Genomic DNA, 113,418 nt, shown 5'->3' with positions numbered 1-113,418 from the left:
GGCCGGGGCTCTTCGCTGCCGGTGGCTACTCCTCACCTACCGCTTCGGCCTGCTCCGCAATCTGGGGTTGCACCTCAGAGTCATCTTCTTCCGACAGCGCGAACTCCGGCTCTGACCGCTGCCTCCACCGCCGCGTCACGTGTCGCCTTGGATGAGGCGCCTCGGCACCCCAACTACGCCTCGGCGCCGCCGTGTTGCCTGCCGCTAGGTCACCGCTTTGCAACAGCGGTGTCCTGAAGGGGGGACGGGTGTGACCAAGATGCCTCGCGGCCCCTCTTGATCATCGCAAGACCGGGAGGCCGGCGATACACCGCCGCCTTCCGCGCCCCCTCCCCCCACTCCGAAAGGATCCCCCATGATCAACCGCCACCTGCGCAAGGCCGTCGTCGTCACCGCCGCGCTCACCGCCGGACTGCTGATGACGGCATGCCAGAACGGCTCCGGCACCGACTCGTCGTCCGGCTCGTCCGGCGGGAGCGGGTCGGACAAGGCCGCGGTCGCGGAGAAGGCGTCGAACGCCGAGGGGGCCAAGGGGGCCAAGGGTGTCAGCGGCTCGTTCGACAACGGGCAGGTCAGCTACCTGGCCCCCGGCAAGTACGTCGTGTCCGTGCCCGGCAAGGACGACCAGCAGTTCTGGGTCGCCGACGACACCGAGGTGTACGGCGCCGGCACGGTCTGCGGCGAGGCGGGCTCCAAGGTGGACGCGCCCTGCACGCTGGACCAGTTGGAGGCCGCCACGAAGAAGGCCGCCGTGAACGCCGACGTGGACCTGAAGGACGGCATCGCGACCCTGGTGACGGAGCGCCGCACCCCCCAGCAGGGCTCCGGCTCCTCCGGGTCGACCGGTTCTTCCGGCTCCGGCGAGACCGCCGTCGACGGCATCAACAAGGGCAAGGGCGTCAACGGCACCTGGTTCGGGAACGTCTCCTACCTCGCCCCCGGCAAGTACACGGTCTCCGACGCCAAGGGCACCGAGCAGCAGTTCTTCACCGCCGAGGACACCGAGATCATCGGCTACGACGACATCTGCGAGGCCGTCAACACCGGCCCCGGCGGCGAGGGCGGCAAGGAGTGCACCGAGGCCGAACTGGAGGCCGCCGCCAAGAAGGGCTTCAGCGCGGAGGTCGTCATCAGCAACGGGATCGCGACGAGCATCCGGGACGACAACTGAGGCCGTACGGTGTCGCCCTTACGATCGGTGGATGACGTCACGGCGGGCGAATGCCGCGTAGGGCGCCCCGCGAACTGCGGGCCGGTGGGTCCGGCGGGCAGGCCGGAGGCGCGGTGAGCACGCTGCTCGTCGGCGCGTGTCCCGGGCCCCCGGCGTGCACGTCCGTCCACACGTATCTCTTCGTCGACGGCCTCGACATGATCACCCGCAGTGACAGCGGTATGGCCGGCCTCGCTCCGGAGTGGCTGCTCCGCCCGGGCGGACCGCTCTGTCCGACGGACATGCCGCGCACGGTGGAGGTGGCGACCCGGATACGGCCCGAGCCGGCCCCGGACACACTGACCGTCCGGATCCGGCTCCGGGGGGACACGGTCGTCTGGTCCGGGACGGCGTACCCGGGCCCCGACGGCGGGCCCGTCGAGGAGGTCCGCTTCGGCCTGGAGCAGTACCTGGGCGAGATCGAGCGGGCGTACGGGGCGCTGGTGGACCGGCCGTGACCGCCGGGCGCGGGCGGGGCCGTATCACCGCGCTGCGGAGCCGTCTTCGGGGTCTCCGCGCGCAGCCTCGCCCCGAAGCCCCCGGCCCCCGGTGGCAGTTGATCGGTGGCGCGGCCTCACTACGATCGCCGGTCATGGACTGGATGGAGCGGGTCGCGAGGCTCAGGCAGTGGACCAGGAGCGGGACGCGGGCCCCGCACAAGCCGTTGCTGCTGCTGCACGCGCTGGGCCGGTTCCAGCGGGACCCGGACGGTGAACTGCGGTACAGCGCGGTGGAGGCGGAGCTGCAGCGTCTGCTGACCGAGTACGGTCCGCCGCACAGGACGTCGCCCGCCTACCCCTTCCACCATCTGGTCAGCGACGGCGTGTGGGAGGTGCGGACCGACCGCGGCCCGGGCAGTCCCGGGACCGGGGTGCGGGACCTCCGGGAGACCGGTGCCACCGGCCGGCTCGTACCGGAACTCAGGGCGGCTCTGCGCGGCGAGCCGGAACTGCTGGGCCGGATGGCGCGGTTGCTGCTCGATCTGCACTTCCCGCCCTCGTTCCACGCCGAACTGTGCGAGGCCGTCGGCCTGGAACCGGAGCCGGCGGACACCGTGCGCCTGTCGGCCGCGCGTCGGCAGCGGGACCGGCGCATGCGCGAACTGGTGCTGACCGCCTACGAGTACCGGTGCGCCTTCTGCGGCTACGACGGCCGGATCGGCACCGTCCCGGTCGGGCTGGAGGCCGCGCATGTGCACTGGTGGGCGTTGGGCGGACCGGACGACGTCGACAACGGCCTGTGCCTGTGCTCGCTGCACCACAAGCTCTTCGACAAGGGTGTCCTCGGGGTCGACGGCGACCATCGCGTCCTCGTCTCCCAGCGCTTCGTCGGCCACAGTCCCGCCGCCTGCGAGCAGGTCGTCGCGCTGGCGGGCCGCGCGCTGACCGGCCCGCAACCGGGCGTCAGCCCCGTCGCGGCCCATCACCTCGACTGGCACCTCGACCAGGTCTTCCACGGCTCGCCCCGCCCCGCCACCGCCGCCTGACGGCTCCGGACCGGATGTCAACAGCCTGTGGATGACGGCGACGCTCCACGAGCCTCACCGGACCTCACCGGGCGGCGCGAGGTCTCCCGCCGGCGGAGGCGCCGCCCTCCCGGTCGGACGACGGCCACACGTACGGCAGATCGTCCGGCACACCGGGGAACAACGGGCCGTAGACCGCCGGGTCCTTGCGCACCAGCGCCGACCGGTGGCTGCGGTGGAAGTCCTCGTCGCCGAGCCAGGGCGGCAGTTCCCCGGCGGCGGCCAGGCTCGGCCGGTTACGGACCGGCTCGTCGGGGCGGACCGCGGCGAGATCGGCGACCAGCGTGGCCGCGCAGCTGTCCCGGTGCCCCTGCTCGCTCCACACCTCGCAGACGTCCAGGCCGTACCGGACCAGCGCCTCCTCGTATCCCGCCCACATCCGCACGGCCGGGTGCCGGCGCCACCCGTAGCCCGGCACGACGAGGCCGCGCAGGACCTGCAGGGCCTCGACCCGCTGCTTGCCGAGCCGGCGCCGGTCCAGGAGCAGCGCCGACGCCCTGAAGCCGGGACAGGGCAGGAAGGTCTGCATGCCGTCGCCCTTCTCCGTGTCCGTGAGCCGTCCACCGCCGGGTACCCGCGCCCGGCGGTGTACACGGACGGCGGTGTACACAGACGGCGGGGGGGGGCGCGGCCTGCGGCCGGGGGGCTCGGTCTGCGGGTGCGGCCCGGAGGCGGCTGGGACAGACTGGACGCAGGCATGACCTCGTCAGGGGCGCGTGAGGAGGGTCCGGCGTGGGCTTCGACCGGCTGCCGTTCAAGTGGCTCTTCGCAGGCGCCGAGGACATGCTGCTGTCCGCCGTGGCGGACGCGCCGGGCGAGGTGCTGGAACAGGCCCACGAGTACGGCATCCTGCGCCGCGTCCTGGACGGAACGCCCGCCGCGGTGGCGGTCATGGACCACCGGCTGCGCTACCGCTACGTCAACGCCGCCATGGCGCGGATGGGCGGAGTGCCCGCCGCCGCGTTCCACGGCCGGACCATGGCCGAGGTACTGCCGGGCGTCCACCGCTCGGAGGAGATCCTGCGCATGGTCCTCGACGACGGCCGCCCCCGCGAGCTGTCCGTCACCGGCAGCACACAGGCCAACTCGCCGTTCCCGAACCGGCAGTGGAGCGCGGTCTACCACCGGCTGGAGGAGAACGGACGGGTCACCGGGCTGTGCGGCATCGCGGTCGAGATCAGCGGGCTGCGGCAGTCCATGGACGACCTGGAACGCACCCAGCAGCGCCTCGCCCTGCTGGACACGGCCACCACCCGCATCGGTACGACGCTCGGGGTGGAGGAGACCTGCGCCGAACTGGCCGAGTTCGTGGTGCCGAGCCTCGCGGACCGGGCGAAAGTGTGCACCCTGGAGGAGGAGTCCGACGACGCGCCGCCCCCGGCCCCGGGTGTCGTACGGCTGCGTGTCGTCTCCGTCACCGGGGGCACGGACGCCGCCAGCAGCCCGGGAGTCATCGGGAGGGTCGGCGAGTACATAGACGTCCGCCGCGGCGGACAGACCCGGATGTGCCTGGACACCGGACGGCCGTGGGTGGGGAACCTCGTCACGGACGACGTGCTGCTCGACATGATGTGGACGCCGGCCGACGTCGACGTGATCCGCGCCGCGGAGATCCACTCCTTCCTCTTCGTACCGCTGCCGACCAAGGGACACCCCGTCGGCATCCTCTACCTGAGCCGCGCCGGCGACTCCGCCCCCTTCACCGACGGGGACGTCATCGTCGCGCAGGATCTCGCCGGCCGGGCCGCCGTCGCCATCGACAACGCCCGGCAGTACTCCTTCGAGCACGACATGGCCCTGGAGCTGCAGCGCGCGCTGCTGTCGGAGCCCGGTGTCCCCCACCCGGACGTGGAGGTCGCCTCCCGGTATCTGCCGGCGGGACGGCACGCGCTGGTCGGGGGCGACTGGTGCGACTCGATCGCGCTGCCGTCGGGGCAGACGCTCCAGGTCGTCGGGGACGTGATGGGCCACGGTTTCACCGCGGCCGTCGCCATGAGCCACTACCGTTCGCTGCTGCGCACCCTCGCCGTCTCCGGCGCCCCGGTCGAGCGCGTCCTGGACGAGGCCGACCACCGCGTCGCGAGCATCGGCGTCGACCGGGTCGCGACCTGTCTGCTGGCCCTCGTGGACCCCGGCTCCGGCACCTGCACGATCTCCAGCGCGGGCCATCCGCCGCCGGTGCTGCTGCGTCGGCAGGGCCGTACCGATCTGGTGCCGGTCCCGGCGGGCCCGCCCCTCGGCACCGACCTGGGCGGCCACGAGGCGTCGACCGTGCCCCTGCCGCCCGGGGACGTGCTCCTGCTGTACACCGACGGGCTGGTCGAGCAGCGCCGGGTGGACATCGACGCCTCGCTGCGCCGCCTGACCGGCCTCGGCCTCCCCGTGGACGGCCCCCTGGAGGGCGTCCTCGACACACTGCTCGCACGCTTGGTGCACGGACCGGCCGAGGACGACGTCACCCTGCTCGCCGCCCGCAGGGAAACCGCCTAGAGGGCAGCCCTAGGCCTGCGGGGTGGCCTGCGGGGTGGTCTGCGTCGCGACCCCCCGGCGGCGGGCCAGCCACACCACGGCCGCCGCGTAGAGGGCGACCAGGGGGACGTCGAGGGCCAGCATCGTCCAGTCCATGTCGGCGGCGGTCTCCTCGATGCCGAGGCCGTCGACGGTGGCCGACAGGATGCCCAGCGGGAGCAGGTTGTTGAGGACGTGCAGGGCGATCGCCGCTTCCAGGCCGCCCGTACGGATGGTCAGCAGGCCCGCGATCAGGCCGAACACCACCAGGTCGGCGAAGCCCCAGGGCGTGCCCCAGCCGTGTGCGGCGGCGAAGAGCACGGCCTGCGGAACAACCGCGATCCAGGGCGAACGGCACCACGCGCCGACCGTCTGCGTCAGCCAGCCCCGGAACACGTACTCCTCGGCCGCGGCCTGGAACGGCACGAGCAGACAGACCGTCGCGAGGCCGAGCAGGAACGTGGTCGCGCCGGCCCACGTCCACTCCGGCGCTCCGACGTCGGCCCCGGGGAGGAGCAGGGAGAGGCCCAGGGTCGCCCCGGCCACGGGCAGGGCCACCGCGAGGCACAGCCCGAGCCAGCGCCACCGCAGGGCGCCCGCCACCGAGGCGACGGTGCCGGCCGGGCGGCGCCCCGTCCAGCGGGCGGCCAGCAGCACCAACGGGATGCACAGGCCGAGGGAGAGCAGCAGCAGGGCGGTGTCACCGATCGGGCCCCAGACGACGACGCCGTCGGCGTCACGGGGGCGGTCCAGGACCGCCCCGGCGATCTCGCCACCGCCGAACACCAGCAGCGTGACGAGCACCGCGCCGAGGAACACCACCCCGGTCCCCACCAGCGGCCGCCACCACCGGTGGCTTCCGGCCACCAGCGCGAGCCGGTGGTACGGAAGCGGCGGCACGGGCGGCGGCGGGGCGCCGGTCCGCAGCCAGGGCGGACCGGGAGGCTGGTGCGGTCGGTACGGGTGGTACGGCGGCTGCTGGTACGGCTCCCCGGCGGTGCCGGGCTCGTACGGCGGCCCGCCCGTGACCTGCGGCCCGCCCGTGACCGGCGGCCCGTCCATGGCCCGCGGCCCGCCCGTAACGTGCGGTCGGTGCGGCTCTCCTGCCGGGTGCGTCGTCGTCATACGGCTCAGCATCCCGGCGTACGGGGGCCATGGCGTCGGCCGTACGCACGAGCGCTGTCTCCAACCCGGGATAGGGACGTCCCCGGCGGCGGGCCGAAAGTATGATCGGCGCCATCATGGAGCGCATACGGGACTGGCTGCTGCCCGCGCTGTTGGCGGTCGTCCAGTTGTCCGTCTGGCCGGGGTACACGCTGCTGCGCGGCGGGGCGGTGGAGGCGCCGCAGCTCGTCGTGGGCCTGGCCGTGACCGTGGTGGCCGCCGCCGTGCTGGGGATGCGCCGGCGGTTCCCGGTCGTCGTGGCGCTCACCGTCGACGCGTTGACGGTGGCCGCGCAGTTCGTCGTACCGGACGAGGGCCTGGTGGCCGTCGCCGTGGCGGGTGTGGTCGCGCTGTACTCGGTCGCGGTACGGCGGCCGGGCCGCACGGCCCTTCTCGTCGCGGCCGTGCTGACCGGCACGGCGGTGCTCGGGGCGCTGGCGGTGTACGACTCGGCCGTCGACATCGGCGGGGAGGCACTGGCGAGTCTCGCGGTGTTCGCGGGCACGGTGGGCGCGGGCCGCAGCCGCCGTCAGTGGCTCGCCGGCCGCCGGGCCGCCGAACGGGAGCTGGCACGGGCCGAGGCCGTACGCGGGAGCGCGGCCGTCACGGAACGGGACCGCCTCGCCCGGGAGTTGCACGATGTCAGCGCCCACCACCTCACCTCCGTCGTGGTCACGGCGGAGGCGGCCCGCCGCCTCGGTGACCGCAGGCCCGAACTGACCGCCGACGCGCTGCGGTCGGCGGCGGAGGGCGGGCGGGCGACCGTGGCGGCGCTGCACCGGCTGGTGACGGTGATGCGGACCTCGGCGGCCGACGAGGAGAGCCCCCTCGAAGAGCGCGTCGCCGAACTCGCCGCGGGGTTCGTACGCCTGGGCCAGCGGGTCGTCCTGGACATCGCCCCGAGCCCGGCCGCCCTCACGGGCCCGGTGGCCGACACCGCCTTCGCCCTCGTCCGCGAGTCCCTCACCAACGCCCTGCGCTACGCCCCGGGCACCTCGGTACGGGTCGTCCTGCACGACGCCGGGGAGGCGCTGACCCTCGTCGTGGAGGACACCGGCCCGGGCGGGGCCCCGGCGACGGCGCCCGCCCCGGCCCCCGGGCGGGGGCTCGGTTCCGGGCGGGGGACGGCGGGGATGCGGGACCGGGCGGCCGGGCTCGGCGGGCGTCTCGACGTGGGGCCGCGTGCGGAGGGTCCGGGGTGGGCCGTGCGGGCGTGGCTGCCGTACCCCTCGGCGGCGGGGCGCCGCGATCCGGTTCTCCCGCGCATGAGTGGGGCCGACACCGCGACCGTGCTCGCCGTCGCCGCGCTGCCCGTGGTGGCCGTGCTGATCGAGCGGCCGGCCGCCACCGCCATGGCCTGTCCGCCCGCCGTCCTGCACGCCCTGCCGCTGCTGTGGCGGCGCCGGGCCCCCTGGACCACCCTGCTCCTGGTGCTGGCCACCGCCTGGATCTCCCCGGCTCTCCTGGCCCACGGCCCGCTGCCGTCGGGCGCGGCCTGGGCGCTGACCCTGGCGGGGGCGGGCGCGGAGTGCGTCGCGCTGCGCGCGGTGGCGGCCCACGCCGGGCCCCCCGGCCGCACCTGGCCCGCGATCCCCCTGGCCGCGGCCGGACTCGCGGCCACGGCGGTCACCCTGGACCTGGCGAGCGGCGGCTCCCTCGCCCCCGGGGAGGAGGAGGCCTCGGGTGCCCTGTTCCTCGTCCTCCTCGGCTTCTTCGCCGCGTTCCTCACCCTCTTCCTCGCCGTGCCGATGACCGGCGTCTGGGGCCTCGGCGTCTATGTCCGCCGACGCCGGGAGCGCGTCACCCGGCGCGAGGACAGCGCGCTGTCGGCGGCGGTGTGGGCCGCGGTGGTCGAGGCGTACGAGGAACGGCAGCGCATCGCCGCGGAGTTGCGCCAGGCGGTGCTCCGGCACGCCGACGCGGTGGTGGTGCACGCCGAGCGCGACGATCTCGACGGCGCCGCCGAGCAGGCGCGGGCCGCCCTGACCGCCATGCGCGAACTGCTGGCCGTACTGCGACAAGGGGCGGTGACCGCCTCCGGGCCGGCGCTGCCCGCCGGGGGCCGAGCCGTGCCCCCGGCAGAACACGAGAACGAGGAGGTGCCCCCATCGAGCCCCGAAGCCAGGAGGCTGTCCCCGCCGTCCGGGTGATGGTGGTCGACGACCAGGCCGTGGTGCGTGCCGGGTTCGCCGCCATCATCGGCGCGGAGCCGGATCTGACGGTCGTCGGGGAGGCCGGCGACGGCGCCCACGCCGTGGAACTGGCGCGGCGTCTCACCCCCGACGTCGTCCTGATGGACATCCGGATGCCCGGCATGGACGGCCTCACCGCCACCCGGCTGCTCACCGCGTGGGAGGACGCCCCGCGCGTCCTCGTGCTGACCACCTTCGACCAGGACGTGTACGTCCACGACGCGCTGCGCGCCGGGGCCTCCGGGTTCCTCCTCAAGGACGCCCGGCCGGAGGAACTGCTCGGCGGCATCCGGGCGGTGGCGTCCGGCGACGGCATCCTCGCCCCGGCCGTCACCCGCCGGCTGATCGAGGCCTTCGCGCACACCGCGCCCGCGCCGGACCCCGCGCCCCTGGACACCCTCACCCCGCGCGAGCGGGAGATCCTGACGCTGGTGGCGGCGGGCCTCGCCAACGCCGAGATCGCGGCCACCCTCGGTGTCACCACGGGCACCGTGAAGTCCCATGTCAACGCGCTGCTGCGCAAGTTGGGCCTGCGCGACCGCGTACAGGCCACGATCTTCGCGTACGACACCGGCCTGACCCGGCCGCGCGGGACATGATCCGGCGGCGGGTCCCGGCGCGGGCTACGGCTTGAGGTCCTCGGGGGTGTAGAGGTCGCTCACGGCCAGTACGGACTCGTAGTTGGTCTTGTCGACGCTGATCGGCTGGAGCAGATACGCGGGAACGGCCTTGACGCCGTTCTTGTAGGACCGCCGGTTGTTCAGCTCCGGTGTCTCGCCGTTGAGGATGTCGTCGGCCATGGTCGAGGCCATCTCGGCGAGTTGGCGGAGGTCCTTGAAGACGGTCTGCGACTGCTCGCCCGCGATGATCGACTTCACCGAGGCCAGTTCGGCGTCCTGGCCGGTGACGACCGGGAGCGGCTTGGCCGCGGTGCCGTAGCCGTTCGCCTTCGCCGCGTTCAGGACACCGATGGAGATCCCGTCGTACGGCGAGAGGACCGCGTCGAGCTGCTCGCCGCCGCCGTACGACTCGGCGAAGACCTTCCTCATCCGCTTCTCGGCGGTGGGTCCGTCCCAGCGCAGGGTGGTGATCTGGTCCATGTCGGTCTCGCCGGACGGGACGACCAGCTGCTTGTTGTCCAAGTACGGCTGGAGCAGGTGCATCGCGCCGTCGTAGAAGAACTTGGTGTTGTTGTCGTCGGGCGAGCCGGCGAACAGTTCGATGTTGAACGGGCCCTTGCCGTCCTCCAGACCGAGCTTCTCGATGATGTAGCGGGCCTGGAGACGGCCGACCTGCTCGTTGTCGAAGGAGACGTAGTAGTCGACGTTCCTGGTGCCGAGGATGAGCCGGTCGTAGGAGATCACCGGGATGTCGGCGGCGGCGGCCTGCTGGAGCACGCCGTTCAGGGACTTGTTGTCGATGGCCGCGATGATCAGCGCGTCGACGCGCTGTTCGACCAGTTTGGCTATCTGGTCGACCTGGGCCTTCGGATCGTCGTCGCCGTAGACCAGTTTGGTCTTGTACCCCTTGCCCTCCAGATCGTCGACGACGCTCTTGCCGTCGGTGAGCCAGCGCTCGGAGGCCCGGGTAGGCATGGCGACGCCGATGGTGCCGCGCTCGGTGCTGCCCCCGGTGGTCTCGCCCCCACAGGCGGAGAGGGTGAGGGCGAGGGAGGCCATCCCGGCGAAGGTGGCGAGAACGCCTCGTCGGTTGGGCCGGCTGGTCGATCCGGTGCGCACTTGAACCCCGTTGTTCGAAATCTCGTCGCTGGGTCGGAAGGTGGGCGCGACATTAGGAGGGGATGTGCGGAGTGTCAACGGAACGCACACAAACGGTTTCAGAAAGCTGCACCGGCCTCACCCGCCCCACCGGTCTCACTCACCTCACCGCACCGGCATCACGGCCGGTAGGCGGCGCGGTTGTGGTAAGTCACCTTCCCGCTCGGCAACTTCGCCGGCGCGAAGAGCTGGTCGACGGTCACGAAGTGGAAGCCGCGCGCCTTGAGGGCCTTGATGATGCCCGGCACCGCGTCGACCGTCGTCTTGTGGATGTCGTGCATGAGGACGATGTCCCCGGGCTTGGTGTTCGCGTCGACGTACTTGATGAGCCGGGCGGTGTCGCGGTACTTCCAGTCGAGGGTGTCGACGCTCCAGTGCACCAGCGGCCGTGCGGCGGCCGAGCGGACGGCCGCGTTGTGCGCGCCGTAGGGGGCTCGGACGGTGGTGGGCTTCTTGCCCGTCGCCTGCTGGATCGCCGCGTCCGCGCGGGAGAACTGCGACTTGATCTTCGCGGCGCTGAGCTTGGTCAGATCGGCGTGGTCCCAGCTGTGGTTGCCTATCTGGTGACCGGCCTTCGCCGCGGCCTTCACCGTCGCCGGGTACTTCTGCACGTTCGAGCCGACGGCGTAGAACGTCGCTCTGGCGTCACCCCCCGCCTTCAGGAGGTTCAGCAGCCGCTGGGTGTCCTTGACCGGTCCGTCGTCGAAGGTGAGCGCCACGCACTTCACCTTGCGGCAGTCGACGGCCTTGGGCGCGGCGGAGACGGTGGTGGCGGTGCCGACGAGCGTGCCGGCACAGAGGGCGGCGACGGTGGCGGCCGAGATGACGAGGCGTCGTTGCATCGGATCCTCCGGTGGCGGTGAAGTTCCCTTGCGGGCGGCTGACTTGCCTGTAAGACGCACATGACGCGGGCTTGGATGTAGCGCGGGACGGAGCAAAGAGGAGCAAAGAGGAACATGTCGCACGGGTGCGCGGGACGGTAACTCCCGTTGTTTACAGGGGAATTGGGAGGGGAGGAAAGCCCCGGGGCCGGGGAGGTCAGGGGGTGGTCGTATGAAGTGGCGTCGGCGGGCCGGATCGGGCGCACCGGGTGACGGCCGTGACCCCGGCGGCACGAGCGGCCCCGGCGGCACGAGCGACCCACCCGGCGCAGGCGACCCGCCCGGCACAGGCGATGCCGACGGCACCGGCGACCCCGCCGACCCCGCCGACGCCGGTCTCAAGCTGCGCGTGGGCGAGCTGTTCGCCGAGGCTCAGCTGCTGATGCTCCAGGGGCGGCCCGCCGAGGGGGTGGCGCCGCAGCAGGAGGCCCGGCGGCTGATGTACGGCCTGATCGAGCGGAACCCGGGCGACCGCGCGGCCAAGGAGATGCTCGGCAATGTGCTGTACGGCCTGGGCTCCACGCTGACCAGCGCGGACGAGCCGGGCCGGGCCATCGACGCGCTCACGGAGTGCGCGGCCGTCTACGGGGAGCTCGCCGTCCCGGCCGGGCCCGGCGGCGATGCCGTGTCCGGCGGGCCCGACCCGTCCGCCATGGTGCCGCTCCTCGCCGACGTCCACGCCCGCAAGGCGCACGCGCTGAGCGCGCTGGGGCACGGGGCGTCGGCCGTCGTGGAGTCGGACGAGGCGGTCATGGCCTATCTGGGTCTCGGCGCCGAGGCCACCGACAGCCCCCACCGCCTCGACCTCGCCCGCGTGCTGAGCCTGAACGCGAGTGTGCTCCACAGCTTCGGCGACCGGGACCTCGCCGCCTGCTCGGCGGACTGGGCCGTCCGGTACTACCTGGCCAGGGCCGAGGCGATCAACACCGGCCCCCTCGTCGAGTCCCTCATGCACGGGGGGTATCTGCGGACGGCCGCCGGTGTCGCGGCCCGGGTCCACACCGAGCAGGGCAGGCTCTCGATCGCCCTGGGCGCCGGTGCGACGGAGGTGCACAGCGCACGGGCCCTGGCCGAGTCGGACAGCTCGGCCGACCTCGGCCACCTGGCCTCGGCCCTCACCCGTCACGGCCTCAACCTGCGCGTGGCGGGCCGTACGGCCGAGGGCAACGAGCTGATCCGGGAGGCCCGTGGCATCGACCCCGCCGCCGAGGCCGGGGCCACCCGGGAGTGGCAGTCCCTGACCGGCCGGAGCCCGGAGCAGGGCGGCAGGCGTCCGGTCACGTGCTACTCGGCCGCGATCGCCGTCGCGACCCGTGTCCTCGGGGAGAGCGAGGTGCCGTCGGTCCTGCGCGACCTCGCGTTCGACCCGTCGGACGGGGCGACGACCGTGACGCCGTCCCTGCTCTGCGAGCCGGGGACCGCGCCCGCCCTGGCGACCCTGCTCGCCGAGGCCGCGCTCGGCCTGCTGCGCGACGCGCGCCCGGACAGCCGGGACGCGGCCGGTGTCCTGGGCATCCAGGCGCACTGCCTGTTCGCCGCGGCCTCCCGGGTGCGGGCGACGGCCATGCGCGATCGGTTCCACGAGTCCGGCGGCACCTGGGCCCGGCTGCTCCTCGCCCTGATCCCCCTGTACGAGAACGGCGCGAGCCCGGCCACCGGCGAGGACCTGCGGGGCGGGCTGGCCGACATCGTCCTACGGCTCCAGCCGTTCGCCCACCGTGACGAGGCGACCCGCCGACTGGTCGAGGAGTGCACCGCCTTCATCGGGCGCGGCCCCCGCTGAGCGGGGCGCACTGAGCGGGGCTCGCCGGTATCGCGCCGGATACCGCACACTGGACCCCTACGCCGGACATACGTGCAGTACACACCCTTGCGGTGAAACTTAGGTCAGCCTTACCATGTCCAGTCGCACCACCGCACGGCACCACATCGCACCACCCAGGGCCCCGGCCGTCCCTCCGGACACGGGTCGCCCGCGGCGAGCGCTCCACCGACGCAGCCTGGCCGTTCCTCCCCCAGTGCCCTCAGGCCCCGTGCCTCCGGGCCTGGGAGGTACCCCCAGCCGGACCCGCTGCCCCAGGACCCGCCACGTGACTCACACCCCCCAAGGTCTCCACGACCCTGCCCTCGACCACAGCGACTGCGGCGTCGGCTTCCTCACCCGCCTCGACGGGACGCCGAGCCATGACGTCATCCGCAAGGGCGACGAGGCGCTGCGCGCCATCCCGCACCGGGGCGGCAAGTCCGCCGAGGGTGTCGGTGACGGTGCGGGCGTGAGCGTCGACCTGTCGGTGGAGTTCTTCGGCGCGCTCACCGGCGAGACACTGCGCGCCGGGCACTTCGGCGTCGCCAACTGCTTCGTGCCGACCGACGCCGCCCGCCGTGACACCGCCGTGGACCTGGTGGCCCGCAGCATCGCCGAGCAGGGCTTCGAGCTGCTCCTCGTCCGTGACGTGCCCGTCGACCACAGCGTCGCCCCGCCCGCGGCCGAGCGGTACCAACTGCCCATCGTGCAGTGGGTGTTCCGGGCCCCCGAGGACTGGGAGCGCGCCGCGGTCGACTCGGCCGCCCACCGCGCCCTGCTCGCCGTGGAGGCCGTCGCCTACGCCGACACCGACACGTACGCCGGGCTGTACCCGCTCTCCCTCGGCGCGCGCACCCAGGTGCTCAAGGGGCGGCTGAACTCCGGTGAGATCGTCGGCTACTTCCGCGACCTCACCGACCCCCGGCACTCGGTCCGCTCGCTGTACTTCCACACCCGGTTCTCCACGAACACCGAGCCGCACCCGACCATGGCGCAGCCGTTCCGGCTGATGGCGCACAACGGCGAGCTGAACACGGACCGCAAGAACCGGCTCTCCGACGAGGCCCTCGCGCGGGCCCGCACCCGCAGCATCGTGCGCCCGCCGGGCCAGTCCGACTCCAGCCGTCTCGACCAGACCCTGCAGAGCCGGGTCTTCGACGACGGGCTCGACATCGTCGAGGCCGTCGTGACGCTCATGCCTCCCGCCTGGGAGAACGACCACACACTGCCCGACGACGTCCGGGACATGCTGGAGTACTTCTCCCTCTACGAGGAGAAGAACGACGGCCCCGCCGCCCTCATCTTCAGCGACGGCGACGTGGTCGGCGCCCGGCTCGACCGGCTCGGGCTGCGCCCGCTGCGGACCGTCGAGACCGCCGAGTACCTGATGGTGGCCTCGGAGGCGGGCCAGGTCGCGTTCCCCGACGACGAGGTCGTGCACCGAGGCCGGATCGAGGCCGGCGGCATGCTCGTCGTCGACCACCGCGCCCGCCGTGTGCTGCGCACCCGCGAGGTCCTCGGCGCCCTCGCGGCGCGCCGCCCGTACAGCGAGCTGCTGGACGCGGCCCGGGTGCACCTCGACGACCTGCCCGCCCCCGACTACTACCGGGGCACCACGACCCTCGGCTACGACGGCGACCTGACCCTCGCCGGACGGTACGTGGCGTACGCGCTGAACCAGGAGAGCTTCCGGTTCATGCTCGACCCGATGCTCGCCACCGGCTCGGAGCGGATCTCCGCGATGGGCTACGGCAACGCCATCAACGCGCTCAGCGACACCGAGGGCGGTATGGCGAAGTACTTCTCGCAGCGCTTCGCGCAGGTCACCAACCCGCCGCTGGACAGCATCCGCGAGGCCGACGGCATGAGCATGCGGGTCGCGCTCGGCCCGAAGCCCGACGGCACCCACGCCACCAACGGCCGCCAGCTCGTCGTCTCCTCGCCCGTGCTCGGGCATCTCGACATGGTCCGGCTGCGGGACCAGCGGATCGTGCCGCTGGAGCGGTTCGCCATGCTCTACGAGCCCGTGGTGGGCGACGAGACGGCCAACGCCGACGCGCTCCGCTCGGCCCTGCACCGGCTCTGCGACGACGTCGAGCAGTTCGCCGCCGAGCAGGGCGGCATCGCGCTGCTCACCGACCGGGCCGTCTCCTCCACCCGCGCCCCGCTGCCCGTGATCCTCGCCGTCGCCGCCGTCAACCAGCGGCTCATCGAGACCGGGCTGCGGCTACGCGTATCGCTCGTCGTGGAGAGCGGCCAGCTGGCCTCCTCCCACCATGTGGCGACCGCGCTCGGCTTCGGCGCCTCCGCCGTCTACAGCCTCAGCGCCCGGCTGCGCGCCGAGGAGAAGTTCCCGAGCGCCCCGGCGCCCGCCGGTGACATGACCGAGACCGACCGGGCGCTGAAGAAGTTCCGCAAGGCCGCCGAGAAGTCCCTCGCCAAGACCATGGGACGGGTCGGGCTGTGCACCGCCGAGAGCTACATCGGCGGCGAGTTCTTCGAGCCGAACTACCTCGACACCCGCGACGACGTGTTCGCCCGGACCTTCCCGCACATGCAGGCCCCGGTCGGCGGTGTCGGCTTCGCCCGCATCGCCCAGGCCGCGACCGACTGGCACGAGCGGGCCCGTACGGTCGGGACCGAGGGGCAGATCCCGCTGCTCGGCCTGTTCAAGGAGCGGTCCGACGGCGCCGGGCACTCCTTCGGCGTCACGGCCGTCCGCGGCTTCGGCGACATGGTCGAGGAGCGGCCGGAGTTCGGGAGGCCCGAGGACTCCGACGCCCTGCGCCTGCTCACCCTCGGCCAGCTCGACGACGCGTTCGGCATCACCGACGCCGCGTACCGCAACACCGGGTACGACGCGCTCAGCGAGGCCGAGATCGACGCGTTCCGGATCACCCCGGGGTACCGCGCCTTCCTGCGGACCACGCACGAGGAGCGCTCGCGCCGCCCGGCCGCGCTCCGGGACGTGCTGGCCCTGCCCGCCGACGTGACCGGCCTCCGTACGCCGGAGGACTTCGCCCGCGAGCTGGGCCGCTTCTCCACGGACGGCAACGCCGGCGTCACGGTGCGCGGAGTGGCCGTCACGGTCACCGAGGAGGGCGTACGGCTGCGCCTCACCGCCCCCGGCCCGGACGCCGCCGAGCGTCACACCGCCCTCGCGGAAGGCCTCGCCCGGCTCGGCGACACGGGCGAGGTGCGCACCCTCGCGGCCGACGCCGACGGGGTCACCGTCTCCGCCACCGGCGCCGCCGCCCACCTCCTCGCCCTCCTCGACACCGCCCCCGACAGCGTCCCGCTGGACGAGGTGCAGCCCGCGCACGAGATCACCCGCTCGCTGGCCTCCGGCGCGATGAGCCACGGCGCGCTCGTGGCCACCGCCCACGAGGCCGTCGCGCACGGCACCAACATGGTCGGCGCGATGTCGAACAGCGGTGAGGGCGGCGAGCACCACACCCGGTACGGCACCATCCGGGGCTCCCGGATCAAGCAGTTCGCGTCGGGCCGGTTCGGCATCTGGGCGGGCTATCTCGCCGACCCGATGCTCCAGGAGCTGGAGATCAAGATCGGGCAGGGCGCCAAGCCCGGCGAGGGCGGCCAGCTGCCCGCGCCGAAGGTCACCGTCGACATCGCGGCGGCCCGTGGCGGCACCCCCGGCATCGAGCTGATCTCCCCTCCCCCGCACCACGACACGTACTCCATCGAGGACCTCGCCCAGCTCATCCACGACTGCAAGGCCGCCCGGGTCCGGGTCATCGTCAAGCTGGTGTCGTCCGAGGGCATCGGCACCATCGCGGTCGGTGTCGCCAAGGCGGGCGCGGACGTCATCAACGTCGCCGGGAACACCGGCGGTACGGGCGCGGCGGCCGTCACCAGCCTCAAGTACGCGGGGCGTTCGGCGGAGATCGGGGTCGCCGAGGTCCACCAGGCGCTCGTCGCCAACGGGCTGCGGCAGAAGGTCGTGCTGCGCTGCTCCGGCGCCCACCAGACCGGCGGCGACGTCGTCACCTCGGCGCTCCTCGGCGGCGACAGTTTCGAGTTCGGCACGACGGCCCTCATGATGCTGGGCTGCGTCATGGCGAAGAACTGCAACGTCAAGTGCCCGGCCGGGCTCACCACCAACCCCGAGGTCTTCGAGGGCGACCCGCGCGCGCTGGCCCAGTACCTCCTCAACATCGCGCACGACGTCCGCCAGATCCTCGCCCGCCTCGGCCTGCGCTCACTGCGCGAGGCCCGGGGCCGTACGGACCTGCTCCAGCTCCTCGACCACCCGGCGAGCGTCGGCCGTCTCGACGTCCGCCGTCTCCTCGCGCGCGTGCCCGAGAAGATCGTCGAGAACCCGGAGTACCTGGAGAAGGACTTCACCACCGACGACGCGCTCATCGAGCGGGTGCGGGCCGCACTCCTCGACCGCCGCGAGCCGTCCCTGCTGGTCGAGGGTGTCCGCCTCGGCAACAGCGACAAGTCGGTGGGCGGCCAGCTGAGCATCGACATCGAGCGCCTCCTCAACCACGGGACCGGCCAGGACGCCTCCGCCGTCCCTGCCGTCACCACCGACGACCGGGGCCGCCGCCGCCTCGTCGACGGCGCCGTGACCGTCCGCACCACCGGATCGGCCGGACAGTCGTACGGCGTCTTCTGCAACGACGGCATCACCCTCGAACACACCGGCACCGCCAACGACGGCGTCGGCAAGAGCCAGAGCGGCGGCCGGATCGTCGTGCGCGCCCCCGGCGGCGGCAGCACCGAACGCGGCGGGAACGTCCTCGTCGGGAACTTCGCGCTGTTCGGCGCGACCGGCGGCCGGACCTTCGTGCAGGGCGAGGCGGGCGACCGCTTCGCCGTGCGCAACTCCGGCGCGACGGCGGTCGTCGAGGGCGTCGGCGACTTCGGCTGCGAGTACATGACCGGCGGTACGGTCCTGAACCTCGGCGGCTTCGGCAAGGGCCTCGGCAACGGCATGAGCGGCGGGTTCCTCTACCAGTACGACCCCTCCGGCGAGCTGGCGGGCCGGGTCAGCGCCGACTCGCTCCTCGTCTTCCCGGTGACGGACACCGCGCACGGCGCCTTCCACGAGGAGGCCGTACGGCTGCTGCTGGCCTGGCACGTGGAGGCGACCGGTTCGCCGCTGGCGGCCCGGCTGCTGGAGAACTGGCCGAGCGAGCGGGAGCACGTGTACTGCGGGATGCCCCGCGCGCTGCTGCTCTACCAGGACGCGGGGGAGATCCTCGCCGCCGCGACCCGCAACGAACTCCTTGACGAGCTGGCGACCTCGGTCGCGACGGACAAGCTCCGCGCGTTCAAGGTCGACTACCGCGACCGCCGTACCGTCCTCGGCGGCCGGGCCCCGGCCTTCGGCGACCAGGGCAGCGACGACATGTTCTCGCTGCTGTCGTCGTACACCGTGCTCGGTGTCGCGCAGGACCTCGCGCTCCAGCGGGTGCCCGGCGCGGGCGGCCCCAGCGACCCGAAGGTCACCGAGGCCGTCCGGAACCTGATCCTCACCGAGGACTTCTTCGTCAAGCAGCGGGTCGTGAAGTATCTGCGCGGCACGCTCGACCGCTTCGACGACGGCGAACTCGCCACCCTCATCGCGATCAAGCGCCTCGACGACTACAAGCGCGCGCTGAAGCAGCGCAACAACCTCAGCGTGGACGCCCCCGGCACCTACGGCTGGATCGTCCACCAGACCGTCAAGAACGCGGACCGGGTCCGCGCCGCCCGCTTCGACGAACTGCTCGCCAACGCGGCACTCGACGAGATCGCGGCCATCGCCGCACGCCTCGCCCCGCAGGCCCCGACCGAGACGGTGACCGCATGACCCTCCTGCCCACCTCGGCCGTGCCCCCGCACCTGCCGCCGACCGGCACCCTCATCCCGGCCGACGCGCCCTTCTCCGCCCAGCAGGAGTCCTGGCTCGCCGGATTCATCGCGGGTGTCGCCGCCGCCGGACGCCGGGGCACCGCCTCCGACGCGCCCGCCGCCACGGTCGACGTCCTGATCGGCACCCAGACCGGCAACGCCGAGCTGGTGGCCGAGGACGTCGTCGCCGGTGCCCGCGCCCGGGGTCTCGGCGGCCGGACCACGGCCCTCGACGACGTCACCCCGGAAGCGCTCGCCGCGATGTCCCACGTCGTCGTCGTGACCTCCACCTACGGCGAGGGCGAGATGCCCGACAACGCCGGCCTGTTCTGGGAGGCCCTGCAGTCCGACACGGTCCCGCGGCTGGAGGGCGTGCGCTACTCCGTCCTCGGCCTCGGCGACCGGGGCTACGACGACTTCTGCCAGGCGGCGAAGCTCATCGACACCCGCCTCGAACAGCTGGGGGCGACCCGGGTGCACGACCGCGTCGACTGCGACGTGGACTTCGAGGAGCCGGCGACGGCGTGGACGGCGGCGGTCCTGGACCTGGTGGCCGCGGAGACCGGCGCGAGCGCGGGCGCGAAGGCCGCGGACGCACCCGCGTCGCAGGCCCCCGCACGCCCCCGCTCCCCCTGGAACAAGCGCACCCCGTTCCCGTCCCGGCTCACCACCAACCGGCTCCTCTCCGCCCCGCACAGCGCGAAGGAGATCCGGCACTACGAGTTCGACCTCGCCGACAGCGGCATCACCTACGAGGCGGGCGACGCGCTGGCCGTCGTCCCGCTGAACGACGAGCGGCTGGTCGGCGACCTCCTGGCACATCTGGGCGAGAGCGGCGCCCCGGCGGAGACGGCCGAACTCCTGCGCACGGAACGGGAGATCCGCACCCCGTCCAAGGAACTCATCGCGGACCTGGTCGAGCGGGCCCCGTCGAGCGAGCTGGCCTCGGTGGTCGCCCACGGCGACCGCTCGGACCTCGACTCCTGGCTCTGGGGCCGGGACGTCCTGGACCTGCTGCGCGACGCCGGCCCCCAGGCACCGTCCCTGGCCGAACTCCTGCCTCTCCTGCGCCCGTTGCAGGCCCGCCAGTACTCGATCTCGTCGAGCCCGCTGGCCCACCCGGGCAGCGTCCACCTCACGGTCGCGTCGGTCCGCTACGACTCCGGGCGGCGGACGTACGGCGGTGTGGCGTCGACGTATCTGGCGGACCGCATCGGCGAGGACGCGCCCGTCGGCGTCTACCTCCAGCCGAACGCCTCCTTCGGCGTCCCGGCCGACGACGACTCCCCCGTGATCATGATCGGCCCCGGCACGGGCATCGCCCCCTTCCGCGGCTTCCTGCACGAGCGGGCCGCGCGGGGCGCCGCCGGCCGCAACTGGCTCTTCTTCGGCGACCGCCACCGCGACACGGACTTCGTCTACGAGGACGAGCTGACCCTGCTGCGGGAGCGGGGCGTCCTCACCGAACTCGACCTCGCCTTCTCCCGCGACCAGGCCGAGAAGGTGTACGTCCAGACACGGATGCGGGAGCGGTCGCGGGAGCTGTACGCGTGGCTGGAGGACGGCGCGCACGTCTATGTCTGCGGCGACGCCTCCCGGATGGCGAAGGACGTCGAGACGGCCCTGCTGGGCGTCATCGCCGGGCAGCGCGGACGCGGCGACGACGACGCGGCGGAGTACCTGGCCGCCCTCCGCCGGGCCAAGCGCTACGTACGGGACGTGTACTGACCATGACCGACCACCACGGCTGCGGCTTCGGGACCTGCCGCGGCCGACGGCCCGGCACCGCACGCCTGATCGACCCCCGGATGCCGGAACTGGCCCGCAGCCTGACGCTCTTCCGGTACGTCCACGCCGTCACCGGCGGCCCGGTGGCCCGGCTCGACCAGGCGGGCGGCTACGCGCCGCCGACCCTGCGCGGCGAGGCGTTCACCGTCGCCCCGGGCCCGATCACGCTCCGCCTGGCCGCCGACGGGGTGGACACGGCGGTGGTCGCCCGGGACACGGAGGACGCGGTCGTCGTCCGCCTGCTCTCCCCGTCCGGCCGGACCGTGCACGAGGGCCGGCTCCTGTCGGAGGGCGACCGGCTGCTGGCGGGCCTGGCGGGGACGGTCGAGGCGGGGGCGGGAGCGGGGGCGCCCGGAGCGAGGGAGCGCCCCGGCGTGCACGTGCCCTCCTGGGAGAACGGCGACCAACTGGCCCAGCTGGACGCGATCCTGGCGGACGGCGGGGCGGCCCGGCGCGCGGCGCTCACCCGCCGCGGCGACGGGCACCGCGAGGTGGACCCGGCCGTCCTCCCCGCCCTCCTCGACCACGTCTGCTCGGCGGGCCTGCCGATCGGGGTGGCGGTCTTCGCCCCGTCGGTGATGCAGGCCTGCGCGGGCGCGGTCCACGTCACCGACCGCACGGTCGGAGGACGCGTGTACGCGGCGGTGGCGAACGCCTCCCTGGAGCTGGACCTCCCGGCCGTCCGCTCCTGCCACCTCGTCCGCTCCACCGCCACCCACGGCCCGACGTCCGCCCTGGAACTCGACGACGAACACGGCGACTGCGTCGCGCTCATCACCCAGTTCGGGATCGTCGGGGAGCAGGTGCACGGGGCGTGGGAGCACTTGGCGGCCTCGCTGCCGGACGCGTAGGGATCCAGGGTCCGGCAGCGAAGCCGGCCGGTCAGTACAGCTTGTTGACGGCCGTGGTCGTGGTCTTCTTGAAGGCGGCCACGGGCGCGTCGGCGAAGTCGCCCATCTGCTGCCACTGGACGACGGTGACGGTCCTGCCGTCCCGTCCGACCGACATCAGGGCGACGTCGTTGGCACCCCAGGACGTCTCGGTGTTCAGCCCACGGACGTGGGCGCCCTCCTCGACGGGCAGCGTGCCGTAGTCCCGGCCCTCGGCGTCGACGTCGGGCGAGGCCTTCTCGATGCGGTCGGCGCAGGTGCGGATCAGGTCGTCGTAGTGCTTCGCCAGCTTCTTGGCCAGGGCGTCCGTGTCCGCCACGACGGTCAGCTGCACGGCGCTGGTGTCCACGTCGGTCCGGAACTCCCGGTACTGGTAGTCGTAGGACATCACGCCCTCCGTGCTCACACAGACACCGAGCGCCTCCGGGAACCCCTCGGTGACCGGCCCGGCCGTCCAGGACGACGTCGGGTGCGGCGGCAGCTGGGACGCCGACAGCAGCTTGGGCGCGGCGGCCTTCGACGCGGCACCGGCGGCCGGCGCCATCAGGACCGAGCCCACCGCGAGGGCGGCGACGGTGAGGGCGGTGAGGGCGCTCGTTCGGATACGCATGGACATGGGTGTTCCCCCGTGTGGATGAGTGGTGTGGATGAGCGGTGCGAACAGGTGATCATGAACGCCCCGGCGAACCCGGCTGGTCGGCCCGGACCTGCTCGGTGCGACACCAAGAGCATCAGCCGTCCCGCCGACCGGACGCAACCACCAACACCCGATCAAGCACGCTGGAACCATCCCACCCCAGTTGACCTGCGGATACACGGGTGCCTGGGATGCCGTCCGGGGCGAAAAAGGTTCGGCGACGCTCGGCGGGACAGAATGCTGCTGCGCGCCGATCCGATGCCGATACCGATACCGATACCGACGCCGGGAGGCTCTCGCCGATGACGCCGCAGCCCGCCCCCACCCCCGCCGACCCCGACGCGTGGGCCGCCCATCTCGCCGAGTGCAACGCCACCCAGGCCCGCAAGCGGGTGGCGGCCGATGTGCTGCTCCGCGACTTCGCGGGGCGGGTGTTGCTGGTGAACCCCACGTACAAGCCCGGATGGGATCTGCCGGGCGGGATGTCCGAGGCGAACGAGCCTCCGGAGGACACGGTCGTGCGGGAACTGCGCGAGGAGTTGGGCGTGGACGTCGTCGTGCGGGGGCTCCTGGTCGTCGACTGGGTCCCGCCGAACGGGCCCTGGGACGACGAGATCGCCTTCGTCTTCGACGGCGGCTCCCTGGACGCCGAGGTGCGACTGACACCGGGCGACGGGGAGCTGAGGGAGGCCGGGTTCAGCGACCTCGACCGGGCCGGGGAGCTGCTGCCGGACCGGATACGCCGGCGGTTCGCCGCCGCGGTCCGCGCCCAGCGCGAGGGACGGCCGGTGTACCTGCGCGACGGGCGGGAGATCTGAAAGCGGACCGGGCTGCGCGGCCCCGCCCCGTCAGCGCGTACGGGCCGCTACCGGGCCGGTGGTCCCGGTGGCCGCGGCGCTCTCCGCCGCCGCCGCCGCGATATTGCGCGCCATCCCCCCGAACACCGCCGCGTGGAAGGGAGCCACGCCCCACCAGTACACATGCCCGGCGAGCCCGTGCGGATGGAACAGGGCCCGCTGCCGGTAGACCGTCCGCCCCTCCCCGTCCCGGTCCACGGTCATCTCCAGCCATGCCAGCCCCGGGAGCCGCATCTCCGCGCGGAGGCGGAGGAGCCGGCCGGGCTCGATCTCCTCGACGCGCCAGAAGTCGAGGCTGTCGCCGATGCGCAGCCGGGTGGCGTCGCGGCGGCCCCGGCGCAGGCCGACCCCGCCGACGAGCCGGTCCGCCCAGCCGCGCAGGGACCAGGCCAGGGGCGCGGAGTACCAGCCGTTCTCGCCGCCGATCGCCTCCACCACCCGCCACAGCGCCCGCGGTGACGCCGCCACCGCACGCTCCCGGCGGTCCTCGTACAGGCTGCCGCCCGCCCAGTCGGGGTCGGTGGGCAGCGGGTCGCTGGGGGTGCGGGGCGTGGCGGCCGAGGACCAGCGGGTGGCCACGTCCGCGTCCCGGACGCGCCGCAGGGCCAGCGCGATGGCCCGGTCGAGTCCGACCGGCCCCTCCGGCGGGTCCGGCACATACCGGACGATGTCCCGCTCGGCGCAGACGACCTCATGCCTCAGCGACTCGACGAGCGGGCGCGCGAGACCGCCCGGCACCGGGGTGACCAGCCCCACCCACAGGCTCGACAGCCGGGGCGTGAGCGGCGGCACGGGCACGATCACCCGCTTCGGCAGCTCCGCGACGGCCGCGTACCGCCGCATCATCTGCTCGTACGTGACGACGTCCGGCCCGCCGATGTCGAACGTCCGGTTCACGTCGTCCGGCAGCCGCGCGCAGCCCACGAGGAGCCTGAGCACGTCCCGTACGGCGATCGGCTGGATCCGGGTGCGCACCCAGCTCGGGGTCACCATCACGGGCAGCCGCTCGGTGAGATGCCGCAGCATCTCGAACGACGCCGAGCCCGACCCGATGATCACGGCGGCCCGGAGTACGGCGGTGGGAACCCCCGAGGCCAGCAGCACCCGGCCCACCTCGGCGCGGGACCGCAGATGGGGCGACAGCTCGCGTTCGGGCACCCCGGCCGGGGTCAGTCCGCCGAGATACACGATCCGGCGTACGCCCGCCGCCCGCGCCCGCTCCCCGAAGATCCGCGCCGCCCGCCGGTCGGTCTCCTCGAAGCCCCGCCCGGTGCCCAGGGAGTGCACCAGGTAGTACGCGACGTCCACACCCTCCATGGCCGCCCCCACGGACTCGGCGTCCGTCACGTCCCCGCGCACGACCTCCGCCCGCCCCGCCCACGGATGGTCCCGCAGCTTCCCGGGCGACCGCGCCAGACACCGCACCCCGTACCCGGCGCCGAGCAGCTCGGGCACCAGCCGCCCGCCGAGGTAGCCGGTGGCACCGGTGACCAGGCAGAGGAGGGGGCGGTCGTCGTCGTACCCCCGGTCGGACACACGGCTCGCACTCATCAGGACACCGACTTCCGTCGCGACTCCCCCGGCCCATGCTCAGCGCGCCGCTCAGGCCCCGCAACCTCGGCGGGAGACTCGCCGCGCCGCGACTACGCTGGACGAGAGACATCCATAACGGGGCAGGATCCAGCAAGATCGGGCAAATGTTCTAAGGAACCGACATGGGTCTCGGCGTCGGCCGTACGGCGGCCGTGAAACGTAGGTCCCTCAGCCGGGCGGGCGCGGCGTTCGTGGTCGCCGCCGGTCTGGTGCTGACCGGGGCATGTGGCGGGGGCGGGGGCAGCGGGAGCGGGGGTGGCGGAGGAGGGGACGACCTGACCGTCGGTGTCCTGCTCCCGGGTGGCGGGGCCTCCCGCTTCGGGCAGTTCGACAGACCCCTGATCGAGAAGCGGCTGAAGGAGCTGTGCCCGGGCTGCCCGGCGGCCACCGTCGCGGCCACGGCCGAACCACAGGTCCAGCGCCAGCAGCTGGACGCGATGATCACCCGGGGCGTGGACGTGCTGATCGTCGCCGCCATCGACCCCAAGGCGCTGCGCTCCTCCGTCGAGGCCGCCGACCGGGCCGGCATCCCGGTCGTCGCCTACGACCGGCTCGCCCAGGGCCCCATCTCCGGTTACGTCACCTTCGACGGCGAGATCGTCGGCAGGCTCCAGGCCGAGGAGCTGCTGAAGGCCATGGGCGACAAGGCGGACGGCGGCCAGATCGTGATGATGAACGGCGCCACGACCGACCCCAACGCCGGCTGGTACAAACGCGGCGCGCTCTCCGTCCTCAAGGGCAAGGTGAAGATCGGGAAGTCGTACGACACCGTCGGCTGGCGGCCGGAGAACGGCTACGCCAACATGAGCGGCGCCATCTCCGCCCTCGGCGCGAACAACATCGACGGTGTCCTCGCCGCCAACGACAGCCTCGCCGGCGCCGTGGTCTCCGCCCTCAACGCCAGTGCCGTACGGCCGCTGCCGCCGGTCACCGGGCAGGACGCCGACCTCGTGGCCGTCCAGCGCATCGTGCAGGGCAGCCAGCACATGACCATCTACAAGCCGTTCGAGCCCGCGGCCGACGCCGCCGCCGAGATGGCCGTCGCCCTGGGGCGCGGGGAGTCGGTCGACTCCATCGCCACCGGCACCGTCGACAGCCCCACCGACAAGGACATTCCGGCGGTCCTGCTGCCGTCGGTCCCGGTGAGGGCCGACAACATCAAGGAGACTCTGGTCAAGGACGGTATGTACACCATCGACCAGATATGCACCCCGAAGCTCCGGCCCGCGTGCGACAGGGCCGGACTCACCCCATGAACCTCACATGAGCCTCGCATGAGCCTCAGCGACCCCGTCAGTCCTGTCCGCCCCCTCCAGGAGGTGACCCGGTGGTTCAGCCCTTGCTGGCGTTGCGCGGCGTCTCCAAACGCTTCGCCGCCGTCCAGGCGCTGGTCGACGTCGAACTGGAGATCAGGGCCGGGGAGGTGGTCGCCCTGGTCGGCGACAACGCCGCCGGGAAGTCCACCCTGGTCAAGGTGATCTCCGGGGTCGGCCCCCCGGACAAGGGCGTCATCGAGTGGGAGGGCGAGGCCGTCCAGATCAGACGCCCCCAGGACGCCCAGCTCCTCGGCATCGCGGCCGTCTACCAGGACCTCGCGATGTGCGGGAACCTCGACGTCGTCGGCAATCTCTTCCTCGGCCGCGAGATCCACCGCTTCGGCGTCCTCGACGAGGTGGAGATGGAGCGCCGGACCCGCGAACTGCTGCGCACGCTCTCCATCCGCATCCCCGACGTCCGCGTCCCCCTCGCCACCCTCTCCGGCGGCCAGCGGCAGGTCGTCGCGATCACCCGGTCCTTCGTCACCGCGCCCCGGCTGCTCCTGCTGGACGAGCCCACCGCGTCCCTCGGCCTCGAACAGACCAACCAGCTCCTCGACCTCATCGAGGAACTGCGCGACCGGGGCACCGGAGTGCTCCTCATCAGCCACAACATGGGGGACATCAAGGCCGTCGCCGACCGGATCGCCGTCCTGCGCCTCGGCCGCAACAACGGCCTGTTCGACGTCAGCACGACCTCCCAGGAACAGATCATCTCCTCCATCACCGGCGCGGTGGACAACACCGCGGGCCACCACGCGTCCGACCCGGAGGAGACATGGCCGTGAGGGGGAACGGAGAGGGGCGCCCGCGGAACGGGGGCTCGCACGAGCCGGGCCCGCACGGGCACGGCCGCTGGTACGGCGACCGCCCCCGCGCGTACGCCCACGCCGTGCGCCGCCGCCTGCACGAGGGGGAGCTCGGCCCGGCGCCCGCCCTGCTCGCCCTCGCCGTGACCTGGATCGTCTTCCAGAGCCTCAACGAGAACTTCCTCTCCCCGCGCAACCTCTCCGTCCTCAGCGTGGAGATCGTCGGCACCGGCATGGTCGCCGTCGGCGTCGTCTTCGTGCTGCTGATCGGCGAGATCGACCTGTCGGTGGGCTCGCTGGCGGGCCTCTCCGGCGCGATGTTCGCCGCGCTGAACGTGAACCAGGGCATGCCGGAGGGGCTCGCCGTGCTCGTCGCGGTGTCCTGCGGCGCGGCGGCCGGGGCGCTCCACGGCTTCGTGTTCACCAAGATCGGCGTCCCCGCGTTCGTCGTCACCCTCGCGGGCCTGCTGGCCTGGAACGGCCTGATGCTCTACCTGCTCGGCCCGGAGAGCTCCATCAGCTTCAGCGACGACGGGCTGGTGGCCGAGCTGACCAGCCGCTCCTTCGGCTCCCCCGCCGTCACCTACGGCCTGGCCGCGCTCGGCCCGGTCGTCTATCTCCTCCTGCGCCGCCACGACCGCGCCCGCCGCGCCGCCGCCGGGATGCCGTGCCGGGCGAAGGGCGAGATCTGGCTGCGCACGGCTCTCCTGGCCGCGGTCTCCTTCGCCACGGTCGCCGTCCTGAACCGCTTCGAGGGCCTCCCCCTCGCCCTGCTGATCTTCCTCGTGGTCATCCTGGCCTCGGACCTCTTCCTGCGCCGTACCGTCCACGGCCGTCAGGTCCTGGCGCTCGGCAGCGGGGTGGAGGCGGCCCGGCGCTCCGGCGTCGACGTGTCGCGCGTACGGATCTGGGTGTTCCTGGCGTCGGGGACCCTGGCGGCGGTCGGCGGCCTGTTCGTCGCCTCGCGCCTCACCTCGGCGACCCAGGTCCCGGGCTCCGGGATGCTGCTGATCAACGCCATCGCCGCCGCCGTCATCGGCGGCACCAGCCTCTTCGGCGGCCGCGGCTCGACCTGGTCCGCCCTGCTGGGCGTCCTCATCATCCAGTCCATCGCCTCGGGCATGGCCCTGCTCGGCGTCCAGCCCGCCGTCCAGTTCATGATCACCGGCGGCGTCCTGCTCGTGGCCGTGGTCTTCGACTCCCTGGCCCGCCGGGCGGCGGAGTCACGGGGGCGGGCATGAGCGGGGGCGGGCATGAGCGCGGGCGAGCCTGACGCGTTCAGCCGCCCGACCCCGTGATCACCCGTCCATCCGCAGGACCAGCCGCAGCGTCTCCGTCAGTACGGCGGTGGGGACGGACGGGTCGGCGACGCGTTGGACGCCGAGGCCGATGCCCAGGCTGAGCAGGGTCATCGCGGCGCGGTCGGCGGGCATGGCCGGGGTGACGCCCAGTTCCAGGGCGAGGGCGTCGAGCAGGTGGGCCAGGGCCTCGCGGATCGTCGCGACCCGGGCGGCGATCTCGGCCCGCAGTTCGTCGTCGTGCCGGGCGCTGGTGAGGAACTCGACCTCCAGCGTGGTCCACGCCTCGTCGCCGATGTGCGCCTCGGCCCACGCGGCGAAGGCCGCCAGCCGGTCCTCGATCCCGGCCTCGCCCATGACGGCGTCCGTGAGCAGCCCCAGCTGCTCGGCCCGGATGTCGTCCAGCGCGGCGAGGCAGAGATGGTCCTTGCTGCGGAAGTTGGAGTAGACGGCGCCCTTGGAGTAGCCGGCCGTCTCCGCGACGTCGCTGAGCGAGGTGGCGGCGTAGCCATGGGAGAGGAACAGCTGCCGCGCGGTGGCGACGAGCCGTTCGCGCGTCCGTCCCTGACTCTCGACGCGGCTGAGGCGGGCCATGTCGCTTCCCCTCCTTCTCCCTCTCCGGCGGCGGCTCTCGAAAGGCTCCCGGATCTTATCTCCGACAGGGGCTGTCCAAGCATTTCGGATACCACTAGTATCCGGATCTCGTTGGTATCTGGATCCCCCGAGTACCTGGATGTGGACGCGGTGAACGCCACGAGCACGCGCACGCGCACAACCCCTCCCCACCCCTCCCCTCCCTCCCGAGGACTCGTCCTCGGCTGCGGCGGCACCCTCGGCGCGACCTGGACCGTCGCCGCCCTGCACTCGCTCCGGCGGGCCACGGGCTGGGACCCGCGCGACGCCGAGGTCCTGGTGGGCACCTCCGCCGGGGCCGAGATGGCGGCTCTGCTCGGCGCCGGTGTCGGCGTGGACGACCTGCTCGCCGCCCAGCTGGGCCGCCCGGACGCCCGCCCCGAACTCCTGCGGCACCTCGCCTCCGCGCCCCGGGCGCTCCCGCCCCGCCCCGCCGTCTTCCCCGGCTCCCCCGGGCTGGCCCGCCACGCGCTGCGCCGCACGGCCCCCGCCCTGGCCGGGCTCTCCGGTCTGCTCCCCCAGGGCCGCGGCGACGCCCGGTGGCTGGCGGCCCTCGCGGACTCCCTCGCCCCGGCCGGGCAGTGGGTCCCGCATCCGGCGACCTGGCTGGTGGCGACCGACTTCGACACGGGCCGCCGTACCGTCTTCGGCCACCCCGACGCCCCACCGGCCGCCCTGCGGGACGCGCTCCGGGCGTCCTGGGCGGTGCCGGGCTGGTTCCCGCCCGTACGCGTCGCGGGCCGGCGGTACGCCGACGGCGGCATCCTCTCCACCGCCTCCGCCGACCTCCTGGTCCCGAGCGGGCTCGACGAGGTGTACGTGATCGCCCCGATGAGTTCCCGCCTCCCCGGACCGCGCCGCGGCCTCGGCCGGGCGGAGGCCCTGCTGCGCCGCGTCATGACCCGCACCCTCGACGCGGAGTGCGCCGCGCTGCGGGCGGCGGGCACCCGTGTCGTCCGTATCGAGCCCGCCGCCGCCGACCTCGCGGTGATGGGCGGCAACTTCATGGACCCCGGGCGCCGCCTCACCGTCCTGGAGACCGCCCTGCGCACGACCCGCGCCACCGTCCGCGAGGCCGTGAGCGAGGCCGCCCCCGACGCCCGGACAGGAGCCTGCGATGCCACAGCCCGGAAGCCCCGGAAACCGCGAGGTCCCCGGGAGCGCCGAGAACCGCGACGTCGAGGCCCTGATCATCGGCAGCGGCCTCTCCGGCATCGGCGCGGCGATCAAGCTGCGCGAGGCGGGGGTGGACGATCTGGTGATCGTCGAGAAGGCGGCCGACCTGGGCGGCACCTGGCGGGACAACACCTACCCGGGCTGCGCCTGCGACGTGCCGTCCGCTCTCTACTCGTACTCCTTCGCGCCCAACCCGGAGTGGACGCGGGCCTTCGCCGGCCAGCCCGAGATCCGCTCCTACCTCCGGAACACGGCCGCCGCGTACGGCATCACGCCCCTCATCCGCTACGGCACCGAGGTCACCCGGGCCCGGTGGAACCCCGCCCACGCCCGCTGGCACGTCGAGACCACCCGCGGCGCCTACACCGCCCGTTTCCTGATCTCGGCGGCCGGCCCCTGGCACGAGCCGCTGCGCCCCGACCTCCCCGGCCTCGCCGACTTCCCCGGCCCGGTCTTCCACTCCTCGCGCTGGCGCCACGACGTCGACCTCACCGGCGCCCGGGTGGCCGTGATCGGCAGCGGCGCCTCGGCGGTGCAGTTCGTGCCCGCGATCCAGCCGCGCGCCGGCCGGCTGCATCTGTTCCAGCGCACCGCGCAGTGGGTGCTGCCCAAGCCCGACCACCCGGTACCGCACGCCGAACGCCGCCTGCTGCGGACCGTCCCCGGCGCCCAACGGGCGCTGCGCAAAGCCGAGTACGCGGCGCTGGAGGCCCTCGGCGTCGGCTTCCGCCACCCGGCCCTGCTGCGGACCGTGCAGAGGATCGGCACGCTCCACCTCAGGGCCACCGTCAAGGACCGGGCCCTGCGTCAGGCGCTGACCCCCGACTACACCCTCGGCTGCAAACGGCTCCTGCTCTCCAACACCTACTATCCGGCCCTGACCAGACCCAACGTCACCGTGCACGCGACAGCGGTGAAGGCCGTCGAGGGCCGCCGGATCGTCGGCGCCGACGGCAGCCGCGCGGACGTCGACACGATCGTCCTGGGCACCGGCTTCCACATCCTCGACATGCCCATCGCCCGCCGGGTGTTCGACGCCGACGGCACCAGCCTGGACGACCACTGGAAGGGCAGCCCGGACGCCTACCTCGGCACCACCGTCAGCGGCTTCCCGAACGCGTTCGTCCTCCTCGGCCCGCACCTGGGCACCGGCCACTCCTCCGCGTACGCGGTTCTCGAAGCCCAACTGGCGTACGTGGCGGGCGCGATACGCCACTTCCGCGGCGCGGGCTGGACCAGCATGGACGTACGCCCCGAGGTCCAGGCCGCCTTCGGCGCCGAGGTCCAGCAGGCCCTGCCCGCCACCGTCTACAACGCGGGCGGCTGCTCCAGCTACTACCTGGACCCCAACGGCGTCAACAGCTTCAGCTGGCCCTGGTCGACGGGCCGTATGCGCCGCCGCCTGGCCCACTTCGACCCGGAGGCCTACGACGCCCGCTGACCCCTACGCCGCCACGCGTGCCGTCGGCCGAGCCCGGCCCCCGACGGCCGCGATCAGGAAGGAGAGCCCGGTGGTCACGGCGACGGTCCCCAGCATCACCATCGTGACGCCGATGACGTAGAGGCCGCTGGCGTCGTCCGACCAGTCGTGGAACGAGGCGACGGTCAGGCCGATCGTGGTGCCGGCGACCGCGCCGAGGATGTGCCGCCGGGACGCGGCCCAGTACACCGGCAGCAGCAGCGTCAGCACCAGGCCGACGATCTGCCAGGCCTCGTACGGCCCGGTCGACGAACCGTCAGGACGCAGATCACGGTGCTGGTCCCAGCCCAGCCAGACGGCCCAGAGGGTCAGCGAGGCCACGCCCGTGACAAGGGCCGGGAGCAGCTGGGAGGGGAGGGCGCGGAGTCGTCGGTTCATGAACCCAGCCTCCCGGCACGGGTCTTCTCCGCACAGGGCGCGGGTACTCAGCCGCACCCGAGTACCTGTGCGCCCGAGTACGTGTGCCCCCGAGTAGATGTACGGGCACCTCCGACGCGTCCCCAAGCGCCCCTAAGCGGGTGAAGCCCGGTCCCCGATTCCCGGTGCGGGGCATGGATGAAGCCCCCGGCCCTATCCGGCCGAGTCGGCGGACACGACGCGCTGGAGTTGAGCGAAGAACATGAACGCGATGCAGCACAGATCTGTCGGACCTGATCGGACCGATCCCACCGGCACCACTGACCCCACCGGCACCCCCACCACCCCCCACGTCCCGGTCCTCATCGTCGGCGGGTCCCTCGTCGGCCTGTCGACCTCGGTGTTCCTGGGCCGCCTGGGCGTGCCGCACACCCTGGTCGAGCGGCACACCGGCACCTCCATCCATCCGCGCGGCCGGGGCAACAACGTCCGCACGATGGAGCTGTTCCGCGCGGCGGGAGTCGAGCCCGGCATCCGCGAGGCCGCCGCCACCCTCGCCGACAACCACGGCATCCTGCAGACACCCACCCTGGTCGGCGACGCGGGCGAGTGGCTCTTCAAGCAGATCGACGCGGGCGGCGGTCTCGCCCGGTTCAGCCCCAGCTCCTGGTGCCTGTGCAGCCAGAACGACCTGGAGCCGGTGCTGCTGGAGCACGCCGGGCGGCTCGGCGGCGATCTGCGGTACGGCACCGAACTGCTGTCGTTCGAGACCGACTCCTCCGGGGTCACCGCGATCGTCAAGAGCCGTGAGACCGGCGAGCACACCACCCTCCGCGCCGACTATCTCGTCGCCGCGGACGGCCCCCGCTCCCCGATCCGCGAACAGCTCGGCATCGGCCAGAGCGGTCCCGGCGACCTGTTCCACAACGTCAGCGTCACCTTCCGCTCCCGCGCCCTCGCCGGTGTCGTGGGCGACCGCCGCTTCATCGTCTGCTATCTGACGAACCCGGACGCCGACGGGGCGCTGCTGCCCGTGGACAACAAGGAGAACTGGGTCTTCCACGCCCCCTGGCACCCCGAACACGGCGAAACCCTGGAGGAGTTCACCGAGGAGCGGTGCGTCGCGCACATCCGCCGCGCGGTCGGCGTCCACGACCTCGACGTCGAGATCACCGGCAAGGCACCCTGGCACGCCGCCCAGCGGGTCGCCCGGAGCTACCGTTCGGGGCGGGTGTTCCTGGCCGGCGACTCGGCCCACGAGATGTCCCCGACCGGCGCCTTCGGCTCCAACACCGGTATCCAGGACGCCCACAACCTCGCCTGGAAGCTGGCGGCCGTGCTCGGCGGCTGGGCCGGTGAGGGCCTGCTCGACTCGTACGACGCCGAGCGCCGCCCGGTGGCGGAGGCGACCAGCGCCCGTGCCGCCGCCCGTTCGGTCGAGCACAGCCACCCCGGCTTCGCCCCGGCCCCCGGTGTCGGCGGGGGCGGCGGCCCGCAGCGCGGCATCCTCGACGTGGCCCTCGGCTACCGCTACCCGCGCGGCGCCGTCCTCGGCACCGACCCCGCGACCCCGGTCGTCCCCGAGCGCCTCGACCTCTCCGGCGAACCCGGCAGCCGCGCCCCCCACCTGGCGGTACGTCAGCAGGGGAGCCAACAGGGGCGCCACCGGGAGGCCCCTCAGGGGCAGCCCGTCTCCACGCTGGACCTCTACGAGCGCTCGCTCGTCCTGCTCAGCGACGCCGAGGAGGGCGGCGACTGGCACACCGCCGCCCTCCGCCTCGCCGAGTCGATGTCCGTCCCCCTCGCCGCGTACCGGATCGGCTCCGGCCCGGACGCCGAGCTGACGCCCGAGGACGGCGGCGCGGACTGGGCGGCCGTCCACGGGACGACGGCCGGCGGCGCCGTGCTCGTGCGGCCCGACGGGTTCGTGGCATGGCGGTCGCCGGGCCCGGTCCCGGACGCCGAGGCCACCCTGCGCGCGGTGCTGACCACGCTGCTGGTGAGCGGATCACCCGAGTGAACGCCTTGAGTGGTGGTGGCGAAGGGACTGGCTGACGGTGGATCACGTCGGGGGCGGGTCACCTCAGCTGACGCGACGTCGGCTGCCCGCCCCGTCCGACGGAAGGATCGTCAGATGCGCTCTGCTCGCACGCTCGTGGCCACCGCGGCGGCCTCGGCAGTCCTCGTACTCGGCGCGCCCGGCGCCTACGCGTCCGGGGGCTGGGACGAGGCGGACTCCTCCTACAGCAAGGAGCAGGAGAAGGGACAGGAGAACGGCACCGACGGCACCGCCCGGCAGGACGACGCCTCCGGTGCCCCGAAGCAGGACCCGGCCGCCGGCGCCCCGAAGCAGGAGGGGAACTCCTGGAGCGGCAAGCAGGACACCGGCTCCGGCACCGTCAAGCAGGACGAGGGCTCCTGGGGCGGGAAGCAGGACGAGGAGTCCTGGGGCGGCGGGCACGAGAAGCCCCGCGGTGGTGTGCACACCGGTGGCGGCGGCCTGGCCTCCCCGGCCGTGACCGCGGGCGGCCTCGCCGTCCTGGCCGTCGCCGGGACCGGGCTGTACGCCGTGCGCCGCAGGAAGACCGCCGGAAGCGTGGCCTGACCCGTGCCGGGCGCGATAACCGCCGTGACCGGCCGCGCCGCACGACGGCCCGGCCGGTCACCCGCGCAGTGCATACGAGTCGCGCGCCGGAGGGGGCGGGCTGAGGATCGAGGCACGCCGACGTGACGTCACGCCGCCTCGGCCGACGCCCCGTCCGTCTCTGCCCCCACCGATCCGCCCCACCGAGGAGATGTGCGCAGCATGACCACCACGTCCGAACGGCTTACCCAGACGCTGAAGCGACAGGTGTCGCAGCACGTCTCCCAGTCCGTCTTCGACGGCTCCCGGCTCCGGGTCGTCCTCCTCGTGGACGTCTACGACGGCGCCCAGCAGCAGTTCCTGGAGGCGTACGAGCAACTGTGCAACCAGGTCGCGTCCGTCCCCGGGCACGTCAGCGACCAGCTGTGCCAGTCCATCGAGAACCCCTCCCAATGGCTGATCACCAGCGAGTGGGAGAGCGCCCCGCCGTTCCTCACCTGGGTGAACAGCGAGGAGCACGTGCAGATGGTGCGCCCGCTGCACGACTGCGTCCGGGACACCCGTTCGCTGCGCTTCCACATCGTCCGCGAGACCGGCGGCCCGGCCGTGGCGGCGGAGCCCGGCGAGCGCCGGCTGCAGACCTCGCCCCGCATCGGTGACGGCCTGATCCGGCACGCGCTCACCTTCACCGTGAAGCCGGGCAGCGAGGAGATCGTCGCGAAGATCCTCGCCGACTACGCCGCGCCCGAGCCGAAGGTCGACGACTCCACCCGGCTGTGCCGGACCTCCCTGTTCATGCACGGCAACCGGGTCGTCCGGGCCGTCGAGGTACGGGGCGACCTGCTCGCCGCGCTGCGGCACGTGGCCCGGCAGCCCGAGGTGCGGGCCGTCGAGGAGGCCCTCAACCCCCATCTGGAGCAGGACCGGGACCTCGACGACCCGGATTCGGCCCGGGTGTTCTTCACCCGTGCGGCGCTGCCCGCCGTGCACCATGTGACGGCCGGCCAGGAGAGCCCGGACGCCGAACGGCACGCGCTGTACTACCCGGCCCGCGAGGGCTGCGGGCTGCGGCTGGCCGAGCTGCTCGCCCGGCAGGACGAGGCGGCGGCGGACGACCCCGAGGGCCCGGTGCTGCGCAGCACGATCTTCCAGCGCGACGACATCGTCGTACGCCTGGTCGACGTGCGCGGCGGCATCGACAACGACCCCGGTCCCGTCCTCGGTCTCACCGACCGGGCCCGCGCGGCCGAGCTGACGGATCTCCTCGACGGCGGCGCCCTCGGCGCGGACGGCTCCCCGAAGGACGGCGCCCCGGCCCGGCTGCTGACGGTCGCCCGCATGGAACTCGTCACCGACCGCCGGGCGCCCGACGCCTGACCCTCCCCCGGGGCCCCTGAAGCCCCCGAATCCCTCCCCGCTCACGTTCGGAGGAACGTCGTGACCAACCGCCAACTCCGCCATCCCGGAATCGTGGATGTCAGCGAGGTCGAGCCCAACACCCGGCGCGGCGGCGATCTGCGCGCCATGCTGACCCCCACCACCGTCGGCTCCACCAGCGGTTTCATGGGCGTGGCCATCGTGGCGCCCGGCGACCGCATCGCCGAGCACTACCACCCGTACTCCGAGGAGTTCATCTACGTCATCTGCGGGCAGCTGGAGGTGGACCTCGACGGCGAGGCCCACCGACTCCAGCCCGAGCAGGGGCTGTTGATCCCCGCCCATATGCGGCACCGGTTCCGCAACGTCGGCAAGGTGGAGGCCCGGATGGTCTTCCACCTCGGCCCGCTGGCGCCGAGCCCGCCGCTCGGCCATGTCGACACCGAGGACGCGAACGGCGTACCGATCCCGGTGGAGGCGGCACACGCCGCACGGGCGGCCGAACGCTCCCAGGTCCGCTCATGACCAGGCGCGTGGCGGTCACCGGCATAGGCATCGTCGCCCCCGGCGGCATCGGCGTCCCGGCGTTCTGGGACCTCCTGGCCGACGGTCGTACGGCGACACGTGGCATCACCTTCTTCGACCCGTCCGGGCTGCGTTCGCGGATCGCCGCCGAGTGCGACTTCGACCCGGCGGCCCACGGACTGGACGCGGAGCAGGTGGCCCGCTGCGACCGGTACATCCAGTTCGCCCTGGTGGCGGGCGACGAGGCGATACGGGACTCCGGTCTCGACCTCGCGGCGGAGAACCCCTGGCGGGTCGGGGTCTCCCTCGGCACCGCGGTCGGCGGCACCACCCGGCTGGAGCACGACTACGTACTCGTCAGCCATGGCGGGGAGCGCTGGGACGTGGACCACCGGGAGGCCGGGCGGGATCTGCACCGGGCGTTCGCGCCCAGCACGCTCGCCTCGACGGTCGCGGAACGCTTCGAGGCGCGCGGGCCGGTGCAGACCGTGTCCACCGGCTGCACCTCGGGCCTCGACGCCGTCGGGTACGCCTTCCACACGATCGAGGAGGGCCGGGCCGACATCTGCATAGCCGGGGCGTCGGACTCGCCGATCTCCCCGATCACCATGGCCTGCTTCGACGCGATCAAGGCCACCTCCCCCAACAACGACGACCCGGCCCACGCCTCCCGTCCCTTCGACGCGGACCGCAACGGGTTCGTCATGGGCGAGGGCGGTGCCGTACTCGTCCTGGAGGAGCTGGAGCACGCGCGGGCCCGCGGCGCGCATGTGTACTGCGAGATCAGCGGGTACGCCACCTTCGGCAACGCCTACCACATGACCGGGCTGACCAGTGAGGGTCTGGAGATGGCGCGGGCCATCGAGGACGCCCTCGACCACGCCCGGCTGGACCGGACGGCCGTCGACTACGTCAACGCGCACGGCTCGGGCACCAAGCAGAACGACCGGCACGAGACGGCCGCCGTGAAGCGGACGCTCGGCGCGCACGCCTATGACACGCCCATGAGTTCCATCAAATCCATGGTGGGTCACTCGCTGGGCGCGATCGGTGCCATCGAGGTCGTCGCCTGCGCCCTGGCCCTGGCCCACCAGGTCGTCCCGCCCACCGCGAACTACGAGACCCCGGACCCCGAGTGCGACCTGGACTACGTGCCGCGCGTCGCCCGTGAGCGGCGGCTGAACACCGTGCTCTCGGTGGGCAGCGGGTTCGGCGGGTTCCAGTCCGCGGTGGTCCTGAACCTGCCGAGGGAGAAGACACGATGAGCGAACGGAGCACCCGGCGTCCTCGGCGCGCGGCCGTCACCGGCATCGGCGTGGTCGCGCCCAACGGGACCAGCACCGAGACGTTCTGGAAGTCCACCCGGGAGGGCATCAGCGTCCTGGACCGGGTCACCCGCGAGGGCTGCGAGCACCTTCCGCTGAAGGTGGCCGGCGAGGTGCGGAACTTCGATCCGCCGTCGGCGGTCGAGGAGCGCTACCTCGTCCAGACCGACCGGTTCACGCACTTCGCGATGGCCGCCGCCGACCAGGCGCTCGACGACGCCCGCCTCGACCGGCCCGAGACCGACGCGGCGCCGTTCTCGGTGGGCGTGGTCACCGCGGCCGGCTCCGGCGGCGGCGAGTTCGGGCAGCGGGAGCTGCAGCAGCTGTGGTCCAAGGGCAGCCGCTTCGTGGGCCCGTACCAGTCGATCGCCTGGTTCTACGCGGCGAGCACCGGCCAGATCTCCATCCGCCGGGGCTTCAAGGGCCCCTGCGGGGTGATCGCCTCCGACGAGGCCGGCGGGCTGGACGCGCTGGCGCACGCGGCGCGGGCCGTGCGGCGCGGTACGGACGTGATGGTGGCCGGCGCGACCGAGGCGCCGCTCGCCCCGTACTCGATGGTCTGCCAGCTCGGCTACGAGGAGCTGAGCACGGTCGACGACCCGGACCGCGCCTACCGCCCGTTCACCTCCGCGGCCTGCGGTTTCGTGCCCGCCGAGGGCGGCGCGATGCTGGTCGTGGAGGCCGAGGAGACGGCCCGGGAGCGGGGCGCCCCCGTACGGGCGGTGATCGCGGGCCACGCGGCGACCTTCACCGGCGCCTCCCGCTGGGAGGAGTCCCGGGACGGGCTGGCCGAGGCGATCCGGGTCGCCCTGGCCGAGGCCGGGTGCGCCCCGGAGGAGATCGACGTGGTCTTCGCCGACGCCCTCGGCACCCCGGCGGCGGACCGCGCCGAGGCCCTCGCCCTCGTCGACGCCCTCGGCGCGCACGGCACCCGGGTCCCCGTCACCGCGCCGAAGACCGCCGTGGGCCGGGGCAACGGCGCGGCGGCCGTCCTGGACGCCGCCGCGGCCGTGCTCGCGATGGAGCACGGTGTCATCCCGCCCACCCCGAACGTCTTCGACGTCTGCCACGACCTCGACCTCGTCACCACCGCCGCCCGCGCCGCCGAGCCGCGCACGGCGCTGGTCCTCAGCCGGGGACTCATGGGGTCGAACTCGGCGCTGGTGCTGCGCCTCGGCACCGGCGACACCTCCTGACCACCACCGCACCCCGCACCACCCCGCACATCAAGGAGAGAGAACGCATGAGCGAGCGCATCACCGTGGAAGAGCTGTCCCAACTGATGAAGAAGGCCGCCGGGGTCACCGTGCCCCCGGGGGAGCTGGAGGAGCACCTCGACTCCGAGTTCGGCACGCTCGGCATCGACTCACTGGGACTGCTCGGCATCGTCGGCGAGCTGGAGAACCGGTACGGCACGCCGATGCCGGCGGACACGGAGAAGTGCCGGAGCCCCCGGGACTTCCTCGACCAGGTCAACAGCGCGCTGATGGCGGGTGCCTGACATGGCCGGACACACGCAGAACGAGATCACCATCGCCGCGCCCGTCGACCTGGTCTGGGACATGACCAACGACGTCGCCAACTGGCCCCAGCTGTTCAGCGAGTACGCCTCCGCCGAGATCCTCTCCCAGGAGGGCGACCGGGTGACGTTCCGGCTGACCATGCACCCGGACGAGAACGGCAAGGTGTGGAGCTGGGTCTCGGAGCGCGAGGCGGACCGGGAGACCCTCAGTGTGGAGGCCCGCCGCGTCGAGACCGGGCCCTTCGCCTACATGAACATCCTCTGGGAGTACGAGAAGGTCCCGGGCGGTACGCGGATGATGTGGACGCAGGACTTCTCGATGAAGCCGGACGCGCCGGTCGACGACGACTGGATGACCGACAACATCAACCGGAACTCCAAGGTCCAGATGGCCCTGATCCGGGACCGCATCGAGAAGGCCGCCGCCGAACAGGGCGCCGCCCCGGGCCTGACCGACTGAGACGGCCGCACCCGACCCCCGCATTCGGACGGAGAACGACACCCATGCACCAATCCCTGATCGTCGCCCGGATGGCCCCGGGCGCGGCACCGGACATCGCCAAGATCTTCGAGGAGTCCGACCGGGGGGAGCTGCCCCACCTCATCGGGGTCTCCCGGCGCAGCCTCTTCCAGTTCGACGACGTGTACATGCACCTCGTCGAGTCCGAGCGGGACCCCACGCCCGCCATCACCAAGCTCGCCGGCCACCCCGAGTTCCGGGGCATCAGCGAGCGGCTGTCGGCGTACGTCAGCGCGTACGACCCGGCGACCTGGCGTTCGCCGAAGGACGCGATGGCGAACTGCTTCTACCGGTGGGAGCGGGACAGCCGCCGCTCCTGACCGCACCGACAGGCCGCCGGACCCGCCACGGGGCGGGTCCGGCGGCCTGTGCGGTCACGGTCGGGTCATCCGGGCACGTGGCAGTCGAACGCGTGGAGGTACGCGTTGACCGGCCGTACGTCGTCGATGACCAGGCCCGCGGCCGTGAGCCGGGAGGTCATGCTCTCGGTGGTGTGCTTGGCGCCGCCGACGTTGAGGAGCAGCAGCAGGTCCATGGCCGTGCTGAACCGCATCGACGGGGAGTCGTCGACGAGGTTCTCGATGACCACGACCCGGGTGCCGGGGCCGCCCGCGCCGATGACGTTGCGCAGCAGCCGGGCGGTGCTGTCGTCGTCCCACTCCAGGATGTTCTTGATGACATAGGTGTCCGCCCGGACCGGGACGGCCTCACGGCAGTCGCCGGGGACGACCCGGGTCCGGTCCGCGAGCGCGCCGCCCGGCCGCAGCCTCGCGTCGGCGTTCTCCACCACACGCGGCAGGTCGAGCAGGGTGCCGTGCAGCGCCGGGTACTTCTCCAGCAGGCTCGCCACCACATGGCCCTGGCCGCCGCCGATGTCGGCGACGGACGAACTCCCCGACAGATCGAGGAAGTCGGCGACGTCCCGCGCGGACTGGACGCTGGAGGTCGTCATCGCCCGGTTGAAGACGTCGGCGGACTCCGGGGCGTCCTCGTTGAGGTAGACGAAGAACTCCTTGCCGTACAGCTCCCCGACGACGTCGCGCCCCGAGCGCACCGCCTCGTCCAGCTTCGGCCAGGCGTCCCAGGTCCACGGTTCGGTGCACCACAGGGCGATGGCGCGCAGGCTGTGCGGGTCGTCCTCGCGCAGCAGCCGGGACATGTCGGTGTGCGCGAACGTCCCGTCGGGCCGTTCGGTGAACACGCCGTGGCAGGCGAGGGCCCGCAACAGCCGCCGCAGCGGCTTCGGTTCGGCCTTCACCGCCGCCGCGAGCGCCTCCGCCGCCAGCGGGGTGTCGCCGAGGGCGTCGGCGACCCCCAGCCGGGCCGCCGCGCGGAGGGCGCCTGCGACGGCCGCCCCGAACACGAGTTCCCGCAGCCGCATGGGGGGCGGCGGGACCGGTGGGGTGGGCGCGCTCTGCGCGGGTGGGGTCTGTGTGGTCGTCATGCGACGCCTTCCTTTTCCCTCTTCGAGTTCATGAGCGACCTCGGCCGGTCGGCCCGGCCGGTCAGCACAGTCCCGCGGGCCTGGACGCCCGGCAGGTGTTGCCCGCGAAGGTGTTGCCCTTGCCGACGGTGTCCGTGTTGATCAGGTCCGCCGGGGCGTTGTTCTCCAGCGTGTTGTCGGTGATCCGGTTCCGCTCGCTGGTGGTGCCCACGAAGCTCTTCCAGACGACGATGCCGCCGGACAGCGGGGATGTGCCCGCGTTCTCCATGATCCGGTTGCGGGTCACCAGGGTGTCCTCGGCGCCGGTCAGCACGATGCCGGTGCCCTGGAGGGCGTCCAGCCGCGCGGTCTTCGGGCAGGACTTGTTGTTGCGGTCGATGAGGTTGTCGCGCACGGTCAGCGCGCCGGCCCTCGGCATGTTCTCGTCGCCGACGACGAAGATCCCGGCGCAGTTGCCGGTGAGGTGGTTGTCCGCGACGGTGAGGTTCCGCAGCCGCCGGACGGTCAGGCCGATCCGGTTGCCCTCCAGGCGGTTGTGCGCGACCACCGCGCCACCGGTGTCCGTGGCGCCCTGCTCGGCCTTGATGGTGTTGGCGAGGAACAGCCCGGCGTCGCCGTTGTCGCGGGCGGTGTTCTTGCGGAACACCCCGCGCACCGAACGCTCCTGGGCGATGCCCCACACCCCGTTCTTCACGGCGGTCACATGCCGCACCGTCAGCCGGTCGGTGTCCAGGGCGTACACCCCGGAGGCGGCGAAGCCGGTCACGGTCAGGTTGGCGACGGTGACGTCCTCGACCTTCCGGTCCTTCGTCCCGATCACACAGATGCCGTTCCCGGCGTCACCGCAGGCGTCGGGGGCGGCGGGCTTGGGCGCGGCCGGGTCGACGGCGGCCGGCTCCACGACCGTACGCGGGCCCATGCCCCGCAGGGTGATTCCGGGGGTGCTGACCTTGACGCTCTCGCGGTACGTGCCGGAGGCCACCAGCACGGTGGACCCCGGCGCCGCGGCGTCCACCGCCTGCTGGATCGACTCCCCCGGAAAGACCACATGGGTCGGATGGGTCGAACGGGCCGGCTGGTCCGGGCGGTCGGCGGCCGCCTGCGGGGCGGCCCCGAGCCCCGCCCCGATGACCGCCGCGATGCACGCCACATGGGCAATATGCCATTTCGTCATATTCCGCACGTTATGACCAGATGCTCGACGAACGGGCGGATAGACCATCCGGTGGCGTGTCCCCGCCGGACGCCCACCGGGACCCCACCGGCCCGCTACCCCAGAGGCGCCGGGCGGTCGTAGACGTGGTCCGGGGTGACGATCTCCGTGATGGCGCGGGCGAACAGCGAGGACGGCTCCTGGCCGTCGACGAGGATGTCGGTGTTGAGCATCAGCACCAGCGTGGCCTCGCGCGAGGGCAGATACACCGTGACGGTCTCGTAGCCCGGGATGGAACCGTTGTGCCCGACCCAGCCGCCGGAGTCGAGGATGCCGAGGCCGTAGTCGGTGCCCGGGAAGCCGGTCGGCAGCATCTTCAGCCGCTCCTCCTGCGTCCCCGGATCGAGCAGGGTGCCGGTGGCGACGACCTCGGCCCAGCGGCGCAGATCCCGCAGGTCGGAGATCATCGCCCCGGCGGCCCAGGCCCAGCTGGGGTTCCAGTCCGTGGCGTCCTCGACCGCGCCGCTCAGCGTCTGGTTCGTGTAGCCGCGCGGGTGCGGCACGGGGAACTCACGGCCCTTCGGGAACAGCGTGTGCCGCAGCCGGGCCGGCCGGAGCACCCGCTCGCGGATGACGTCGGCCAGCCGCCGGCCGGTGACCTTCTCGATCACCAGGCCGAGCAGGACGAGGTTGGAGTTGGAGTACTGGAACCGCGCTCCAGGATCGAAGGTGTTCGCGTGCCGGAAGCCGTACGCGAGCACCTCGCGCGGGGTGAACGAGCGGCCCGGGTCGCTCAGCAGGGTCCGTACGAAGTCCGGGTCGGCGCTGTACGGGAAGAGCCCGCTGCGCATCCCGGCCAGATGACGCAGGGTGATGCGGCGGCCGTTCGGCACCCCGCGCACATAGCGGGAGACCGGGGTGTCCAGCCGGACCCGGCCCTCGTCGACGAGGCGGAGCAGCGCGGTGACCGTGAAGGTCTTGGTCTCGCTGCCGATCCGCACGAACTGGCCGGTGGTCATCGGCCTGCGGGTGACGGTGTCGGCGAGCCCGGTCGCCCGGACGTAGCACCCCCGGCCCGGCATCCACAGGCCGACGACGACACCGGGGACACCGGTCTGCCGGCGGACGCCCGCGACGGCCTCGTCCAGCTTCGCGGTCACCTCGGGCCCGAAGCCCCCGGAGGGGCACGGCGCGGTCGCGGCGTGGACGGTCGCCGCGGGCGCCGTCGCCAGGGGGGCCAGCACCGACGCCACCAGCAGCGCGGCGGTGGCGAACGGACGGCGGCAGGAGGGACGTCTCATCTCGGGGTGCCTCTTCCGGATCGGGGGCGGAAGAGCCCACGTCACCATCCGGACACCGGGCCGGGGCCTCCGTCCCGGACGCGTCGGGGCGCGGTCCACTCGTTCGGAGCCGGGCGCACTGAGCAGATCTTCACCATTTCATGGGCCATCCACTGCGGTTCGCTCCTCGCGGCAATCGCCGCAAATCGCTATTCTCCCGAATGCCCAAAAACTGGGATCGGCCCCTCTCCAGCCGATCGGAAAAGCGGATCCCAAATGGACAGGATCAGGATTCAGAATGCGAACCGATTATGATTATGATTCGGTAGACCAGCACCCAGACGGGTTTCAGCCGTTCGAGACGCAGCCGATCTGGCTCCCTGGTCCGAGAGCCTCGTCGGGCCTGTGGGACCCGAACGACGAGCTGATCCACATGCCCTACACGCCCCACAGCGTGGATCCCGTCCCGCCCCTGCCGGAGGTGCGCGAGCGCCCGCGCCGTCCGGTCGACCGGCGGCGGCCCAGGCCGGGCGCCCACATCTTTTCCAAAAACCCGAGGATCGTCCCTGTCGTTTTCTTAATTACGACAATCGCCGTGTGCGCACTGACGATGCTCTATTGGTCAGTCTCCTATTCGTACGGTCAGCTGCGCGATATCGCGCTGCTGGTCGTGTCGGAGCATCTGGCGCGCTGGTGGCCGCTGACCGTGTACGGGCCGTGGCTGCTGGCGGGGCTGTCGATCCTGCGGGCGTCGGTGCAGCAGCGCACCGCGCGGCGGTCCTGGGCGGTGATGCTGATCTGCTCCGGCACGGCGGTGGCGCTGTGCATCGGCCAGTCACCGGGTTCGCTGCTGGCCATGGCGATCGTCGGGATTCCGCCGATCACCGCCCTGGTCTGCTTCCGGGAACTCGTCGGCCAGTTCTCGTCCGGGCCCGGCCCCCGGCACGCGGCCGACCCGCTCAACGGGCCCAAGCAGGGCAGGCCCCAGGCATAGGCCTCAGTCGAGGGTCTGTTCCGTCCAGATCGTCTTGCCCGTGGGGGTGGGACGGGTGCCCCAGCGCTGGGTCAGCTGGGCGATCAGGAGCAGACCCCGGCCGCCCTCGTCGTAGGAGCGGGCGCGGCGCATATGGGGTGCCGTGCTGCTGGCGTCCGAGACCTCGCAGATGAGACTCCGGTCGTGGATGAGCCGCAGCCGGACGGGCGGCTCGGCGTGCCGGATGGCGTTGGTGACCAGTTCGCTGACCACCAGTTCGGTGACGAAGGCCGCGTCGTTCAGGCCCCAGCTCTCCAGCCGGCCGAGGGCGTACTTGCGGGCCTCGGCGACGGCGGAGGGGTCGGGGGAGACGTCCCAGGTGGCGACCCGCTCGGGGTCGAGGGCGCGCGGGCGGGCGATGAGCAGCGCCACGTCGTCGGTGGGCCGCTCGGGCAGGACGGACCCGAGGACCCGGTCGCACAACGCGTCCAGGGAGCCGGCGGGGGTGGGGTGGGGAGTGCCGAGGGCCCGGCGGAGCCGGGTGAGGCCGTCGTCGATGTCGGTCGCGGCACCCCGGGGCCCGCCCCGCTCGCCCGGTGCGCCCCGCTCGCCGTTGCGGGACCGGATCAGGCCGTCGGTGTAGAGGGCGAGGAGACCGCCCTCGGGCAGTTCGGTCTCCCGGGACTCGAAGGGCAGTCCGCCCAGGCCCAGCGGGGGTCCCGCCGGGAGGTCGAGGAGTTCGGCCGTACCCTCCGGGCCGACCACCACCGGCAGCGGATGCCCGGCCCGGCAGAGCGTGCACCGGCGTGAGACGGGGTCGTACACGGCGTACAGACAGGTCGCCCCGACGACGCCCTCCGCCTCGGTGGCCAGGCGGGCCACGAGGTCGTCGAGATGGGTGAGGAGTTCGTCGGGGGGCAGGTCGATGTCGGCGAGGGTACGGACGGCGGTGCGCAGCCGGCCCATGGTCGCGGAGGCGTGGATGCCGTGGCCCACGACGTCGCCGACGACCAGCGCCACCCGGGCTCCGGAGAGCGGGATCACGTCGAACCAGTCGCCGCCCACCCCGGCGCGGGCACCGGCCGGGAGGTAGCGGGAGGCGACCTCGACCGCGGTCTGCTCGGGCAGGCTCTGCGGCAGCAGGCTGCGCTGCAGGGTGACGGCGGTGCCGCGTTCGCGGGTGTAGCGCAGCGCGTTGTCGATGCTGACCGCCGCGCGGGCCGCCAGTTCCTCGGCCAGGACCAGGTCGTCCTGCTGGAACGGGTCGGGGTGCCGGTGGCGGGCGAAGACGGCGACGCCCAGGGTGGTGCCGCGTGCGGAGAGGGGCACGGTCATCGCGGAGTGGAACCCGAAGTCCCGGATGCGGGAGGTCCGTACCGGGTCCTGGGCCACCCAGTCGGCGATCGCGGGCTCGGTCACCCGGTACAGCACCGGCCGCCCGGTCCGCAGGCTCTCCACCGGCGGCGAGCCGTCCGGGTAGTCGTCCACCTCGCCCGGCGCGACGACCGCCTCGGGGCTGCCCGGCAGCACGGACTGGTGGGCGATACGGCGCAGTGTCAGAGGCCGGCCGTCCGCCGGGGCACGCGGGGGCGGTCCGTACTGCCCCGCCGCCCCGAGGACGTCGGAGGGGCCGCCGTCGTCGAGGGCGGCCAGCAGGTCGACGCTGATGAAGTCGGCGAGGTCCGGGACGGCGATGTCCGCCAGTTCCTGTGCCGTCCGGGTCACGTCGAGGGTGCTGCCGATGCGCCGGCCGGCCTCGGCGATCAGCTGGAGGCGTTTGCGGGCCCGGTACTGCTCGGTCGTGTCGTGTCCGGTGGTGGCGACGCCGAGGACGCGGCCGTTCTCGTCCTCCAGCCGGTAGAGGTGGACCGACCAGGCGTGCTCCCGGTTCTCACCGGGGGCGTGCGCGTGGTTCTCCACGTGCTGCGGCTCGCCGGTCTCCAGGACCCGCCGCATCAGCCGCTCGACCTGGCCGACGGACGGGTCGTCGACCGCCTCCGTCATCCGCAGCCCCCGCAGGTCGTCGTCGCCGAGACCCAGGGCGCCGCGCGAGCCCCGGTTGGTCCCGCGGAAGCGCAGATCCGTGTCGTGCACCGAGGTCGCGCAGAACGGGGAGTCGAGGAAGCCGTGCAGCGCGAGGAGTTCGTCGCCGGGGCGGGGCCGGGTGCCCGTCGTCGCGGAGACCAGGAACCAGTCGCGGGTGCCGCAGTACGACGTCCGGTGATGCGCCAGGACCCTGACCTCCAGACGGCGGCCGTCCCGGTGCCGCAGGACGAGGGTGCCGTGCCAGCGGGGCAGGTCGGCGAAGGACGGCAGGGCGTCCGCCGGGGGCGGTTCGGCGAGCAGGGAGACGGCCGGGCGGCCCAGGATCTGCGCCGGGGTGTGCCCGAGAAGGCGTTCGGCGCCGGCGCTCCAGCCGGTCACGGTGCCCTGCTCGTCGACGGTGGCACGCGCGGAGAGGGCCTCGGCGACCGGGTCCCGGCCCGGGTCGTGGCCCGGGCCGGCCCCCGGTCCGTCGCCGATCCGCCGTTCCATGGCCGCTCATCTCACTCTCACCGCTACCTTCGATATGTCCCGTCACATCCTTTTCACACTATTCCCTGACCCTCGGATGGCCGCCACACTCCCGGCCGACCGCCGCCGGGGACACCCCGCCACCGGCCCGGCGGCGGGCGACGCACACGGACTGTCGTAAGTACCCGAACAATCTGTCGCGCTACACGTGTCACTCCCTTGCCAGGCAGGCGTGTTGAGGCAAACATGGGGCAGCTCGTTTGAGCCGAAACCAAACTCTTCCTCTTCGCCCGACAGGTGAACCATGTCCACAAGTGCGTCCAGAACCCGGCACGCGGCCGGGGACGGTTACGCGTCCAACGGCTCCCTCAAACAGAACGCGCTCGGCGTCCTGGGCATCCTCTTCTTCGTGCTCTCCGCACAGGCACCGCTGACCGGCATCGCCGGAGCCGCACCGGTGGCGATAGCCCTCGGCAACGGCCCCGGCGTCCCCGCGATGTATGTCGTGGCCGGTGCGGTCGTCCTGCTCTTCTCCGTCGGCTACGTCGCGATGGGCCGCCATGTCGTCGACGCGGGCGCCTTCTACTCGTACGTCGGCAAGGGCCTCGGCGGTACGGCCGCGGCGGGCAGCGCGGGGGTGGCGCTGCTCGCCTACCACGCCATCCAGGCGGCGGTGTACGGCCTGTTCGGGACCGTGATGAACGGGCTGGCGCTGCAGTACCTGGAGACGGACGTGCCCTGGTGGCTGTTCGCGCTCGGCACGATGGTGGTCGTCCAGCTGCTCGGCACGGCCGGTGTCGACGTGGGCGCCAAGGTGCTCGCGGTGTTCGTGCTGGCCGAGATCAGCCTGCTCCTGGTCTTCGGTGTGGTGATGCTCCTCAAGGGCGGCGGCCCCGAAGGGCTGGCCCCCGGCTCCTCCTTCTCCCTGTCGGCGGCGCTGGACGGCGCGCCCGGAGTGGCGCTGATGTTCGCGGTGGCGTCGATGTTCGGCTTCGAGGCGACCGCGATCTACGGCGAGGAGGCACGCGAGACGCACCGCACGGTCCGCAAGGCCACCTATCTCGCGGTCGTCATCGGCACCGCGTTCTTCGCCTTCACGTCCTGGATGCTGATCTCGGCCCACGGCCCGTCCTCCAGCGCGGCAGCCGCGGGCAAGGCCCTGGAGGCCGGGGACGGGGCGGCCTTCGTCACCGCGCCGGTGGCGGCGGAACTGGGCGCGTGGGCGGGCGACGCGCTGCCGATCCTGCTGGCCACCTCGCTCTTCGCGAGCATCCTGGCCTTCCACAACTCGGCCAACCGCTATCTGTTCTCCCTGGGCCGGGAGGGGCTGCTGCCGCGCTCGCTCAGCTCGCTCAACGGCCGCCAGTCGCCGTGGCTCGCGGGTGTCGTGCAGACCGGTGTCGCCGCGCTGCTGGTGTTCCCCTTCGCGCTGGCGGGCCAGGACCCCGTCCTCACCCTCTTCTCCTGGCTCAGCGGTCTCGCCGTCCTGGCGATCATGCTGCTGTACCTGCTGACCTCGGTGTCGGTCATCGTGTTCTTCCGCCACGAGAGGTCCGGCGACACACGGCTGTGGAACACGCTGATCGCCCCGGCGCTGGGCGCGGGTGGGATCGCCGGCGCGATCTGGCTGATCATCTCCAACTTCACGACGCTGATCGGCGGTGACACCGCCACGGCCGTGTGGCTGGCGCTGGCCGTACCGGGGGCGCTGCTGGCGGGCATGGCGATGCCGCGGCTGGCCTCCGGCGTGCGGCGGGGGCGGTAGGGGGCGGGGGGTGCGTTGTCGGGTGCGGGTCCGGTGGGGCTTCTCGCGCAGTTCCCCGCGCCCCTGAAAGAGGCCTGCGGCCCTTTCATGGGGAAAGCACGGGGCGCAAGCCCCTGCTTTTCAGGGGCGCGGGGCTGTGTCGATGTGCGGCTCCGCCGCGTGGGCGCGACCAGCCCCCACCCACCCTCACCCGACGACGCACCCCCCGGTCAGCCCAACGCCCGCTGCTGCCACCCCGTGAAGGTCTGCAGGGGGTCCCCGTTCTCCAGGGCCCAGGGGTACGGCGTGACCGCGCCGCCGATCGCGCGGAACACCTCGACCGCCTCACCGTGCCGCTTCGCCTGCACCAGCGCGTACGCCAGCAGGTTGAGGTCGGCGACGGCCGCCGCGTGGGTCAGATGGCCGGGGCGGGGCCAGTCGGCCAGAGCGCGGTTCAGGGCCGCCACGGCGTTCGGACGGCTCCACAGGTGGACGGCGGTCAGGGCCTCCAGGCCGCCCTGGTCGAGGGTGCCCTGGTAGAGGTCGATCAGGGCGGCGATCTCCAGGCCCGCCGTCGGGGCCGTGGGAGCCGCTCCCGCGCGCACCCGGTCCAGGAAGTCGACGGTCTGCGCGTGCGAGCCGCACTCCCACGGCGAGAGATAGCCGAGCATCTGGAAGTGCGCCTCGCGGTGCCAGGGATCGCGGCGGACTATCTCGTCCCAGAGCGGGAAGACCTCCGCGGCCGGCCGGCGCCACAGCCGCAGCAGACCGAGGCGCACCACCCAGGGCGTGGGGTCCTCCGGCCGCAGCGCGGCGGCCTGTTCACAGGCGTCGAGCGCCTCCCGGGTCTCCCCCGGCACCGGCTGCTCCTCGTACCGCGCCCGCAGCAGGACACCCCAGGCGAACAGCAGATGGGCGTCCGGCTCGCGGGTCTGCTCCTCGACCCAGGAACGCTGCAACGCCGGGGACGCCGACTCCGCGAGGACACCGATCCGGTGGGCCCGGCGGTCCCAGTCCCGGCCGCTGTCGCGCAGCAACTGCTCGATCATCGCCACCGCGAGACTGCGGCCGCCCGAACTCCCCCTCTCCACAAGGCGCTTGCGCACCTTCCCCAGGTCGGAGTCGTCGAGTTCGGGAGCGAGTCTGGTCGTGCTGCGTCGGCGACCGAGGAGAGCCATGGCCGGAGAGTAACGAATTTTGGTCGCACAGTGATGGTTCGAGATGGACGTATGCGGATCCGATATGACGACCGGCGGGCGAGCCGGCGGAAAGGCCGAGCACTCTATCCCCAACTGCCCTTTCTGGCAGTGCAGTTCACCTTATGCACACGATCTCCGCTCTCTACCATCGGAAGATGACGGAACCGACGCAGTCCGGCCCGTACACGGGCCAGCCCGCCCCTTCGCCCCAGCCGACGACGCCCGCGCCCGGCTGGGCCCCGCCCCCGCAGCACGGGGCGCCCCCTCCCTACGCGACCACGCCGCCCACCGGCTACGGCAGACCCGCCGCCCCACCCGGGGACCCGGCGGCGGCGGCCGACCGCACCTCCGGCGCGCTGCTGATACCGGGCGCCCTCCTCGCCGTGGGCAGTTCCTTCGCCACGCTGGACAAGTCGGTGCAGCACCTCGGCGACGAGGAGGAGCCGGTCTACGAGACCGTCGCGAAGGCGTGGTCGTACACCAGCGGGGACATCGGCGGGGAGATGGAGTCGGTCACGCAGTTCTCCGGCCTCCTGCTGCTCCTCGGCGCCCTGGCCGCGGTGGCCGCCGCCGTGCTCCTGCTGACCGGCCGCGCCCGCCGGCTCCCGCTGGGCCCCGCGCTCGGTGTCGCAGGCGCGGTCCTGCTCCTCGGCACGACGCTGTCGGTGCTGACGGAGGCGTTCAACGACACCCAGTGGGACGGGGAGGGCCGGACCACCACCTTCGGCGCCGGCTTCTATCTGCTGGCCGTCGCCTGCCTGCTGGCCCTCGGCGCGACCGTGACCACCACCCTCGCCACCCGTCGCCCCGCCGGCGCCGCGGCCCCCGGCCCCGCCTTCCCGGGACCGGCCTTCCCCGGACCCGCCCAGCCGTACCCGCCGGCCCAACCGCCGGCCCCGCAGCCCCCGGCTCCGCAGCAGCCGCCGCCGTCCTGGCCCGGGGCCGCCGGGTGAGGACGGGCGGCCCGCGCTTCACCCGGCCGGCGTAGCGGACCGACTTTTTCCCCTGTCCGCCCGGTCCGGCACTCGGCCGCGCACGCACCGGCCGTGGAAATCCCGGCACAGATTTTCGCTCGGGGTGTCCGGTGTCTCACACCGCACACCCCGAGCCTGTGCTACCTTGACATGAAGTGGCAGTTTTGGTTACCAGAGGCTTCTGAGTGCTCTTCGACCTTCCGTCGACGAGCACTCTTTGTTGTTTCCGGGGCTTTCCGGGACTTTTCAGATCTTCCCGTCGGGTCGAACCGTGCTGCGACACCGGGTCCGCAAAGTGTGGGCTCCGGGCACTGCATCAAGGGAGTTTCAGCATGGCATCCGGCACCGTGAAGTGGTTCAACTCGGAAAAGGGCTTCGGCTTCATCGAGCAGGAGGGTGGCGGCCCCGACGTCTTCGCCCACTACTCGAACATCGCCACCTCCGGCTTCCGTGAGCTTCAGGAAGGCCAGAAGGTCACCTTCGACGTCACGCAGGGCCAGAAGGGCCCCCAGGCCGAGAACATCGTTCCCGCCTGACGCTGACGCTTAACGCATGAGCCGGGGCCCGCGCCCGAAGGGTGCGGGCCCCGGCTCATGTGCGACAGGCGCCGCCGCATCGAGGAAGGTCCCCATGAACCGCACGGCTCGTACGAACGACAGCAGCTCCTCCCGCTCCCGCACGGAGAAGGGCTCGGCCGCGCGCACGGACAAGGGCTCCACCGCCGCCGGCACGGCGCGAGGCAACCGCGCCCGCGCCCAGGGGACGGGGTCCGGGACCGGAGCTCCGAAGAGCGGCACATCGAGGGGCGGAGCCGCGAAGTCGGCCGGTGCCTCGAAGAACGGCTCGCCCAGGAACGGGCGGGGCGGCCGGCGCGGTGGGCGCGCCCCCGTGGCCGTCGTCGGCGGCGAGTTCGCGCTGCCCGTCACCGTGACGCCCGCGCTGCCCGCGGTCGAGGCGTTCGGTGAACTGGGACTGCCCGCGCGGCTGCTGGAGACACTCGGCGCCGAGGGTGTGACCGAGCCGTTCCCCATCCAGGCGGCGACGCTGCCGAACTCACTGGCCGGACGGGACGTCCTCGGCCGGGGCCGCACCGGCTCGGGCAAGACCCTCGCCTTCGGCCTCGCGCTGCTGGCCCGTACCGCCGGACAGCGGGCCGAGCCCCGGCAGCCGCTGGCACTCGTCCTCGTCCCCACCCGGGAACTGGCCCAGCAGGTCACCGACGCCCTCACCCCGTACGCCCGCGCGCTGCGGCTGCGGCTCGCGACCGTGGTCGGCGGCATGTCGATCGGCCGGCAGGCGAGCGCGCTGCGCGGCGGCGCCGAGGTCGTCGTCGCCACCCCCGGCCGCCTCAAGGACCTCATAGACCGTGACGACTGCCGGCTGGACCGGGTCGCCATCACCGTCCTCGACGAGGCCGACCAGATGGCCGACATGGGCTTCATGCCACAGGTCACCGCACTCCTCGACCAGGTCCGGCCCGACGGCCAGCGACTGCTGTTCTCCGCGACCCTGGACCGTAACGTGGACCGGCTGGTCCGCGACTACCTGCACGACCCCGTCGTCCACTCCGTCGACCCGTCCGCGGGCGCGGTCACCACGATGGACCACCACGTGCTGCACATCGAGGACGACGACAAGCACGCCACGACCACCGAGATCGCCGCCCGCGACGGCCGGGTCATCATGTTCCTGGACAGCAAGCACGCGACGGACCGGCTGGTCAAGAAGCTGCTGGCGGTCGGTGTGCGGGCCGCCGCGCTGCACGGCGGCAAGTCGCAGTCGCAGCGCAACCGGGCCCTGAAGCAGTTCAAGGACGGCGATGTGACGGCCCTGGTCGCCACGAACGTCGCGGCGCGCGGCATCCACATCGACGACCTCGACCTCGTCGTCAACGTCGACCCGCCGGGCGACCACAAGGACTACCTCCACCGGGGCGGCCGTACGGCCCGCGCCGGCGAGTCCGGCACCGTCGTCACCCTCGTCCTGCCGCACCAGCGCCGGGACGTCACCCGGCTGATGGCCGTCGCCGGGATCACCCCGACGACCACCCGGGTCCGCTCCGGCGACGCCGACCTCAACCGCATCACCGGCGCCCAGGCCCCCTCGGGTGTCCCGGTCGTCCTCGCCCCGCCGGTCACCGAGCAGCCGCCCGCCCGCCCCTCGGCGTCGCGGAGCCGCCGGAGCCGTCCCGGCCAGGGCCGCCGCCGCGCGCCCGCGAAGGGCAACGGCGGTCGCTGAGACCGGTTCGGGGCCGCCACGAACCGCGTCGCACGGGGGCCAGGTCGTCCGTGGAACTCCTGAGGGGGTAGGAGCCGTTCACAGGAAGACGTGCGGAACGCACGCGGACGACCGGAACGACCGGCACGACACGGGCTGAAGCCGAGGTGGCACGCATGGCGATGTGGGATCGGATCAAGGACCAGGCCAAGGGTCTGCAGCAGCAGGCGCAGGGAGCGCGGGGCGGCAGCGGACACGGCAGGCCGGGCGCGGGGCCCCTGGGGTCGACGGGCACCGGCGGGTCCTCGGGATCCGGGCGGTCCGGCGGCGGGTCGAAGGCCCAGCTGGTGAGCGCGCTCAAGTCCCAGCTCACCTCCCTCAAGACGGAGCTGAAGAGCGGGGCGTACCGGGACGCCAGCATGGCCATGTGCGCCCTGGTGGCCGCCGCCGACGGACAGGTGGACCCGGCCGAGCAGCAGCACGTCGAGTCGCTGATCCTGAACAACGACGTCCTGCAGAACTTCCCGGCCGACCAGCTGCGGCAGCGCTTCCACAAGCACGTCGAGTCGCTGACCCGCAACTTCCAGCAGGGCAAGGCCGAGGCCATGCAGGAGATCGCCAAGGCCGCGAAGAAGCCGACGGAGGCGCGGGCGGTCGTCCAGACCGGTTTCGTGATCGCGGGCGCGGACGGGTACATCGCGCAGACCGAGGAGCAGGTGCTGCGCGAGGCGTGCGCGGTCCTCAACCTCTCTCCGCAGGAGTTCGGCCTCTGAGCCCCGAGCGCACGGGCACCTGACCTCCTGAGCTCCTCAGCACCCGGCAGGAATGGCACCCTTCTCCCACCACGTACGCTTAGGCAAGCCTCAGCTGCCTGAGTGCGGAAAGTGTGGGAGAAGGGTCCGTGTCGGGAGTCGTGGGTCGCCGTGTCGGCTGGCTGGTCGCCGCCCTGGTCCTGTTGTCACTGGCCGTGCTGCTCAGCCTCGCCGTGGGCAGTCGTACGATCCCGCCCTCCGCGGTGTGGGACGCGCTGGTCCACGGCGGCACGAGCGACGACGCCCAGGTCGTCCGGGCGCTGCGGGTGCCGCGGACCGTCATCGGTGTACTCGTCGGCGCCGCGCTGGCCGTCGCGGGCACGGTGCTGCAGGGCATCGCCCGCAACCCGATCGCCGAGCCCGGCATCCTCGGCATCAGCCAGGGCGCCTCGCTGGGCGTCGTCTGCGCCATCGCCTTCCTCGGCACGCACACCCTGACCGGATACGTCTGGTACGCCTTCGCGGGCGCCGGGATCGCGGCGGTCTGTATCTACGCGGTCGCCGGCGGGGGGCGCGGGGGCGTGTCGCCGGTGAAGCTGGCGCTGGCCGGGGCGGCGATGAACGCGTTCCTCGCCTCCGTCGTCTCGGCGATCCTCACGACGAACGCGCGGGCGCTGGACGAGTTCCGGTTCTGGGACGTCGGGTCGGTCAGCGGGCGGGACGCGTCGATCGCCGGTCAGGTCTGGCCGTTCCTGCTCGCCGGGCTGCTGCTGGTCCTGGCCATGGCCCGCGGGCTGGACGCGCTCGCGCTGGGCGACGACATCGCGCGGGGCCTCGGCCGCAATGTGGCGCTGCTGCGGGCGTCCGGGGCGCTGGGCGCGACCGTGCTCACGGGTGCCGCCGTCGCCGCGGCCGGGCCCATCGCCTTCGTCGGCCTCGCCGTCCCGCACATCGCCCGCGCCCTCGTCGGCCCCGGCCACCGGACGCTGCTGCCGATGGCCGCGCTGCTCGGCCCGGTGATGCTCCTGCTCGCCGACGTCCTCGGCCGTGTCGTCGTACGGCCCGCCGAGGTCCCGGTCGCCGTCATGACCGCGCTGGCGGGCGTGCCGTTCCTGATCGTCCTGGTACGGAGGAAGGCGGTGGCGGCATGACGTACGTCGACGACCCGCAGGCCGCGGCGGCTTCCGGCACCCCCTCCGGCTCCGGCGCCCGTTCCGTGCGGCCCGCCGGGCATCTCGTCGTGCGGGCCGGCCGCGGGAGCAGTTTCCTGGTGCACCGGCGGGCCCTCGTGGTGGCCGGGGTGCTCGGGGTGCTGCTCGCGGGCGCGGTGGTCGTCTCGCTGTGTGTCGGGGAGGCCTTCGTCCCGCCGTCCGAGGTCGTACGGGTGCTGTTCGGGCTGCCGAGCCCCGACGAACTGGTCGTGGGGACGCTGCGGCTGCCCCGGCTGGTGACCGGGCTGCTCGTCGGGGTCGCGTTCGGGCTGGCCGGGGCGCTGATCCAGACCATGGCCCGCAATCCGCTCGCCAGCCCCGACGTCATCGGGGTGACCCATGGCGCGGGCGCGGCGACGGTCGCCGCGATGACCTTCGGGCTCACCTCGTACGACACGCTGCCGTACGTGTCCGTCGCGGGCGGGCTGCTCGCCGCGCTGCTCGTCTATCTGCTCGCCTGGCGGGGCGGGCTCAGCGCCTCCCGGTTCGTGCTCGTCGGCATCGGCATCTCGGTGGCGCTCGGTTCGCTGACCCGGCTGCTGGTCACCAAGGGGGACTATCTGGTCGCCCAGCAGGCCAAGGTGTGGCTCACCGGGTCGCTCAACGGCCGTGGCTACGACCAGGCCGCGCCGCTCGCCACGGTCCTGCTGCTGCTCGTGCCGTTCCTGCTGTGGGCGGCCCGCGCGCAGCGGAGCGCGGCGTTCGACGACGACACGGCCACCGCGCTCGGCATCCGGCTCGGCCGGGTCCGGCTGGGGCTGAGCGTCCTCGGGGTCGTCCTCGCGTCCGTGGCGACCGGTGCCGCCGGCCCCGTCGACTTCGTGGCCCTGCTCGCCCCGCAGATCGCCCGGCGGCTCACCCGCACCCCGCACACCCCGCTGGTGTGCTCGGCGCTCACGGGCGCGCTGATCGTGGTCGTCGCCGATGTCCTCGCCCGCAAGCTGCTGTCCCCGCTGGAACTGCCGGTCGGCGTCTTCACCGCCCTCGTCGGCGCCCCCTATCTGATGTGGCTGATCATCCGCACCCGCGGCAACCGCTCCGGAGGAACCGCGTGACCCCCGACCACCCCACAGACCCGGACACTCCGGCCTCCACCGCACGGGCCACCTCCGGGCCCACCGGACGGACCACTCCAGCGCGGGACGCGCGGGACGGCGCGGGTCCGGCCGAGGGGGACGCTTCCGGCCCCGCCGAACGGGACACTGCGGCGCCGGCCGGGCGGGACGCCGCAGCGTCGGCCACGGGGGACAGCTCGGGTCCGGCCCAGCAGGACCCCTCCGGCACCACCGGGCAGGACGACACAGCCCCCGCCACGCAACACGCCTCCGACACCACCGGACCGCGCGCTTCAGGCACCGGCGAGCACAAGACCCCGGGCCCGGCCGAGAGGGACGCCTCCGGCACCGCCGGACAGGACGACGCAGCGCCGGCCGGGCGGGGCGGCGCGGGGCCGGTCCAGCAGGGCGCTCCCGCTGTCGGCGGTCGGCTCGTCGCTCGTTCGCTCACGCTTGCCTATGAGGAGCGGACGGTGGTCGAGGAGTTGGATCTGGAGGTGCCGGACGGGAAGGTCACCGTCATCGTGGGGCCGAACGCGTGTGGGAAGTCGACGCTGTTGCGGGCGCTGGGGCGGTTGTTGAAGCCGCGGCGGGGGGCCGTGCTGCTGGACGGGGCGGAGCTGGCGAGCGTGCCCACGCGGCGGATCGCGCAGGTGATCGGGCTGCTGCCGCAGACCCCGGTGCCGCCGGAGGGGATCACGGTCGCCGACCTGGTCTCGCGCGGGCGGCAGCCGCACCAGAAGTGGTGGCGGCAGTGGTCCGACGCCGACGAGGCGGCCGTCGCCCACGCGATGGAGCGCACCGGGACCACCGATCTCGCCGAGCGCCCGGTCGACGAACTCTCCGGCGGCCAGCGGCAGCGCGTGTGGATCGCGATGGCCCTCGCCCAGGACACCGACCTGCTGCTCCTCGACGAGCCGACGACCTACCTCGACATCGCCCACCAGGTTGAAGTACTGGATCTCGTACGGCAGTTGAACCGGGAGCGGGGCCGGACCGTGGTCGCCGTGCTGCACGACCTCAACCAGGCCGCCCGCTACGCCGACCATCTGATCGCGATGCGCGCGGGCCGGATCGTGGCGCAGGGCCCGCCCGGCGACATCGTCACCGCCGGCCTCGTCCAGGACGTCTTCGGGCTCGCCTCCGTCGTCGTACCGGACCCGGTGACCGGTGATCCGCTGGTGGTGCCGGGCCCGCCGGGAGGTGTCCGGAAGCACACCGTCCCCGCCATTCCGGCCCACAGGAAGCCCATAAAGTAAGGGGTACCTAAGTTCTATGACGGGAGCCCCCATGTCCCTCCGCCGCCGCGGCAGCGCCGCCGCAGCCCTCGTTCTCGCCTCCGCGCTCGCCCTCACCGCGTGCGGCGGCACCTCCGGCGGCGAGGGGTCGGGCTCCGGGTCCGGCGCCGGGGCCGCCGACAAGAAGAAGGACGTCGCCAAGGGCGGCAAGGACTTCGCGGACGCCGCGAGGAAGACCGCCGCGATGGGCACCGACGCCGAGCCCGGCGAGTGGCCGCGCACCATCGAGCACGCCATGGGCGAGACGAGGATCGAGGCGCAGCCGAAGCGCGTGGTCGTGCTCGACGTCGGCGAGCTCGACAACGTTGTTTCGCTGGGCATCGAGCCGGTCGGGCTCGCGCCGACCGAGGGGTCGCCGGAGCTGCCGTCGTATCTGAGCAAGGACGCGGGCAGCCCGAAGAACGTCGGCACGATCAACAGCCTCAACCTGGAGGCCATCGCCGCGCTGAAGCCCGATCTGATCCTCGGCAGCCAGCTGCGCGCCGCCGACAAGTACGACGAGCTGTCGAAGATCGCGCCGACCGTGTTCTCCGTCCGCCCCGGCTTCACCTGGAAGGAGAACTACCTCCTCAACGCCGCCGCCCTCGACAGGACCGCGGAGGCGAAGGAGAACCTGGCGGAGTACCGGGCGAAGGCCGACACCCTCGGCAAGAAGCTCGGCGCGGACAAGCCGACCGTCTCGATGGTGCGTTACATGCCCGACGGCGTGATCCGGCTCTACGCCAACGCCTCGTTCATCGGCACCATCCTCAAGGACGTCGGCGTGCCCCGCCCGAAGAACCAGGACATCGAGGACCTCGCCGCCGAGATCAGCGCCGAGAACATCGACCAGGCCGACGCCGACTACATCTTCACCGGCGTGTACGGCGACCCGAAGGCCACCGACCGGACCAAGGCCCAGGGCAACCCGCTGTGGAAGAACCTCTCCGCCGTCAAGGCCGGTCACGCGTACGACGTCCCGGACGAGACCTGGTACCTGGGCCTCGGCGTGACCGCGGCCGACGAGGTGCTGGGCGACCTGGAGGACCACCTCACCCAGCGGTAGCCGGCAAGTCCCGCCAGGGGCCGGGGAGACGCCCCCGCTCGCCGGGCGCGCGCCGGAGCCGGTCAGTGGAAGAGGGCCGTGAGGAGGTCGTCGCCGAGCCGGCGTACGCGCTCCAGGTGGAGTTGGTAGTAGGCGCGGCGGCCGTCGCGCTCGACCGTGACGAGGCCGGCCTCGCGCAGCCGGGCGAGATGCCGGGAGACCTGGGGCAGGGACATCCCGCTGCGGGTGGCCAGCTCGGAGGGGGTGAGCGGTTCCCGGGCGATGGCGCGGGCGATGCGCTGTCGCCCGGGGTCTCGCAGCACCTCCAGCCGCCGGTGCACGGTCGCGTAGCCGGGCTGGTCGTCGCTCTCCGGCAGCAGCGGGTACTGCACGACCGCCGCGAACCCCGGCTCGTGCTTGACCAGCAGATGCGGGCCGCCGAACACCGACGGGACGACGAGTACGGGGGTGGTGGCGACGTTCACGATGCCGTGGTGGAACTTGTCGAAGACCACGCGCGGCGGCTCGTCCCGGTACACGGCCGCCGGGTCCAGTGCGGCGAGCGCCCGGCCGGGCCCGTCGTGCTCGACGGCCCTGCGCAGCCCGGGCAGTTGACCCGAGATGCCCCGCGCGGCCCGCGTCAGATCGGGCTCCAGCGCCAGCGCGGCCCGGCCCAGCAGGTCCAGCAGATCCGTACGCAGTGACTCGGGCGCGTGCAGCAGCCTGCGCGCCAGCTCCGAGCGGGCCGTCGACCGCCGCTCCGCCGCCTCCAACAGCCCCTCCCGCTGGGCCTGTCGCTCCAGCACCCGGTCCAGCGGCATCCCGGAGTTCCCGCCCCGGATCGCGTACGCCGTCAGCTCCGCGAAGAGCGGCAGCGGCAGCCGCGCGATGTCCTCCAGCTCGGCGGCGAGCGACCGGTCCCCGACCGCGCCCAGCGGCAGCAGATACCGGGCCCGGTACGACGACCACAGCGGCGCCCACTCCCTGACCCGCCGCCGGAGGGCGGCGTCGAGCGCGGAGACGGAAGGGGTGGGAGCGGGAGTGGAGGTGGGGGTGAGGGCGGGGGCCGCGTCGGGGTCCGGGGCCGTTCCGTGTGTCTCCAGCCCGCGTGCCCAGTGGATCGCCCGGGGGTGGTGCTCGGCCTCGGTGTAGGCGTGCAGCGCGGCGGTCAGTTCGGCGAGGGGCGAGGAGCCGACCGCGACCCGGGACGGGGGCGCCCCGGCGAGGGAGAGGACGACGCTCATGGAGACCTCCAGGCCGCCCGGTCCCCCGATGGTTACCGCGACCGCGACAACCATCGTAGAGAGCACCCTCCGCCGGGCCTACGGTTCCGGCAATCCCACCCAGGCCCGGCCCGCCCCGGCCCACTCCCCCCATCCCTCCCCGGACCCCCGGAGTCGCCATGAACCCTCATGCCCTCGCGGAACTCCGCGACGCCGTGCGCGAGCGCCGCCCCGCGCTCGAACAACTCAGCCTCGACCTGCACGCGACCCCGGAGACCCGCTTCGAGGAGCACTACGCCGTCGAGCAGCTGTCCGGCCGTCTCGCCGCCGCCGGCTTCGAGCTGGACAAGGGCGTGGCGGGCCTCCCGACAGCGTTCACGGCCACCCACCGGGGAGCCGCCGCCGAGGACACGGCGACCGGCGCCCCCACCATCGCCCTGCTGCTGGAGTACGACGCCCTCCCCGGCATCGGCCACGGCTGCGGCCACAACCTCATCGCGGCCGGCGGTCTCACCGCCGCCCTCGCCGTCGCCGCCGTACGCCCCGACCACCCCGGCACCCTGAAGGTGATCGGCACCCCGGGCGAGGAGGGCGGCGGCGGCAAGATCCTGATGCTGGAGCGCGGTGTCTTCCGGGACGTGGACGCGGCGCTCATGTTCCACCCCGCCGACCGCGGTCTGCGCGCCCGGCACGCCCTGGCCGCCAGTCACCTGCGGCTGACCTTCCACGGTGTCGCGGCCCATGCCGCCAAGTCCCCCTGGGAGGGCCGTTCCGCGGCCGCCGCCGCGCAGCTGTTCCTCACGGCGGTCGACTCGCTGCGCCAGTTCATGCCGCCCACGGCCCGGGTGCACGGCATCATCGCGGACGGCGGCGCCGCCCCGAACGTCGTCCCCGACCGCACCGAGGTCGACATCTACGTCCGGGAGGCCACCTCCCCCGCCCTGGACGCCCTGCTGCCCCGGGTGCTCGCGGCGGCGAACGGCGCGGCGATCGCCACCGGCACCACCGTGGAGCACACCGAGACCGCGCCCCGCTATGCCGAGCGCGACAACAACATGGTCCTGGCCGACCGGCTCGCCGACCACGCCGCCGCCCTCGGTCTGCTCCTGGAACCCCCGTCACCGGCGAACCCGGCCGGCTCCTCCGACATCGGCAACGTCTCCGTCGCCCTGCCGACCATCCACCCGTACGTCCAGATCTGCGACCGGGACACCCCCGGCCACTCCACGCGGATGCGTGAGGCCGCCCGCGCCCCCCGCGCCCATGACGCGACGGAGACGATCGCGACCGCCCTGGCCGCCCTGGCCCTGGAACTCCTCACCGACCCGGCCCTTCTGGCCGCCGCCCGCGAGGAGTTCACCGCCTCCGCCCACCGTGCCTCACCCGGTGCCGCCCGGCCGCCCGCCGAGGAGCCGTCATGACCGCGCCCGCCTCGTCCACCACCGCCTCCGACGCCCTCGTCGACACCTTCTTCGACTGGGACCTCATCGCCCGCACCTTCCCCCGCCTCCTCACCGAGGGCCTGCTGAACACCCTGGTCATCGCGGCCGGCGCGATCGTGCTGGGCATCGTGATCGCCCTGCTGGCGGCGATGCTGCTGCTGTCGAAACGCTGGTGGGTACGGCTCCCCGCCCGCCTCTACGTGGACGTGTTCCGGGGCCTGCCCGTGATCATCACGGTGATGCTGGTCGGGGTGGGGCTGCCCGCCGCCGGTATCCGGCCCTTCGGCACCGACCCCTTCGGCTACGCGATCCTCGCGATCGGCATCATCTCCGGCGCCTACACGGCGGAGATCTTCCGCTCCGGCATCCAGAGCGTCGACGCCGGCCAGCTGCAGGCGGCCCGCAGCCTCGGCATGGGCTATCTGACGGCGATGCGGCTGATCGTCGTACCGCAGGGCGTCCGTCGTGTGCTGCCCGCGATGGCGGGCCAGTTCGTGAAGGACATCAAGGAGAGTTCGCTGGTCTACCTGCTCGGCCTCGCGGCCGGGCAGCGCGAGCTGTACTTCATCGCGCAGGAGGAGGTGGCCCGTACGTACAACTCCTCTCCCCTCATCGCCGCCGGTATCAGCTACCTCGCGCTCACGATCCCGCTGACCTACTTCGTCAACCACCTGGACCGCCGGCTGCGCGAGGGCCCGCGCCCCGAGGCCGTACCGCCGGACCCGGCCCCGACCGAACCGGACCTGCCGAAAACCCCTGTACGCGTCGGCGAGTCCGGCTCCGGCGGAGGAGAGCCCCGATGACCACCACCAAGCCCCCCGCCCCGGCCGGCGTGACCGTCACCCCCGCCCCGCCCGCCGCCCTCCAGGTCACCGGCCTGTTCAAGAGCTACGGCAGGACGACCGTGCTGCGGGACATCACCCTCGACGTCCGCCGGGGCGAGACCCTGTGCCTCATCGGACCGTCCGGCTCCGGCAAGTCCACCCTCCTGAAGTGCCTCAACCTGCTGGAGACCCCCGACTCCGGGGAGATCTGGCTCGGCGAGACCTGTCTGACCGCCCCGCGGGCCGACGTGGACGGGGCCCGTGCCCGGATCGGCATGGTCTTCCAGCACTTCAACCTGTTCCCGCACATGAGCGTCGAGCGCAATGTCACCGTCGCCCTGACCTCGGTCAAGGGCCTGGGCCGCGACGAGGCCCGGGTGATCGCCCACCGCCGGCTCGCCGAGGTCGGCCTCGCCGCCTTCGCCGGTCGGCGGCCCGGCGGGCTCTCCGGCGGTCAGCAGCAGCGCGTCGCCATCGCCCGCGCGCTCGCCATGGAGCCCGAGGTGATGCTCTTCGACGAGGCCACCTCCGCCCTCGACCCCGAGCTGGTCAAGGACGTCCTCGCCGTCATGCGGGACCTCGCGTCCGGCGGGATGACCATGGCCGTCGTCACCCACGAGATGGGCTTCGCCCGCGAGGCCGCCGACCGTGTCGCCTTCATGGACGACGGCCGCCTCGCCGAGATCGACACCCCCGACCGTCTGTTCGAGGACGCCCGGCATCCGCGCCTGCGCCAGTTCCTCTCCCAGGTCCTGTGACGCCACCCCCGCCCGAGCCGTCCGCCCGAACCCTCCGCCCGAACCCACGGCCCGAACCCACAGAAGGAACGACAGCCATGACCGTGAACAGAAGACTGCTGACCGGCGCCGCCACCTCCGCCCTCGCCCTCGCCCTGCTCCTCCCGCTCACCGGCTGCGGCGGGGACAGCGAGGCGGCGGGTTCCGCGACCGACCCGTACGACACGGTCCGCGGCGGTGTGATCACCGCCGCCACCCAGGCCGAACAGCCGCCCTTCGCCGTCACGGACGCCTCCGGCAACCCCAGCGGATTCGCCGTGGACCTGATGGACGAGGCCGCGAAACGGCTCGGGGTGAAGATCCAGTACAAGACGACCAACCTCCAGGGCATCCTCGCGGGCCTGTCCGCCGGCCAGTACGACATCGGCGTGGCCGGGGTGGGCGCCACGGCCGAACGCAAGAAGCAGGTCGCGTTCACGGCCCCCTACTACTGGGGCTTCACCGATGTGGTGACCCTGAAGACGGGGAAGGCGAGCACGTTCGACGCGCTCCAGGACTTCGCGGGCCGGCGGGTCGGCGCGGTCAGCGGCTCGGTCCAGGAGACCTTCGTCGACCGGGAGATGGGCAAGGCGGAACTGGTGAAGTTCAAGGACCAGACCGCCCTGATCACCCAGCTCCTCTCCGGCGGCGTCGACGCGGTCGTCCTCGGCGGCGCCGACGCGGACGAGTACGCCGAGCGGCATCCCGTACGGGTCGCGGTGGAACTGGACAGCCTCCAGGGCAGCGCGTTCCCGCTGCGCAAGAACGGCGACCCGAAGCTGGTCAAGGACCTCGACGCCCAGATCGACGCGATGATCGACGACGGCACCTACGTCAGGCTCTACCGGAAGTACTTCCACGACCCCATCGCCGCCGACCTGCTCACGGTCCGCCCGAAGCTGGCCTCGCAGATAGCCGGCACGGATCTGGAACCGACGAAGATCTGACCACCACGCCGCCCCGAGACGTCCTCGCCGCCGTCCTCGCGCTCCGGTGGACCCGCCCTCGCCTTCGCTCCCGGCATGCCGTTGTCAGTGCCGGGGGCTAGTCTCCGGACAACCGATCGCATACCTGTTTGTCCGTTTCAGGGAGGTTCTCATGGTCTCGCGGCTCAATCCCTACCTCAGCTTCGACGGAGACGCCCGGCAGGCGCTGGAGTTCTACAAGGAGGTCTTCGGCGGCGAGCTGTCGCTGAACACCTTCGGCAGCTTCGGCCAGCCGGACGCCCCGGAGTCCGACAAGATCATGCACGGCATGCTGGAGGCGCCGAACGGCTTCACCCTCATGGGCGCCGACACCCCGCCCGGCATGGAGTACCGGCCGGGCGGCGGCTTCTCCGTCAGCCTCAGCGGTGAGGACGACACCGAGCTGCGCGGCTACTGGGAGAAGCTCTCCGAGGGCGGCTCCGTCGCGGTCCCCCTCGACAAGCAGATGTGGGGCGACGTCTTCGGCATGTGCACGGACCGCTTCGGCGTCCCGTGGATGGTCAACATCAGCGGGGCGCAGGGCTGATCACCCAGGACGCACCGCGTCCGGCGCGCGCACAACCCACGGGTGCGACGCCTCGTTGAGGTCCACGGCACCACCGGACGGTGGCGGCCACCGACCCCGGCGGACGAGGAGACCCACCATGCCCTGGGCCAAGGCGAACGGCGTCGAGCTGTTCTACAAGACGGCCGGTTCCGGTGACCCGCTGGTCCTGGTGCACGGCTCCTGGGGCGACCACCACAACTGGATCCCGGTCCTCCCCGCCCTCACCGAACGCTTCCGTGTCCTGGTCTACGACCGCCGCGGCCACAGCCGCAGCGAACGCCCACCGGGACAGGGCACCCGCCGTGAGGACGAGGAGGACCTGGCCGCCCTGATGGAAACCCTCGGCTTCGCCCCGGCGTACGTCGCGGGCAACTCCTTCGGCGCCTCCACCACGCTGGGCCTGGCCACCCACCGCCCCGACCTGTTTTTGGGCCTGGTCGCCCACGACCCGCCGCTGACGGGGATCGTGGGCGACGGTCCCGACGGTCCCGACGGCCACGGCGGTCCCGGCACGCTCGACCCACGGCCGCCCCTCCTCACGGACATCGCCGGGAAGTTCGCCTCCGTCCTCGCCCACCTCCGCGCGGGCGACTACCCGGCGGCGGCCCGCCAGTTCACCGACGAGATCGCCCTCGGCCCCGGTACCTGGGACCGGCTCCCGCCCCCGGTCCGGCAGACCTTCCTGGCCAACGCCCCCACGTTCCTCGACGAACACGACGACCCCCACTGGGACGACCTGGACCTCCCCCGCCTCGCCGCCTACACCGGCCCGGCCCTCCTCACCGGCGGCACCGCCGGACTGCCGTGGTTCGCCCCGATCACCGCCCGCCTCACCGAGGCCCTCCCCCAGGCGGCGACCCACACCTTCGAGGGCGCGGGCCACATCCCGCACGTGACCCACCCAGAGGCGTACGCGCGTGCCGTGACGGCCTTCGTCGAGGGGACCGGCACGGCACACGGGTCGGTCAGCCGAAGCTGACGTTCAGCCTGCCGTCACCGGCGAAGGACCAGTTCAGCCCGCCGGAGTACGCGGAGCAGCGGGACCCGTTCGTCCCGGACCAGAACTGGTTGGAGCTGTCGGAGCTGCCGATGATCCGGTCGTTCGTACCGCTGCCGCTCCGGCAGGAGGTGTTGTCGCGGAACACCGACGTGCCGCCGTCGAAGTTGAAGTTCCGCTCGGTGTTGTCGATGCTCACGTTCCCCGAGACGGCCATGGTGCCCGGGTTGCTGTTCCACGTGAAACCGTGCTTGCCGTTGTCGTAGGCGATGCTGCGCCGCACGATGTGGTTGACGGCGATGTCGTCGCCGCCGAGCTTGTAGCCGTTGCGGTCGCCGTTGCCGGCCTGGGAGCCGTCGCTCAGCGTGCCGTTCTCGTAGGCGAGCGAGTCCTCGACGGTCACCGGTCCGATGGGCCCGGTGTCGGTCTTGGTGTAGAGGTCCCAGCCGTCGTCGATGTTGTTGTGGGCGACGGCGTACCGGAACACGTTCCCGGACCCGGTCGTCAGCTTCGCCGCGAATCCGTCCGCGTCCTCGCCGTCGGAGTCGGCGTTGTCGTGCGACTCGGCGCTGAGGATCAGGTTGTTGGCGGGCCACTCGCCGCTGGGCGAGGTGGAGGAGATCCGGCCGAGCTGGAGCCCCGTGTCCCGGTTGAAGCGGGTGACCGTGCGCTCGATGACGTTGTTGCTGCCGCCGACGTAGATGCCGTTGTCCCCGGCCCGCTCGACGACGAGGCCCTTGACGTGCCAGTACGAGGCGTTGAGCTGGAGCCCCCGGTTCGACGAACTCTCGCTCTGCGCCGAGAAGTTGAGGACCGGGGTCTCGCCCGGGTAGGCGGTCAGGGTGGTGCGGGCGGCGGAGGTGGCGGAGCTGCCGACCGGGATGGTGACGGTGGAGGCGTGGGCGTACGTCCCGCCGCGCAGGTAGATCGTCCCGCCGGCCGTGATCCGGCTGATGGCCGAGGTGAGGGTGGTGGGGGCGGAGACGGTACCGGCCGCGCCGTCGGTCCCGGTCGGGGAGACGTACAGCGCGGAACCCGCCGGCGGCGGTGTGGTGGAGCCGTCGGGGACGTTCGCGTCGAGGTGGTCGATGTTGGGCAGTCCGGTGGCGGCGGTGGGGTTGATCCGGATGACGTTGCTGCCCGAGGTGACGGGGACCGTCAGCGTCTTGGTGGTCCACGCCGTCCAGGTACCGGTGGACTCGAAGGACGTGGTCGCGGCGGTCGTCCCGTTCACGGTGACGGTCGCGGCCCGTGCGGCGGTGGTGCCGTTGGCGAAGCGGACGGACAGGGTCGCCGTGCCCGATGCGGGTGCGGTCACGGTGAACTGGACGTACGCGCCCGCGGCGTTGGTGCCGTTGCAGAATCCGCCGCCCGAGTAGCCGGTCCAGTCGGAGTCGATCGTGCCGGTGCAGACGGCGGGCGCCGTCTCGGCCTCGTAGCGGGTGGTCGCGGCCTGCGCAGGTGCGGTGGAGAAGGTGACCAGCAGGCCCGCGAGCAGCGCCGCGCTCGCCGTGGCGGGGATGGGTCTTGTGAGCATCGTCGGTCTCCAGGGATGAGGGTCCAGCCAGAGCGATCCAATGGAGAAAGCGCTTTCTCTGTGGGCGAGTGTCGGGGGGTGACTTGAGCACGTCAATAGATCTGACGCAGATTTGTTCACATGGATGAACCGAGAGGGTGTATGAGGTGCCCTGATGAACATCGTCCGAGGATGTGAACGATCGCGCGCACAAAAAAAGCAAGGAGGTCCGCGTCCTCTCCTTGCCTGTCTCAACGTATAGCGCACCGGGGGGCTTGCGGCAAGGCCCCCGTGGTGCCGCAGAATCCTCGGCCTGAGCCACTGTCGACGAGAACCGGGGGCGTTTCGATGCGTGTGCTGTTGGCCAACTACGACTCGCGCGGGGGCGTCGAGCCGCTGGTCGGACTCGCCGTCCGGCTGCGTGGACTCGGTGCCGAGGTGCGGGTGTGCGCGCCGCCGGACGAGGAGTTCGCGCGGCGGCTGGCCGACGTGGACGTACCGCTGGTGCCGTTCGGCCGGCCGGTGCGCGCCCTGATGACCGGGGCGACACCGCCGGGGCCGGAAGGCGTGCCCCGGCGCGCGGCCGAACTCCTCGCGGAGTTCGACACGGTCGCCAGGGCCGCGGAGGGGTGCGATGTGCTGGTGGCGAGCGGACTGCTGCCCGCCGCGGCCTGCGTGCGGTCCGTGGCCGAGAAGCTGGACCTCCCGTACGTGTACGCGAGCTTCCAGTCCGTGTCCCTGCCGTCGCCGCACCATCCGCCGATGCCGCGGCCGGGGCGGCCGTTGCCGGTGGGCGTGACCGACAACCGGGCGCTGTGGGAGTTCGACGCGGGGAGCGCGGACGCGTTGTTCGGTGAGGTGTACGACGATCATCGGGCGTCGGTCGGGCTGCCGCCGCTGGAGGGGGCTGAGGGACGGGGCACGGGCCTGCGCGATCACGTCTTCACGCGGCGGCCGTGGCTGGCGACGGATCCGGTGCTGGATCCGTGGGGCCCCTCCAGCCCCGACGTCGTACAGACCGGTACGTGGATCGTGCCGGACGAACGCCCGTTGCCGGCCGGGCTGTTGACGTTCCTGGACGCCGGGGCGCCGCCGGTGTACATCGGCTTCGGCAGCATGGTGCTCGGTGGCGGCGCGATCGGTGGCTCGGCGGAGGTCGCCCGGGCGTCCGTCGAGGCCGTCCGCGCGCAGGGCCGCCGGGCGATCGTCTCCCGGGGCTGGGCCGAGCTGGGGGTCGTCGACGGCCGGGAGGGCGGGGAGGGCCGCGAGGTCCGGGACGGCCGCGAGGTCCGGGACGGCCGCGCCGACTGCTTCGTCCTCGGCGAGGCCAATCACCACGCGCTCTTCCGCCGTGTCGCCGCCGTCGTCCACCACGGTGGCGCGGGTACGACGACCACGGCGACGTGGGCGGGCGCGCCCCAGGTGGTGGTGGCGCAGGGCGGGGACCAGCCGTACTTCGCGCGCAGGGTCGCCGAGCTGGGCATCGGTGTGGCGCACGACGGACCGACCCCGGCGTTCGAGTCCCTGTCGGCGGCGCTGAAGATGGCGCTGGCGCCCGAGACGCGGGAGCGGGCGGCGGAGGTGGCGGGGCTGGTCGAGCCGGACGGGGCGTCGAGAGCGGCGCGGCGGCTCTTCGACGAGTACGCCCCGTGACCCGGAAGCGCGGCGACCCTGCGGCGCGGCCGACGACACGGCAGCACGGCCGGCGACACGGCGGCGCGGCCACCCGGAAGTATGCGGATCAGACAGAAGACGACGTTCGGAGCTCTTGAGATGAACCCCCCGGCCACCCACCCCACCACCCCCGGCACCGCCTTCGCCCTCCCCGACCGTCTCTCCGCCAAGGCCGACCCGGCCCTGATCGCCGCCGACGAGCGGCACTTCGCGGCGCTCGCGCGGTGCCTCGAAGAGTCGATCGCCGAGGTGTCGGCCCAGCTGGACGCCGCCCGCAGGGCCCCCGGCGGCATGGGCCGGGCGGCGATGGACCGTGACACGGAGATCCACCGGCTGACCGCCCGGCTGCGCACCCTGCGCCGCTTCGGCCTGGACCTCTGCCTCGGTCACATGGTGAGTGCGGACGACCCGGAGAACCCCGTCCACGTGGGCCGTCTGGGCCTCACCGACAGCACCACGGGCCGCCGTCTGCTGATCGACTGGCGCTCCCCGGCCGCCGAGCCCTTCTTCGGCGCGACCCACGCCAACCCGATGGGCCTGGCCAGCCGCCGCCGCTACCGCTGGGCGAACGGCCGTATCAACGACTACTGGGACGAGGTCTTCTCCGCGTCCGAACTGGACGACCGCGCCGACCACCACCGCACCGCCGCCCTCGACGACCAGTCCGCGTTCATCGCCAGCCTGGGCGCCAACCGCTCGGAGCGCATGCGGGACGTCCTCGGCACCATCCAGGCCGACCAGGACGCGATCATCCGCGCCGGTTCACGCGGCGCCCTGGTGGTCGACGGCGGCCCCGGCACCGGCAAGACGGTCGTGGCCCTGCACCGTTCCGCGTACCTCCTGCACGCCGACCCCCGCCTCGGCCACCGCCGGGGCGGCGTCCTCTTCGTCGGCCCGCACCGCCCGTACCTCTCCTACGTCGCCGACGTCCTCCCGAGCCTCGGCGAGGACGGTGTGCAGACGTGCATCCTGCGCGACCTGGTCGAGGAGGGCGCGGCGGCCGGCGTGGAGCCGGACCCGGAGGTCGCGCGCCTGAAGTCGTCGGCGGCGCTGGTGGCCGGGATCGAGAAGGCCGTCCGCTTCTACGAGGAGCCGCCGGCCCAGGGCATGACGGTCACGACGCCGTGGTCCGACATCCGGCTGACCGCCGCCGACTGGACCGCGGCCTTCGAGGCGGCGGAGCCCGGCACCCCGCACAACGAGGCCCGCCACCAGGTCTGGGAGGAACTCCTCACGATCCTGACGGACAAGCACGAGGCGGGGGCCGCGGCCGCCGCCCCCGGCGCGGACCCGGACGCGGAGACGGTCGTACCCCCCGCCCTCCTCCGCCGGGCCCTCCTGCAGAACCGGGACCTGGTCACGGCCTTCAACCGGGCCTGGCCCCTCCTGGAGGCGGCGGACCTGGTCGGGGACCTGTGGACGGTACCGGCGTATCTGCGCCTGTGCGCCCCCTGGCTGAGCCGTGACGAGGTCCGGCTCCTCCAGCGCGAGGAGCCGCGGGCCTGGACGACGTCCGACCTGCCCCTTCTCGACGCGGCCCGGCAGCGCCTCGGCGACCCGGAGACCGCCCGCCGCAAACGCCGCCACGCCGCGACGCTCGCCGCCCAGCGCGAACGTATGACCCAGGTGGTGGACAACCTGATCGAGGCGGTCTCCAACTCCGGTGCCGACGGGGACGACGGCGAGGGCCTGGTGACGATGTTGCGGGGCGAGGACGCCCAGGTGAGCCTGGTCGACGACTCCGAACTCGTCACCGCCGACCCCGACCTGCTGGCGGGCCCGTTCGCCCACATCGTCGTGGACGAGGCGCAGGAACTGACCGACGCGGAATGGCAGATGCTGCTGCTGCGCTGCCCGTCCCGCAGCTTCACGATCGTCGGCGACCGGGCCCAGGCGCGGCACGGTTTCACGGAGTCCTGGCAGGACCGCCTGAAGCGGGTGGGCCTGGACCGCGTCACCCTCTCCTCCCTCACCATCAACTACCGCACCCCGGAGGAGATCATGACGGAGGCCGAGCCGGTCATCCGCGCCGTACTCCCCGACGCGAACGTCCCGACCTCGATCCGCGCCAACGGCGTCCCGGTCCACCACGGCCCGGCCTCGGACCTCACCACGACCCTGGACACCTGGCTCTCCGCCACCGACGACGGCATCGCCTGCGTCATCACCACCCCCGGCTCCGCGATCCACCTCCCCACGAACCCCCGTGTCCGCTCCCTCACCCCCGAACTCTCCAAGGGCCTCGAATTCGACCTGGTCGTCCTCATCGACCCGGAGAACTTCGGCGAGGGCGTCGAGGGCGCGGTGGACCACTATGTGGCGATGACCAGGGCGACACAGCGGCTGGTCATCCTGACGACCGGCTGAGGGCGAGTGGCTGACGGCGCGTGGCCGAGGCGGTGGTCAGCCGCGGCGAGCGGCTCCGTCCGGCCACACCACGTCCACGGGGACGCCGGCCGCGCGTGCCGCGAGGACGGCGTCGGCGGTGCCGCCTCCCCTGCCGGTGGGCGGTGCGCCGTCCCATACGGCGACGAGGCGGTCGGCCCGCTCGATGAGTACGGCGTTGGCGGCCTCGTACGCGTACGGGTCGGACGTCTCGTGGGGCAGCGCGACGACCTCCTCGGCGGCCTCGACGAGGAGGTCGTAGGAGGCGCCGTGCTCGGGCTCGACCGTGCTGCGGCGGTAGTCCCGGGAGGGCACGACGACCACCAGCCGTCCCCCTGCGGCGAGCACGGCCTCCGCGAAGAGGGTGTCGGCGCCCTTGGCGATGCAGGACACCCCGACGAGCGGGCCGCCGTCCCCGGCGTAGGGCCGCAGCAGATCGTCCAACGCCGCCCGCACCAGCGGCACACTCGCCTCGGTCAGGTCCAGGTGCCCGGTCACCGCGATGGTCGTCATGGCGTGGCGTTCTCCCCCGCTAGTGGCTCTAGTGGCTGTCGAGCGGGACCCAGGCCCGCTCCTCGGCGTCGTTCGTGCCGTACCAGTAGTGCGGCATACCCTCGATGCCGGTGGTGTGGAACGGGCGGCCGTCGTCGTCGATGCGGATCGTCCCGGTGCGGCCCTGGGAGGACCATTCCAGTTCGAGGTACCAGCGGGCGTCGTAGGTCTGTGTCGTCGCGTCGACCAGCAGCACCTCCGGGTCCTCGGCGGAGACGCGGTAGGGGAAGTGCACGGCGGGGATGGTGCGTTGACCGTCCGCGCCGGCGTCGGCACCGGCGTCCGTGCCGTCCTCGGGCTGCGCGACGGGGCGGTTCACGTCGAGGTTCACGGTGAAGCTGCGGGGCGTGAGATCGCTGCCGCAGCCCTGGCCCATCGCGTACGCGTTCCCGGGGACCGGGGTGCCACGGCTGACGACGCGGACGCGGAGCGCCTCCAGGATCACGGCCGTCGACGACCGCCCCTGCACCGAGATCCGCACCTTCGTCCGCCGCCCGTTCACCGCGTCCTGCGTGGCCGCCCACACCCCGGCGTCCTGCTCCAGCGGAGGGGGCGGCACCTCCGCGGGCGGCTCGCCGATGACGTAGTCGTGGTCGCAGCCCTTGTCCCAGACCAGGGGGTCGACGCTCCAGGTCAGGGGCAGGTCGGCGGCTGGCTTCGTGTACGCGTCCGTGTCCGTGTCCGTGTCCGAGGGGTCTGACGGTTCCGACGAGCGGCCGGGGGCTCCGGCGGCGGTGGTCCGGGGGCTCGTGGGGTGGGAGGTGTCCACCTGGGAGGAGCGGTCGTCGGACAGGAGGACTGACGTACCGGCGGTGGCGAGCAGTGCGACGGCAGTGGCGACGGCGGTGGATACGAGGCGCCGTGGGCGGCGGTACCAGAGGTGGGGAGAGGCTGAGGAGGAGTGGGAGTGCTCGTCCGGGGCGGGGGCCGGGGTCGCCTCGGCCGGCGCGTCGACCGTACGCACCCGCTGTCGGGCCGCCACCGCCGACAGCCACAGCCGGTGCAGGTCGAGCCGCTCCTGCGCGGTCGCGCCGCAGAAGGTCGCGAGCCGTTCCACGGGCGCGAAGTCCTGCGGCACCGCCGCGCCCGCGCAGTACCGGTACAGCGTGGAGGTGTTCATGTCGACGCGGCGGGCCAGGGAACCGTAACTCCGGCCGGTGCGGTCCTTCAGCCGACGCAGCAACGCCGCGAACTCCTCGGCGTCGTCCGGAATCGGCATCGTCCCCCCGTGGTTCCCTGTCATTCCCCTCATCCCCGCCGCCCCCGGTCGTTCCCCCGTCACCGCCCGGGGTTCCGCGTCCCGGGCCCTGCTCTCAGTGCACGTCGGCCGGGCGGGGATGGTTCCACCGGGGCCGGTACCCCGCCCGGCCGGACGGGCGGGCTCCGCGTCAGCCGGCGCTCGTGGTCGCGATCTCGGAGATGCGGTTGTACCGCTCCACCAGCACGTAGAGCTTGGTCTTCTGCGTCGTCTTCCCGCTGCCGAAGGTCAGGGTGACGACGACCTCGTGGCTGTGCCCCAGGCTGCCGTTGTCGGTGACCGTCCACCGCGCCGGTACGTTCTGGGCGCGCAGGACGCCGTCCGCCCCGTTCTTCGTCTCCCAGGCCGCGAGCCGCTTGGCGAAGTCGGGCGTCAGGTAGTGCTTGCGGAGGGCCTTGGCCAGCGTGACGTCCGGGTCCGTGTAGTCGCCCTTCGCGTCGATGTACGCGCCGTAGAAGTCGGCGACCCGGGTCACGGCCTGGCCGGGCGTACCGGTGACCGACTTGGCCGTGCCGGTGACGGCCTTCGCCGCTGCGGCGGGTGCCTTCGCGGGGGCCTGGACGGACGCCTGGGCCGGGATGGACGCCTGGGCCGGCACCTGCGCCGCCGCACCGAGGCCGACGGCGAGCACGAGGCCGACGGCCGCCGCGCGAAGCCCCGGGCGACGGCGTACGAGGAACTTGCTGTTCATGTGCGTCTTCTCTCTCTGATCCCGATGTCGTCGCCGGACCGGTGCCGAGGCGGTCGTCGTGCCTCGGCCGGGGCGACGTCCAGAGCTTCGAGGACGCCGGGGAAGCACCACAACAGCCACCGCCCCGTACCCGCCACCGGAACGGATCCACCCCCGTTGACCTGCGGGAACAACGGCCTCCGGAATGCCCTGGGACGCCGCGCGGCCACGGCGGACCGCCTCGGGGCCAGGCGGTGGTGACACCGGTCGGACCGGCTCAGCCCGTCGCCGACGGGTCTCCCGAGCGGCTCCCGGGCCGGGTCCGGGTCCGGGACCGAGGCCGGGTGATGGCGTAGCCGAAAGCGGTCGCCAGGACGTACATCAGAACCGAGTAGACGGCACTGGGAATGGCCACCTCGGTGCTGTCGAGGATGCTCAGCGCGATGGTGAGAGCCACGGTGGTGTTGTGGATGCCCACCTCCATGGCGCTGGCGACGGCCTGCGGCTCATTGAGGCGAAGGACCCTGGCACCGCCGTAGCCGATGCTGAGGCTCGCGAGGCAGAAGAGGCCGGTGACCAGGCCGACTTGGCGGAGGTAGTCGGCGAGATTCTCCCGCTCGCCCAGCAGCGCCGCCAGGGACACGGCGACCAGGACGGCGATGGAGAACACCCGGACCGGACGGTCGGCTCGGGCGGCGAACTCCGCGGACCGTTTCCGTACGAGCATGCCGATGCCGACCGGTATCAGCACGATGGCGATGACCTGCACCACCTTGCCGAACTGCAGTCCCAGATCCCCCTCGGCGTCGAAGTAACCGATCGCCAGATTGGTGACGAGGGGAATGGTGACGGCCGCCAGCACGGAATTGATCGCGGTGAGCGTGATGTTGAACGCCACGTCCCCGCGGAACAGATGACTGAACAGATTGGCGGTGGTCCCGCCCGGAGACGCCGCCAGAAGCATCACCCCCACCGCGAGCAACGGGTCCATGTCGAAGGCCGTCACCAACCCGAAGGCGACCAGCGGCAGCACCAGGATCTGCACAGTCAGCGCGAACGCGACCGCCTTCGGCGAACGGGCCACGCGCCTGAAGTCGTCCGTGGTGAGCGAGAGCCCGAGACCGAACATGATCACGGCGAGCGCGACGGGCAACCCGACCGTGATCAGCGCTGAATCCTTCATGCCTCACGCTTCCTCGATGACGGCATGACAGCAGCGGCTGAGCTGCGAGACCGCCGCACGGCCCACAAGTCGCCACAGTGAAGCAGCAGCCGGGCACTGTTACAAGGTTTGTGTCAGGGCTTCAGGGTGGGGTGGGGTGGGGTGGGTCATGCCGGGATGAAGCCCGGCCACCAGGGTGGGACGTTGCCGGGGCACAACGGGGCGGGGTAGGAGTCCGGCATGCCGAGCCAGGTGACAAGGAACCAGGTGAACCACAAGGTGAGGACGAGCCCTGACGTCAGCGCTGTCCCGCGATGACGTCTCCCGAGGGTGCTGTGCAGGATCACCCACGGAACCGCGGTGGCAATCCATATGAGAGGCGCCAGAAACAGCAAAGCCATGCCGTTGGCTCCCGCGTTGCCGCCCACGTCACAAGCGGCCCATGCCCTCCCCACCGCAGTGATGGTCACCACTGAGGTCAGCCCGCCGACGAGGACACCGAGGCCCATTCCGCTGAGCCGACGGCTCGGGGTACCGGACGGTTCCGCTCCCACGCTCATCTCCCCCGCCTCGCCCCGGATGCGGCGAGTACCAGCGCTCTGAACCATCGTCACTTCAACAAGATCGTGTCACGAGCCGTAGGCAACACGCGCCGCGCACCGACGCACCGACGCACCGACGCACCGACGCACCGACGCACCGACGCACCGACGCACCGACGCACCGACGCACCACCACAGCAGGACCACTGCTCAGTCACCACCCATCGGCTCTGCCCGGTTCAGCGCAGAGCGAGAACCATGACGTCGTACAACGGCGAGTCAGGGAACGGCAGCTTCTCCCCTACCTGCGCATACCCCCAACCCTCATACATCGCCCGCAACCGCGGCCGCTCCCGCCGCACCAGCAACTCAGCCCGCGCCTCCGCCCGCTGGCCCACCAACTCCCCATGCATGACCTGCGAAATCCCCCGCTTACGCCACTTCTCGCGCAGCATGTTCTCGCACAACTTGAACGTCGTCCCGTCGTCGCGCGCCGTGAACCCATAGGTGAAGCCGGCCACTTCACCCCCGACCTCAGCGACGACACACCCCCACCCACCGGCCGCCCCATGAGCCTCCAACCGCTCCTCGAACCGCTCCATGGAGAAGAACGGATCGGTGGCGATGTCCTCCGCGTACACGTCGGCGTACACGTCCAGCAGGGTGCGGCGGACCTCCGCCAGACGTCCGTGGGTGTAGTAGCTGGTCGTCAGCGGCTCAACGGACATGGGGTCACCCCTCGTCTCGTCCGTGGATCGCGGACACCGGCAGAGCCGCGATCGCCGCGTCCCAGGGATACCCGTCCACATCACCATGCTTGGGCTCGTGGGGAACGAAGCCGCCTTCGCCGAGCAGCACGGTCACCCCGCAGCCCCGGAGAACGGAAACGGCTCGGCCGAGCGCGGGATGCGCCGCCTGCGCCCGGTTGATGAACGGCAGTGCGACCAGCGGCAGTTCAAGCCCGATCGCCTCCGTCACCAGGCCGAGCGCCAGGGTGTCCGAGTGCCCGTCGGCCCATTTGGTCAGCGTATTGAGCGTGACGGGCGCCGCGAGGATCGCGTCCGGCGGGGGCAGAACGTCGGCGGCGTCAGGATGCTTGTACTCGTGACGGACCGGATGCCCGGTGAGCGCTCGGAGTCCGTCAAGGTCGGGCTCGACCCAGCGGTACGCGGACGGGCTGAGGACGAGGCAGACCTCCCACCCGGCGGCCTGCGCCTTGCGGATACCTGTGGCGATGGATCGGGTGGGCGGGGCAGCGCAGGAGATGAGATACAGGACCTGGGTCACCGAGGAAGTCCACACCGTCCGGCCACGCCCTGCAACAGGCTGTCGAGACCAGCAGCACCTAATAGGCCAGGCCCGGACGCTGCTGGGCATGCCCGCGCAGGCACTGCGTCCAACTCGTGGCGCGGGCATGGGAGTGGGTGCGGGAGTCGGATCGAAGCGACCTTGCCGGAGCACACGCACCATTCCTCCCCGAGCCAGCGCCTGCTCGCTTCAGGTCGCGGGGTGCTCGATCGGGAACTCGTAGGCAATCTCCCAGCGCCCGTCGGGCACGGTGATGTCCGCAGTCTCGACGGGACGACCGTCACCGTCGTAGTACGTGCGCTCGATACGGGTCAGCAGTTCCCCGACGCTGACACCCAGCAGATTGGCCTCTTCCTGAGTGGCCCGGCCAGGGCGCGGAACCTCGACAGCGGTCTCGATGACGACCCCGATGGACCTCATCCGCTCCACGACCCCCATGCCGGCGAGCGGCCCCATCTCCGGGAGGACGACGGGCGTGCCGTCGGTGATGGCCATCGGCTCCCAGGACTCCGACAGCTGAACCGACTGACCGTCGGCGAGAAACTCGTAGCGGGTTACGACGCAGGGGGCACCCGGATCGACGGCGAGCCGCTCGGCGAGCCGCTCGGCGATGCGCTCCGGCGCGGGAACGCGGGCCTGACTGTGCGACTCCCAAGTACCGCGCCGCCCCTGCTCCTTCATGTCGGCGCGGAACGGCGAGCCACCCCGATGCTCACGATGCCGGGACCGGATCATCCGCAACCGCTCACGCGGCGCGCGGACGTACGTCCCAGAACCGGCCCGCCCCTCCAGAATGCCCTCGATGATCAGGCGCTCCATGGCACGTTGCGTGACATTGCGCCCCACCCCGTACCCCTCGGCGAGCTGCGCCCGCGACGGCAGACGCTCACCGACGGCCCACTCACCCGCCCTCACCCGGCGGCGCAGGTCGTCCGCGACATCGAGGTACGGGGCCTCTCTCGGCATACGGCTCTCCGTGCTGCCCTGAACGCGCAGGGCTGATGGTGCGGTTGACGACGACATTGACAAGCTACTGCATCAGGTAGAAGCTACTGAAGTAGAAGTACTCCAAGTAATGGTGCGCTCACTTGGGAGAACCGTGCGCCCGAAGGCCGAAAGCATTGCCGCACGACTGACCGACGCCACGGGGGCCGAGGTGCGCAGCGCGGAGTTCCCCCTCGGCGTCCGACTGGAAGTGGACCTACCGAGAGAGCTGAGCGAGACCTCACGCAGAGCCGTCCTGGCCGCCATCGCCGACGCCGACGTGTACGGACATCGCCGCACCGGCGAAGGCGACCACCTCTGGGCACTCGTCCTCAATAAGGCCACAGAAAGCCCCGCCGGCCGCTGACACGGCCCCGGGGCATGACCGACCCCACCAGGAGATCGACAATGCACCTTGCATCACAGGCACTTGCCTGGGTCAGGGCCATGCTGTTCGGCCTGCCCGCACCGGAAGTCCATCACCAACCTCCGCCTCCATGCGAAGGACCGGCCCTGTGGCCGGGCCCACCACCGCGCTCCCCCTCACCGGAGATGTGGGCCGCCTTCCTCGCAAGCGCCCGTCGCCGCAGAGGCTCCCAACCACAACCCCGCGCAGAACTACCGGCCATCACTCCCGACGACATCAGCAGCACTCTCGTGGGCGCCTACCTCCTGACACCCGAGGTACGCCAACACCTCCGGTACGCCCGTCGACTCGCGGAGGTGAGCTAATGCCCAACAGCCAGAATCCGTCCGCCCCACCCCGCACCGACATCCCCATGCTCCGCGCCTACCGCCTCTGGTTCGAGCACACCCGCAAGTGCGCCGTCGGCTGCAAGGGCACCCCCAAGGCCCAGGACGGCTGCGAGGACGGACGCGAACTCTGGGGCACGTACCGCCTGGCCCGCATCGGAAAGACGACGACGCCATGACCTGGACCGTCAAGCGCCCGCAGGGCCGCCCCGTACGCCGCACAGCCGACGACCAACTCGCCGTACCCCTATGCCTGTCCCTCACCGACGGCCACGCCACGGACACGGAACTCACCCTCACCCTCGCCGAGGCCGAGCACCTGCACGCGGCCCTGTGCCGCGCACTCGACGGCGAGCCGCCCCCACCCACCGCACCGGACTGCCGCCAATCGGTTCAGACCTCGCCCGGGATGGCGCACATCGTGGGGCGGGCGTAGGAAGCTCCACAGCACAGACCAGCACCAAGGCCTCCCGGCAGACCCGAACCAGGCCCACCGGGAGGCGGAGCGAAGGCGCCTGAGAGTGCCTGCCTCGGGCCCGAAGGTCACGCAGGCGGTTCAACAGCCTCCGACGGAGCGGGAATCAGCCCTTTCCACCAACAGGCCATGCCCTCCGCGTCGGAGGGCAGGATCGTCATCCGTCCCCGCTGCCGAGAACAGCCTCGCGAAGCAACGCGGCAACCCCTCACAGCCCGGAGCCGGCACACCGCTCGGGCATCCGTCGCAACGTACACCGACACGCCCCGCCTTCGAAGCCGCTCACAAGCACTCGCGGCCTACCCCGCCAACTCCAGTCCCAGCCTCCGGCCACATGCCGCAACGACGCGCTCAGAAGTCCTGATCACGGCCACCGCCAACCATCAAGTGGGCGAGGCGCTTGTGGTTCTGTCGCGTATTCAGCTCGCCTGCCCGGGGACCTGCTTGGTGGCGTCGACGACCGCGCGCTCGGTGATCGCGCTGGTGTGCGCGACGGTACCGACCTTGAGGGGGCTGTCAGCCATGGCCTTGACCACCACGACGCGCTCGCCGAGGAACCGCAGCGTCTTCTTGTCGAAGATCCACTCGGTGCGCTCGCCGGCCACGGGGTTCTCCCGCGCGATCGCGATCCCGTGCCTGCCCGTGGCGTCGACCGCGTCATTCACCGCGACGACGCCGGGGATCTTGGCCGCGGCCTTGTAGAGGGCGGCGCCGACCTCGGCGGGCGGGTAGCTTTCGAAGAGCATGTCGCCGATCGCGACGAAGGCCGCCTGGTCGCGGGGGACTTCGGGGTCCCGGACGGCGTCCGAAGCGCGGTAGATCCGCTGGAGCAGCGCGTCGGGGTCGGTCGGCAGCTCGGCCAGGGCGTTGTAGGCGCCGCTGCCCGGGGTGTCGCTCTGCAGGGTGATGCCCTTGTCGCTGGTCTCACCGGCCTCGATCAGCCAGCCGTCCCTGCCGTCGAGGGATTTCCAGACCTGGCGGGAGTGCAGCTCGGTACTGACCGCCTCGCTCTTGTTGTCTCCGTCGACCGCGATGTAGGTGTCGGCCACCTTCGAGGCGATGTAGATGTACTGGCCCTTGCGCGGGGTGGGCTCGGAGGTGTCGGCGGCGGCCAGGGAGATGCGTTCGAGGAGCTGGGGGGCGCCCTTGTCGTCGGCGACGCCGATCCTGGTGGTCAGTGCGGGGCCGGTGGCCAGGTCGGTCGTGCCGCCGGCGGCCGTGCCGCCGTGGGCCCCGCCGCCGGTGAGGGCGAGGCCGCCCGCGACCGCGCCGGCCAGGGCGAAGGCCGCGGCGGGCAGGAGGATCGTACGGCGCAGGAACGGGTGGGAGCGCTTCACGGGCGTGACCGGAGAGGTGGCGGACGTACGGGAGGGGGTGCGGAGGTCTTCGTGGATCCGGGCCATCATCTGCTCCTTGTGGAACTGGTGGCGGCCCGCCGGCAGATCCCGCTCGGCGGAGGGCAGCAGACTCTGCGTCTCCGTCCACTCGGCCGGGTGGGGCCGGTGGGAGGGGCTGGCGTTCATCGGTTTCCTTCCTGTGCGGACCGGACCGCGTATCCGCGATCACCTGTTATCTGCCGGTTCGTGCGGGTGGGTTCCCTTTTTTCTCCGAGCAGTTGCGCGTCGGCGAGCTTGCGCAGCTTGGCGCGGGCGCGGGAGAGGCGGGAGCGGACGGTGCCGACCGGGATACCCAGGGCGCGGGCCGCCTCGGCGTACTCCAGCCCCTCACACAGGCACAGCGTCAGGACCTCACGCTCGGGGCGCTTGAGCAGGCTGAGGGCGGCGAGCGTGGCGTTGATACGGCGCCGGTCGTCCAGGCGTCCGGCGGTCTCCTCGGCGTGGTCCTCGACCCGTTCCTCGGCGGCGTGCGCGGCGGCCGCGGCGCTCGCCGCGTTGCGGTAGCGGCGGTTGCTGCGGTGGTGGGAGCGGGCGACGTTGGTGGCGATGCCCAGCAGCCACGGCCGCAGCGAGCCGCCTACGGCCTCGACCGAGGCACGGCGCCGCCACGCCTCCATGAAGGTCGTCGACATCACGTCCTCGGCCAGCGACCAGTCGGCGGTCAGCCGGAAGGCGTGGTTGTACACCGCGCGGGCGCACGCGTCGAAGAGTTCCGCGAAGGCGTCCGGATCTCCGTTTCGCACCCGGGTTCGCATATCTGTGGTCACGTCTTGAGCTGACGTACGGTGCGGGCGAGTTCCGGTGAGACACGTCACAGCCGTCGTACAGGTCACCGGGGCGGTGACCGCACGAGGACTCGGTGGACAGGGCAGCCGCTCAGCCGCACACCGCTCAGGCTGCGAGGCTCGAAGACAAGGGGGCCGATCCGATGCGGGACACGGTCCGGGGGTGCGCAGGCTGGTCGCATGGCTGTTGGAGGTGTCGAGGCCGAACGCGGGCACGGAACAGGCTGATCCGGCAACGCCCACCGGCACGGGCGGTCACCGGCCCCCTACGCTTCTATGACCAGCGACCAACGGGGGCAGCAGCGTGGGTCTCTTCGTCGGCATACTTGTGATCACCGTCGGACTTCCAGTGCTTGGCATCCTCAGCCGCAAGGTCAGTGACGGCCAGCTGTGGCAGACCGGGACGGCCATGTGGTTCCTGGGCTCCCCGGCGTTGCTCGGTCTTGGCGGTTGGCTGATCTATCGGAGTCTCTGATCTCTCTGATCCGCTGGAAGCCGCACAGGATGCGTGTCCAACTGCGTGACAACGCCAGCCCACCCAAGTTGCTTCGGGACGAAGAGGTCCGTACACAACTACTGCTGCCGGGGCAGCTGGAGCGGATCCTGGGTGCGGCGGGCGTCTTCGCGGAGGAACTCGTGGGCGCCGCGGAGCCTGGTTCGCAGCCGCTGTTGCGTTGCGCGGCTGTCGAGGCGTACGTCGAGTGCCCCGAGCAGGTTGGTGTCGGCGCGCCGCCCAGTGGGAAGCTGCGCACCGTCAAGTCCTTGATGGTGGGCGATGAGCATGCCGAGGTCGTGACGGCTCAAGGCATCCGCCCCGGCGAGGTGGAACACCCCGGCCGCGTCGGACAGCGCGATCTCCCACAAGGCAGCGGCCAAGTCTTCGACATGCACCGGGCAACGGATGTCGTCGGTGAAGAGGACCCCGCCGCGGGTGCCGGCCGCCAGATCATGCACGATGCGCTCGTGCCCAGACCGCCCGTGTCCGAGGATCAGCGAGGTGCGAGCGACGACGGCACCCGGCACCAGCAGTCGCACCGCCGTCTCAGCTGCGGCCTTTGCGGCGCCATAGGGGGTGACCGGATCGGGCAGGCTGCTCTCGTCGTAGCGGACGTGCGCGCCCGAGAACACCGCGTCACTGGAGACGTGGGCCAGGCGGCAGCCTTGCTCGGCGGCAGCCAGCGCCACGCGGACAGCGCCGTCGGCGGTGACCGCCCAATCAGCCAGGCCACTGGACGCATTGATGACGATCGAGGGGTCGACGTCTGCAAGCAACCTGGCAACACCCACAGGGTCCCGGACGTCAAGCCGATGCCAGGCGACGCCCGAGGACCCGCCCGGTCGGGAGGCGAACGTCGCGGCCGTTTCGTGCCCCGCCGCGATGGCTTGTCGGACCAGTTCTGTTCCGAGAAAGCCACTGCCACCGATGATCAGGACCCTCATGAACGCCCACGGTAGCGGAGAGTTGGTGGGAGGCCGGCTGCCCTCGGGTCGGGCCCTGACACCGTCAACAGTCGTCCCCAGAGCCCCAACGCGGCCTTCCGTGTCCGGGTGGTGGTCCGGTGGCGGTGACGCGGAACGCGGCGGGGCACCATGCTGGTGCGCCGCCGCGCCGTGTCCCTCATGTTCCGGGCTTACGCGTACAACTCGATCAGATCGGCTTGGTCGTTGGCGCTCACCTGGGCCTCGCGGTATGCGCCCGGGCCGCCGAAGATCCACTCCCAGCCGCTGCTGCCGCCCTCGGTGAGCCAGTTCCTGCCGACCATCCAGGCGCCTCCGGTCTGGTTGTTGAAGAAGGAGCTGATCTGGTCCTGCCAGGTGCCGCCGCCGGGCATGGGGTAGCCGGCGAGTTCGTAGGAGCGGTAGTAGTAGAAGTCCAGGCGGTTGCCGGTGAAGTTGCTGTGTTGCCACACGCAGGCGTAACCGGGCCGGCAGTCGCCGATGCCGGCCGCCGCGCGGGTGGACGACGCGACAGTCAGCTCGACGCCCGGCTCCAGCCGTATCCGGTCCTTGGCCACCCGCTCGGCGCCCTCGTTCTGGCGCAGTACGTCCTGGATCTGCTGCTCCACCCTGGCATCCGCCGCCTGCGCCGACGAGGTGGTCCGGGCCGGGACGGCGAACGACGGCGAGGCCAGAGCCGTGGTGAGCACGGACGCGGCTACCAGTGCGAGTGCGAGCGAGGCACGGCGCATGCTCGACGACTTTCGTGACTTCCGTGGATTCACGCGTCTCTCCCTTGAGTGGGGCCGGAACCGTCGTTCCTGCGACACCCTCATCGTCAGCGGCGTCCGCCGACCCGCACCAGGCGTTTCGAGCACGGTCGAATACCGCTGGTCACCCTGTACATCGGTGCACCTCGGTGTCCGCCGTCAGACCCGAGGCCCGGAAATACCTGTGTTCGCGGTCTGAGACTTTTACGGCCATCACGGAGAGGGTTTTTGTCGGCGCCGTACAGGAACGGAATTTTCGACAGACCCGGGCTGCGGCGACGTGCTACTGTCGAAACCAGTTGCAGTTTTGGTACCCAGAAAACTTCAGGCACCTCCCGTCGGCCGCGCACCGTGGGAAGTGTTTTGTATTTCCGGTCATTTTCCGGGCAGGGCATCATCGCAGCGACACGGCATCCGTACGGTACGGAGGCCGGCGCACTGCCCCAAGGGAGATATGACATGGCTGTTGGCACCGTGAAGTGGTTCAACGCGGAAAAGGGTTTCGGCTTCATCGAGCAGGACGGTGGCGGCCCCGACGTGTTCGCCCACTTCTCGAACATCGCCGCCCAGGGCTTCCGCGAGCTCCAGGAGGGCCAGAAGGTCTCCTTCGACATCGCGCAGGGTCAGAAGGGTCCGACGGCCGAGAACATCGTTTCCGTCTGACGCCTGATGCTTAGTGCTTAGTACTTAGTGCTTAGTACTTGATGCTTGGCGCTGACGCGTAATACGTAGCTGGGGCCCGCATCCCTCGGGGTGCGGGCCCCAGCTGCGCGCATTTCCCAGGGCTTATTTCCTGTTTCTCTCGAAATTGGCTCGCATTTCATTCGGCCCGTGCCTGTGATTCCGTACGCTGTTCATTCGTTGCCGGAATTCCGCGATACGTGCCGTGTCGAGGAAGGCTCTGAATGAACCCCACACGCACCAGCCGTTCTACCCGCACCCGCCGGGGCAGTCGCTTCGGATCGGCGTCCGCCCCGAGCCGGTCGGGAGGACCGAAGCGTTCCGGTGGGTCCGGGCGGCGGCCCGGCGCGGTGCAGGGCGAGTTCGCGCTGCCGAAGACGATCACTCCGGCGCTGCCCGCCGTCGAGAGCTTCGCCGATCTCGGCCTGTCCCGGGGGCTCCTGGCCGCCCTGACCGCGCAGGGCGTGTCCGTCCCGTTCCCCATCCAGGGGGCGACACTGCCGAACTCCCTGGCGGGCCGTGACGTCCTCGGCCGGGGGCGGACCGGGTCCGGCAAGACCCTCGCCTTCGGCCTCGCGCTGCTGGCCCGTACCGCCGGACAGCGGGCCGAGCCCCGGCAGCCGCTGGCGCTCGTCCTCGTCCCCACCCGGGAACTCGCGCAGCAGGTCACCGACGCGCTCACCCCGTACGCCCGCGCCGTGCGGCTGCGTCTGGCCACCGTCGTCGGCGGCATGCCGATGGGCCGGCAGGCGAGCGCGCTGCGCGGCGGCGCCGAGGTCGTCGTGGCCACCCCCGGCCGGCTCAAGGACTTCATCGACCGCGGCGACTGCCGGCTGGACCGGGTCGCCATCACCGTCCTCGACGAGGCCGACCAGATGGCCGACATGGGCTTCATGCCACAGGTCACCGCACTCCTCGACCAGGTCCGGCCCGACGGCCAGCGACTGCTGTTCTCCGCGACCCTGGACCGCAACGTCGACCTCCTGGTCCGCCGCTATCTCAGCGACCCCGTGGTCCACTCCGTGGATCCCTCCCAGGGCGCGGTCACCACGATGGAGCACCACGTCCTGCATGTGCACGGTCCCGACAAGCAGCGGCTGACGACGGAGATCGCGGCACGCGACGGGCGGGTGATCATGTTCCTGGACACCAAGCACGCCGTGGACCGCCTCACCGAGGAGCTCCTCGGCTGCGGGGTGCGGGCAGCGGCCCTGCACGGCGGGAAGTCGCAGCCGCAGCGCACCCGTACGCTCGCCCGGTTCAAGACCGGGCATGTCACCGTCCTGGTCGCGACCAACGTCGCCGCGCGCGGCATCCACGTCGACAACCTCGACCTCGTCGTCAACGTGGACCCGCCGAGCGACCACAAGGACTACCTCCACCGCGGCGGCCGTACCGCACGGGCCGGCGAGTCGGGCAGCGTCGTCACCCTGGTCACCGCCGACCAGCGCCGCGACATGACCCGCCTCATGGCCGCCGCCGGGATCGTGCCCACGACCACCCGGGTCCGCTCCGGCGAGGAGGAGCTCAGCCGGATCACCGGCGCGCGGACGCCCTCCGGGATTCCCGTGACGATCACCGCGCCGCCCGCCGAGCAGCGCAAGCGCGGTACGGCCCCCCGCGCCCGGTGGGGTGGCGGGCGGCGCTCCGCCGCCGGAACGGCGGCCTGACACTCGGGCAGTGGGGAGGGCTCGACCGGTGTACGCCGGTCGGGCCCTCCCGTGTGTCAGTGGTCGGAGTAGCTGAAGTCGCCCATGGTCCAGGCGCTGACGTCCGCGATCGAGACGCGGTACATCCCGCCCGTCTCCGGGATTCCCACCGTGCCCTGAAGAATCCGGGCCATGTGGAAGTGGAGATACGCGGGCGGCCCGTCCCGCCGTGCCGCGGCGGTGAAGACGGCGGAGAACTCTCCCAGGCGGGCCGAGTCCGCCAGGACCTCCGACACCCGCTGCCGCCACACCGCCTCGGGCGCCAGCCGGCCGGTGACCACGGCGCCACCGGTGACCACGGTCAGGGACATCTGATTGCTCTGCCCGGACTCCACCAGCGTGGCAACGTCAACGAGCAGCTCGTCAGGCTTCGACATGAGAGCCGATCCTATGCGCGGCTCGTCCGGAGCCCTCCGGCACAGCCGCGATCGACCCGGACATGCCCGCCCCACACCCGATTCGTTCCACCGTTCGAGATCGATTACCTGCCTATCGGACACACGGAAATCTATGTCGGCCGGAGTAGACATTGGGTGGTGGCGTGGTTATGGTTTCTCTCGTAACCCAGGAGGACAGCAGGGCCTGGCAGACATGAACTGCCGGCCGGAGCGGGACCGCGGCCATGGCGGGCGCGGGACTCGCGAGCGCAGTACCCCGTGACAAGCAGTTGATCAGCGAAAGCAGAACCGAGGCAGAACGGAGGAACCCGCGCCATCAGGATCGCCCGGGCGGAAGTCTGAGCCCGGGTACCGCAGGACATCGATAGTGAGGTGGTCTCCGGTCAAGCAACCGCGATCCCCGCGACCCCGCCGTCGTCACGGCCGGGTACGCGGACAGAGAACGCCGGCGCCCTGTCAGGGCCGGCAGGTGGTGTAGTAGTTCCTTCGGGGCCCTGGTGCCGGTACGGCGCCAGGGCCCCTCGACGCGTTTCCCGGAGAGGTGCAAATGACCGCAGACGACTCGTACGACCGTCTCGACGACGACGACTACCCCGCCTACACCATGGGGCGGGCCGCCGAGATGCTCGGCACCACCCAAGGGTTCCTCCGCGCCATCGGCGAAGCCCGCCTCATCACCCCGCTGCGCTCGGAGGGCGGTCACCGCCGCTACTCCCGCTACCAGCTGCGTATCGCCGCCCGCGCCCGCGAGCTCGTCGACCAGGGCACACCCATCGAAGCCGCCTGCCGCATCATCGTCCTGGAAGACCAGCTCGAAGAGGCCCAGCGCATCAACGCCGAATACCGCCGCGCGGCCACGTCCGCCGCGCCGCCGGACCCGGCCTGAAGTGAGGCCGGCCCGGGTTTCTCGCGCGCGAGTCCCGGCCCGCCGCCGGACCGGGACCCTCGCACGGACCGTAGTCCTGGACCGCTCCGGTGACGAAGCGTCCTTCTTCCTGGCAGTCGCTTACGACGCCTACGACGTGACGTCCGTCAGCTTCCAGCGCTGGTTGTAGCCCGAGTTCGGGGTCCAGACGCCGACTCCGGCGCCGTCGTTGGTGGACTGGCCGTAGACGTCGGGGAGCTGGCCGGTGGCCACGTTCACCAGGGTCCAGGTCTTGTCACCCGTGGTGGAGAGGATCCACTGGGCGGCGGTGTCGCGGGTGCCCGTGTCCGGCTCGGCCACCAGGGAGCCGTTCCTGATCGCGAGGCGCTTGCCCGAGGTGGGCTCGGTGAGGGCGTAGCGGGCGCGGTTGTCGGGGGTGTTGTCGCCGATGCGGTCCACGGTCCACCGCTGACCCGAACCGCTCGTGCTCGGGGTCTTGATGTTCAGGCTCTTGCCGTCCGCCGCGATGGCCAGGTTCTTGCTGCTCTGGACACCGGTGAGGGTGTAGGTGCGGTCGTCCTGGAGTTCGGCCTGGGAGGCGGCGACGCCGTCCACGCCCTTGACCAGGAACGAGGTCACCGACTGGGCCGGGACCGTGATCGTGGCCTTCTTGTCCGCGACCTTCACGGCCTGCCCGCGGATCAGCTTGCCCGCGGCGTCCGTGACGACGGGGGTCACCGTCGCGTGCTTGGAGATCTCGCCGAACTTCGAGAGGTCGACCGTCACCGCGCGGGAGGCCGTCGTGCTGTTGACGTGGACGACCGTCGCCCTGTCGCCGTGCTTCGAGACCGCCGCCGTGCTCGACTCGTCGTTCGTCTTGATCAGACGGTCGCCCGGCTTGATGTAGTGGGTGAAGTTACGGGCCGTGTCGAACTTGGTGTTCGTGTAGATGGGGCACGTCTCGAGCGTGTCCGACTGGGTGCAGGCGAAGGAGAGCTGGATCGAGCCCCAGTTGCCGCCCTTGGCGGACTCGCCGCCCGGCTTCATGTTGTCGTAGTCCTCGACCGGCTGCCAGAACACCCAGGCCTTGGGCTCCAGTTCACGGAGGTCGTCGACCATGCGCTGGGCGAGGCCCAGACCGGGGCGCATGTCGGTGAAGCTCTGGCCGTCGCCCCAGTCGCCCTCGACCTCGCTCATCCACAGCGGCTTGTCGGCGGCCTTGGCGAGGTCGCGGACCGTGGTGCGCTGGCTGGTGCCGTAGGTGTGGACGTTCATCTGGTCGACCAGGTCACGGACCTCCTTGGGGTAGGAGTTCCAGTTCGTGGCGAACGTGCCCGGGTTCGTCTCGTCCATCGCGGAGATCCCGGCGCGGGTGCGGGAGTCGTCGAGGACCGGGCCCAGCGCCCGCAGCACCTTCTGCTGCAGTTCCGGGCCTATGTGGGCGCCCTCCTGGCGGCCTCCGGTCGGCTGGCCGTCGGCGCCGAGCTTGGTGCCCCAGTAGTTGGTGTTGGGCTCGTTGAAGGGGTCGAGGGTGTCGACCTTGATGCCGTGGGCCTTCTCCAGGCGCTCGGTGGCGCCGACGAGGTACTTGGCGAAGTCCTCGACCGACTCCTCCTTCAGCTGGTCCTTCGACGCGTCGAAGCCGCCGGAGACGTAGCCGCTCTCCGTCATGAACCACGGCGGGGAGTTGCTGAAGGTCTCCCAGTGGGTGATGTCCTTCTTGATGCGGTCGATCCACCAGCGCTGGGTGGCGTCGGCGTCCTTGTTCCAGTCGTTCTCGTCGTCCGCGCTCCACCAGTCGACGTCCTCGCGGGTGGTGCCCGCCGGGGCCTTCCACCAGCCCTCGACCGCGCCGCCGGCCCGCAGGTAGTCCTTGACGTCGGGGGCGTTGCCGCCGCCGATGTTGTAGCGGGCGATGTTGAGGTTGAGGCCGTCCTCGCCGAAGAGGAGGTTCGCGAGCTTCTCGCGGATCGGCTTCGGGTAGTCGCCGGTGGCGTTGGCGAACCAGACCAGGCTGGTGCCCCAGCCCTCGAACTTGTCGCCCATGTAGGAGGGGTCGGGGCTGACCGTCACCGCGGCGGCTGCGGCCGTCGTGTCGGCGTGCGCCATCGGCAGGGAGGTCGTGGCCATGGCCGTGCCGGTGGCCAGGGCCGTGATGCCGATGGCCCCGAAGAGCCGTCTCGTACGGCTGCGGTTCGTACGGGTGCGGTGTGCCATGCGAGTACTCCAACTCTTCCGTGTGCCGCGTCCCGGCGGACGTACACGGAGATCGGGGCCGAGCGGGGGCCGACGTTCAGCGCGGTGCGGTGCGTTGCGGTGCGATGCGGTCAGTGCGGTGCGGTGCTGTGCGTTTCACCGCCGTGGAGCGGTGTATTACTACGGTTCGAGGTGCTCTCGTATGGTTTGGCTCAATGGATGTTTACGTAAACATCCTGTGAGGCGGATGTCTACACTGTCCCAATCTCGGGGGTCAAGGAGTCGTCAAGGTGGACACGATCGACGGTGGTACCAAGCGTGGTACGAAGCGACGCGCCGCCCGGCCCCGCCAAGGGCCCTCCATGGGCGATGTCGCGCGCCTCGCCGGAGTCTCCGCCCAGACCGTCTCCCGCGTCTCCAACGGCTTCGCCGGAGTCAACGAGGACACCCGGCGCCAGGTCCTCGACGCCATGCGGGAGCTGGGCTACCGGCCCAACAGCGCGGCACGGGCGCTCAGACGCGGGGAGTTCCGGACGCTCGGGGTGATCACCTTCTCGCTCTCCACCCTGGGCAACATCCGCACCCTCGACGCCATCGCCACGTCCGCCGCGCGGGAGGGGTACGCCGTCACGCTGCTGCCCGTCGCCGTGCCGACGCAGGACGAGGTGAACGGGGCGTTCTCGCGGCTCGGGGAGCTGGCCGTGGACGCGGTCATCGTGATCATGGAGGTCCATCTGCTGGACACGGCGACCGTGTCCGTGCCGCCCGGGGTGCAGGTCGTGGTGGCCGACTCCGACGCCGGGGACCGGTACACCGTCGTCGACACCGACCAGGCCGGGGGCGCGCGGGACGCCGTACGGCATCTGCTGGAGCTGGGGCACGGGACGGTGTGGCATCTGGCCGGGCCGGAGGGGTCGTTCGCGGCGCAGCGGCGGGCGAACGCGTGGCGGGAGACGCTCGCCGAGGCCGGCGGGGGCCGGGAGGCGCCGCCGCTCGTGCGCGGTGACTGGTCCGCCGAGTCCGGGTACCGGGCCGGGCTGCGGATCGCCGAGGAGGCCGACTGCACGGCCGTGTTCGTCGCCAACGACCAGATGGCGCTGGGGTTGCTGCGGGCCCTGAACGAGCGGGGGCGCCGGGTCCCCGAGGACGTCAGCGTCGTCGGCTTCGACGACATCCCCGAGTCCGCGTCCTTCCTGCCGCCCCTCACCACCGTCCACCAGGATTTCGCCGAGGTGGGGCGGCTGTGCGTGGAGGGGGTGCTGCGGAAGATGCGGGAGGACGGGCGGGAGGAAGCAGAGGAGAGCGAGGAACACGGCACGACGCTCGTGCCCACGCGGCTCGTACGGCGGCTGAGTACGGCGCCGCCGCCCGTGCCCGCGCGCTGAGCGCGGGCAGTTCGGTCAGTGCCCGAGCGTCTCGTTCCGGGCCGGCTCCGGCCGGTCCGGCTCCCTCCGGGTGCCGGTGAGTGCGCCGAACGCGCTGTGGAGGCGGCGGAGTTCCCACAGGAGGTAGACGCTGGCTCCGGCGAACGGCAGCCAGGTGCCCACCTGGAAGACCAGGACCGGCATGTACAGCAGGCCCACCAGGACGACGAACCTGAGCAGGACGGCTGTGTACGGCTCGCTGAACGGATCGTTTCTCATGACTGCCCCCTCGGCCTCGGTCGTGGCCCCTCGGTCGCCATGATGCCTCCGGGGCGGTGGGTCCGCGAGGGTCGGCGGACGCTGTGCCACGCTTCTTCACAACCGCTCAGCTTTTGTCCGGGCCGGTCGGTCCGGCGGCTCTCTGTACGGTGGGGCCCCGTGAACGTCATACGGGGAGACGGCATACGAGGTGTACGGGCCTGGTGGGCCCGGGGGCGGGTGCTCGCGGGCGGGCATCCGTGGGTGGTGGATGCCGGGGTCGCGCTGCTGGTGCAGGGGGCCATGACGATGCCGTTCGTGGTGCCCCGGGCGGCCGGGCTGGCGCCGGCGACGTGGGCGGCGTACGGGCTGACGACGCTGACCGTGGTGCCGCTGGTGTGGCGGCGGCGGGCCCCGTTCGCCGTGCTGCTGGCGGTGCTGGTGACCAGCATGGTGTACAAGCTGGCGCTGGACGGGCCGGGGCAGCCGTTGCCGTACAACGGGCTCGTCGTCGTCTACACGATCGCCGTGTTGTCGCCGCCGTGGGTCCGGCTGGTCAGCGGGGTGCTGGTGAGTGTCGCGGTGCCCGTGGGGGTGTGGCTGAACACCCGGTCGGCGCGTGAACTGACCTTCTCCGCCTTCGTGTTCGCCGCCGCCTATGTCTTCGGACGGCTCACCGACGCCCGGCAGCGCGCCCATCTCGTGGAGGCCGAGCGGGCCGCCGCGCGCGAACGGGCGCGGATCGCGCGGGAGATGCACGACATCCTCTCCCACGCCGTCAGCCTGATGATCGTGCAGGCGGAGGCCGGGCCCGTGGCCGTGCGGACCGCCCCCGAGCGCGCCGAGGCCGCCTTCGACGCCATCTCCGAGACCGGGCGGGACGCCATGGTCCAGCTGCGGCGGATGCTGGGCGTGCTGAGGGAGGACAGGGAGGACCGGGACGACGGCGAGACAGGGGTGTCGGGGCTCGCTCCCCGCGAACCTCAGCCGGGGGTCGGGGAGTTGCCCGCGCTGCTCGACCGGGTGCGGGGCAGTGGGCTGGAGGTCGGGTACGAGGTGGTGGGGGCGGAGCGGGAGCTGCCGGGGGCCGCGGGGGCGACCGTCTTCCGGGTGGTGCAGGAGGCGGTGACCAACACCGTCAGGCACGCGGGCGCCCGTACCGTGTCCGTCCGACTCATGTATGGGGAGAGTGACTTGACGGTACGTGTGCTGGACGACGGGTGCGGGCCGCACGCCGGGTACGGCCTCGAACTCGGGCACGGGCACGGGCTCGTCGGGGTGCGGGAGCGGGCCGCCGCGCACGGGGGTACGGCCGAGATCGGGGCGGGGCCCGGCGGGCAGGGGTTCGAGGTGCGGGTGCGGATACCCGTACCGGATGCGGCGCGCAGGGGTGGGCCGGCCGTCGTGGCGGGGTCGGAGGCGGGGGCGTGACCGGTCAGGTGATCCGGGTGGTCGTGGCCGACGACCAGGAGCTGGTGCGCAGCGGCTTCGCGCTGATCCTCGGCGTGCAGCCGGACATCGAGGTGGTCGCGGAGGTGGGGGACGGGGCCGAGGCCGTGGCGGCGGTGCGCGAGCAGCGTGCCGATGTGGCGCTGCTCGACATCCGGATGCCCCGGATGGACGGGATCGAGGCCTGCCGGGCCATCGGGGCGAGCGGGCCGGACGGCGGCGGCTGCCGGGTGGTGATGCTGACGACCTTCGACTCCGACGAGTACGTCTACGAGGCGCTGCACGCGGGGGCCAGCGGGTTCCTGCTCAAGGACGTCCGGCGGGACGATCTCGTGCACGCCGTGCGGGTGGTGGCGCGCGGTGACTCGCTGCTGGCGCCCTCCGTGGCCCGGCGGCTGGTGGAGCGGTACACGCGGCCCGCTCCCGCACCGGCGCGGCGGCCCGACCCCCGGCTCGACGTGCTGACCGGGCGGGAGCGCGAGACGCTGCTGCTGCTGGCGCGCGGGCTGTCCAACGCCGAGATCGCCGCCGAGCTGGTCGTCAGCGACCACACGGTCAAGACCCATGTCGGCAACGTGCTCGCCAAGCTCGGGCTGCGGGACCGCGTCCAGGCGGTGATCTGCGCGTACGAGACGGGGCTGATCGCGGCGGGCGAGGCTCCGCCCGGCCCCGCGGCTCCCCCGCGCGGGGGAGGCGCCCGGCCCGGGTACTCCCCCGCGCCGGTGAGGGACTGACCGCGCCGGGCCCCCGAAGACCGCCTGCGCGGGCGATCCGTGCGAAGCCGCCGGTCAGAAGGATGGGGTCGACGACAACACCGGCTCACACGAACGGGGTTCCCCATGCCGAGCACACCCACCCTGAAGGCCTCCACGCGTACGCTGCTCGCCGCCGCCCTCGTCCTCGGGGTGGCCGCCGGCTCCACGGCCCTGCCGGCCACCGCGTCCGCCGCGCCCCGCGCGACGGCCCCGGCCGCGTCGGCGATCGACCCCGACGTGGCCGCCGCGCTGGAGACGGCCGTCGCCGGACTGCCCTCCGCCGACGCGACCGCCGCGCTCGTCCGGGTCGGGGGAAGCGCGGGGGTGTGGCGGGGCGGTTCCGGTGTGCACGACCTCGTGAGCGGGCGGGCGGCCGATCCCGAGGGCCGCTTCCGGGCCGGGTCCGTGACCAAGGTGTTCACGGCGGCCGTGGTGCTGCGGCTCGCCGCCGAGGGGAAGGTCGACCTCGGCCGGAGCGCCCGTTCGTATCTGCCGGAGCTGATTCCGGCGTCGTACGGCGGTGTCACCGTCCGGCAGTTGCTGAACCACACACACGGCATCCCGGCGCCGGACTTCCCGTGGACGACCGTCGAGGGGGCGTACGCGAACCGTTTCGTGGTGCACGACCCGGCGGAGATGGTGCGGTCGGCGACGGCGAAGGCCCCCGAGTTCGCGCCGGGCGAGCGGCAGCACTACCTCAACATCGGGTACACGGTCGCCGGGCTGATCATCGAGCGGGTGACCGGGGAGTCGTACGAACAGCAGGTCACCCGGCACATCATCAAGCCGCTCGGGCTGCGGGACACCTACCTCCCGGGGACCGGTGCGCGGATCGCCGGACCGCACAACCGCGGCTATCAGCGGATGACGCTCGACGACGGGACGACCGGGCTGCGGGACGTCACCGTGTGGGGGGTGACGGACGGGTGGGCGGCCGGGGATCTCGTCTCGACCACGGCCGATCTGGAGCGGTTCACGAAGGCGCTGTTCCGGGGGCGGGTCGTGCCGCGCGGGCCGGTGCTGGAGGAGATGTTCACCGTGCCGGAGGTGGACGACCTCACGACCGGCAGGCCGGCCGAGTACGCCGTCGGGCTCGCCCGGAAGGTGCTCGGCGGGCGTGAGGTGTGGGGCAAGACCGGTGGCCGCTGGGGCTACAACTCGGCCATCGCCTCCACCCGCGACGGCTCCCGCACCCTCGTCTACAGCGTCAACTCCACCGACGCCAAGGGCAGGGACATGAACCAGGTGGCCATGCGGGTGATGGTGGCGGCCTACGGGAAGCCGTCGTGACGGCGGCCCCCCTCTGTTCCCGCCAACTCCCTTGTTTTCCATGCCGGTTGGGGTCAGAAGATCACGGCCGCCGTTAGCATCGGGCCCATGCGAATTCGTCGGCGCCATGACAGTCCGGACGCGTCGGGGTCGCCCCGTGACCCCCGCGCCGACGCCTATCCGATGCCGAGCGTGCCGTACGGGTGGTACGCGGTGCTGCGGAGCCGGGAGCTGCGGGCCGGGAAGGTCGTCCCCCTGCACTACTTCGGGCGGGCGCTGATCGCGTTCCGCGGGGCGGACGGGCGGCCGGCCGTGCGGGACGCGCACTGTCCGCACTACGGCGCGCATCTGGGCGTCGGCGGGAAGGTCGTGGACGGCACGGTGGAGTGCCCGTTCCACGGGTGGCGGTTCGGGGCGGACGGACGGTGCGTGGAGGCGCCGTTCGCCGTCCGGACACCCCGGGTGTCGATCGGCGGGTTCCCGGTCCGCGAGCACAGCGGGCTGGTCTTCGTGTACGTCGGGCCGGACGACCCGGATGGACCGGATGGACCGGGCGCACCCGCGTGGGAGGTGCCGGAGATCGAGGAGACGGGGTCCCGGCGGTTCGCCTCGCCGATCGACGACACATGCCGGGCGCGGATCCACATCCAGGAGATGCGCGAGAACATCGTGGACGAGTCCCACTTCCACTTCATCCACGGCCAGAGCCGACCGCCGGTCCAGGAATGGCGGGAGGACGGGCCGTTCGCCGAGGCACGCGGGACGATCAGCCGGCGGGTGTTCGGGTGGGACATCCACAACACGTTCGACGCGTACATGTACGGGCCGGGGGTGATGGTCGTCCGGGCCCACGGGCCGGTGCTGTCGGTGACCGCCGTCGCGCTCAGCACCCCCGTGGACGACCGTACGAGTGAGCTGCGGATGCTGTACTACCTGCGCAGACCGCGCCGGCTCCCGTTCCTCACCCCCTTGTTCAAGCTCGTCTTCCGGGCGGAGGCGCTGGGCGAGGTACGGGAGGAGGTGCGGATCTGGGACCACAAGATCCATCAGGCGCGGCCGGTGCTGCTTCCGCACGAGAAGGGGATCAGGGCGCTGCGGCGGTGGTACGCGCAGTTCTATCCGGCCCGGCCGGCGCCTCCGGCCGCGCCCGCCCGTCCCGGGGCCGGCGTGGCGCAGGGCGCGGTCGAGGCGCGGGACGCGGTCGAGGCGGCCCGGTCGGAGGTTTAGGTTCACCGGCGCGGTCCCAGGCTCCCGGCATGGAGCGAACCGAGATCATGCAGCGCGTCGTCGGGATTCTCACCGAGGCGGTCGAGGTACGGCGGCAGGCCCGCGAGAACCCCGGCGCGGAGGTGGCGTTGACGGGGGCCGTCTCCGCGCTGCTCGTGGAGACCCTGCCCAGCATCGAGCTGCCCGCCGACGCCTCCGCCCAGGAGACCGCCCACATCGTCGCGGACGCCCTGGCACCCGCGATCGTGACCCTGGCCCACTGCTTCTCCTACGCCTTCGCCCACCTCGCCGAGGTGCACGACACGGGACGGACCGACACGACAACGGCCGACGTGCTGCGGGCGCTGTCCCTGCAGTTCGCCCGGCGGGGCGAGGAGTAGGGACAGCGTTCCCGGGACGGGACCCGTCAGCCGAGCATGCCCACCTTGTAGTCGCCCGCCGGCTGTTGCACCATCACGTTCAGCCGGTTGAAGGTGTTGATGAGGGCGATGAGGGCCACCAGGGCGAGCAACTGGCTCTCGTCGTAGTGCTTGGCCGCGTTCTCCCAGACCTCGTCCGGGACGCCGCCGGCCGCGTCGGCGATCCGGGTGCCCTGCTCGGCCAGTTCCAGGGCGGCACGCTCGGCCTCGGTGAAGACCTTCGCCTCCCGCCAGGTGGCGACCAGGTGCAGCCGCTGGGCGGTCTCCCCGGCGTGCTCGGCCTCCTTGGTGTGCATGTCGAGGCAGTAGCCGCAGCCGTTGATCTGGCTGGCCCGGATACGCACCAACTCCTGGGTGGTGAGCGGCAGTCCGGACTCGTCGACCACCTTGCTCGCGCCGACGAGGTGCTTGACGAGCTTGCCGGTGAGCGGGTTGCCGAGCAGGTTCAGACGGGCTTCCATGGCGGGCTCCCTGTGTCGTCGTGGGTCACCGCCGTCGTATGCGGTGACAACACAGGGACGGGCGGCACCGGGTCGGTTGTGACATGAGAGGGGGTGTGACCCCCGTCACCCTCACTGTCCGGCGTGCGGCCTGCCGGTGTCCGTCAGCTGTACGGGAGTTCCTCGCCCTCGAACGTGCGGGTCGTGCCGTCGGTGAGGGTGACGGTGACCGTGCCGGCGATGAGGCCGAGCGGGTCGCCCTGGGGCCACCACGCGGTCCAGCGGCCGTCCTGGATGGTGGCGTGGACGGTGTGGCCGTGGTCACGGACGGTGACCTTCTCGACGTCCGCGCCGACGGACCCGAGGACGTAGTTGAACTGGCCGTCGCCCTCGCCCCGGGCGCCCAGGGTGTCCACGTCGATGCCGTCGCCCGGCAGCTCGGACACCGGGGAGATACCCATCGTGATGTAGGTGCCGTCCGAGGCGGCCAGGCAGTACACCGTGTCGCCGCCCCGGTCGACGACCATCGAGGCGACACTGCCCCGGATGTCCGCGTTGCTGACCTCGGCGGGACCGGGGCCGTAGTCCTCCGTCCTGTCCAGGCACACCTTCTCGGCGGCCGTGCCCTCCTCACCGGCCGACTCCAGGCTGCTGGGCGTACCGGTCCAGCTCGCCAACTCGGCCGAGGACAGGGGCCCTTGGGAGCCCCTGCCGGGCAGGCCGGACAGTCCGCCGGTGGCGGTCACCACGGCCAGGCCCGCCGCGAGGGCGCCCGCGAGGGTGAAGGAGACCCGGCGGACGAGGGGGCGGCGGGGGCCGGGCCGCACCGAGCGGCCGGGCGGCTCGGTGTCGGCCAGGATCGTGCGCAGCAGGGTCTCCTCACGGTCGATCTCGGCGGCGGTCGGGTCGGTGGGGGGCGCGGCGTCGAGGGGGGCGAGGCCGGCGAGCAGGGTGTCGTGCGGGGCGGGGGTGCCGTGCGGCTGCTTGTTCATGTCTCGGGGCTCCTGTGCGGAAGGGTCAGAACGTCGTGGCGAGGGCGGGCGCACTCGCCGTGGCCGTGTCGAGGCGGGCGGCGAGGCGGCGCTTGGCGCGGGTCAGACGCATGGCGTACGCGGCGCGGGTGCAGCCGAGGACCTTGGCCGCGTCCTTGGCGGAGAGCCGCTCCCACACCTGGAGGGCCAGCACCTCCTGGTCGGCCGGGGTGAGCGCCTGCCAGGCGGCGGCGAGGTCCATCCGGCCGTCCACCAGCGTGGCCGGGTCGGCGGCCCGGGTGCGGCCTCCGGTCTCGGCGGCCTGCTGGACGCGGACGGCGAGCGCGGTGTGCCGGCGCATGCCCCGGCTGTCGTTGAGCATCACCTTGCGGGCGGTGCCGAACAGCCAGGGCCGGGGATTGTCGGGGAGTTCACGGCGCCTGCGCCACGCCGCGAGGAACGTCTCCCCGACGATGTCGTCGACGTTCATGGGATGGGCGCGACGGCGTACGAACCGCAACACGTCCTCGTAGTGCGCCCGGTACACGTCCGTGAACTGGGCCTCGGTGTCGATGGGCATGGCTTCCTTTCCTGGCTTCTGCCCCTACGTGTCCACGACGGCCACAGGTGCAACAGGAGAGTTCCGAGACGTTCCGACGGATGCCGCCCGGGACGCGCGAAGGGCCGGGCCCCGCTGCGGAGCGGAATTCCCTCGGCCGCAGAGCAGTACGGTTCGGGCGATGCTGCTTCTGGAGGAAGCGGGTCAGGAAGCCGAACCGTCGAGGTCGAGGCGGATCACGGCGAGCGCCTCGGCGATCTCGACGGTCATCTCGTCCTCCGGGCCGAACACCATGCACATGTCCTGGTGGAGCGGTTCGAGAACCTGCCACGCCTCGGCGGCCCGGCCCTGGGCGAGCAGCAGCATCCCGATGTTGTGCCGCAGCTCCACGGCTTCCTCGCTCACGTCGCTATCGACGGCCCGCACGACGGCCAGCACGCCCTGGAGCGCGGCGAGCGCGTCGGTGACCTGGCCGAGTTCGGCGCGGCACCGGGCCGCCTGGGCGCGGCAGGCGCGGGACTGCTCGCCGGTGGGTCCGGCGATGCGGGCGTAGGCGTCGGCGAGGGCCTCGAACTCGGGCAGGGCGGCCCGGTAGTCCCCGCCGAGGAGGCGGATCGCCGCTCGCTGGCGGCGCAGTGCCAGCACCGGCTTGCTCTCGGAGCCGAGGGCGAGGGCCGCGGGTTCGATGACCTCGCCGAGCACCTCGGCGGCCTGCGCGAACCGCTCCTCCTCCAGCAGCGCGTCGGAGCGGGCGTACGCCTCCTTGATGTCCTCGCGCAGCCGGGCGGGGACGGGCACCGGCTGGGCGTCTGGGAGAACGGCTGTGGGCGGCAAGGCACCGGTTGCGGGGGCCTGGGCACGGGCGCGGGGTGCGAAGGGGTGACGGAACACGCCCGTCGGGTCGGGCGCGCCGACCGGCCCGGCATCCGCCGCGCCGGGCTCCTGGCCCGGCGGCGGGAGGAACGGCAGCAGCCGCGCGTACACCTCCTGCGTGTCGGCGGGCCGCGCCTCGGGCGCCTTGCGCAGCAGGTGCAGGACCAGATCCTCCAGCGCCTCGGGGACGTCGGGCCGCAGCTGTCGCAGCGGGGTGGGGGCGGCGTTGACGTGCTGGTACATCAGCAGGTACTCGCTCTCCGCCTCGAACGCGAGGCGCCCGCTGAGGAGTTCGTGCAGCACGCAGCCGAGCGCGTACAGGTCGGTCTGCGGGGTGACGCGTCCGCCGCGGACCTGCTCGGGGGACATGTACTGGTGGGTGCCGATGGGGCTGCCGGTGGCGGTCAGCTTGGTGACGTCCGTCCGCAGCATTGCCGCGATGCCGAAGTCGAGGACCTTCACCGTGCCGTCGCGAGCGACGAGGATGTTGCCCGGCTTCAGGTCCCGGTGGATCACCGGCACGTCGTGCGCGTACGACAGCACGGTCGCGACCTGCGCGGCGACGGCAGCCGCCCAGCTGACCGGCAACGGCCGGCCGGGGTCGAGGTAGGCGGACAGCGGTACGCCGTCGACGAGCTCCATCACCAGGAACAGCCGCTCGTACGACGCGTCGAGCACCGCGTCGTACACCTGCGGCACGCCGGGGTGCTGAATGCGCGCGGTGATGCGGGCCTCGCGGCGGAATCGTTTGGCGAACTCCTCGGCCAGCTGCGGGGAGGTGACCGACGCCTGCCGGATGAGCTTCACGGCGACAGGCCGGTCGAGCACGGCATCGTAACCGCGCCATACGTCGCCCATGCCGCCGTGACTGAGCTCCTCCAGGAGTTCGTAGCGGTCGGAGATCGCCTCCTGCGGCACCTTGCCCCCGGTGTGCGTGATGAACAGTCACGGTCAGGGGTCAAGTGTGACCGCTGTGTCGATCTGTCGTCCAGCGGTCGCGGTGCGACAGCGCTCGGGCGCGGTGGTGGGCGACGGGCAGGAGGGCGCGCCGCCCGGTCGGCATCCCGCCGACCGGACCGTCTGAGCCGTACCTTCACCACCGCCGTTGGGCCCGGTTGCGCGGGCGGCTGGGCCCTCACGTCTTACACGGTCAGCCGAGACAGCAGAAAGCCCCCGCTCCGAAGAGCCGGGGGCCACCTGCTGGGGTCAGATCCAGGTGACCTGGAGGACGTAGCCGCACTCAAACCGGGGGACGACCAGGAAGACGAACATGCCTCCGGGGACATCCACGGTTTCGCTCTTCGGCCCTATGCCTTCGTACCTCGTGCCGTCGAGGTAGAGAGCCTCAGCGGCGCGGATCAGCTCGTCGGCTTTCTTCTCGACCTCGGCGACGAAAGCCGGCGGAGCTCCGCCGGCCACGTACTCCTCGCCAGGGTCGTACTCCCATCTCCAGGTCACTCGGACACCGCCTTGTACGCGGCGCGGATGATGTCGCCGGAGATTCTTACGTAGCGGCGGCTTTCTTCAAGAGTCCCGGCGGCGTTGGCCATGTACTCGGCGCGGCGCAGCTCACGCGCCGCCTCGGGAAACCGCTCGATCTCGATGTTGGCGGCCCACGCAATCATGAAGAGCTGGAGGGGTTTGATGCTGCTCTGCTCGATGGCGGCGGCGACGGCCCTGCGCTGATCGGCGTCCATTTCCGGCAGTCGCTCCGGCGCGATGGCGGCAAGGGCGGCCCGGAGGGCCTCGGGGGTCCGCGCGGGGCGCGGGATCAGCTCTGTGTCGTGGTCGGGCTGTGTGCTCACGATGTCCTCCAAGGGATGCCCCGGCCAGCATATCCAGCCGGGGCACACGCATCAGATGTCGTCGTCCAGCCCCTCCTCACGGCGGATCATCCGCCAGGCCGCCGTGGGAGACGATCTGCGCGAGGAAGCCGTACTCCCTGACGTAGTCGTTGAGGTCGGCGCGGAAGCCCTCCGCCGTCTCCTGGTCGTCCTCGTCCTCGCTGTCTAGCAGCGCGGTGGAGCGGGCGACGGCGGGGGAGAGCAGAAGGCACCACCAGCCCTGCGGCCGACTTGCCGCTACGCCATCACTCCTTGTCGGCCGCCATGATGCCGACGCATTCTTTGAGCGCGGCATGCAACGGCGTTACGAAAGCGGCGAGTTCGGCGTCCGAGGCCTTCCCCATTGCCAGTACGGCGCCGACGACCATTACCAGGACTGCGGCGGCCTTCAGGGCGTGCGCGTCGGCCAACTCCTCAAGACGGCCGCCGGGGCGCGTGACCGCCAGAGCTTCCTTGCCGGTGGCCGGGTCGAGGCCGAGCCTGCGCAGACGCGGCGTACTCGTGCTCATACTGCGACCTCCCACGGAACTGGAACGTAGTCCTGCCCCAGCGTCGCCAGGACCGCCGCCCGGCGCCGCTCGCGCTGAAGACGGCGCCGGTCATGTTCGTCCCGCTCGCGTTCCCATTCGACGACGTACGGGCGGACCAGGGGCATGGCATCGGCGGTGATGACGTCCGCCGGGTGCAGGAACGTGATCACGGGAGGGGGCTCCGGAGCGGGCGGATGGAGGATGGGGGGTAGGGGTGGGGGTGTTGCCGCGCGGTGGGCTCCGCGGGCGGGCAAGAAGAGGGTCAGAATCGCGGCCAGTAGGCTGCGCATAGGTCGACTCCTTGTCAGTCGGCTGAGGCCCCGGTAGGGAAGTAGCCGCTTCCCGTCGGGGCCGCTCTGTGTTGCGCACTACAGTAGCGTGGATAACCGCAGATAACCACGGATGCGCGGGATGCCGTGGTCACCCACGCTGATGTCATGGAGCTTGACCGCACACGCCCCCTGTGGCGGCAGATCGCAGCGGAGATCATCCGGCGCATCGAGAACGGCACGTATCCGCCGGGAAGCCGCGTGCCCTCCACTCTGGAAATCGCCCAGGAGTTCGGCGTAGTGAATGCGACTGCGGCGAAGGCGATGCGGCATGTCCGGGAGCAGAGGTGGACGCGGGGCGAGGTCGGCCTGGGGACTTTCGTCGCCGACCCCCTGCCGCCCTCCCCCGAAGCTCCCGCCCCCTCCGCATAGCCGAGCCGCTCCCCCTCAGTTGCCCTGAGCGTGTAGCGACTCGTGGCGGTACCAGGCCGCCCTGTGGCGTACGCGGGCGAGCATCCAGCCCGCCCGGTCGGAGGGCTCGCCCGCGACAGGACGCCCCCACGAACTGAGTCGGCGGTCACGGACCTGTGCGGCGTTGCTACTTCACATCTTTGGCCAGGACGGCGACGGCGACCTTGCCCACCACCGTCGTCAGGACATAGTTCGTCGTGCTGCTGAAAGCGACACCGATGCCTGCTGGGATCGCCTTGGCCGCCGCCTTCTGGGTGAAGGTGATGGACGCCCGCTTGAACAACTGCTTGATCGTGACCAGGGCGGGCCCTCTGAGGTACTGGTAGACCAGCTTCTCGGCGATCTTCTGTACCGCCGCCTTGCCGCCCTTCGTCGCCATCTGTTCAGCCGAACCCGCCAACGCGATCGTGAAGGCGAGGTGCTTCTTGTCCTCCGCGCTCATCTCGGTCTCGTACACCTCGACCAGGCACATGCACATGTCGATCTGGAGCTTGAGTGCCGCGGCGATATCGGTGACACCGCCGCCCAGGACTGCGACCGCCGTACCGACGCCCGGAATCACGCTCGGGACCGCAGTGACCGCCCCGGCGGCTGCCGAGAGTTTGGAGTACCGACCAACAATCTTGTTGGCGACCCGGCGCTTGTCCTCCAGGCTCTCGGGCTCCCGCTTGAACTTGGCCTCGAAAGTCACGCGGTAACCGTCCACGAGCGTAGCGGCGGCCTCCGGCGTGATGGCGATCCCCTCGACGACCTTCTGGAGCCGAGACGCCTCGGGCTCGTCCGTCGCGTGTTCCATTGATTCCCCTCCCGATTCGTCGCCCCTGATGAAGAGGACGACTTGCACTGCGCACAGACGTGATGCACTGCAAGGTGCCCCGGCCGGCGCATCCGGCCGGGGCGTGCGCCTCAGATGTCGTCGTCCAGGCCCTCTTCGCGGCGGATCATCCGCCAGGCCGCCTTGCGGGCGCTGCGGTCCAGGCTGGACTTGAAGCCCTTGTCGGGGCCGAAGTACTGGCGGCCCATGCCCGCGACGGTGTCGATGTGGTCGGCCATCTTGTCCGCGAAGACGTTGTCGAAGACGAGCCCGAAGTTCTCCTCGTCGTTGACGACGGCCGCCGCCCGCACCTTCGGGTCGGCCTTGGCCTCCTCGAACGGGCGGATGACGTCCTGCTCCGTGAACTCGGTGCCGAAGCGTTCGTTGAACTTCTCGATCAACTGCGAGAGCAGGGACTTCTCCGCTTCCTTCGCACCGCCCGAGCCGTCGCCGAAGCCCTTCATCGTCGTCGGACCCTCGGCGGTGAGGGAGACGTCGTACTCGCCGGTCTTCTCCACCCGCATGTGGCTGAGGTCGATCTCGCCTATGTCCACACCGCCGTCCGCGCGGCGCGGCAGCCGGTTGAGGAGGTAGCGGCCGTAGAGGTGCAGCCGTTCCAGTTCGGCGTCCCGGTAGGGGACGATCTGCGCGAGGAAGCCGTACTTCCTGACGTAGTCGTTGAGGTCGGCGCGGAAGCCCTCCGCCGTCTCCTGGTCGTCCTCGTCCTCGCTTTCGAGCAGGTGAGTGAAGCGGGCGACCGCCGGGGACAGCAGCCGGTACAACTCGGCGTGCAGCTTCTCCCACTTGGACTGCGAGCCCGCCGCCTTCTCCTTGGCGGCGAAGTACGCGGCGGCGAACTCGTCCATCTCCTGCCCGGACAGGATCGCCGCCCGCATGACCCGACTCTGCGCGGTGTAGAGCAGGTTGGGGTCGGAGGGGAGGGTGTTCGCCTCCTCGAAGTACGGGCGGAAGGAGTCCTGTATGTCGTTGGCGTCATTGACGAAGTCGAGGACCGCCAGGTCCGCCTGGGTCTTGCGCTCGGCGGTCCGGTTCAGCCGGGACAGCGTTTGGACGGCGGAGATGCCGGTCAGCGTCTTGTTGACGTACATCGTCGTGAGGAGCGGCTGGTCGAAGCCGGTCTGGTACTTCTCCGCCACGACCAGGATCTTGTACTCCCGCTGGCCCGCACCGCCGGCCCGTGCGGCCTTGTCGTCGGCTCGCGTGTACGCGAACGCCTTCGGTAGCGCGCTCTCCGACAGCCCGCCGTTCTCCTTGGGCTCGGTGGTCTCCTCGCCGTCGACGGTGAGCGAGCCGGAGAACGCGACCAGGACGCCCAGGTCGGGGTACTTGGTGTCGTAGTCCCGGTCCTTGATGTAGCTCTTGATCGCGCGCGCCATCTGCACGGCGGACTGCCGCGAGGCGGTCACCACCATGGACTTGGCCCGCCCGCCGAGACGGCCCCGGCTGTGCGTGACGAAGTGCTCCACGATCACCTGCGCGTGCTGGGCGACGGTCGAGTCGTGCGTCAGCGCGTACCGGGCGAGCAGGCCGTTCGCCTTCGACGGGTCGACCTCCCGCTCGTCGGGGTTCTGGTTCACCAGCTTCCAGTACGTGTTGTACGTGACGTAGTTGCGCAGCGGGTCGAGGATGAAGCCCTCCTCGATCGCCTGCCGCATGGAGTACGTGTGGAAGGGCCGGTAGGCCGCCTTGCCGTCGATGTCCTGGAGTGTGCCGAAGAGTTCGAGGGTCTTGGCCTTCGGTGTGGCGGTGAACGCGAAGTAGGAGAGGTTCGCGGCGCGGGAGCGGTCCTCGGCCCGCTTCCTGAGCTTCTTCCGGAGCGCGGCGGACGGGACCTCGACCTCGGTCCTGCCCGCGTCGTCCGAGTCTGAATCAAGCCCCAGCTCGCGCAGGACGGCCCGCACGTCGGTCGCGGCATCGCCGGCCTGCGATGAGTGCGCCTCGTCCACGATGATCGCGAAGTGGCTGCCCCGCAGCTCTGTCGGGTTGCGCAGCAGGTAGTCGAGCAATGCGGGGAACGAGTGCAGGGTGACGGTGACGATCTTCCCGGTGTCGCGGGAGAGGGCCTTGGCGAGCTGCTCACCCTTTGCCCCGTGCCTCTCGTCGATCTTCACGACGAGGCCTGCGGTCTGCTCGAAGTTCCCTACGGTTTCTCGGAGTTGCGCGTCCAGGTTGCGTCGGTCGGTGATGACGATGACCTTGTCGAAGACCGGCACGCCCGGCTTGAGGCCCTTGGCCACGGCCTCGGGGTCGAGTTCGCGCGGGTCGGTGGGGGTGTGCAGGTCGCTGAGGCGGTGCGCGAGCCAACCGATGGTGTTCGACTTGCCCGAGCCGGCCGAGGCCATGACCAGGTAGTCGTGTCCCGCGCCGTGGGTGGCGGCGTGCGCGGTGAGCTTCTTGACCACGTCCCACTGCTGGAACCGGGGGAAGACCATCGTCTTCGTCGTGCCGCCGCCGGGCGTCTTGGCCTTGTGCAGGTGCACGAACCGCTGGAGCAGGTCCAGCCAGTTGTCCGGCTGCCAGACGTGCTCCCAGAGGTACGAGGTGGCGTACGTGCCGTAGGCGGTGGGGGCCGGGTTGCCCGCGCCGCCCGGCTGACCGGGGCCGTTGGAGCCGGTGTTGAAGGGGAGGAAGCGGGTGTTCTTGCCCTTGAGCTGGGTGGCGACGAAGACGAGGTCCGGGTCGACGGCGAAGTTCGCGATGACCCGACGCGTGAAGATCAGCTCGGTGGGGTCGCGGTCGGTGCGGTACTGCTCCTTGGCCCTTTCCACCCCTTGCCTGGTCAGCGGGTTCTTCAACTCGGCCGTGGCGACCGGGATTCCGTTGAGGAAGAGGGTGAGGTCGAGCTTGTTGCCCCAGTCGGCCTGCTTCGTCGCGTACACGAGTTCACGGACGACGGTAAGGCGGTTGGCTCGGTAGCCGTCCAACACGGAGTCGTGGGCGACGAGGTTCGGCTTGAAGTAGGCGACGCGGAGGAGGACACCCCGGTCCTTGACTCCGTTGCGGAGGACATCGAGGAGCCCGTTGGTGGCGATGGCCTGGTCGAGGCGTCCGGCGAACCCGCGCTGCGCCTCGTTCGGGTCGCTGCCGTAGACGGTGAGCAGCTCGTTCCACTCGTCGGGCTGGGTCGCCCCGATGAAGGTGAACAACTCGTTGGTGTCCAGGCCGAGATCGCCCCGATAGTCCTGCGGGCGGGCTTCGCGCCAGCCGCGCTCGACCATGGCGGCGACGATGGCCTCGCCGAACGCGGACTCGGTGTGGATCGGGCTCATGAGTACGCGGTCACTCCGTCCGTTACGTTGCGTCCGCTGGCGGAGGAGACGTCGAACTGGCCGGTTACTGCGGCGGTGATTAGGGCTTGGCGGCGCTCGGTAAGTAGCGCGAGTTGTCGCTGGCGAAGAAGGCGCTGTCTGTCGATTTCATCGATCTGCCGAATGATAGATCGAGCCATCTGAATTTGCTGCTCAACGGGCACCAGTGGAATGCGAATCTCTCGAATATCCGGCAGCGAAAGCTGTGTCTTGGTTCCACCGTACTGATTTCCCATTAGCCTACTTTGGATCGCGGGAGAAGCAATGAGCAGCGCAAGCCAGTCGCCATTGATTCGACGCTTGTCCGGCCGAACTAGACAGACATGCTGACTTACGTGCCCACCTGCAACATCGGCGTTGGCCATGCATACCCATCCCGCGTTAGCTCCGGTGATCCCGACAAGGACATCGCCGAGCTCGATGCGAGATCTTTGAGCCTCCGATGTGGCAGATGCGGGAACCTGCACGTATACGACGTTGGTCAGCTTCGGATGAACACGATCAGAGTACAAATTTGCACTGCGAAAGAAAAGAGAGCCCGTATCGGATGCAAATTCTCCCCATCCCCGGGAGCCGCTCGTCACGAGGCGGCTCAGGTAGCCGAGCCGAACAAGCGGCGTCCTTGGGGCGCACTCGGAGGCGAAGTCCAGAACCCGGAGCCGGCGTTGCTTTAGGGAGGCATCCTGACTGTGCATGGCGACTGCAAGGGCATCTACCCGGGCAGTTTCGGCGTCGAGGAATGCGGCGATGCGACGCTGTTCCTGCAATGAGGGCAAGGGGATCTCAATTGCCCCGAAGTCATCCGGGTTGATCCTCGGAGTTCGGACATTCCCGAGGTCCACAGAACCAATGCCACGCAGTCGTTGTACTACTTCGCCAGTGAACCACGCTGATCTGAACAGGTAGTGGAGGTACTTGCTGTCCACTCGACTCCCTGGACGCAGAACCATGTAGTCAGGGCTAATAAGCCCCGCCATCGCAGTCATGCCGATGGCGCCCTGGTATGCGGACATCCTGTTGACGATGATGTCGTGGGGCCGACACACCTTGTAGTTACTTAGATCTTCTGCGCGAGCCAGCTTGTCAGTAAGCTCCTGACGGGGGACGACTCCGTGATACCGGGACACTGAGAGCAGAGGTAGCTCCACTGTTCCAGCTCGTTCATCTACAGACCGGTACAAGAATTTCCCGGGCACCCTCGCGGTCATTCCGTCACCTCACCCAGCAGCGCCTGGATCTCCGCCTCCAGCGACTTCAACTCCGCGTCGATCTCCGCCAGCGGCCTCGGCGGCTGGTACACGTAGAAATGTCGCGTGAACGGGATCTCGTAGCCGATCTTCGTCTTCGTGTGGTCGATCCACGCGTCCGGGACGTGCGGCAGCACCTCACGCTTCAGGTACTCCTCGACGTCCTCCCCCAACGGCACGTTCTCGTAGTCCCGCAGGTCCCCGTCCGGCTCAGCCGCGCCCTTGACCTTCTGAACCTCGCCCTCCGGGTCCCGAACCCCGATCGTCTCCCGTACCGCCTTCGCGAACGGCGCTCCCGACGGCCACGTCAGCCCGGCTGCGACCACCGCGTCCTTGAGCGCGATGAACGCCTCCGACTTCGTCGTCCACGACGAGCCGAGCAGCGTACGCACCGCCGCCACGAACTCCTCACTCCGCTCCAGCTTCGCCACCGGCTTGGCCTCGGCCAGTGCCGCCAGCGTCTCCTCCGTCACCTCGAAGCGGAGCTTCAACGGCCGTTCCACGGTGATGCGCTGGTAGCCGAAGTCCTCGTTGGCGAAGACCTTGACCTTGCCGTGCAGCGGGTGGTCCGCATCGCCCGCGACCTGCAACGCCTCCGCGTACAGCCGCGTGATGTCGCCGATGTGGTTCGGGCGGCCGTTCGTCCCGTCGCCCAGCTCCTTGCGCTTGTCGCCGAGGGACTTGCGCATCTTCACCCACTGGTCGCGGGCGTCGAGCAGGACGACCTTGCCCTTGTGGTCCTTGTCCTTACGGTTCGTCAGGATCCAGAAGTACGTGGAGATGCCCGTGTTGTAGAAGAGCTGGTCCGGGAGGGCGACGATCGCCTCCAGCCAGTCGTTCTCCAGGATCCAGCGACGGATGTTGGACTCGCCGGACTCGGCCGCGCCGCTGAACAGCGGGGAGCCGTTGAAGACGATGGCGATGCGGGAGCCGCCCCCGCCGTTCACGTCCACCGGCTTCATCTTCGAGATCATGTGCTGGAGAAAGAGCAGCGAGCCGTCGTTGATGCGCGGCAGGCCCGCGCCGAAGCGGCCGGCGTCGCCGAGCGACTTGTGCTCGTACTCGACCTCCTCCTTGACCTTCTTCCACTCCACGCCGAACGGCGGGTTGGCGAGGATGTAGTCGAACTTCCGGCGGGCGTGGCCGTCGTCGGAGAAGGAGTTGCCGAAGCGGATGTTCTCCGGGTCCTGGCCCTTGATCATGAGGTCGGACCGGCAGATCGCCCAGGACTCGGGGTTGAGCTCCTGCCCGTACACCTCGACCGTCGCGTCCGAGTTGAACTCCGTGATGCGGTCGTCGGCGGCGCTGAGCATGCCGCCCGTGCCGCAAGCCGGGTCCATGACCGTGCGGACGACACCCGGCACGGTGAGGGCGTCCGCGTCGGGCGCCACCAACAGGTTGACCATCAGCTTGATGACCTCGCGCGGGGTGAAGTGCTCACCCGCGGTCTCGTTCGACTGTTCGGCGAAGCGGCGGATCAACTCCTCGAAGATGTAACCCATGTTGTGGTTGGGCACGACGTCGGGGTGCAGGTCGAGGTCGGTGAACCTGCCGATGACCTGGTAGAGCAGGTTCGCGCCGTCGAGCTTCCTGACCTGCTGGTTGAACTCGTACTTGTCCAGGACCTCGCGCGCGTTGTCGGAGAAGGCGCCGACGTAGATCTGCAGGTTCTTCGCGGCGTTCTGCGGGTCGGCCGCGATCTTCCGCAGCGTGAGCTCGCTCTTGTTGTAGAAGGAGTGGCCCGAGGCCCTGCGCAGGAAGTGGCCGGTGTCGATGTCCTGGCCCGCGAACCTGTCGACGGTCTCGACGACCTTCTCGCGCGTCGGCTCCAGGACACACTCCAGACGGCGCAGCACGGTGAACGGCAGGATGACCTTGCCGTAGTCGGACTGCTTGTAGTCGCCGCGCAGGAGATCGGCGACGGACCAGGCGTGGTTCGCCAACTCCGTGTGCTTGCTGCTGTTCAAGAGGTCCCGGCTTCCTTCCGAAGAGCGCCGTCCGGGCGGGGGACGGCAGGAATCAAGTGTGGTCGTGTGCGGTCGGACGTGTGGGGCTTTTCAGACGGAACGGCTGTCTGGGGTGTCCGGGGAGTTCGAGGTATCCGGGGCGTCCGGTGGCAGGAGTACGCCGGCGGTGAGGCCGGTGGTCAGGGTGGCCGCGGTGTCTGCGGCGAGGTCGGCGGTTCTGCGGACGGTCGCGCGCAGTTCGTACACGCGGCGGAAGGCCTCCCCGTAGCGCCGCTGCTCCTCAAGGGGAAGCAGCGGTACGCGCAGGCGGCCCGGTGTGACGTGCACCTGGGTGCTGCCGGTGGACGCGGAGGCGATGTTGTCCTCGGCACCGAGGAACCCGGCCAGGAACCACGGGTCGAGGCGGGCCGGGTCGGGGCGCAGAAGGTGGATGTGCTGACCGAGCAGGGATCCGGCGTCCCGGTCGTCCGCGACCCGGGTCATCGCGACCTGGCTGCCGCCACCCGCGACGGCGCGTACGAGGACGTCCCCGGCGGCGACGGATTGCGCGGCGTCCGCGTGGAGGTCGACAGCCGTGCCGGATGGGGGGTTTCCTGCGGAGATGTCACGGGCGGCGAGGACCGGCCGGTCCACGGTGGGGGCGCCGGAGCCCTTGGAGCCCCGTGTGCCGGGCGTCGCCGCCCGCAGCACGGTCAGGGCGCCGCCGCGCGCCAGGTCGGAGACGGTCGCCGTACGCCACTCGCGGGCCGAGGCCCCGGACGGCAGCCACCCGCCGGACGCGGAGGCGGACGCCAAGACGGCGACCTGTTCCGCGAGTTGCTCGTGCAGGTCGTCGATGCGGCGGGCCAGGGCGGCCGGGTCGATGTCGGCCGAGGTCGCCCGGACATGGCGGGCCGGGGTGACGTCGACGACGTCGTCGAGGAGGTCGACGAGCGGTACCGCGCGGGCGACGCCGGGCTCGTCGGCGTAGGTGTCGGGAGCGGTGGTGAACGCGGCCCACTGGGGGAGGACCCGCTCGGTCAGCCCCGCCCAGTCGAAGGAGACAGCGGAGGTGCCAGAGGAAGGGGCGGAGGCGGCTGCGGAAGAGGAGGAGCCAGATCGGCGGGGGCGTGAGCCGCCACGGGTGTCGGCGCCGGCCGTGGCCGTACCGCCCGCGGACGGCGTGCCCGCGGCGCTGTCCCGCTGCTCGCCCTCCCCGTCCACGAACAGCACCGTCGTACGGTCCGTGCCGCCCGGCTCGGGACGCTGGAGCACCCAGATCTGCAGGCCGATGTGGAGCGGATACGCGGCACGCGCCGGAAGGGAGACGACGGCGCGCAGGGCCCCGCCGCGGATGAGTTCCGCGCGGACGCGGCGGCCGGAGGAGCGGAAGGCGAGCGCGGGCGGCAGCAGCATGACCGCGTGGCCGCCCGGCTCCAGGTGCGCGAGAGCGTGCTGCACCCAGGCCAGTTCGGATTCTAGGCGAGGCGGGAGTCCGTACGCCCATCTCGGGTCGTAGGCCAGCTCGTCGTGACCCCAGTCGCGGTCGCCGAACGGCGGGTTGCACAGGACGGCGTCCACGGTGACGTCGGGGAAGGCGTCGGCGCGCAGGCTGTCGCCCACGCGGACCGACGACTCGGCCTCGGGTGCGGCGATCAGCAGCCGGACCGCCGTGCGCCGGCCCTGGACGGGGAGCGAATCCTGGCCGAACAGCTCCCGCGCGCCCTGCCGGGCGGCGGCGGCGAGGAGCGTTCCGCTGCCGCAAGCGGGGTCGAGGACGCGGGACGCGCCCACGGGCAGAAGCCGTGCCATGAGCCGGGCCAGACCCTCCGGGGTCTGGTAGACGCCGGAGGCGGCGCCCTCGTCCAGTTCGCGTTCGGCGAGGACGTCGAGGGTGGCCTGCGCCCCCGCCCCACGGACGCAACCCAGCAGGGCGCGGACCGCGCCCGCGTCGTCCGGACCGTAGTGGACCGGCTCGGCTTCCGGCACGGCGGCCGGTAGTTCTTCCGCGGTCTTCTCCGCCCGGGCGATCAGCTGGTCGTCGGGCAGGGCGGCGAGGTCGGCCAGTTCCTCCGGCGTACGGCGGGACGTGGCGGCCACCAGGGGGAAGAGTCGCGCGGCCACCCCCGGGCCGGGCCCCAGCAGTCGTAGTGCCGTCCGCAGCTCCTCGGTCGGCGAGGCGGCGGAGGTGTGCCCGCGTGCCCGCAGCCATGCCTGGACGGCCGGCAGGTCGTAGAGCGGGCTGGCTTCCGTGCCCGCACTGGGGGCCGGGAAGTCGTCGTGGCGGCGGCGCCAGTTGCTGACCGTGGCCCGCGTGACCCCTGCGATGCGGGAGATCTCGGCGGCCGTCACATGCGCGGAGGGCGCCGGTTGGGCTGAGGGCTGCTGGGGCATGGCGTCGGGTTCCGCACCTCTCGGGCCTGTCGGGTAGGGACGGTTAACACGTTACAACAGACGTCAAGTCTGTCAATGTGTTTGACAGTGCTTTCATGGGAATGCTTATCTGGTCACGCTTCCGGGTGGAAGCTTGCATCCTCAGTCCGTAACCGCACCGTGAAGCGTCCTGGCGCCGTACCGCGCCGCGCATCCCCTCTCCCCCGGTCCCTTCTCGTCGCAACGCCATACCTCGGGGCCGTCCACTCCGCGTCCATTGCGCACCGCAGTCGCCATCCACCGCACACACGGGAGGAACCCGCATGACCGTGACGGAACAGTCCCCGCAGAACGCACACCACCCCACCGACCCCGCCCGTCCGACCCCGTCCGACCAGCCCGTGCCCGTGGCCGCTCTGGTGAAGGCCCGCCTGGCGGAGGAGGCGCTCAGCGAGCCCGTGAAGGTGCTCCTGAAGGAGGCCCTGGGCGACGGCGAGCCCCGGGGGACCTCCCCTGTCGGCCGGATCCATCTGGAGTCCGTCGCCGTCGCCCGGTTCCGTGGCATCGGACCGCGCGCCTGGCTCAAGCTCAGCCCCAGACCCGGCGTGAACCTGGTCGTAGGGCGCAACGGCTCCGGCAAGTCCAGCATCGCCGAGGGCATCGAGACAGCCTTCACCGGCGTGAACATGCGCTGGCAGGGGCAGCACTCGATGCGCAGCAGCAACTGGCGCAACCTCCACGACACCGACGGCAGGCCGGAGATCGAGATCAAGCTCGCCGTCGAGGGCGACACCGGCCGCAGCACCCTCACCCGCACTTGGGAGGGCGACGACTTCGACGTCTCCCGGGCCGAGCTCAAGCGACCCGGGCACGGCCGCACCCCCCTCGACCAGGCGGACTGGAAGCAGGCCCTGCGGGACTTCCGGCCCTTCCTGTCGTACGTCGACCTGGACCGCATGATCAGTGGCAAGCCCTCCGAGATGTACGACGCCATCGCCACCATCCTCGGCCTGGGGCAGCTCAGCGCCGCCGACGGCCGGCTCCGCCAGGAGGCCAAGGCGCTCGAAGACGCGGACAAGGCGGCGAAGGCGGAGCTGCCGGGCCTCAAGGAGGCGCTGTACGCGTTGGAGGACGACGAGCGCGCGGTGCAGGCGCTCGTCGCCGTCGACACGGCGGGAACGCCCGACTTCGAGACGGTTGAAGCCCTCGTCGCCGGTCTGCCCGCCGACGGGGACGACGGCCTGCTGGCCCGGCTGCGCGCCGAGGCAGAGGTGCACGGCCCTGAGATGGCGCAGGTCCACGTGGCTCTGAACCGCCTGCGCCATGCTCTCGCCGATGTCGAGGACCTGCGCGGCACCGGCACCGAGGACGCCCTGCGGCGTGCGGAACTCCTCGAACGGGCTGTGGCGCACCACGACCGTCACCCCGACACGGCCGCCTGCCCCGTGTGCGGGACCGACGGGATGCTGGACGCGGCATGGGCCAGGGATGCCCTCGCCCAGATCGCCGCACTGCGACAGGAGGCGGAGGCGGCAGCGGGCGCGCGCAGCGAACTCCGGTCCGCCGCGCGGGCCGTGCAGGACCTCGTCCACACGCCCCGACAGATCCCCGCCGCCTTGGCCGACCCGTGGCGCGCCTGGACCGCCTGCCGGACGATCAGTGACCCCGGCGAGCTCGCCCAGCGCGCCCACGAGGCCGCCGCGCCCCTGGCCGATGCCTGCGCCGCGGTCAAGGAGAACGCCGCCAAGGAACTGGAGAAGCGGGACGAACGCTGGCGCGGACTCGTCACCCGTCTGGCGGGCTGGGCGGAGAGGGCCCGTGCCGTGGAGGCGAACAAGCCCCGGCTGCGGGACATCAGGAAGGCGAGCACCTGGATCAAGGCGCTGGCCGCCGAGTTGCGGGAACAGCGGATGGAAGGCTTCGCCGACCAGTCGCAGCGCATCTGGGAGCGGCTCCGCCAGGAGAGCAACATCGATCTCAAGGCCGTGAGCCTGAAGGGCAGCGAGAAGGCCACCGTCCGCAAGCTCGTCATGGACGTCACTGTCGACGGCCAGGAAGCCTCGGCTCTCGGCGTCATGAGCCAGGGCGAGCAGCACTCCCTCGCGCTGTCCCTGTTCCTGCCCCGGGCCGCCACCGCCGACAGCCCGTTCGGCTTCATCGTCATCGACGACCCCGTGCAGTCCATGGACCCCGCCAAGGTCAACGGACTCGCCCAGGTCCTGCACGAGCTCGGCGAGCACCGGCAGGTCG

101 protein-coding genes and 1 pseudogene (2 of these 102 running past the window's edge) are annotated in these 113,418 nt (G+C 71.9%); 60 read left to right on the top strand and 42 right to left on the bottom strand.

Translation table 11 applies throughout. The features are described 5' to 3' along the window. From J8M51_RS34715 to J8M51_RS34700, 4 genes are all read left to right on the top strand, one after another. A protein-coding gene (locus J8M51_RS34715; RefSeq protein ID WP_086759421.1) for a hypothetical protein crosses the window boundary here: on the top strand, nt 1-115 show its 3' portion. The gene continues 95 nt to the left of window position 1, outside the view; the window shows 115 of its 210 coding nt (coding positions 96-210); the start codon falls outside the window, past its left edge; its stop codon occupies nt 113-115. Between the two features lie 240 nt (nt 116-355). Next, on the top strand, nt 356-1,171 hold the full coding sequence (locus J8M51_RS34710; RefSeq protein ID WP_086759423.1) for a hypothetical protein: 816 nt from the start codon (nt 356-358) through the stop codon (nt 1,169-1,171). A 50-nt stretch (nt 1,172-1,221) separates the two neighbouring features. Further along, nucleotides 1,222-1,668, top strand: a complete 447-nt coding sequence (locus J8M51_RS34705) for a hypothetical protein (RefSeq protein ID WP_216591874.1) — start codon at nt 1,222-1,224, stop codon at nt 1,666-1,668. A gap of 134 nt (nt 1,669-1,802) precedes the next feature. After that, a complete protein-coding gene (locus J8M51_RS34700; RefSeq protein WP_086759425.1) occupies nt 1,803-2,696 on the top strand; it encodes a phosphorothioated DNA-binding restriction endonuclease in 894 nt (297 codons plus the stop codon). A 64-nt stretch (nt 2,697-2,760) separates the two neighbouring features. On the opposite strand, the gene J8M51_RS34695 is transcribed toward J8M51_RS34700, so the two are convergent. Beyond that, on the bottom strand, nt 2,761-3,264 hold the full coding sequence (locus tag J8M51_RS34695) for an MSMEG_6728 family protein (protein ID WP_086759434.1): 504 nt from the start codon (nt 3,262-3,264) through the stop codon (nt 2,761-2,763). Nucleotides 3,265-3,467: 203 nt separating this feature from the next. Here J8M51_RS34695 and J8M51_RS34690 point away from each other — a divergent pair, with 203 nt between their 5' ends. Next, entirely contained in the window at nt 3,468-5,225 is a 1,758-nt protein-coding gene (locus tag J8M51_RS34690; protein WP_086759427.1) for a SpoIIE family protein phosphatase, read from the top strand. 9 nt (nt 5,226-5,234) lie between these two features. On the opposite strand, the gene J8M51_RS34685 is transcribed toward J8M51_RS34690, so the two are convergent. Further along, entirely contained in the window at nt 5,235-6,368 is a 1,134-nt protein-coding gene (locus J8M51_RS34685; protein ID WP_256965630.1) for a CPBP family glutamic-type intramembrane protease, read from the bottom strand. Between the two features lie 116 nt (nt 6,369-6,484). Between J8M51_RS34685 and J8M51_RS34680 the strand changes: the two genes are divergently transcribed. Continuing rightward, the gene (locus J8M51_RS34680) at nt 6,485-8,557 is read left to right on the top strand and encodes a sensor histidine kinase (protein WP_267299753.1); all 2,073 of its coding nucleotides are present in this window, start codon (nt 6,485-6,487) and stop codon (nt 8,555-8,557) included. Continuing rightward, complete coding sequence (locus J8M51_RS34675; RefSeq protein ID WP_086755604.1) at nt 8,557-9,198, top strand: response regulator; 642 nt, start codon at nt 8,557-8,559, stop codon at nt 9,196-9,198. The genes J8M51_RS34680 and J8M51_RS34675 overlap by 1 nt, the downstream gene beginning before the upstream one ends. 24 nt (nt 9,199-9,222) lie before the next feature. On the opposite strand, the gene chvE is transcribed toward J8M51_RS34675, so the two are convergent. Together chvE and J8M51_RS34665 are read right to left on the bottom strand one after the other, a co-directional pair. Continuing rightward, on the bottom strand, nt 9,223-10,278 hold the full coding sequence (chvE, locus tag J8M51_RS34670) for a multiple monosaccharide ABC transporter substrate-binding protein (RefSeq protein WP_086755603.1): 1,056 nt from the start codon (nt 10,276-10,278) through the stop codon (nt 9,223-9,225). 218 nt (nt 10,279-10,496) lie between these two features. After that, on the bottom strand, nt 10,497-11,219 hold the full coding sequence (locus J8M51_RS34665; protein ID WP_086755602.1) for a polysaccharide deacetylase family protein: 723 nt from the start codon (nt 11,217-11,219) through the stop codon (nt 10,497-10,499). Between the two features lie 211 nt (nt 11,220-11,430). On the opposite strand from J8M51_RS34665, the gene J8M51_RS34660 reads away from it, so the two are divergent. The 4 genes from J8M51_RS34660 to J8M51_RS34645 all read left to right on the top strand — a co-directional run bounded on the left by J8M51_RS34660 (nt 11,431) and on the right by J8M51_RS34645 (nt 21,563). Continuing rightward, the gene (locus J8M51_RS34660; protein WP_086755601.1) at nt 11,431-13,041 is read left to right on the top strand and encodes a hypothetical protein; all 1,611 of its coding nucleotides are present in this window, start codon (nt 11,431-11,433) and stop codon (nt 13,039-13,041) included. A 307-nt stretch (nt 13,042-13,348) separates the two neighbouring features. Beyond that, nucleotides 13,349-18,883, top strand: a complete 5,535-nt coding sequence (locus J8M51_RS34655) for a glutamate synthase-related protein (protein WP_267299752.1) — start codon at nt 13,349-13,351, stop codon at nt 18,881-18,883. Beyond that, nucleotides 18,880-20,652, top strand: a complete 1,773-nt coding sequence (locus J8M51_RS34650; RefSeq protein ID WP_267299751.1) for a diflavin oxidoreductase — start codon at nt 18,880-18,882, stop codon at nt 20,650-20,652. The genes J8M51_RS34655 and J8M51_RS34650 overlap by 4 nt, the downstream gene beginning before the upstream one ends. A gap of 2 nt (nt 20,653-20,654) precedes the next feature. Next, complete coding sequence (locus J8M51_RS34645) at nt 20,655-21,563, top strand: hypothetical protein (protein ID WP_267299750.1); 909 nt, start codon at nt 20,655-20,657, stop codon at nt 21,561-21,563. A gap of 31 nt (nt 21,564-21,594) precedes the next feature. On the opposite strand, the gene J8M51_RS34640 is transcribed toward J8M51_RS34645, so the two are convergent. Then, nucleotides 21,595-22,218 (bottom strand): hypothetical protein, encoded by a 624-nt coding sequence (locus J8M51_RS34640; protein WP_216590135.1) that lies wholly within the window; start codon nt 22,216-22,218, stop codon nt 21,595-21,597. 323 nt (nt 22,219-22,541) lie between these two features. Here J8M51_RS34640 and J8M51_RS34635 point away from each other — a divergent pair, with 323 nt between their 5' ends. Continuing rightward, entirely contained in the window at nt 22,542-23,057 is a 516-nt protein-coding gene (locus J8M51_RS34635) for an NUDIX domain-containing protein (protein ID WP_086760344.1), read from the top strand. A 30-nt stretch (nt 23,058-23,087) separates the two neighbouring features. On the opposite strand, the gene J8M51_RS34630 is transcribed toward J8M51_RS34635, so the two are convergent. Continuing rightward, nucleotides 23,088-24,647, bottom strand: a complete 1,560-nt coding sequence (locus J8M51_RS34630; protein WP_086760346.1) for an SDR family oxidoreductase — start codon at nt 24,645-24,647, stop codon at nt 23,088-23,090. Nucleotides 24,648-24,811: 164 nt separating this feature from the next. Here J8M51_RS34630 and J8M51_RS34625 point away from each other — a divergent pair, with 164 nt between their 5' ends. From J8M51_RS34625 to J8M51_RS34615, 3 genes are all read left to right on the top strand, one after another. Then, nucleotides 24,812-25,945 carry a sugar ABC transporter substrate-binding protein gene (locus tag J8M51_RS34625; protein ID WP_216590139.1) on the top strand — a complete coding sequence of 378 codons (1,134 nt, stop codon included), beginning with the start codon at nt 24,812-24,814 and terminating at the stop codon, nt 25,943-25,945. A gap of 71 nt (nt 25,946-26,016) precedes the next feature. Then, the gene (locus J8M51_RS34620; protein ID WP_256965391.1) at nt 26,017-26,793 is read left to right on the top strand and encodes an ATP-binding cassette domain-containing protein; all 777 of its coding nucleotides are present in this window, start codon (nt 26,017-26,019) and stop codon (nt 26,791-26,793) included. Continuing rightward, nucleotides 26,784-28,055: a sugar ABC transporter permease gene (locus tag J8M51_RS34615; RefSeq protein WP_216869711.1), complete on the top strand. Its 1,272-nt coding sequence runs from the start codon at nt 26,784-26,786 to the stop codon at nt 28,053-28,055. Before J8M51_RS34620 ends, J8M51_RS34615 begins: the two co-directional genes overlap by 10 nt. Before the next feature lie 57 nt (nt 28,056-28,112). On the opposite strand, the gene J8M51_RS34610 is transcribed toward J8M51_RS34615, so the two are convergent. Continuing rightward, nucleotides 28,113-28,706, bottom strand: a complete 594-nt coding sequence (locus J8M51_RS34610; RefSeq protein WP_086765102.1) for a TetR/AcrR family transcriptional regulator — start codon at nt 28,704-28,706, stop codon at nt 28,113-28,115. On the opposite strand from J8M51_RS34610, the pseudogene J8M51_RS34605 reads away from it, so the two are divergent. Both J8M51_RS34605 and J8M51_RS34600 read left to right on the top strand, forming a co-directional pair. Continuing rightward, nucleotides 28,623-29,519 (top strand): annotated as a pseudogene (locus J8M51_RS34605) (patatin-like phospholipase family protein); the annotation flags it as partial. The gene J8M51_RS34610 and the pseudogene J8M51_RS34605 overlap by 84 nt on opposite strands. Nucleotides 29,520-29,862: 343 nt before the next feature. Further along, the gene (locus tag J8M51_RS34600; RefSeq protein ID WP_086751509.1) at nt 29,863-31,362 is read left to right on the top strand and encodes a flavin-containing monooxygenase; all 1,500 of its coding nucleotides are present in this window, start codon (nt 29,863-29,865) and stop codon (nt 31,360-31,362) included. Between the two features lie 3 nt (nt 31,363-31,365). Here the strand turns inward: J8M51_RS34600 and J8M51_RS34595 are convergent, their stop codons facing one another. Further along, on the bottom strand, nt 31,366-31,779 hold the full coding sequence (locus tag J8M51_RS34595; RefSeq protein ID WP_086751511.1) for a hypothetical protein: 414 nt from the start codon (nt 31,777-31,779) through the stop codon (nt 31,366-31,368). A gap of 250 nt (nt 31,780-32,029) precedes the next feature. Between J8M51_RS34595 and J8M51_RS34590 the strand changes: the two genes are divergently transcribed. The 9 genes from J8M51_RS34590 (at nt 32,030) to J8M51_RS34550 (ending at nt 39,931) form a co-directional block, all read left to right on the top strand. After that, complete coding sequence (locus J8M51_RS34590) at nt 32,030-33,778, top strand: FAD-dependent oxidoreductase (RefSeq protein ID WP_267299749.1); 1,749 nt, start codon at nt 32,030-32,032, stop codon at nt 33,776-33,778. Between the two features lie 114 nt (nt 33,779-33,892). Continuing rightward, nucleotides 33,893-34,363, top strand: a complete 471-nt coding sequence (locus tag J8M51_RS34585) for a hypothetical protein (RefSeq protein ID WP_086761381.1) — start codon at nt 33,893-33,895, stop codon at nt 34,361-34,363. A gap of 201 nt (nt 34,364-34,564) precedes the next feature. Further along, on the top strand, nt 34,565-35,719 hold the full coding sequence (locus tag J8M51_RS34580; protein WP_086761383.1) for a SchA/CurD-like domain-containing protein: 1,155 nt from the start codon (nt 34,565-34,567) through the stop codon (nt 35,717-35,719). Between the two features lie 93 nt (nt 35,720-35,812). Beyond that, entirely contained in the window at nt 35,813-36,244 is a 432-nt protein-coding gene (locus J8M51_RS34575) for a cupin domain-containing protein (RefSeq protein WP_216591285.1), read from the top strand. Continuing rightward, nucleotides 36,241-37,509 carry a beta-ketoacyl-[acyl-carrier-protein] synthase family protein gene (locus tag J8M51_RS34570; RefSeq protein WP_086752286.1) on the top strand — a complete coding sequence of 423 codons (1,269 nt, stop codon included), beginning with the start codon at nt 36,241-36,243 and terminating at the stop codon, nt 37,507-37,509. Before J8M51_RS34575 ends, J8M51_RS34570 begins: the two co-directional genes overlap by 4 nt. Continuing rightward, nucleotides 37,506-38,765, top strand: a complete 1,260-nt coding sequence (locus J8M51_RS34565) for a beta-ketoacyl synthase N-terminal-like domain-containing protein (protein WP_086752285.1) — start codon at nt 37,506-37,508, stop codon at nt 38,763-38,765. The genes J8M51_RS34570 and J8M51_RS34565 overlap by 4 nt, the downstream gene beginning before the upstream one ends. Before the next feature lie 47 nt (nt 38,766-38,812). Then, a complete protein-coding gene (locus tag J8M51_RS34560; protein ID WP_086752283.1) occupies nt 38,813-39,070 on the top strand; it encodes an acyl carrier protein in 258 nt (85 codons plus the stop codon). A 1-nt stretch (nt 39,071) separates the two neighbouring features. Further along, the gene (locus J8M51_RS34555; protein WP_086752281.1) at nt 39,072-39,551 is read left to right on the top strand and encodes an SRPBCC family protein; all 480 of its coding nucleotides are present in this window, start codon (nt 39,072-39,074) and stop codon (nt 39,549-39,551) included. A 44-nt stretch (nt 39,552-39,595) separates the two neighbouring features. Continuing rightward, the gene (locus tag J8M51_RS34550) at nt 39,596-39,931 is read left to right on the top strand and encodes a TcmI family type II polyketide cyclase (protein WP_086752280.1); all 336 of its coding nucleotides are present in this window, start codon (nt 39,596-39,598) and stop codon (nt 39,929-39,931) included. A gap of 65 nt (nt 39,932-39,996) precedes the next feature. On the opposite strand, the gene J8M51_RS34545 is transcribed toward J8M51_RS34550, so the two are convergent. From J8M51_RS34545 to J8M51_RS34535, 3 genes are all read right to left on the bottom strand, one after another. Continuing rightward, nucleotides 39,997-41,055, bottom strand: a complete 1,059-nt coding sequence (locus J8M51_RS34545; protein ID WP_236068034.1) for a methyltransferase — start codon at nt 41,053-41,055, stop codon at nt 39,997-39,999. Nucleotides 41,056-41,116: 61 nt separating this feature from the next. Next, the gene (locus J8M51_RS34540; RefSeq protein ID WP_179202961.1) at nt 41,117-42,229 is read right to left on the bottom strand and encodes a right-handed parallel beta-helix repeat-containing protein; all 1,113 of its coding nucleotides are present in this window, start codon (nt 42,227-42,229) and stop codon (nt 41,117-41,119) included. Nucleotides 42,230-42,324: 95 nt separating this feature from the next. Continuing rightward, on the bottom strand, nt 42,325-43,509 hold the full coding sequence (locus J8M51_RS34535) for a serine hydrolase domain-containing protein (RefSeq protein WP_086754032.1): 1,185 nt from the start codon (nt 43,507-43,509) through the stop codon (nt 42,325-42,327). Nucleotides 43,510-43,786: 277 nt separating this feature from the next. Here J8M51_RS34535 and J8M51_RS34530 point away from each other — a divergent pair, with 277 nt between their 5' ends. Then, complete coding sequence (locus J8M51_RS34530) at nt 43,787-44,482, top strand: DUF2637 domain-containing protein (protein WP_086754034.1); 696 nt, start codon at nt 43,787-43,789, stop codon at nt 44,480-44,482. 3 nt (nt 44,483-44,485) lie between these two features. On the opposite strand, the gene J8M51_RS34525 is transcribed toward J8M51_RS34530, so the two are convergent. Continuing rightward, a complete protein-coding gene (locus J8M51_RS34525) occupies nt 44,486-46,996 on the bottom strand; it encodes a SpoIIE family protein phosphatase (RefSeq protein WP_086754036.1) in 2,511 nt (836 codons plus the stop codon). A 283-nt stretch (nt 46,997-47,279) separates the two neighbouring features. Here J8M51_RS34525 and J8M51_RS34520 point away from each other — a divergent pair, with 283 nt between their 5' ends. Beyond that, a complete protein-coding gene (locus J8M51_RS34520; RefSeq protein ID WP_267299748.1) occupies nt 47,280-48,740 on the top strand; it encodes an APC family permease in 1,461 nt (486 codons plus the stop codon). 209 nt (nt 48,741-48,949) lie between these two features. On the opposite strand, the gene J8M51_RS34515 is transcribed toward J8M51_RS34520, so the two are convergent. After that, nucleotides 48,950-49,897: a hypothetical protein gene (locus J8M51_RS34515; protein WP_216591319.1), complete on the bottom strand. Its 948-nt coding sequence runs from the start codon at nt 49,895-49,897 to the stop codon at nt 48,950-48,952. Nucleotides 49,898-50,073: 176 nt separating this feature from the next. Between J8M51_RS34515 and J8M51_RS34510 the strand changes: the two genes are divergently transcribed. The 8 genes from J8M51_RS34510 to J8M51_RS34475 all read left to right on the top strand — a co-directional run bounded on the left by J8M51_RS34510 (nt 50,074) and on the right by J8M51_RS34475 (nt 58,470). Then, nucleotides 50,074-50,871, top strand: coding sequence for a hypothetical protein (locus J8M51_RS34510; RefSeq protein WP_267299747.1), 798 nt, complete (start codon nt 50,074-50,076; stop codon nt 50,869-50,871). A 353-nt stretch (nt 50,872-51,224) separates the two neighbouring features. Continuing rightward, a complete protein-coding gene (locus J8M51_RS34505; RefSeq protein ID WP_005483357.1) occupies nt 51,225-51,428 on the top strand; it encodes a cold-shock protein in 204 nt (67 codons plus the stop codon). A 94-nt stretch (nt 51,429-51,522) separates the two neighbouring features. Further along, the gene (locus tag J8M51_RS34500) at nt 51,523-53,130 is read left to right on the top strand and encodes a DEAD/DEAH box helicase (RefSeq protein WP_086760880.1); all 1,608 of its coding nucleotides are present in this window, start codon (nt 51,523-51,525) and stop codon (nt 53,128-53,130) included. 155 nt (nt 53,131-53,285) lie between these two features. Further along, nucleotides 53,286-53,882, top strand: a complete 597-nt coding sequence (locus tag J8M51_RS34495; protein ID WP_086760878.1) for a tellurite resistance TerB family protein — start codon at nt 53,286-53,288, stop codon at nt 53,880-53,882. A gap of 128 nt (nt 53,883-54,010) precedes the next feature. Further along, complete coding sequence (locus tag J8M51_RS34490; RefSeq protein WP_086760876.1) at nt 54,011-55,012, top strand: FecCD family ABC transporter permease; 1,002 nt, start codon at nt 54,011-54,013, stop codon at nt 55,010-55,012. Then, nucleotides 55,009-56,127, top strand: coding sequence for a FecCD family ABC transporter permease (locus tag J8M51_RS34485; RefSeq protein WP_086760874.1), 1,119 nt, complete (start codon nt 55,009-55,011; stop codon nt 56,125-56,127). The genes J8M51_RS34490 and J8M51_RS34485 overlap by 4 nt, the downstream gene beginning before the upstream one ends. Nucleotides 56,128-56,600: 473 nt before the next feature. Further along, nucleotides 56,601-57,386, top strand: coding sequence for an ABC transporter ATP-binding protein (locus J8M51_RS34480; protein WP_216591320.1), 786 nt, complete (start codon nt 56,601-56,603; stop codon nt 57,384-57,386). A gap of 31 nt (nt 57,387-57,417) precedes the next feature. Further along, nucleotides 57,418-58,470, top strand: a complete 1,053-nt coding sequence (locus J8M51_RS34475; protein ID WP_086759849.1) for an ABC transporter substrate-binding protein — start codon at nt 57,418-57,420, stop codon at nt 58,468-58,470. 62 nt (nt 58,471-58,532) lie between these two features. Here the strand turns inward: J8M51_RS34475 and J8M51_RS34470 are convergent, their stop codons facing one another. After that, nucleotides 58,533-59,693 carry an ArsR/SmtB family transcription factor gene (locus tag J8M51_RS34470; protein WP_267299746.1) on the bottom strand — a complete coding sequence of 387 codons (1,161 nt, stop codon included), beginning with the start codon at nt 59,691-59,693 and terminating at the stop codon, nt 58,533-58,535. A gap of 158 nt (nt 59,694-59,851) precedes the next feature. Here J8M51_RS34470 and J8M51_RS34465 point away from each other — a divergent pair, with 158 nt between their 5' ends. The 6 genes from J8M51_RS34465 (at nt 59,852) to J8M51_RS34440 (ending at nt 65,226) form a co-directional block, all read left to right on the top strand. Further along, nucleotides 59,852-61,093, top strand: a complete 1,242-nt coding sequence (locus tag J8M51_RS34465) for an amidohydrolase (protein WP_267299745.1) — start codon at nt 59,852-59,854, stop codon at nt 61,091-61,093. Beyond that, nucleotides 61,090-61,917 (top strand): amino acid ABC transporter permease, encoded by an 828-nt coding sequence (locus tag J8M51_RS34460; protein ID WP_086763050.1) that lies wholly within the window; start codon nt 61,090-61,092, stop codon nt 61,915-61,917. Before J8M51_RS34465 ends, J8M51_RS34460 begins: the two co-directional genes overlap by 4 nt. Further along, nucleotides 61,914-62,696, top strand: coding sequence for an amino acid ABC transporter ATP-binding protein (locus J8M51_RS34455; protein WP_267299744.1), 783 nt, complete (start codon nt 61,914-61,916; stop codon nt 62,694-62,696). Before J8M51_RS34460 ends, J8M51_RS34455 begins: the two co-directional genes overlap by 4 nt. Before the next feature lie 77 nt (nt 62,697-62,773). Next, nucleotides 62,774-63,661: a substrate-binding periplasmic protein gene (locus J8M51_RS34450; RefSeq protein WP_086763136.1), complete on the top strand. Its 888-nt coding sequence runs from the start codon at nt 62,774-62,776 to the stop codon at nt 63,659-63,661. Between the two features lie 151 nt (nt 63,662-63,812). After that, nucleotides 63,813-64,226 (top strand): VOC family protein, encoded by a 414-nt coding sequence (locus J8M51_RS34445; RefSeq protein ID WP_086763134.1) that lies wholly within the window; start codon nt 63,813-63,815, stop codon nt 64,224-64,226. 118 nt (nt 64,227-64,344) lie between these two features. Then, complete coding sequence (locus tag J8M51_RS34440) at nt 64,345-65,226, top strand: alpha/beta fold hydrolase (RefSeq protein WP_086763132.1); 882 nt, start codon at nt 64,345-64,347, stop codon at nt 65,224-65,226. Here the strand turns inward: J8M51_RS34440 and J8M51_RS34435 are convergent. Next, complete coding sequence (locus J8M51_RS34435; RefSeq protein WP_086763130.1) at nt 65,213-66,781, bottom strand: carbohydrate-binding protein; 1,569 nt, start codon at nt 66,779-66,781, stop codon at nt 65,213-65,215. The genes J8M51_RS34440 and J8M51_RS34435 overlap by 14 nt on opposite strands. Before the next feature lie 327 nt (nt 66,782-67,108). Here J8M51_RS34435 and J8M51_RS34430 point away from each other — a divergent pair, with 327 nt between their 5' ends. Beyond that, a complete protein-coding gene (locus J8M51_RS34430) occupies nt 67,109-68,413 on the top strand; it encodes a glycosyltransferase (RefSeq protein ID WP_267299743.1) in 1,305 nt (434 codons plus the stop codon). Nucleotides 68,414-68,533: 120 nt separating this feature from the next. After that, on the top strand, nt 68,534-70,801 hold the full coding sequence (gene helR, locus J8M51_RS34425; RefSeq protein WP_267299742.1) for an RNA polymerase recycling motor ATPase HelR: 2,268 nt from the start codon (nt 68,534-68,536) through the stop codon (nt 70,799-70,801). A 36-nt stretch (nt 70,802-70,837) separates the two neighbouring features. Here helR and J8M51_RS34420 read toward each other — a convergent pair whose 3' ends face one another. The 7 genes from J8M51_RS34420 to J8M51_RS34390 form a co-directional block, all read right to left on the bottom strand. Then, nucleotides 70,838-71,332 carry a hypothetical protein gene (locus tag J8M51_RS34420; RefSeq protein WP_086761771.1) on the bottom strand — a complete coding sequence of 165 codons (495 nt, stop codon included), beginning with the start codon at nt 71,330-71,332 and terminating at the stop codon, nt 70,838-70,840. Between the two features lie 28 nt (nt 71,333-71,360). After that, nucleotides 71,361-72,590, bottom strand: a complete 1,230-nt coding sequence (locus tag J8M51_RS34415) for a helix-turn-helix domain-containing protein (RefSeq protein ID WP_267299741.1) — start codon at nt 72,588-72,590, stop codon at nt 71,361-71,363. Nucleotides 72,591-72,759: 169 nt separating this feature from the next. Beyond that, the gene (locus tag J8M51_RS34410; protein WP_086764655.1) at nt 72,760-73,320 is read right to left on the bottom strand and encodes a hypothetical protein; all 561 of its coding nucleotides are present in this window, start codon (nt 73,318-73,320) and stop codon (nt 72,760-72,762) included. Between the two features lie 256 nt (nt 73,321-73,576). Next, complete coding sequence (locus J8M51_RS34405) at nt 73,577-74,482, bottom strand: bile acid:sodium symporter family protein (RefSeq protein WP_086764652.1); 906 nt, start codon at nt 74,480-74,482, stop codon at nt 73,577-73,579. 760 nt (nt 74,483-75,242) lie between these two features. Beyond that, the gene (locus J8M51_RS34400) at nt 75,243-75,731 is read right to left on the bottom strand and encodes a GNAT family N-acetyltransferase (RefSeq protein ID WP_086757116.1); all 489 of its coding nucleotides are present in this window, start codon (nt 75,729-75,731) and stop codon (nt 75,243-75,245) included. 4 nt (nt 75,732-75,735) lie between these two features. Continuing rightward, nucleotides 75,736-76,290 carry a flavoprotein gene (locus J8M51_RS34395; RefSeq protein WP_256965059.1) on the bottom strand — a complete coding sequence of 185 codons (555 nt, stop codon included), beginning with the start codon at nt 76,288-76,290 and terminating at the stop codon, nt 75,736-75,738. A 210-nt stretch (nt 76,291-76,500) separates the two neighbouring features. Continuing rightward, nucleotides 76,501-77,277, bottom strand: coding sequence for a GntR family transcriptional regulator (locus J8M51_RS34390; RefSeq protein ID WP_086757113.1), 777 nt, complete (start codon nt 77,275-77,277; stop codon nt 76,501-76,503). A gap of 133 nt (nt 77,278-77,410) precedes the next feature. On the opposite strand from J8M51_RS34390, the gene J8M51_RS34385 reads away from it, so the two are divergent. The 3 genes from J8M51_RS34385 to J8M51_RS34375 all read left to right on the top strand — a co-directional run bounded on the left by J8M51_RS34385 (nt 77,411) and on the right by J8M51_RS34375 (nt 78,484). Further along, nucleotides 77,411-77,662, top strand: a complete 252-nt coding sequence (locus tag J8M51_RS34385; RefSeq protein WP_143673231.1) for a hypothetical protein — start codon at nt 77,411-77,413, stop codon at nt 77,660-77,662. 364 nt (nt 77,663-78,026) lie between these two features. Then, nucleotides 78,027-78,227, top strand: coding sequence for a hypothetical protein (locus J8M51_RS34380; protein WP_086757110.1), 201 nt, complete (start codon nt 78,027-78,029; stop codon nt 78,225-78,227). Further along, nucleotides 78,224-78,484 (top strand): hypothetical protein, encoded by a 261-nt coding sequence (locus J8M51_RS34375; protein WP_086757108.1) that lies wholly within the window; start codon nt 78,224-78,226, stop codon nt 78,482-78,484. The genes J8M51_RS34380 and J8M51_RS34375 overlap by 4 nt, the downstream gene beginning before the upstream one ends. A gap of 458 nt (nt 78,485-78,942) precedes the next feature. On the opposite strand, the gene J8M51_RS34370 is transcribed toward J8M51_RS34375, so the two are convergent. Further along, nucleotides 78,943-80,046: a CU044_5270 family protein gene (locus J8M51_RS34370; RefSeq protein WP_086757106.1), complete on the bottom strand. Its 1,104-nt coding sequence runs from the start codon at nt 80,044-80,046 to the stop codon at nt 78,943-78,945. Then, nucleotides 80,043-80,687, bottom strand: a complete 645-nt coding sequence (locus tag J8M51_RS34365) for an RNA polymerase sigma factor (RefSeq protein ID WP_086757105.1) — start codon at nt 80,685-80,687, stop codon at nt 80,043-80,045. Before J8M51_RS34365 ends, J8M51_RS34370 begins: the two co-directional genes overlap by 4 nt. 322 nt (nt 80,688-81,009) lie before the next feature. Here J8M51_RS34365 and J8M51_RS34360 point away from each other — a divergent pair, with 322 nt between their 5' ends. After that, nucleotides 81,010-81,180 carry a hypothetical protein gene (locus tag J8M51_RS34360; protein ID WP_267299740.1) on the top strand — a complete coding sequence of 57 codons (171 nt, stop codon included), beginning with the start codon at nt 81,010-81,012 and terminating at the stop codon, nt 81,178-81,180. 98 nt (nt 81,181-81,278) lie between these two features. On the opposite strand, the gene J8M51_RS34355 is transcribed toward J8M51_RS34360, so the two are convergent. Continuing rightward, nucleotides 81,279-82,145, bottom strand: coding sequence for an SDR family oxidoreductase (locus J8M51_RS34355; protein WP_086757103.1), 867 nt, complete (start codon nt 82,143-82,145; stop codon nt 81,279-81,281). Nucleotides 82,146-82,336: 191 nt separating this feature from the next. After that, entirely contained in the window at nt 82,337-82,894 is a 558-nt protein-coding gene (locus J8M51_RS34350) for a peptidase inhibitor family I36 protein (RefSeq protein WP_256965057.1), read from the bottom strand. Nucleotides 82,895-83,371: 477 nt separating this feature from the next. Between J8M51_RS34350 and J8M51_RS34345 the strand changes: the two genes are divergently transcribed. Both J8M51_RS34345 and J8M51_RS34340 read left to right on the top strand, forming a co-directional pair. Further along, nucleotides 83,372-83,575: a cold-shock protein gene (locus J8M51_RS34345; protein WP_086757100.1), complete on the top strand. Its 204-nt coding sequence runs from the start codon at nt 83,372-83,374 to the stop codon at nt 83,573-83,575. A 242-nt stretch (nt 83,576-83,817) separates the two neighbouring features. After that, the gene (locus tag J8M51_RS34340; RefSeq protein ID WP_086757099.1) at nt 83,818-85,263 is read left to right on the top strand and encodes a DEAD/DEAH box helicase; all 1,446 of its coding nucleotides are present in this window, start codon (nt 83,818-83,820) and stop codon (nt 85,261-85,263) included. Nucleotides 85,264-85,319: 56 nt separating this feature from the next. Here the strand turns inward: J8M51_RS34340 and J8M51_RS34335 are convergent, their stop codons facing one another. Further along, a complete protein-coding gene (locus tag J8M51_RS34335; RefSeq protein WP_086757097.1) occupies nt 85,320-85,679 on the bottom strand; it encodes a hypothetical protein in 360 nt (119 codons plus the stop codon). A 568-nt stretch (nt 85,680-86,247) separates the two neighbouring features. On the opposite strand from J8M51_RS34335, the gene J8M51_RS34330 reads away from it, so the two are divergent. Further along, on the top strand, nt 86,248-86,586 hold the full coding sequence (locus J8M51_RS34330) for a MerR family transcriptional regulator (protein ID WP_086757095.1): 339 nt from the start codon (nt 86,248-86,250) through the stop codon (nt 86,584-86,586). A 129-nt stretch (nt 86,587-86,715) separates the two neighbouring features. Here the strand turns inward: J8M51_RS34330 and J8M51_RS34325 are convergent, their stop codons facing one another. Beyond that, complete coding sequence (locus J8M51_RS34325; RefSeq protein WP_086757094.1) at nt 86,716-88,782, bottom strand: RICIN domain-containing protein; 2,067 nt, start codon at nt 88,780-88,782, stop codon at nt 86,716-86,718. A 341-nt stretch (nt 88,783-89,123) separates the two neighbouring features. Between J8M51_RS34325 and J8M51_RS34320 the strand changes: the two genes are divergently transcribed. After that, complete coding sequence (locus J8M51_RS34320; RefSeq protein ID WP_086757119.1) at nt 89,124-90,146, top strand: LacI family DNA-binding transcriptional regulator; 1,023 nt, start codon at nt 89,124-89,126, stop codon at nt 90,144-90,146. Between the two features lie 15 nt (nt 90,147-90,161). Here the strand turns inward: J8M51_RS34320 and J8M51_RS34315 are convergent, their stop codons facing one another. Further along, complete coding sequence (locus tag J8M51_RS34315) at nt 90,162-90,404, bottom strand: hypothetical protein (RefSeq protein ID WP_086757092.1); 243 nt, start codon at nt 90,402-90,404, stop codon at nt 90,162-90,164. A 159-nt stretch (nt 90,405-90,563) separates the two neighbouring features. Here J8M51_RS34315 and J8M51_RS34310 point away from each other — a divergent pair, with 159 nt between their 5' ends. From J8M51_RS34310 to J8M51_RS34290, 5 genes are all read left to right on the top strand, one after another. Continuing rightward, nucleotides 90,564-91,814, top strand: coding sequence for a histidine kinase (locus J8M51_RS34310; RefSeq protein WP_434976788.1), 1,251 nt, complete (start codon nt 90,564-90,566; stop codon nt 91,812-91,814). Continuing rightward, the gene (locus J8M51_RS34305; RefSeq protein ID WP_317852995.1) at nt 91,811-92,566 is read left to right on the top strand and encodes a response regulator transcription factor; all 756 of its coding nucleotides are present in this window, start codon (nt 91,811-91,813) and stop codon (nt 92,564-92,566) included. The genes J8M51_RS34310 and J8M51_RS34305 overlap by 4 nt, the downstream gene beginning before the upstream one ends. 123 nt (nt 92,567-92,689) lie before the next feature. Further along, the gene (locus J8M51_RS34300) at nt 92,690-93,877 is read left to right on the top strand and encodes a serine hydrolase domain-containing protein (RefSeq protein WP_086763437.1); all 1,188 of its coding nucleotides are present in this window, start codon (nt 92,690-92,692) and stop codon (nt 93,875-93,877) included. Between the two features lie 162 nt (nt 93,878-94,039). Continuing rightward, entirely contained in the window at nt 94,040-95,083 is a 1,044-nt protein-coding gene (locus J8M51_RS34295) for a Rieske 2Fe-2S domain-containing protein (RefSeq protein WP_398857779.1), read from the top strand. Nucleotides 95,084-95,112: 29 nt separating this feature from the next. Beyond that, nucleotides 95,113-95,463, top strand: coding sequence for a hypothetical protein (locus J8M51_RS34290; protein ID WP_086763434.1), 351 nt, complete (start codon nt 95,113-95,115; stop codon nt 95,461-95,463). A gap of 26 nt (nt 95,464-95,489) precedes the next feature. Here the strand turns inward: J8M51_RS34290 and J8M51_RS34285 are convergent, their stop codons facing one another. The 6 genes from J8M51_RS34285 to J8M51_RS34260 form a co-directional block, all read right to left on the bottom strand. Next, nucleotides 95,490-95,963 (bottom strand): carboxymuconolactone decarboxylase family protein, encoded by a 474-nt coding sequence (locus tag J8M51_RS34285; RefSeq protein ID WP_086763436.1) that lies wholly within the window; start codon nt 95,961-95,963, stop codon nt 95,490-95,492. A 143-nt stretch (nt 95,964-96,106) separates the two neighbouring features. Continuing rightward, the gene (locus J8M51_RS34280) at nt 96,107-96,934 is read right to left on the bottom strand and encodes a hypothetical protein (protein WP_267299739.1); all 828 of its coding nucleotides are present in this window, start codon (nt 96,932-96,934) and stop codon (nt 96,107-96,109) included. Between the two features lie 25 nt (nt 96,935-96,959). Continuing rightward, nucleotides 96,960-97,493 carry an RNA polymerase sigma factor gene (locus tag J8M51_RS34275; protein WP_216590468.1) on the bottom strand — a complete coding sequence of 178 codons (534 nt, stop codon included), beginning with the start codon at nt 97,491-97,493 and terminating at the stop codon, nt 96,960-96,962. A 183-nt stretch (nt 97,494-97,676) separates the two neighbouring features. Then, nucleotides 97,677-99,263 carry a serine/threonine-protein kinase gene (locus tag J8M51_RS34270; protein WP_267299738.1) on the bottom strand — a complete coding sequence of 529 codons (1,587 nt, stop codon included), beginning with the start codon at nt 99,261-99,263 and terminating at the stop codon, nt 97,677-97,679. A 288-nt stretch (nt 99,264-99,551) separates the two neighbouring features. Next, nucleotides 99,552-99,803, bottom strand: coding sequence for a hypothetical protein (locus tag J8M51_RS34265; RefSeq protein ID WP_086751165.1), 252 nt, complete (start codon nt 99,801-99,803; stop codon nt 99,552-99,554). Beyond that, nucleotides 99,800-100,150 carry a hypothetical protein gene (locus J8M51_RS34260; protein WP_086751167.1) on the bottom strand — a complete coding sequence of 117 codons (351 nt, stop codon included), beginning with the start codon at nt 100,148-100,150 and terminating at the stop codon, nt 99,800-99,802. The genes J8M51_RS34265 and J8M51_RS34260 overlap by 4 nt, the downstream gene beginning before the upstream one ends. A 55-nt stretch (nt 100,151-100,205) precedes the next feature. Between J8M51_RS34260 and J8M51_RS34255 the strand changes: the two genes are divergently transcribed. Continuing rightward, nucleotides 100,206-100,358 (top strand): hypothetical protein, encoded by a 153-nt coding sequence (locus J8M51_RS34255; protein ID WP_267299737.1) that lies wholly within the window; start codon nt 100,206-100,208, stop codon nt 100,356-100,358. A 76-nt stretch (nt 100,359-100,434) separates the two neighbouring features. On the opposite strand, the gene J8M51_RS34250 is transcribed toward J8M51_RS34255, so the two are convergent. Both J8M51_RS34250 and J8M51_RS34245 read right to left on the bottom strand, forming a co-directional pair. Continuing rightward, entirely contained in the window at nt 100,435-100,698 is a 264-nt protein-coding gene (locus tag J8M51_RS34250) for a hypothetical protein (protein ID WP_267299736.1), read from the bottom strand. After that, nucleotides 100,695-100,889 carry a hypothetical protein gene (locus tag J8M51_RS34245; RefSeq protein ID WP_267299735.1) on the bottom strand — a complete coding sequence of 65 codons (195 nt, stop codon included), beginning with the start codon at nt 100,887-100,889 and terminating at the stop codon, nt 100,695-100,697. Before J8M51_RS34245 ends, J8M51_RS34250 begins: the two co-directional genes overlap by 4 nt. Before the next feature lie 267 nt (nt 100,890-101,156). On the opposite strand from J8M51_RS34245, the gene J8M51_RS34240 reads away from it, so the two are divergent. Continuing rightward, entirely contained in the window at nt 101,157-101,420 is a 264-nt protein-coding gene (locus tag J8M51_RS34240) for a GntR family transcriptional regulator (protein WP_179203492.1), read from the top strand. Between the two features lie 166 nt (nt 101,421-101,586). Here J8M51_RS34240 and J8M51_RS34235 read toward each other — a convergent pair whose 3' ends face one another. From J8M51_RS34235 to J8M51_RS34215, 5 genes are all read right to left on the bottom strand, one after another. Then, nucleotides 101,587-102,255, bottom strand: coding sequence for a hypothetical protein (locus J8M51_RS34235; RefSeq protein WP_086763382.1), 669 nt, complete (start codon nt 102,253-102,255; stop codon nt 101,587-101,589). A gap of 110 nt (nt 102,256-102,365) precedes the next feature. After that, complete coding sequence (locus J8M51_RS34230; RefSeq protein ID WP_267299734.1) at nt 102,366-105,563, bottom strand: type I restriction endonuclease subunit R; 3,198 nt, start codon at nt 105,561-105,563, stop codon at nt 102,366-102,368. Then, nucleotides 105,560-106,615: a restriction endonuclease subunit S gene (locus J8M51_RS34225; protein ID WP_179203263.1), complete on the bottom strand. Its 1,056-nt coding sequence runs from the start codon at nt 106,613-106,615 to the stop codon at nt 105,560-105,562. The genes J8M51_RS34230 and J8M51_RS34225 overlap by 4 nt, the downstream gene beginning before the upstream one ends. 191 nt (nt 106,616-106,806) lie before the next feature. After that, a complete protein-coding gene (locus J8M51_RS34220) occupies nt 106,807-108,816 on the bottom strand; it encodes a type I restriction-modification system subunit M (RefSeq protein WP_086759091.1) in 2,010 nt (669 codons plus the stop codon). A 90-nt stretch (nt 108,817-108,906) separates the two neighbouring features. Beyond that, complete coding sequence (locus J8M51_RS34215; RefSeq protein WP_086759097.1) at nt 108,907-111,147, bottom strand: N-6 DNA methylase; 2,241 nt, start codon at nt 111,145-111,147, stop codon at nt 108,907-108,909. A gap of 344 nt (nt 111,148-111,491) precedes the next feature. Here J8M51_RS34215 and J8M51_RS34210 point away from each other — a divergent pair, with 344 nt between their 5' ends. Next, nucleotides 111,492-113,418, top strand: the 5' portion of a protein-coding gene (locus J8M51_RS34210; protein ID WP_086759090.1) for an AAA family ATPase. The gene runs 539 nt beyond the window's last position; only the first 1,927 of its 2,466 coding nucleotides appear in the window; the start codon lies at nt 111,492-111,494; the stop codon falls past the right edge of the window.

The organism is Streptomyces griseiscabiei, assembly GCF_020010925.1.
Lineage (GTDB): Bacteria > Actinomycetota > Actinomycetes > Streptomycetales > Streptomycetaceae > Streptomyces > Streptomyces griseiscabiei.
Note: the sequence above shows the minus strand (reverse complement) of the source record. Positions and strands in the feature narration are given on the sequence as shown.

Coding starts and splice junctions, on each gene's coding strand:
- J8M51_RS34710 (WP_086759423.1), top strand. CDS start 356: ATGATCAACCGCCACCTGCGCAAGGCCGTCGTCGTCACCGCCGCGCTC.
- J8M51_RS34705 (WP_216591874.1), top strand. CDS start 1,222: ATGCCGCGTAGGGCGCCCCGCGAACTGCGGGCCGGTGGGTCCGGCGGG.
- J8M51_RS34700 (WP_086759425.1), top strand. CDS start 1,803: ATGGACTGGATGGAGCGGGTCGCGAGGCTCAGGCAGTGGACCAGGAGC.
- J8M51_RS34695 (WP_086759434.1), bottom strand. CDS start 3,264: ATGCAGACCTTCCTGCCCTGTCCCGGCTTCAGGGCGTCGGCGCTGCTC.
- J8M51_RS34685 (WP_256965630.1), bottom strand. CDS start 6,368: ATGACGACGACGCACCCGGCAGGAGAGCCGCACCGACCGCACGTTACG.
- J8M51_RS34680 (WP_267299753.1), top strand. CDS start 6,485: ATGGAGCGCATACGGGACTGGCTGCTGCCCGCGCTGTTGGCGGTCGTC.
- J8M51_RS34675 (WP_086755604.1), top strand. CDS start 8,557: ATGGTGGTCGACGACCAGGCCGTGGTGCGTGCCGGGTTCGCCGCCATC.
- chvE (WP_086755603.1), bottom strand. CDS start 10,278: ATGGCCTCCCTCGCCCTCACCCTCTCCGCCTGTGGGGGCGAGACCACC.
- J8M51_RS34665 (WP_086755602.1), bottom strand. CDS start 11,219: ATGCAACGACGCCTCGTCATCTCGGCCGCCACCGTCGCCGCCCTCTGT.
- J8M51_RS34660 (WP_086755601.1), top strand. CDS start 11,431: ATGAAGTGGCGTCGGCGGGCCGGATCGGGCGCACCGGGTGACGGCCGT.
- J8M51_RS34650 (WP_267299751.1), top strand. CDS start 18,880: ATGACCCTCCTGCCCACCTCGGCCGTGCCCCCGCACCTGCCGCCGACC.
- J8M51_RS34645 (WP_267299750.1), top strand. CDS start 20,655: ATGACCGACCACCACGGCTGCGGCTTCGGGACCTGCCGCGGCCGACGG.
- J8M51_RS34640 (WP_216590135.1), bottom strand. CDS start 22,218: ATGTCCATGCGTATCCGAACGAGCGCCCTCACCGCCCTCACCGTCGCC.
- J8M51_RS34635 (WP_086760344.1), top strand. CDS start 22,542: ATGACGCCGCAGCCCGCCCCCACCCCCGCCGACCCCGACGCGTGGGCC.
- J8M51_RS34630 (WP_086760346.1), bottom strand. CDS start 24,647: ATGAGTGCGAGCCGTGTGTCCGACCGGGGGTACGACGACGACCGCCCC.
- J8M51_RS34625 (WP_216590139.1), top strand. CDS start 24,812: ATGGGTCTCGGCGTCGGCCGTACGGCGGCCGTGAAACGTAGGTCCCTC.
- J8M51_RS34615 (WP_216869711.1), top strand. CDS start 26,784: ATGGCCGTGAGGGGGAACGGAGAGGGGCGCCCGCGGAACGGGGGCTCG.
- J8M51_RS34610 (WP_086765102.1), bottom strand. CDS start 28,706: ATGGCCCGCCTCAGCCGCGTCGAGAGTCAGGGACGGACGCGCGAACGG.
- J8M51_RS34600 (WP_086751509.1), top strand. CDS start 29,863: ATGCCACAGCCCGGAAGCCCCGGAAACCGCGAGGTCCCCGGGAGCGCC.
- J8M51_RS34595 (WP_086751511.1), bottom strand. CDS start 31,779: ATGAACCGACGACTCCGCGCCCTCCCCTCCCAGCTGCTCCCGGCCCTT.
- J8M51_RS34590 (WP_267299749.1), top strand. CDS start 32,030: ATGCAGCACAGATCTGTCGGACCTGATCGGACCGATCCCACCGGCACC.
- J8M51_RS34585 (WP_086761381.1), top strand. CDS start 33,893: ATGCGCTCTGCTCGCACGCTCGTGGCCACCGCGGCGGCCTCGGCAGTC.
- J8M51_RS34580 (WP_086761383.1), top strand. CDS start 34,565: ATGACCACCACGTCCGAACGGCTTACCCAGACGCTGAAGCGACAGGTG.
- J8M51_RS34570 (WP_086752286.1), top strand. CDS start 36,241: ATGACCAGGCGCGTGGCGGTCACCGGCATAGGCATCGTCGCCCCCGGC.
- J8M51_RS34565 (WP_086752285.1), top strand. CDS start 37,506: ATGAGCGAACGGAGCACCCGGCGTCCTCGGCGCGCGGCCGTCACCGGC.
- J8M51_RS34560 (WP_086752283.1), top strand. CDS start 38,813: ATGAGCGAGCGCATCACCGTGGAAGAGCTGTCCCAACTGATGAAGAAG.
- J8M51_RS34555 (WP_086752281.1), top strand. CDS start 39,072: ATGGCCGGACACACGCAGAACGAGATCACCATCGCCGCGCCCGTCGAC.
- J8M51_RS34550 (WP_086752280.1), top strand. CDS start 39,596: ATGCACCAATCCCTGATCGTCGCCCGGATGGCCCCGGGCGCGGCACCG.
- J8M51_RS34545 (WP_236068034.1), bottom strand. CDS start 41,055: ATGACGACCACACAGACCCCACCCGCGCAGAGCGCGCCCACCCCACCG.
- J8M51_RS34540 (WP_179202961.1), bottom strand. CDS start 42,229: ATGACGAAATGGCATATTGCCCATGTGGCGTGCATCGCGGCGGTCATC.
- J8M51_RS34535 (WP_086754032.1), bottom strand. CDS start 43,509: ATGAGACGTCCCTCCTGCCGCCGTCCGTTCGCCACCGCCGCGCTGCTG.
- J8M51_RS34530 (WP_086754034.1), top strand. CDS start 43,787: ATGCGAACCGATTATGATTATGATTCGGTAGACCAGCACCCAGACGGG.
- J8M51_RS34525 (WP_086754036.1), bottom strand. CDS start 46,996: ATGGAACGGCGGATCGGCGACGGACCGGGGGCCGGCCCGGGCCACGAC.
- J8M51_RS34520 (WP_267299748.1), top strand. CDS start 47,280: ATGTCCACAAGTGCGTCCAGAACCCGGCACGCGGCCGGGGACGGTTAC.
- J8M51_RS34515 (WP_216591319.1), bottom strand. CDS start 49,897: ATGGCTCTCCTCGGTCGCCGACGCAGCACGACCAGACTCGCTCCCGAA.
- J8M51_RS34510 (WP_267299747.1), top strand. CDS start 50,074: ATGACGGAACCGACGCAGTCCGGCCCGTACACGGGCCAGCCCGCCCCT.
- J8M51_RS34505 (WP_005483357.1), top strand. CDS start 51,225: ATGGCATCCGGCACCGTGAAGTGGTTCAACTCGGAAAAGGGCTTCGGC.
- J8M51_RS34500 (WP_086760880.1), top strand. CDS start 51,523: ATGAACCGCACGGCTCGTACGAACGACAGCAGCTCCTCCCGCTCCCGC.
- J8M51_RS34495 (WP_086760878.1), top strand. CDS start 53,286: ATGGCGATGTGGGATCGGATCAAGGACCAGGCCAAGGGTCTGCAGCAG.
- J8M51_RS34485 (WP_086760874.1), top strand. CDS start 55,009: ATGACGTACGTCGACGACCCGCAGGCCGCGGCGGCTTCCGGCACCCCC.
- J8M51_RS34475 (WP_086759849.1), top strand. CDS start 57,418: ATGTCCCTCCGCCGCCGCGGCAGCGCCGCCGCAGCCCTCGTTCTCGCC.
- J8M51_RS34470 (WP_267299746.1), bottom strand. CDS start 59,693: ATGAGCGTCGTCCTCTCCCTCGCCGGGGCGCCCCCGTCCCGGGTCGCG.
- J8M51_RS34465 (WP_267299745.1), top strand. CDS start 59,852: ATGAACCCTCATGCCCTCGCGGAACTCCGCGACGCCGTGCGCGAGCGC.
- J8M51_RS34460 (WP_086763050.1), top strand. CDS start 61,090: ATGACCGCGCCCGCCTCGTCCACCACCGCCTCCGACGCCCTCGTCGAC.
- J8M51_RS34455 (WP_267299744.1), top strand. CDS start 61,914: ATGACCACCACCAAGCCCCCCGCCCCGGCCGGCGTGACCGTCACCCCC.
- J8M51_RS34450 (WP_086763136.1), top strand. CDS start 62,774: ATGACCGTGAACAGAAGACTGCTGACCGGCGCCGCCACCTCCGCCCTC.
- J8M51_RS34445 (WP_086763134.1), top strand. CDS start 63,813: ATGGTCTCGCGGCTCAATCCCTACCTCAGCTTCGACGGAGACGCCCGG.
- J8M51_RS34440 (WP_086763132.1), top strand. CDS start 64,345: ATGCCCTGGGCCAAGGCGAACGGCGTCGAGCTGTTCTACAAGACGGCC.
- J8M51_RS34435 (WP_086763130.1), bottom strand. CDS start 66,781: ATGCTCACAAGACCCATCCCCGCCACGGCGAGCGCGGCGCTGCTCGCG.
- J8M51_RS34430 (WP_267299743.1), top strand. CDS start 67,109: ATGCGTGTGCTGTTGGCCAACTACGACTCGCGCGGGGGCGTCGAGCCG.
- helR (WP_267299742.1), top strand. CDS start 68,534: ATGAACCCCCCGGCCACCCACCCCACCACCCCCGGCACCGCCTTCGCC.
- J8M51_RS34420 (WP_086761771.1), bottom strand. CDS start 71,332: ATGACGACCATCGCGGTGACCGGGCACCTGGACCTGACCGAGGCGAGT.
- J8M51_RS34415 (WP_267299741.1), bottom strand. CDS start 72,590: ATGCCGATTCCGGACGACGCCGAGGAGTTCGCGGCGTTGCTGCGTCGG.
- J8M51_RS34410 (WP_086764655.1), bottom strand. CDS start 73,320: ATGAACAGCAAGTTCCTCGTACGCCGTCGCCCGGGGCTTCGCGCGGCG.
- J8M51_RS34405 (WP_086764652.1), bottom strand. CDS start 74,482: ATGAAGGATTCAGCGCTGATCACGGTCGGGTTGCCCGTCGCGCTCGCC.
- J8M51_RS34400 (WP_086757116.1), bottom strand. CDS start 75,731: ATGTCCGTTGAGCCGCTGACGACCAGCTACTACACCCACGGACGTCTG.
- J8M51_RS34390 (WP_086757113.1), bottom strand. CDS start 77,277: ATGCCGAGAGAGGCCCCGTACCTCGATGTCGCGGACGACCTGCGCCGC.
- J8M51_RS34380 (WP_086757110.1), top strand. CDS start 78,027: ATGCCCAACAGCCAGAATCCGTCCGCCCCACCCCGCACCGACATCCCC.
- J8M51_RS34375 (WP_086757108.1), top strand. CDS start 78,224: ATGACCTGGACCGTCAAGCGCCCGCAGGGCCGCCCCGTACGCCGCACA.
- J8M51_RS34370 (WP_086757106.1), bottom strand. CDS start 80,046: ATGAACGCCAGCCCCTCCCACCGGCCCCACCCGGCCGAGTGGACGGAG.
- J8M51_RS34355 (WP_086757103.1), bottom strand. CDS start 82,145: ATGAGGGTCCTGATCATCGGTGGCAGTGGCTTTCTCGGAACAGAACTG.
- J8M51_RS34350 (WP_256965057.1), bottom strand. CDS start 82,894: ATGCGCCGTGCCTCGCTCGCACTCGCACTGGTAGCCGCGTCCGTGCTC.
- J8M51_RS34345 (WP_086757100.1), top strand. CDS start 83,372: ATGGCTGTTGGCACCGTGAAGTGGTTCAACGCGGAAAAGGGTTTCGGC.
- J8M51_RS34340 (WP_086757099.1), top strand. CDS start 83,818: ATGAACCCCACACGCACCAGCCGTTCTACCCGCACCCGCCGGGGCAGT.
- J8M51_RS34335 (WP_086757097.1), bottom strand. CDS start 85,679: ATGTCGAAGCCTGACGAGCTGCTCGTTGACGTTGCCACGCTGGTGGAG.
- J8M51_RS34330 (WP_086757095.1), top strand. CDS start 86,248: ATGACCGCAGACGACTCGTACGACCGTCTCGACGACGACGACTACCCC.
- J8M51_RS34325 (WP_086757094.1), bottom strand. CDS start 88,782: ATGGCACACCGCACCCGTACGAACCGCAGCCGTACGAGACGGCTCTTC.
- J8M51_RS34320 (WP_086757119.1), top strand. CDS start 89,124: ATGGGCGATGTCGCGCGCCTCGCCGGAGTCTCCGCCCAGACCGTCTCC.
- J8M51_RS34315 (WP_086757092.1), bottom strand. CDS start 90,404: ATGAGAAACGATCCGTTCAGCGAGCCGTACACAGCCGTCCTGCTCAGG.
- J8M51_RS34295 (WP_398857779.1), top strand. CDS start 94,040: ATGCCGAGCGTGCCGTACGGGTGGTACGCGGTGCTGCGGAGCCGGGAG.
- J8M51_RS34290 (WP_086763434.1), top strand. CDS start 95,113: ATGGAGCGAACCGAGATCATGCAGCGCGTCGTCGGGATTCTCACCGAG.
- J8M51_RS34285 (WP_086763436.1), bottom strand. CDS start 95,963: ATGGAAGCCCGTCTGAACCTGCTCGGCAACCCGCTCACCGGCAAGCTC.
- J8M51_RS34280 (WP_267299739.1), bottom strand. CDS start 96,934: ATGAACAAGCAGCCGCACGGCACCCCCGCCCCGCACGACACCCTGCTC.
- J8M51_RS34275 (WP_216590468.1), bottom strand. CDS start 97,493: ATGCCCATCGACACCGAGGCCCAGTTCACGGACGTGTACCGGGCGCAC.
- J8M51_RS34255 (WP_267299737.1), top strand. CDS start 100,206: ATGTCGTCGTCCAGCCCCTCCTCACGGCGGATCATCCGCCAGGCCGCC.
- J8M51_RS34250 (WP_267299736.1), bottom strand. CDS start 100,698: ATGAGCACGAGTACGCCGCGTCTGCGCAGGCTCGGCCTCGACCCGGCC.
- J8M51_RS34240 (WP_179203492.1), top strand. CDS start 101,157: ATGGAGCTTGACCGCACACGCCCCCTGTGGCGGCAGATCGCAGCGGAG.
- J8M51_RS34235 (WP_086763382.1), bottom strand. CDS start 102,255: ATGGAACACGCGACGGACGAGCCCGAGGCGTCTCGGCTCCAGAAGGTC.
- J8M51_RS34230 (WP_267299734.1), bottom strand. CDS start 105,563: ATGAGCCCGATCCACACCGAGTCCGCGTTCGGCGAGGCCATCGTCGCC.
- J8M51_RS34225 (WP_179203263.1), bottom strand. CDS start 106,615: ATGTCCGCATACCAGGGCGCCATCGGCATGACTGCGATGGCGGGGCTT.